Origin of the sequence: Pseudomonas sp. DTU_2021_1001937_2_SI_NGA_ILE_001, from assembly GCF_032463525.1 — a bacterium.
Classification (GTDB): domain Bacteria; phylum Pseudomonadota; class Gammaproteobacteria; order Pseudomonadales; family Pseudomonadaceae; genus Aquipseudomonas.
Window position 1 is genome coordinate 4,764,235 of record NZ_CP135971.1, and the last position, 111,435, is coordinate 4,875,669.

109 protein-coding genes and 1 pseudogene (2 of these 110 cut by a window edge) are annotated in these 111,435 nt (G+C 63.5%); 46 read left to right on the top strand and 64 right to left on the bottom strand.

Features of this window, described 5'->3' with window-relative positions; genetic code table 11:
* Together pta and RRX38_RS20780 are read right to left on the bottom strand one after the other, a co-directional pair.
* A protein-coding gene (gene pta, locus RRX38_RS20775) for a phosphate acetyltransferase (protein WP_295471449.1) crosses the window boundary here: on the bottom strand, nt 1–1,013 show its beginning. It extends 1,078 nt beyond the left edge of the window; 1,013 of the gene's 2,091 nt are visible here — the first part of the coding sequence; it begins with the start codon at nt 1,011–1,013; the stop codon falls past the left edge of the window.
* Nucleotides 1,014–1,101: 88 nt separating this feature from the next.
* Nucleotides 1,102–1,332 (bottom strand): DUF3565 domain-containing protein, encoded by a 231-nt coding sequence (locus RRX38_RS20780; RefSeq protein WP_410524839.1) that lies wholly within the window; start codon nt 1,330–1,332, stop codon nt 1,102–1,104.
* An 89-nt stretch (nt 1,333–1,421) separates the two neighbouring features.
* On the opposite strand from RRX38_RS20780, the gene RRX38_RS20785 reads away from it, so the two are divergent.
* Entirely contained in the window at nt 1,422–1,907 is a 486-nt protein-coding gene (locus RRX38_RS20785; protein WP_295471447.1) for a peptidylprolyl isomerase, read from the top strand.
* A gap of 198 nt (nt 1,908–2,105) precedes the next feature.
* Complete coding sequence (locus RRX38_RS20790; protein WP_315960502.1) at nt 2,106–2,588, top strand: glutathione peroxidase; 483 nt, start codon at nt 2,106–2,108, stop codon at nt 2,586–2,588.
* A gap of 39 nt (nt 2,589–2,627) precedes the next feature.
* Here RRX38_RS20790 and RRX38_RS20795 read toward each other — a convergent pair whose 3' ends face one another.
* Nucleotides 2,628–3,800, bottom strand: coding sequence for a glycosyltransferase family 1 protein (locus tag RRX38_RS20795; protein ID WP_315960503.1), 1,173 nt, complete (start codon nt 3,798–3,800; stop codon nt 2,628–2,630).
* 342 nt (nt 3,801–4,142) lie between these two features.
* Here RRX38_RS20795 and RRX38_RS20800 point away from each other — a divergent pair, with 342 nt between their 5' ends.
* On the top strand, nt 4,143–4,505 hold the full coding sequence (locus RRX38_RS20800; protein WP_315962717.1) for a flagellar protein FlhE: 363 nt from the start codon (nt 4,143–4,145) through the stop codon (nt 4,503–4,505).
* Nucleotides 4,506–4,517: 12 nt separating this feature from the next.
* On the opposite strand, the gene RRX38_RS20805 is transcribed toward RRX38_RS20800, so the two are convergent.
* Entirely contained in the window at nt 4,518–5,012 is a 495-nt protein-coding gene (locus RRX38_RS20805; protein ID WP_315960504.1) for a hypothetical protein, read from the bottom strand.
* A gap of 331 nt (nt 5,013–5,343) precedes the next feature.
* On the bottom strand, nt 5,344–6,099 hold the full coding sequence (cysZ, locus tag RRX38_RS20810; protein WP_315960505.1) for a sulfate transporter CysZ: 756 nt from the start codon (nt 6,097–6,099) through the stop codon (nt 5,344–5,346).
* Nucleotides 6,100–6,519: 420 nt separating this feature from the next.
* On the opposite strand from cysZ, the gene RRX38_RS20815 reads away from it, so the two are divergent.
* Nucleotides 6,520–7,119: a peroxiredoxin gene (locus tag RRX38_RS20815; RefSeq protein WP_295471438.1), complete on the top strand. Its 600-nt coding sequence runs from the start codon at nt 6,520–6,522 to the stop codon at nt 7,117–7,119.
* A gap of 122 nt (nt 7,120–7,241) precedes the next feature.
* On the top strand, nt 7,242–8,204 hold the full coding sequence (trxB, locus tag RRX38_RS20820) for a thioredoxin-disulfide reductase (protein WP_315960506.1): 963 nt from the start codon (nt 7,242–7,244) through the stop codon (nt 8,202–8,204).
* A 69-nt stretch (nt 8,205–8,273) separates the two neighbouring features.
* Here trxB and RRX38_RS20825 read toward each other — a convergent pair whose 3' ends face one another.
* From RRX38_RS20825 to RRX38_RS20855, 7 genes are all read right to left on the bottom strand, one after another.
* Complete coding sequence (locus tag RRX38_RS20825; protein ID WP_315960507.1) at nt 8,274–8,615, bottom strand: HopJ type III effector protein; 342 nt, start codon at nt 8,613–8,615, stop codon at nt 8,274–8,276.
* The gene (locus RRX38_RS20830) at nt 8,608–8,904 is read right to left on the bottom strand and encodes a DUF1244 domain-containing protein (RefSeq protein ID WP_295471432.1); all 297 of its coding nucleotides are present in this window, start codon (nt 8,902–8,904) and stop codon (nt 8,608–8,610) included. The genes RRX38_RS20825 and RRX38_RS20830 overlap by 8 nt, the downstream gene beginning before the upstream one ends.
* A 30-nt stretch (nt 8,905–8,934) precedes the next feature.
* Nucleotides 8,935–9,306, bottom strand: coding sequence for a dihydroneopterin triphosphate 2'-epimerase (gene folX, locus RRX38_RS20835; protein ID WP_315960508.1), 372 nt, complete (start codon nt 9,304–9,306; stop codon nt 8,935–8,937).
* Nucleotides 9,306–9,869: a GTP cyclohydrolase I FolE gene (gene folE / locus RRX38_RS20840; protein WP_315960509.1), complete on the bottom strand. Its 564-nt coding sequence runs from the start codon at nt 9,867–9,869 to the stop codon at nt 9,306–9,308. Before folE ends, folX begins: the two co-directional genes overlap by 1 nt.
* Nucleotides 9,870–9,889: 20 nt before the next feature.
* Nucleotides 9,890–10,600 (bottom strand): dihydromonapterin reductase, encoded by a 711-nt coding sequence (gene folM, locus RRX38_RS20845; protein WP_315960510.1) that lies wholly within the window; start codon nt 10,598–10,600, stop codon nt 9,890–9,892.
* A gap of 176 nt (nt 10,601–10,776) precedes the next feature.
* Nucleotides 10,777–11,346 carry an antibiotic biosynthesis monooxygenase gene (locus RRX38_RS20850; RefSeq protein WP_295471424.1) on the bottom strand — a complete coding sequence of 190 codons (570 nt, stop codon included), beginning with the start codon at nt 11,344–11,346 and terminating at the stop codon, nt 10,777–10,779.
* Nucleotides 11,347–11,522: 176 nt separating this feature from the next.
* Nucleotides 11,523–12,128 (bottom strand): hypothetical protein, encoded by a 606-nt coding sequence (locus RRX38_RS20855; RefSeq protein WP_295471422.1) that lies wholly within the window; start codon nt 12,126–12,128, stop codon nt 11,523–11,525.
* Between the two features lie 199 nt (nt 12,129–12,327).
* Here RRX38_RS20855 and RRX38_RS20860 point away from each other — a divergent pair, with 199 nt between their 5' ends.
* Nucleotides 12,328–12,780, top strand: a complete 453-nt coding sequence (locus RRX38_RS20860) for a flavodoxin (RefSeq protein WP_315960511.1) — start codon at nt 12,328–12,330, stop codon at nt 12,778–12,780.
* A gap of 43 nt (nt 12,781–12,823) precedes the next feature.
* Here RRX38_RS20860 and RRX38_RS20865 read toward each other — a convergent pair whose 3' ends face one another.
* Entirely contained in the window at nt 12,824–14,437 is a 1,614-nt protein-coding gene (locus tag RRX38_RS20865; protein ID WP_315960512.1) for a hypothetical protein, read from the bottom strand.
* Between the two features lie 88 nt (nt 14,438–14,525).
* A complete protein-coding gene (locus RRX38_RS20870) occupies nt 14,526–14,969 on the bottom strand; it encodes a hypothetical protein (RefSeq protein ID WP_315960514.1) in 444 nt (147 codons plus the stop codon).
* A gap of 367 nt (nt 14,970–15,336) precedes the next feature.
* Here RRX38_RS20870 and RRX38_RS20875 point away from each other — a divergent pair, with 367 nt between their 5' ends.
* Entirely contained in the window at nt 15,337–15,900 is a 564-nt protein-coding gene (locus tag RRX38_RS20875) for a hypothetical protein (RefSeq protein ID WP_295471414.1), read from the top strand.
* Nucleotides 15,901–15,907: 7 nt separating this feature from the next.
* Here RRX38_RS20875 and RRX38_RS20880 read toward each other — a convergent pair whose 3' ends face one another.
* The gene (locus RRX38_RS20880; RefSeq protein WP_315960515.1) at nt 15,908–16,708 is read right to left on the bottom strand and encodes a SirB1 family protein; all 801 of its coding nucleotides are present in this window, start codon (nt 16,706–16,708) and stop codon (nt 15,908–15,910) included.
* A gap of 166 nt (nt 16,709–16,874) precedes the next feature.
* On the opposite strand from RRX38_RS20880, the gene RRX38_RS20885 reads away from it, so the two are divergent.
* From RRX38_RS20885 to RRX38_RS20900, 4 genes are all read left to right on the top strand, one after another.
* Entirely contained in the window at nt 16,875–17,897 is a 1,023-nt protein-coding gene (locus RRX38_RS20885; RefSeq protein ID WP_315960516.1) for a Glu/Leu/Phe/Val dehydrogenase family protein, read from the top strand.
* A 92-nt stretch (nt 17,898–17,989) separates the two neighbouring features.
* A complete protein-coding gene (gene pdhA / locus RRX38_RS20890; protein WP_315960517.1) occupies nt 17,990–19,090 on the top strand; it encodes a pyruvate dehydrogenase (acetyl-transferring) E1 component subunit alpha in 1,101 nt (366 codons plus the stop codon).
* Nucleotides 19,080–20,066: an alpha-ketoacid dehydrogenase subunit beta gene (locus RRX38_RS20895; protein WP_315960518.1), complete on the top strand. Its 987-nt coding sequence runs from the start codon at nt 19,080–19,082 to the stop codon at nt 20,064–20,066. The genes pdhA and RRX38_RS20895 overlap by 11 nt, the downstream gene beginning before the upstream one ends.
* An 18-nt stretch (nt 20,067–20,084) precedes the next feature.
* Entirely contained in the window at nt 20,085–21,188 is a 1,104-nt protein-coding gene (locus tag RRX38_RS20900) for a dihydrolipoamide acetyltransferase family protein (protein ID WP_295471405.1), read from the top strand.
* Nucleotides 21,189–21,269: 81 nt separating this feature from the next.
* On the opposite strand, the gene RRX38_RS20905 is transcribed toward RRX38_RS20900, so the two are convergent.
* Nucleotides 21,270–21,533 carry a YebG family protein gene (locus tag RRX38_RS20905; protein ID WP_295471403.1) on the bottom strand — a complete coding sequence of 88 codons (264 nt, stop codon included), beginning with the start codon at nt 21,531–21,533 and terminating at the stop codon, nt 21,270–21,272.
* Between the two features lie 224 nt (nt 21,534–21,757).
* Between RRX38_RS20905 and RRX38_RS20910 the strand changes: the two genes are divergently transcribed.
* Nucleotides 21,758–22,231 (top strand): phosphate-starvation-inducible protein PsiE, encoded by a 474-nt coding sequence (locus RRX38_RS20910; protein ID WP_315960519.1) that lies wholly within the window; start codon nt 21,758–21,760, stop codon nt 22,229–22,231.
* A gap of 88 nt (nt 22,232–22,319) precedes the next feature.
* Here the strand turns inward: RRX38_RS20910 and RRX38_RS20915 are convergent, their stop codons facing one another.
* The 5 genes from RRX38_RS20915 to RRX38_RS20935 form a co-directional block, all read right to left on the bottom strand.
* Nucleotides 22,320–22,658: a DUF3509 domain-containing protein gene (locus RRX38_RS20915; protein ID WP_295471400.1), complete on the bottom strand. Its 339-nt coding sequence runs from the start codon at nt 22,656–22,658 to the stop codon at nt 22,320–22,322.
* 219 nt (nt 22,659–22,877) lie between these two features.
* On the bottom strand, nt 22,878–23,300 hold the full coding sequence (locus tag RRX38_RS20920) for an HPF/RaiA family ribosome-associated protein (protein WP_295471398.1): 423 nt from the start codon (nt 23,298–23,300) through the stop codon (nt 22,878–22,880).
* 264 nt (nt 23,301–23,564) lie between these two features.
* Nucleotides 23,565–25,913 (bottom strand): TonB-dependent Fe(3+) dicitrate receptor FecA, encoded by a 2,349-nt coding sequence (gene fecA, locus RRX38_RS20925; RefSeq protein WP_315960520.1) that lies wholly within the window; start codon nt 25,911–25,913, stop codon nt 23,565–23,567.
* A gap of 89 nt (nt 25,914–26,002) precedes the next feature.
* Nucleotides 26,003–26,971 (bottom strand): FecR family protein, encoded by a 969-nt coding sequence (locus tag RRX38_RS20930; RefSeq protein ID WP_315960521.1) that lies wholly within the window; start codon nt 26,969–26,971, stop codon nt 26,003–26,005.
* Complete coding sequence (locus RRX38_RS20935) at nt 26,968–27,471, bottom strand: sigma-70 family RNA polymerase sigma factor (protein ID WP_315960522.1); 504 nt, start codon at nt 27,469–27,471, stop codon at nt 26,968–26,970. Before RRX38_RS20935 ends, RRX38_RS20930 begins: the two co-directional genes overlap by 4 nt.
* Nucleotides 27,472–27,670: 199 nt before the next feature.
* Between RRX38_RS20935 and RRX38_RS20940 the strand changes: the two genes are divergently transcribed.
* Genes RRX38_RS20940 through RRX38_RS20950 form a run of 3 tightly spaced genes read left to right on the top strand, consistent with a single transcriptional unit; the run spans nt 27,671 to nt 29,936 of the window.
* The gene (locus RRX38_RS20940; protein ID WP_315960523.1) at nt 27,671–28,009 is read left to right on the top strand and encodes a DUF3649 domain-containing protein; all 339 of its coding nucleotides are present in this window, start codon (nt 27,671–27,673) and stop codon (nt 28,007–28,009) included.
* Nucleotides 28,006–29,595 (top strand): PepSY-associated TM helix domain-containing protein, encoded by a 1,590-nt coding sequence (locus RRX38_RS20945; protein ID WP_315960524.1) that lies wholly within the window; start codon nt 28,006–28,008, stop codon nt 29,593–29,595. The genes RRX38_RS20940 and RRX38_RS20945 overlap by 4 nt, the downstream gene beginning before the upstream one ends.
* Nucleotides 29,595–29,936 (top strand): DUF3325 domain-containing protein, encoded by a 342-nt coding sequence (locus tag RRX38_RS20950; protein WP_315960525.1) that lies wholly within the window; start codon nt 29,595–29,597, stop codon nt 29,934–29,936. Before RRX38_RS20945 ends, RRX38_RS20950 begins: the two co-directional genes overlap by 1 nt.
* 467 nt (nt 29,937–30,403) lie before the next feature.
* Here the strand turns inward: RRX38_RS20950 and RRX38_RS20955 are convergent, their stop codons facing one another.
* Nucleotides 30,404–31,273 (bottom strand): AraC family transcriptional regulator, encoded by an 870-nt coding sequence (locus RRX38_RS20955; RefSeq protein ID WP_315960526.1) that lies wholly within the window; start codon nt 31,271–31,273, stop codon nt 30,404–30,406.
* A 134-nt stretch (nt 31,274–31,407) separates the two neighbouring features.
* Here RRX38_RS20955 and RRX38_RS20960 point away from each other — a divergent pair, with 134 nt between their 5' ends.
* A complete protein-coding gene (locus tag RRX38_RS20960) occupies nt 31,408–32,310 on the top strand; it encodes a DMT family transporter (protein ID WP_315960527.1) in 903 nt (300 codons plus the stop codon).
* Here the strand turns inward: RRX38_RS20960 and RRX38_RS20965 are convergent, their stop codons facing one another.
* The 4 genes from RRX38_RS20965 to RRX38_RS20980 all read right to left on the bottom strand — a co-directional run bounded on the left by RRX38_RS20965 (nt 32,311) and on the right by RRX38_RS20980 (nt 35,914).
* The gene (locus tag RRX38_RS20965) at nt 32,311–33,285 is read right to left on the bottom strand and encodes a D-glycerate dehydrogenase (RefSeq protein ID WP_315960528.1); all 975 of its coding nucleotides are present in this window, start codon (nt 33,283–33,285) and stop codon (nt 32,311–32,313) included.
* Between the two features lie 187 nt (nt 33,286–33,472).
* Nucleotides 33,473–34,030 (bottom strand): hypothetical protein, encoded by a 558-nt coding sequence (locus tag RRX38_RS20970; protein WP_315960529.1) that lies wholly within the window; start codon nt 34,028–34,030, stop codon nt 33,473–33,475.
* A gap of 29 nt (nt 34,031–34,059) precedes the next feature.
* Nucleotides 34,060–34,773 carry a YajG family lipoprotein gene (locus RRX38_RS20975; RefSeq protein WP_315960530.1) on the bottom strand — a complete coding sequence of 238 codons (714 nt, stop codon included), beginning with the start codon at nt 34,771–34,773 and terminating at the stop codon, nt 34,060–34,062.
* Between the two features lie 202 nt (nt 34,774–34,975).
* Entirely contained in the window at nt 34,976–35,914 is a 939-nt protein-coding gene (locus tag RRX38_RS20980) for a LysR family transcriptional regulator (protein WP_315960531.1), read from the bottom strand.
* 200 nt (nt 35,915–36,114) lie between these two features.
* On the opposite strand from RRX38_RS20980, the gene RRX38_RS20985 reads away from it, so the two are divergent.
* The 6 genes from RRX38_RS20985 (at nt 36,115) to RRX38_RS21010 (ending at nt 41,726) form a co-directional block, all read left to right on the top strand.
* Nucleotides 36,115–37,614: an efflux transporter outer membrane subunit gene (locus RRX38_RS20985; RefSeq protein ID WP_315960532.1), complete on the top strand. Its 1,500-nt coding sequence runs from the start codon at nt 36,115–36,117 to the stop codon at nt 37,612–37,614.
* Nucleotides 37,615–37,715: 101 nt separating this feature from the next.
* Nucleotides 37,716–39,890 carry an FUSC family protein gene (locus tag RRX38_RS20990; RefSeq protein WP_315960533.1) on the top strand — a complete coding sequence of 725 codons (2,175 nt, stop codon included), beginning with the start codon at nt 37,716–37,718 and terminating at the stop codon, nt 39,888–39,890.
* A complete protein-coding gene (locus tag RRX38_RS20995; protein WP_295471379.1) occupies nt 39,880–40,080 on the top strand; it encodes a DUF1656 domain-containing protein in 201 nt (66 codons plus the stop codon). The genes RRX38_RS20990 and RRX38_RS20995 overlap by 11 nt, the downstream gene beginning before the upstream one ends.
* Before the next feature lie 23 nt (nt 40,081–40,103).
* Complete coding sequence (locus RRX38_RS21000) at nt 40,104–40,988, top strand: HlyD family secretion protein (protein WP_315960534.1); 885 nt, start codon at nt 40,104–40,106, stop codon at nt 40,986–40,988.
* Nucleotides 40,989–41,059: 71 nt separating this feature from the next.
* A complete protein-coding gene (locus RRX38_RS21005; RefSeq protein ID WP_315960535.1) occupies nt 41,060–41,440 on the top strand; it encodes a type II toxin-antitoxin system RelE/ParE family toxin in 381 nt (126 codons plus the stop codon).
* A complete protein-coding gene (locus RRX38_RS21010; RefSeq protein ID WP_295471374.1) occupies nt 41,424–41,726 on the top strand; it encodes a helix-turn-helix domain-containing protein in 303 nt (100 codons plus the stop codon). The genes RRX38_RS21005 and RRX38_RS21010 overlap by 17 nt, the downstream gene beginning before the upstream one ends.
* Nucleotides 41,727–41,845: 119 nt before the next feature.
* Here RRX38_RS21010 and RRX38_RS21015 read toward each other — a convergent pair whose 3' ends face one another.
* The 16 genes from RRX38_RS21015 to yaaA all read right to left on the bottom strand — a co-directional run bounded on the left by RRX38_RS21015 (nt 41,846) and on the right by yaaA (nt 62,021).
* Nucleotides 41,846–42,667, bottom strand: a complete 822-nt coding sequence (locus RRX38_RS21015) for an SDR family oxidoreductase (RefSeq protein ID WP_315960536.1) — start codon at nt 42,665–42,667, stop codon at nt 41,846–41,848.
* Nucleotides 42,668–42,818: 151 nt separating this feature from the next.
* The gene (locus tag RRX38_RS21020) at nt 42,819–43,283 is read right to left on the bottom strand and encodes a multidrug transporter (RefSeq protein ID WP_295471370.1); all 465 of its coding nucleotides are present in this window, start codon (nt 43,281–43,283) and stop codon (nt 42,819–42,821) included.
* 68 nt (nt 43,284–43,351) lie between these two features.
* Entirely contained in the window at nt 43,352–43,717 is a 366-nt protein-coding gene (locus tag RRX38_RS21025; protein ID WP_315960537.1) for a hypothetical protein, read from the bottom strand.
* A 232-nt stretch (nt 43,718–43,949) separates the two neighbouring features.
* A complete protein-coding gene (locus RRX38_RS21030; protein WP_295471366.1) occupies nt 43,950–45,401 on the bottom strand; it encodes a mannose-1-phosphate guanylyltransferase/mannose-6-phosphate isomerase in 1,452 nt (483 codons plus the stop codon).
* A gap of 161 nt (nt 45,402–45,562) precedes the next feature.
* Entirely contained in the window at nt 45,563–46,246 is a 684-nt protein-coding gene (locus RRX38_RS21035) for an alginate O-acetyltransferase AlgF (protein WP_315960538.1), read from the bottom strand.
* Between the two features lie 13 nt (nt 46,247–46,259).
* Nucleotides 46,260–47,435, bottom strand: coding sequence for an alginate O-acetyltransferase (locus RRX38_RS21040; RefSeq protein WP_315960539.1), 1,176 nt, complete (start codon nt 47,433–47,435; stop codon nt 46,260–46,262).
* A 10-nt stretch (nt 47,436–47,445) separates the two neighbouring features.
* Nucleotides 47,446–48,999 (bottom strand): MBOAT family protein, encoded by a 1,554-nt coding sequence (locus RRX38_RS21045; RefSeq protein ID WP_315960540.1) that lies wholly within the window; start codon nt 48,997–48,999, stop codon nt 47,446–47,448.
* Nucleotides 49,000–49,108: 109 nt separating this feature from the next.
* Nucleotides 49,109–50,236 carry a mannuronate-specific alginate lyase gene (locus RRX38_RS21050; protein WP_295471359.1) on the bottom strand — a complete coding sequence of 376 codons (1,128 nt, stop codon included), beginning with the start codon at nt 50,234–50,236 and terminating at the stop codon, nt 49,109–49,111.
* An 8-nt stretch (nt 50,237–50,244) separates the two neighbouring features.
* Nucleotides 50,245–51,687 (bottom strand): alginate O-acetyltransferase, encoded by a 1,443-nt coding sequence (locus RRX38_RS21055; RefSeq protein ID WP_295471357.1) that lies wholly within the window; start codon nt 51,685–51,687, stop codon nt 50,245–50,247.
* Between the two features lie 14 nt (nt 51,688–51,701).
* On the bottom strand, nt 51,702–53,309 hold the full coding sequence (gene algG / locus RRX38_RS21060) for a mannuronan 5-epimerase AlgG (RefSeq protein WP_315960541.1): 1,608 nt from the start codon (nt 53,307–53,309) through the stop codon (nt 51,702–51,704).
* Between the two features lie 26 nt (nt 53,310–53,335).
* Nucleotides 53,336–54,844: an alginate export family protein gene (locus RRX38_RS21065; RefSeq protein WP_315960542.1), complete on the bottom strand. Its 1,509-nt coding sequence runs from the start codon at nt 54,842–54,844 to the stop codon at nt 53,336–53,338.
* Nucleotides 54,841–56,283: an alginate biosynthesis TPR repeat lipoprotein AlgK gene (algK, locus tag RRX38_RS21070; protein WP_315960543.1), complete on the bottom strand. Its 1,443-nt coding sequence runs from the start codon at nt 56,281–56,283 to the stop codon at nt 54,841–54,843. Before algK ends, RRX38_RS21065 begins: the two co-directional genes overlap by 4 nt.
* A 2-nt stretch (nt 56,284–56,285) precedes the next feature.
* Nucleotides 56,286–57,458 (bottom strand): alginate biosynthesis protein Alg44, encoded by a 1,173-nt coding sequence (locus tag RRX38_RS21075; RefSeq protein WP_315960544.1) that lies wholly within the window; start codon nt 57,456–57,458, stop codon nt 56,286–56,288.
* A 40-nt stretch (nt 57,459–57,498) separates the two neighbouring features.
* Complete coding sequence (gene alg8, locus RRX38_RS21080) at nt 57,499–58,980, bottom strand: mannuronan synthase (RefSeq protein WP_410524840.1); 1,482 nt, start codon at nt 58,978–58,980, stop codon at nt 57,499–57,501.
* A gap of 123 nt (nt 58,981–59,103) precedes the next feature.
* Nucleotides 59,104–60,420, bottom strand: a complete 1,317-nt coding sequence (locus tag RRX38_RS21085) for a nucleotide sugar dehydrogenase (RefSeq protein WP_315960545.1) — start codon at nt 60,418–60,420, stop codon at nt 59,104–59,106.
* Between the two features lie 821 nt (nt 60,421–61,241).
* A complete protein-coding gene (yaaA, locus tag RRX38_RS21090; protein WP_315960546.1) occupies nt 61,242–62,021 on the bottom strand; it encodes a peroxide stress protein YaaA in 780 nt (259 codons plus the stop codon).
* Nucleotides 62,022–62,185: 164 nt separating this feature from the next.
* Here yaaA and RRX38_RS21095 point away from each other — a divergent pair.
* From RRX38_RS21095 to moaE, 5 genes and pseudogenes are all read left to right on the top strand, one after another.
* Nucleotides 62,186–63,349, top strand: a pseudogene (locus RRX38_RS21095) (polysaccharide deacetylase family protein); the annotation flags it as partial.
* A gap of 432 nt (nt 63,350–63,781) precedes the next feature.
* Nucleotides 63,782–65,176 carry a PhoH family protein gene (locus tag RRX38_RS21100; protein ID WP_295471342.1) on the top strand — a complete coding sequence of 465 codons (1,395 nt, stop codon included), beginning with the start codon at nt 63,782–63,784 and terminating at the stop codon, nt 65,174–65,176.
* Nucleotides 65,177–65,277: 101 nt separating this feature from the next.
* Nucleotides 65,278–65,760, top strand: a complete 483-nt coding sequence (moaC, locus tag RRX38_RS21105) for a cyclic pyranopterin monophosphate synthase MoaC (protein WP_295471340.1) — start codon at nt 65,278–65,280, stop codon at nt 65,758–65,760.
* The gene (locus tag RRX38_RS21110; protein WP_295471339.1) at nt 65,757–66,002 is read left to right on the top strand and encodes a MoaD/ThiS family protein; all 246 of its coding nucleotides are present in this window, start codon (nt 65,757–65,759) and stop codon (nt 66,000–66,002) included. The genes moaC and RRX38_RS21110 overlap by 4 nt, the downstream gene beginning before the upstream one ends.
* 2 nt (nt 66,003–66,004) lie before the next feature.
* Nucleotides 66,005–66,454, top strand: a complete 450-nt coding sequence (moaE, locus tag RRX38_RS21115) for a molybdopterin synthase catalytic subunit MoaE (protein WP_315960547.1) — start codon at nt 66,005–66,007, stop codon at nt 66,452–66,454.
* A gap of 109 nt (nt 66,455–66,563) precedes the next feature.
* On the opposite strand, the gene rhlB is transcribed toward moaE, so the two are convergent.
* Nucleotides 66,564–68,048 (bottom strand): ATP-dependent RNA helicase RhlB, encoded by a 1,485-nt coding sequence (gene rhlB / locus RRX38_RS21120; protein WP_315960548.1) that lies wholly within the window; start codon nt 68,046–68,048, stop codon nt 66,564–66,566.
* 125 nt (nt 68,049–68,173) lie between these two features.
* The gene (locus tag RRX38_RS21125; protein ID WP_315960549.1) at nt 68,174–68,830 is read right to left on the bottom strand and encodes an alpha/beta hydrolase; all 657 of its coding nucleotides are present in this window, start codon (nt 68,828–68,830) and stop codon (nt 68,174–68,176) included.
* A 486-nt stretch (nt 68,831–69,316) separates the two neighbouring features.
* On the opposite strand from RRX38_RS21125, the gene RRX38_RS21130 reads away from it, so the two are divergent.
* The 8 genes from RRX38_RS21130 to RRX38_RS21165 all read left to right on the top strand — a co-directional run bounded on the left by RRX38_RS21130 (nt 69,317) and on the right by RRX38_RS21165 (nt 76,767).
* On the top strand, nt 69,317–70,345 hold the full coding sequence (locus RRX38_RS21130) for an amino acid ABC transporter substrate-binding protein (protein ID WP_295471333.1): 1,029 nt from the start codon (nt 69,317–69,319) through the stop codon (nt 70,343–70,345).
* 73 nt (nt 70,346–70,418) lie between these two features.
* On the top strand, nt 70,419–71,600 hold the full coding sequence (locus RRX38_RS21135; RefSeq protein WP_295471331.1) for an amino acid ABC transporter permease: 1,182 nt from the start codon (nt 70,419–70,421) through the stop codon (nt 71,598–71,600).
* 10 nt (nt 71,601–71,610) lie between these two features.
* Entirely contained in the window at nt 71,611–72,708 is a 1,098-nt protein-coding gene (locus RRX38_RS21140) for an amino acid ABC transporter permease (RefSeq protein WP_295471329.1), read from the top strand.
* Nucleotides 72,709–72,718: 10 nt separating this feature from the next.
* Nucleotides 72,719–73,483, top strand: coding sequence for an amino acid ABC transporter ATP-binding protein (locus RRX38_RS21145; protein ID WP_295471327.1), 765 nt, complete (start codon nt 72,719–72,721; stop codon nt 73,481–73,483).
* 182 nt (nt 73,484–73,665) lie between these two features.
* Nucleotides 73,666–74,925 carry a CynX/NimT family MFS transporter gene (locus RRX38_RS21150; RefSeq protein WP_410524841.1) on the top strand — a complete coding sequence of 420 codons (1,260 nt, stop codon included), beginning with the start codon at nt 73,666–73,668 and terminating at the stop codon, nt 74,923–74,925.
* Between the two features lie 66 nt (nt 74,926–74,991).
* A complete protein-coding gene (locus RRX38_RS21155) occupies nt 74,992–75,483 on the top strand; it encodes a nuclear transport factor 2 family protein (protein ID WP_295471324.1) in 492 nt (163 codons plus the stop codon).
* On the top strand, nt 75,476–75,778 hold the full coding sequence (locus tag RRX38_RS21160; RefSeq protein ID WP_295471322.1) for a GIY-YIG nuclease family protein: 303 nt from the start codon (nt 75,476–75,478) through the stop codon (nt 75,776–75,778). The genes RRX38_RS21155 and RRX38_RS21160 overlap by 8 nt, the downstream gene beginning before the upstream one ends.
* Nucleotides 75,779–75,831: 53 nt before the next feature.
* A complete protein-coding gene (locus tag RRX38_RS21165; RefSeq protein ID WP_315960551.1) occupies nt 75,832–76,767 on the top strand; it encodes a glutathione S-transferase family protein in 936 nt (311 codons plus the stop codon).
* Nucleotides 76,768–76,814: 47 nt separating this feature from the next.
* On the opposite strand, the gene RRX38_RS21170 is transcribed toward RRX38_RS21165, so the two are convergent.
* Both RRX38_RS21170 and yejK read right to left on the bottom strand, forming a co-directional pair.
* Nucleotides 76,815–77,165 carry a glutaredoxin family protein gene (locus RRX38_RS21170; RefSeq protein ID WP_295471318.1) on the bottom strand — a complete coding sequence of 117 codons (351 nt, stop codon included), beginning with the start codon at nt 77,163–77,165 and terminating at the stop codon, nt 76,815–76,817.
* A 4-nt stretch (nt 77,166–77,169) separates the two neighbouring features.
* Nucleotides 77,170–78,171, bottom strand: a complete 1,002-nt coding sequence (gene yejK / locus RRX38_RS21175; RefSeq protein ID WP_315960552.1) for a nucleoid-associated protein YejK — start codon at nt 78,169–78,171, stop codon at nt 77,170–77,172.
* A gap of 353 nt (nt 78,172–78,524) precedes the next feature.
* On the opposite strand from yejK, the gene RRX38_RS21180 reads away from it, so the two are divergent.
* Nucleotides 78,525–78,806, top strand: a complete 282-nt coding sequence (locus tag RRX38_RS21180) for an HU family DNA-binding protein (protein ID WP_295471314.1) — start codon at nt 78,525–78,527, stop codon at nt 78,804–78,806.
* A 305-nt stretch (nt 78,807–79,111) separates the two neighbouring features.
* On the opposite strand, the gene rlmF is transcribed toward RRX38_RS21180, so the two are convergent.
* The 5 genes from rlmF to RRX38_RS21205 form a co-directional block, all read right to left on the bottom strand.
* Entirely contained in the window at nt 79,112–80,113 is a 1,002-nt protein-coding gene (gene rlmF / locus RRX38_RS21185; RefSeq protein WP_315960553.1) for a 23S rRNA (adenine(1618)-N(6))-methyltransferase RlmF, read from the bottom strand.
* Between the two features lie 109 nt (nt 80,114–80,222).
* Entirely contained in the window at nt 80,223–83,069 is a 2,847-nt protein-coding gene (locus RRX38_RS21190) for a valine--tRNA ligase (protein WP_315960554.1), read from the bottom strand.
* A 132-nt stretch (nt 83,070–83,201) separates the two neighbouring features.
* Nucleotides 83,202–83,606, bottom strand: a complete 405-nt coding sequence (locus tag RRX38_RS21195; protein ID WP_315960555.1) for a DNA polymerase III subunit chi — start codon at nt 83,604–83,606, stop codon at nt 83,202–83,204.
* Between the two features lie 7 nt (nt 83,607–83,613).
* The gene (locus tag RRX38_RS21200; RefSeq protein WP_315960556.1) at nt 83,614–84,042 is read right to left on the bottom strand and encodes a DNA polymerase III subunit chi; all 429 of its coding nucleotides are present in this window, start codon (nt 84,040–84,042) and stop codon (nt 83,614–83,616) included.
* A 52-nt stretch (nt 84,043–84,094) separates the two neighbouring features.
* Nucleotides 84,095–85,585, bottom strand: coding sequence for a leucyl aminopeptidase (locus tag RRX38_RS21205; RefSeq protein ID WP_315960557.1), 1,491 nt, complete (start codon nt 85,583–85,585; stop codon nt 84,095–84,097).
* Between the two features lie 302 nt (nt 85,586–85,887).
* Here RRX38_RS21205 and lptF point away from each other — a divergent pair, with 302 nt between their 5' ends.
* Both lptF and lptG read left to right on the top strand, forming a co-directional pair.
* A complete protein-coding gene (gene lptF, locus RRX38_RS21210; protein ID WP_295471303.1) occupies nt 85,888–87,009 on the top strand; it encodes an LPS export ABC transporter permease LptF in 1,122 nt (373 codons plus the stop codon).
* The gene (gene lptG, locus RRX38_RS21215; RefSeq protein WP_295471301.1) at nt 87,002–88,063 is read left to right on the top strand and encodes an LPS export ABC transporter permease LptG; all 1,062 of its coding nucleotides are present in this window, start codon (nt 87,002–87,004) and stop codon (nt 88,061–88,063) included. Before lptF ends, lptG begins: the two co-directional genes overlap by 8 nt.
* Nucleotides 88,064–88,107: 44 nt before the next feature.
* On the opposite strand, the gene RRX38_RS21220 is transcribed toward lptG, so the two are convergent.
* From RRX38_RS21220 to gap, 13 genes are all read right to left on the bottom strand, one after another.
* The gene (locus RRX38_RS21220) at nt 88,108–88,599 is read right to left on the bottom strand and encodes an RDD family protein (protein ID WP_295471299.1); all 492 of its coding nucleotides are present in this window, start codon (nt 88,597–88,599) and stop codon (nt 88,108–88,110) included.
* A 109-nt stretch (nt 88,600–88,708) separates the two neighbouring features.
* Nucleotides 88,709–88,921, bottom strand: coding sequence for a cold-shock protein (locus RRX38_RS21225; RefSeq protein ID WP_285861563.1), 213 nt, complete (start codon nt 88,919–88,921; stop codon nt 88,709–88,711).
* Between the two features lie 399 nt (nt 88,922–89,320).
* A complete protein-coding gene (gcvT, locus tag RRX38_RS21230; RefSeq protein WP_315960558.1) occupies nt 89,321–90,445 on the bottom strand; it encodes a glycine cleavage system aminomethyltransferase GcvT in 1,125 nt (374 codons plus the stop codon).
* Nucleotides 90,446–90,514: 69 nt separating this feature from the next.
* Complete coding sequence (gene gcvP / locus RRX38_RS21235) at nt 90,515–93,379, bottom strand: aminomethyl-transferring glycine dehydrogenase (RefSeq protein ID WP_315960559.1); 2,865 nt, start codon at nt 93,377–93,379, stop codon at nt 90,515–90,517.
* Between the two features lie 10 nt (nt 93,380–93,389).
* The gene (gene gcvH, locus RRX38_RS21240) at nt 93,390–93,773 is read right to left on the bottom strand and encodes a glycine cleavage system protein GcvH (protein WP_295471293.1); all 384 of its coding nucleotides are present in this window, start codon (nt 93,771–93,773) and stop codon (nt 93,390–93,392) included.
* A 272-nt stretch (nt 93,774–94,045) separates the two neighbouring features.
* A complete protein-coding gene (locus RRX38_RS21245) occupies nt 94,046–95,554 on the bottom strand; it encodes a sigma-54-dependent transcriptional regulator (RefSeq protein WP_295471291.1) in 1,509 nt (502 codons plus the stop codon).
* Nucleotides 95,555–95,672: 118 nt separating this feature from the next.
* Nucleotides 95,673–96,032, bottom strand: a complete 360-nt coding sequence (locus RRX38_RS21250) for a DUF5064 family protein (RefSeq protein WP_295471289.1) — start codon at nt 96,030–96,032, stop codon at nt 95,673–95,675.
* 61 nt (nt 96,033–96,093) lie between these two features.
* Complete coding sequence (locus RRX38_RS21255) at nt 96,094–96,516, bottom strand: YbaN family protein (protein WP_410524842.1); 423 nt, start codon at nt 96,514–96,516, stop codon at nt 96,094–96,096.
* A 49-nt stretch (nt 96,517–96,565) separates the two neighbouring features.
* Complete coding sequence (locus tag RRX38_RS21260; protein ID WP_315960560.1) at nt 96,566–97,168, bottom strand: biliverdin-producing heme oxygenase; 603 nt, start codon at nt 97,166–97,168, stop codon at nt 96,566–96,568.
* A 111-nt stretch (nt 97,169–97,279) separates the two neighbouring features.
* On the bottom strand, nt 97,280–99,856 hold the full coding sequence (locus tag RRX38_RS21265) for a TonB-dependent receptor (protein ID WP_315960561.1): 2,577 nt from the start codon (nt 99,854–99,856) through the stop codon (nt 97,280–97,282).
* Between the two features lie 145 nt (nt 99,857–100,001).
* Nucleotides 100,002–100,898 (bottom strand): FecR family protein, encoded by an 897-nt coding sequence (locus RRX38_RS21270; RefSeq protein WP_315960562.1) that lies wholly within the window; start codon nt 100,896–100,898, stop codon nt 100,002–100,004.
* A gap of 106 nt (nt 100,899–101,004) precedes the next feature.
* Nucleotides 101,005–101,523: an RNA polymerase sigma factor gene (locus RRX38_RS21275; protein WP_295471283.1), complete on the bottom strand. Its 519-nt coding sequence runs from the start codon at nt 101,521–101,523 to the stop codon at nt 101,005–101,007.
* 117 nt (nt 101,524–101,640) lie between these two features.
* A complete protein-coding gene (gene gap / locus RRX38_RS21280; RefSeq protein WP_295471281.1) occupies nt 101,641–102,642 on the bottom strand; it encodes a type I glyceraldehyde-3-phosphate dehydrogenase in 1,002 nt (333 codons plus the stop codon).
* Between the two features lie 219 nt (nt 102,643–102,861).
* Between gap and edd the strand changes: the two genes are divergently transcribed.
* The 8 genes from edd to RRX38_RS21320 all read left to right on the top strand — a co-directional run.
* A complete protein-coding gene (gene edd, locus RRX38_RS21285; protein WP_295471279.1) occupies nt 102,862–104,688 on the top strand; it encodes a phosphogluconate dehydratase in 1,827 nt (608 codons plus the stop codon).
* The gene (locus RRX38_RS21290; protein ID WP_315960563.1) at nt 104,685–105,695 is read left to right on the top strand and encodes a glucokinase; all 1,011 of its coding nucleotides are present in this window, start codon (nt 104,685–104,687) and stop codon (nt 105,693–105,695) included. Before edd ends, RRX38_RS21290 begins: the two co-directional genes overlap by 4 nt.
* Before the next feature lie 49 nt (nt 105,696–105,744).
* Complete coding sequence (locus tag RRX38_RS21295; RefSeq protein WP_295471276.1) at nt 105,745–106,476, top strand: response regulator; 732 nt, start codon at nt 105,745–105,747, stop codon at nt 106,474–106,476.
* Between the two features lie 49 nt (nt 106,477–106,525).
* On the top strand, nt 106,526–107,926 hold the full coding sequence (locus RRX38_RS21300; RefSeq protein ID WP_315962718.1) for an ATP-binding protein: 1,401 nt from the start codon (nt 106,526–106,528) through the stop codon (nt 107,924–107,926).
* A gap of 172 nt (nt 107,927–108,098) precedes the next feature.
* Nucleotides 108,099–109,391 carry an ABC transporter substrate-binding protein gene (locus RRX38_RS21305; RefSeq protein WP_315960564.1) on the top strand — a complete coding sequence of 431 codons (1,293 nt, stop codon included), beginning with the start codon at nt 108,099–108,101 and terminating at the stop codon, nt 109,389–109,391.
* Nucleotides 109,392–109,520: 129 nt separating this feature from the next.
* On the top strand, nt 109,521–110,429 hold the full coding sequence (locus tag RRX38_RS21310) for a carbohydrate ABC transporter permease (RefSeq protein WP_295471273.1): 909 nt from the start codon (nt 109,521–109,523) through the stop codon (nt 110,427–110,429).
* A complete protein-coding gene (locus tag RRX38_RS21315) occupies nt 110,422–111,252 on the top strand; it encodes a carbohydrate ABC transporter permease (protein WP_295471272.1) in 831 nt (276 codons plus the stop codon). Before RRX38_RS21310 ends, RRX38_RS21315 begins: the two co-directional genes overlap by 8 nt.
* A 16-nt stretch (nt 111,253–111,268) precedes the next feature.
* Nucleotides 111,269–111,435 carry the 5' end (the start) of a sn-glycerol-3-phosphate ABC transporter ATP-binding protein UgpC gene (locus tag RRX38_RS21320; RefSeq protein WP_315960565.1) on the top strand. It continues 1,000 nt past the right edge of the window, so 167 of the gene's 1,167 nt are visible here — the first part of the coding sequence; it begins with the start codon at nt 111,269–111,271; its stop codon lies off the right edge, out of view.

Sequence of the window (111,435 nt, forward strand, 5' to 3'; positions counted from 1 at the left end):
CGGTCGTCGATGGGGATTTCCTTGTTCAGCTGGTTGAGGCGGTTGGCCGTGTCATAGGTGCCGGTATTCACGGCCAGCACGGGCAGGCCGGCCTGCAGGGCGCCCCGGCACAGTTCCATGATGCGTGGGTCGGGCGAGATGTCGCTGGTCAGCAGCAGGCCGGCCAGCGGTACGCCGTTCATGGTCGCCAGGCTGACCGCGAGGATGATGTCGTCACGGTCGCCTGGGGTTACCACCAGCACGCCCGGCTTGAGCAGATGCACCGTGTTCACCAGGGTGCGTGCGCAGATGATGATCTTGGTCATGCGCCGCTGTTCATAGTCGCCGGCGTTGAGCACCTGGGCGTCCATCAGCTCGGCTACATCGCGGGTGCGCGGGGCATTCAGGTCGGCCTGGTAGGGGATGCAGCCCAGCAGGCGGAAGTCGCCGCTGCGCAGCAGTGGCGAGTGTTCCTTAAGCCGCGCGGCGAAGTCCTGCATGCTCTCTTCGGTGCGCACCTTGTTGAGGATCACCCCCAGCACCTTCGGGTCCTTGGGGCCGCCGAACATCTGCGCCTGCAGTTCCACGCGCCCGGACAACTCGGTGAGTACTTCGTTTTCCGGTGCCGAAACCAGGATCACCTCGGCATCCAGGCTCTTGGCCAGGTGCAGGTTGACCCGCGCCGCATAGCTGGCGTGGCGGGTAGGGACCATGCCTTCGACGATCACCACGTCGTTGCCGGCGGCGGCCTGTTGATACAGGCGCACGATTTCTTCGAGTAGTTCATCGAGCTCACCCTCGCCGAGCATGCGCTCTACATGGGACAGCGCCAGCGGACTGGGTGGCTTCAGGCCATGCGTGCGTGCCACCAGTTCGGTAGAACGTTCCGGCCCGGTATCGCCCGGGTGAGGCTGGGCGATGGGCTTGAAGAAGCCGACCTTGAGCCCGGCGTGTTCCAGTGTACGAACCAGGCCGAGGCTGATGGAGGTCAGGCCAACGCCGAAATCCGTGGGCGCGATGAAAAAAGTCTGCATGCGGGCTTCCGAATTGAGCAGTGCAAGGGTCGTGGCACAAGAACGGACCGTGACCGGTGAGTGAGTCGGCGCCGTCTGTCGCGGCGCTTCACGAAGCGCCAAGACTATCGCCATCGGGGGGCTGTGCGCACCATCCGCAGTGAAACGGCAGGCCGATTTTTTTCGCCCGCTGCCCGGGGTCCAGCACCCAGGCCCGGGATTGCCAGGGTGGCTGGTGGCGCAGATGCTGGGTATGGCCGCAAGACAGTATGGCGACCCAATGGCCTTCTTCGTCCTGGCGCCAGCCGGTCAGTGTGGTGATGTGCGGTGTCGTGTTCATGGATTCACCTGTCGGTGTTCCGTTAGCTTTCGCGGCATGGCTTGGTTAGACTTGGGCGTTCATTCATATCAAGCAAAGGTCTTGTCCCCATGCCTATCGCTGCCAAAAAGGCTGTCTCCATTGACTATACCCTGACCAACGATGCTGGTGAGGTCATCGACAGCTCGTCCGGCGGCGCGCCGCTGGTCTACCTGCATGGCGCCAGCAACATCATCCCGGGTCTGGAAAAGGCCCTGGAAGGCAAGGACGTCGGTGACGAGCTGAGCGTTTCCATCGAGCCGGAAGATGCCTACGGCGAATACTCCGCCGAGCTGGTCAGCACCCTGAACCGCAGCATGTTCGAAGGTGTCGACGAGCTGGAAGTCGGCATGCAGTTCCATGCCTCCGCGCCAGACGGCCAGATGCAGATCGTCACCATCCGCGACCTGGACGGCGACGACGTGACCGTCGACGGCAACCACCCGCTGGCTGGCCAGCGCCTGAACTTCAAGGTCAAGGTCGTAAACATCCGTGACGCCAGCGATGAAGAAGTTGCCCATGGCCACGTCCATGGCGAAGGTGGCCATCATCATTGATCCGGGCTGCTAAGCTCAGGTGACCGCAGCGGCTGTTACGGATTCGGCCTTCCTGTCGAAACCGCGCAGCCCTGAGGCGTCCGGGTGGTCCTGCTTTCAGGCAGGCCGCCGGGCGCTTTTTTTTGCGGTACTGCCGAGGGTTGGTCGGGAGGCGGGCTGGCAATGACGCCCGTGACGGACTGTACAAGGGGGTGACCGATGAGTGCGTTTCATGAAATGACCCTTCAAGGGCTCGATGGGCAGCCGCTGCCCCTGGCGCCGTTCAAGGACAAGGTGGTGCTGGTGGTCAACGTGGCCTCCAAGTGTGGCCTCACGCCACAGTATGCAGCGCTCGAGTCGCTCTACCAGCGCTACAAGGACAAGGGCTTCGTGGTTCTGGGCCTGCCGTGCAACCAGTTTGCCGGTCAGGAGCCGGGGTCCGAAGCCGAGATCCAGTCGTTCTGCTCCTTGAACTACGGGGTGACCTTTCCCATGGGCGAGAAGCTGGAAGTCAACGGCGCGCATCGCCATCCGTTGTACCGTCTGCTGGCCGGTGAGGGCGCCGAGTTTCCCGGTGATATCACCTGGAACTTCGAGAAGTTTCTGGTGGCCCGCAACGGTGCGGTCATCTCGCGGTTTTCGCCGCGTACCCTGCCGGACGATCCGGCGGTCATCCAGGCCATCGAAAAAGCGCTGGCCTGATCTCGCGGGCTGAAGCTTGTCGCTGCCGGGGCCGCTGGCTCAGGACAGCGACTTGACCGGTAGCCCGACCTCCTGCGGGCAGACCTCCCGCAATTGCCGTTCGAACTGATCGATGATGAGGTTCCAGCCCTGGCGGCTGGCATGTTGGCGTGCGTTGAGCCTGACCCGGCGCAGCGTTTCGCTGTCTTCCAGCAGCCAGCGTGCCGCGTCGATGAACGCCTCGGCATCGCCTGGCATGGCCAGCGCACCGTTATGGCCATGGCGAATGTGCTGGCCAGCGGCTGCCTCATCGTAGGCCACCACTGCCAGTCCAGAGGCCAGGGCCTCCAGAACCACGTTGCCGAAGGTTTCGGTGAGGCTGGGGAACAGGAACAGGTCTCCCGAGGCGTAGTGGCTGGCCAGCACCTCGCCGCGTTGCGAGCCGCAGAACACCGCATTGGGCAGTTGTTGTTCCAAGGCGTTGCGTTGCGGTCCGTCGCCGACTATCACCAGTCGCAGACGCTGCTGCGGATAGCTGTGCTGCAGCGCTTCGAAACAGGTCTTGAGCAGGCTCAGGTTCTTTTCCGCCGCCAGCCGACCGACATGCAGCACGGCAATCTCGTCGTCGCCCACCCCCCAACTGGCGCGCAGCGCCTGAGAGCGGCGGCTGGGATTGAACAGCTGGCTGTCGACGCCGCGTGACAACAGCTCGATGCGCTCGAAGCCTCGCCGTTCCAGTTCGAGTTTCTGGCTGACGCTGGGCACCAGAGTGAAACGTGAGCGGTTATGGAACCAGCGCAGGTAATGGGTCAGCAGGCGGGTGATGAAACCCATGCCGTACTGCTGGGTGTATTGCGGAAAGTTGGTGTGGAAGCCGCTGATCACCGCAATGCCCAGACGCCGCGCCGCGCGCAATGCCGCCAGGCCCAGCGGCCCTTCGGTGGCGATGTACAGCACATCGGGGCGCCGCCGTTGCCAGCGCCTGAGCAGCTTGTGCATGGAGGTCTGGCCCCACTGCAGGCCCGGGTAGCCGGGAATCGGCCAGCCACGGCAGAGCATCAGCTCCTCCGGCACGGCAGGCGCCGCCTCGCCGTTCTGCCGTGGCCGCACCAACTCCACCTTGTGACCCCGCTGACGCAAGCCCTCACACAGGCGCCCGAGGGTATTGGCCACGCCATTGATCTCGGGGGCATAGGTTTCGGTGACCAGGGTGACATGCAGGAATGTGCTCATGAACCCCAGTGTCGAGGCCGCAGATTGCCGTTGCGTGAGGGTTTTGTGACGGGTTTGTGATGCTTGCGCGGGCTGGAACTATGGGCTTTTTGTAATGAGGCTGCCCGTTTGGTTCCGAGGTGTTCGTAAGAAACTTCTGAGATCTACGAATTCCCTCATTTGGGTGTTGATAGAAGTAACTTTCTGAATAACGTCGGTGGCTCAAGTTTAATGACTTGAACATAGATGAATGTCTGTATTTTCAGATGTTTTGTCCTGACTTGTTATTTTGAAAAGTTTTGAATGAGATTTGATCGTAGAAGGTCGAAGTGGATTGGCTTGGTCTCGATTTTGAGTTTTTTGATGCTAGGAAGCCTAAGTTCTGCGCAGGCGGCCAATTACAGCGCCTCGGTAATATTGCCGACGGTTCACTCGAAAGGGTATTTGTATAAGGCGGTTGTTCCCGTTATGGCACGACCCGCGGCCGGGGCTGTTATTTCTGACGTCAGTTGGACCTGGAATGTCGTAGGTTGGCCGAACTATTTGCAGGTCAGCCTTTGTATTGAGGTGGGCCACTGCCTGGATGTGTCTCGCCAGCGTTCAGGTTCTACCCGTTTCTTCGCAGGACGTCCGGCCAGGCAGCCGCTCTACTTCACCATCAGAATGTCGCCGTCCGGCTTGGTGCCTGTAGCCGGTCAACAGGCTCAACTGACCGTCAACTGGTAGCGCTTGCGCGGCTCACCAGTTAGCCATGTCACGAAACCGTTTTGGCTGTGAGTCATTGAAATCTAGAATTTTTTCTAGAATCTGCGCGGGCGGTGTGCCTTTCAGAAGTTCTGATTCGTAGAGCGCCGAGCGCTGTAGTTGCATGTGTTTAAAGTACGACTCGAACCCACTGCTGGACTCGTCCGTGACGATTTCCCCAGTCGCGCAGTAGCGAATGACCGGATAATCGGTCAGGTCGATACCCTGACCGTTCAACGAGTGATAGGCATACCCATGCGCGAGTTCAGCCGCCTCCTGGGGGCTTCGGTTGGCTTTTTCCATCAGCCATTGGCGTTGCGCACTGCCGCGAGTGCTGTTGGTCTCAGCGGTTTTATATTTTCCTTCTGCCGCCTGCAAAAGGTTGGCAAATGGGGAGGTTGGAATACCTGTCTTTGCGACAGTCGGCTTTTTTGCGCGAGGTCCCAAGCAGGTGACGTTGGGCAGCAGCGTAGTATCGTCTGTGGTCATGGCGCCTTTCCGATTTTCATAGTGTGGGTGCTGAGGCGCACTTAAGGCCTCGGGTTTCATTTACTTGAAATGAGTTTCACAGCATGAGCAAGGTCGGTGCCAGGTAAAAGATCGAATTTGAAAAGTGTGATGAAGTGTCAAGATTCGGTTTTGTAATTAGTCTTTTCGGAAGAGTCTTACAAGAGATGTTGGTGATGATGACGGCAAGCTTTTGCCAGTCAGGTCATCGGTTGCCGCTTTCTTGTTTGGATGTAACTGTTGAAGCGCTGAAGGCAGCATTTTAATACTGGACTGGCTTCAGCGCTTGGACGCTCGAGCGGCTCCTGCGTCGTCAGGTGCGCTGCTGGAGAATTTCTCCTTCAGTACGCTCCCTCACCCAGAACAATGTCGCGCCCGCCACCGCCGCCGGCATCATCAGGATATTCACGAACGGAATCAGCAATGCGGCGTATACGCAGCCGCCGAAGCTCAGGCAGGCCCAGCGTTTGCTGCGCAGCCAGGCGAGCATGTCCTGCCAGCTCATCTTGTGGTTGTCGGCGGGGTAGTCGATGTACTGGATGGCCATCATCCATACGCCGAACAACAGCCACAGCGGTGTGGCCACCAGGTTGACCACCGGGATGAACGACAGGATGAACAGGCCGATCACCCGGGGCAGCATGTAGCCCAGCTTGCGGGCCTCGCGGCTCAGGGTGCGCGGGATCATCGCCAGCAGTTCGCCCCAGCTGAAAGGGGGCGAGGTATCGACGCCGCGCACTACGGCTTCGACCTTTTCCGACAGAAAGCCGTTGAAGGGCGCGGCGATGACGTTGGCCAGCATGGTGAAGGTGAAGAACACCATCAGCAGCACCAGCAGCACGAACAGCGGCCAGAGGATGTAGCTGAGGAAACTCAGCCAGTGCGGCAGGGTCGGCATGAAAGTGTCGACCCACAGGCCGAACTGGTGCACCGCCAGGTACACCAGGCCGCCGAACAATAGCAGGTTGATGCTCAGGGGCAGCAGCACGAACAGGCGCAGGCCTGGGCTGAGGATCAGTTTCAGGCCTTCGGAGAGGTATTGCGGGCCTGAGAGGGCGTGTGTCGGCATGGCAGCTTCCGATGAAAGAGACGAGCCGACCTTACCGGCTTTGCCGGGGCGGTTAAAGAGCATGCCGGTCAGTTAGAACGTTGGAGCTTGCTCGCTAAAGCTGTGTCACGTTCACGGCAAGTGCATGGGCTTCGCCGGTCTCTTCGAGCAGGCTCGCTCCCCCGGTCTGAACTGTATTGCGGCCAAGGCCGCTTCCCCCCGCCAGGACCTGGCACGGTGCGGTTAAACAAGAGCATGTCGGACTGGAAGGCGGTCGCGTGACAATCGGCGCTGGCGTAGAGTAGTGGCTCTGGAGCTTTTCTGAATAGGTGCAGTCTATGAGGTGGATTGTGAAACGAAATTTCCTTAATCTGCCCTCCCCGGATAGGCTGGCGATCCTTTTCCTCACCTATCCTTTCCATTTCTGACTGGAGTCCATTCATGAGCGTACTGGTAAACAAACAGGCCCCTGATTTTGATGCAGCCGCCGTACTTGGCGACGGTTCCATCGTCGACAGCTTCAAGCTGTCTTCGCTGCGCGGCAAATACGTGGTGCTGTTCTTCTGGCCGCTGGATTTCACCTTCGTGTGCCCTTCGGAAATCATCGCCCACAACAACCGCATGGCCCGCTTCCGTGAGCTGGGCGTTGAAGTGGTCGGCGTTTCCATCGACTCGCAGTTCACCCACCACGCCTGGCGCAGCACCCCGGTCGAGAAGGGCGGTATCGGCGAAGTCGAGTTCACCATGGTCGCCGACGTCAAGCACGAAATCACCCGCGCCTACGGCATCGAACACGATGCTGGCGTAGCGCTGCGTGCTTCGTTCCTGATCGACAAATCCGGTGTGGTACAGCACCAGGTGGTCAACAACCTGCCACTGGGTCGTGACGTCGACGAGATGGTGCGTCTGGTCGAAGCGCTGCAGTTCACCGAAGAACACGGCGAAGTCTGCCCAGCCGGCTGGCGTCCAGGCCAGAAAGGCATGAAGGCCGATGCCAAGGGCGTCGCCGATTACCTGGCGTCCAACGCCACCAGCCTGTAAGGCTGCCAGGCCACGGCGCTCGCCGTGGCCAACCGACTTCCTGGCCGCTGCACCTGTGCATCGGCCGTCATTTTCGAAACGTTGCGACCCCCGCGTGATTGGCCGGTCGCCAGGAGTGTGTCATGTCCGATGTACGCCATTCCCGAGTGATTATTCTCGGCTCCGGCCCTGCCGGTTACAGTGCGGCGGTCTACGCCGCCCGTGCCAACCTCAAGCCTCTGCTGATCACCGGCATGCAGGCGGGTGGTCAGCTGACCACCACCACCGAGGTGGACAACTGGCCTGGCGATCCGCACGGGCTGACCGGTCCTGCGCTGATGGAGCGGATGCGTGAGCACGCCGAGCGCTTCGAAACCGAGATCGTCTTCGACCACATCAACTCCGTGGACCTGGCCGGCAAACCGTTCAGCCTCAAGGGCGACAGCGGCACCTACACCTGCGACGCACTGATCATCGCCACCGGCGCCAGCGCCCGCTACCTGGGCCTGCCTTCGGAAGAGGCTTTCATGGGCAAGGGTGTTTCGGCCTGCGCGACCTGCGACGGTTTCTTCTATCGCAACAAGCCAGTGGCCGTGGTTGGCGGCGGCAACACCGCCGTGGAAGAAGCCCTGTACCTGGCCAACATCGCCAGCAAGGTGACCCTGGTACACCGTCGCGATACCTTCCGCGCCGAGAAGATCCTCATCGACAAGCTGCATGCCCGTGTTGCCGAAGGCAAGATCGAACTCAAGCTCAATGCCACCCTGGACGAAGTGCTGGGTGATGACATGGGCGTGACCGGTGCGCGCCTGAAGAACAACGACGGCAGCTTCGATGAGCTGAAGGTAGATGGTGTGTTCATCGCCATTGGCCATACGCCGAACACGTCGCTGTTCGAAGGCCAGCTGAACCTCAAGGACGGCTACCTGGTGGTGCATGGCGGCCGTGAAGGCAACGCCACCGCCACCAACGTCGAAGGCGTGTTCGCCGCCGGCGACGTGGCAGACCACGTTTACCGCCAGGCGATCACTTCCGCTGGCGCCGGCTGCATGGCTGCCCTGGACGTGGAGCGCTACCTGGACGGCCTGGCCAACGCCTCGTTCTGAGTCGCGGCTGTTGCACAAAAAAACCGGCTCTTAGCCGGTTTTTTTGTGCCTGCGAGACAGCCTGAGGTATCAGGCCTTGCGGGTCAGGGGTTGAGTGGCGAATTTCACGCCGGCCAGGCCATGGGCGATCAGCGCACGGATATTGGCGTGGTCACTGCCCTCGGGAGTGGCTTGCACCGAGCGGTAGTGCTCACCGAAGGCCAGCAGGGCTTCTTCGTCGCTCAGGCCTTCGAGCAGGGCCAGGCCCAGGGTCTTGCAGGAGCCTTCGTTCTGGCCGGCGGCGTTTTCTACCTCGCCGTTACGAAAGGCCTGGGGCTGATAGTCGTAACCTTCGGCGACGAAGGCCAGGGTATCGGCGAACGCGTGTTGGCCGCTGCGCAGGCTGGCGCGCAGGGTGTTCAGATCAGTCATGCTTGGGTTCCTTGGCGAAGGCCGCTAGCTGCTCGGCATTGGCTTCTTTCTGATAGAGCGACTTCCAATCGGCGTAGGGCATGCCGTAGACCACTTCACGGGCGTCATCGAGGCTGATGTCGATGCTGCGCTCGTCGGCGGCGGCTTTGTACCACTTGGACAGGCAGTTGCGGCAGAAGCCGGACAGGTTCATCAGGTCGATGTTCTGGACGTCCTTGCGGCTGTCCAGGTGCGCGACCAGGCGGCGGAAGGCGGCGGCTTCGAGTTCGAGGCGTTGTTGCTCGGTCATGAGAGGCTCCATAAACGGCCCGCGATGATATCAGCGGTGGCCGGCCAGGGTGATCGAAACCGACTCGGCAAACCGCAGGGCATGGGGTTTGTCGACCTCGACTTCGGCGTAGGTGACAGCCTGGTAGCTCATCACCAGGTCCAGGACCTCCTGGGTCAGGCGTTCGAGCAGGGCGAAGCGGTTGCCCTCCACGTGCTGGATGATCGCCTTGGTGATGGTGCGGTAGTTGAGGGCGTGATCGATGTCGTTGTCACGCACTGCCTCTTGGGCCGGGTAGCAGATCGTCAGGTTGATCAGCACGTCCTGCTTGTTGAGGATTTCGTCTTCGTTGATGCCGATGAAGGTCCGCAGGCGCAGGTCCTTGACCCTGATGCGTGCGGTACCGGGTTCAAGTCTGGCCATCAGCCCTTGCTCCGTCCGATCAGTTGCATGAACTCCATGCGCGTTGTGCTCGATTCGCGGAAGGCGCCGAGCATCACCGAGGTGTTCATCAGCGAGTTCTGTTTCTCGACGCCGCGCATCATCATGCACATGTGCTGCGCTTCGATGACTACTGCCACGCCGGCAGCCTGGGTGACGTTCTGGATCGCCTCGGCGATCTGCCGCGTTAGGTTTTCCTGGATCTGCAGGCGGCGGGCGAACATGTCCACCACCCGGGCGATCTTCGACAGACCCAGCACCTTGCCGGTGGGGATGTAGGCCACATGGGCCTTGCCAATGAACGGCAGCAGGTGATGCTCGCACAGCGAGTAGAGTTCGATGTCCTTGACGATCACCATCTCGTCGTTGTCGGAAGCGAACAGTGCGCCGTTGACGATCTCCTCCAGGCTCTGCGCGTAGCCGTGGCAGAGGTACTGCATGGCTTTGGCGGCACGTTTCGGGGTATCCAGCAGACCTTCACGCTCCGGGTTTTCACCCAGGCCAATGAGAATGTCTCGGTATTGCTGTGACAGGGGTTCGCTCATCATCAGGTCCTCGGGGCGGCCTACTTTAGGTGCCGTCCGCCGTTTACGGTCAAGGTTGTGCCGGTTACATAAGGGGTGTCGAGCAGGTAGCGCAGGCTCTGGTAGACGACCTCGGGGCCGGGCTCGATGCCCAGCGCCGACTTGGCCAGGGTCCTGGCGCGGTAGTCCGCGTCGTCACCGGGCTGGAACATCACCAGCGCCGGGGCGATGCCATTGACCTTGACCTGCGGCGCCAGGCGTGCGGCGAACGACAGGGTCAGGCTTTCCAGGCCAGCCTTGCTGGCGCAGTACGCAATGTGCTTGCTGCTGCCCTTGCGGGTCACGTCGTCACTGATGTGGACGATGTCCGCCTGCGGGCTGCGCTGCAGCAGTTCGGCACCGTGCAGGTTGATCAGGTAGGGCGCCAGCATGTGGATGCTGAACATCCGGGTGAACACTTCGGCTTCGTCGCCGGGTGTTTCGGCGAGCCATTCCGACGCATTGTGGACGATGGCGCGCAGGCTTGCCGTGTGCTGCCGGAGCTCGCCGATGAACGCCAGGATGCCTGCCTCGGACGAAAAGTCCGCCTGCAGGGCTACTGCACCGGCAGCACGCAGCTGCTCCACGCCGGGGCGCAGGGTGCGATAGCTGACGATCACGGGCTGGCCTTCTTCAAGCAGGCGCTGCGCACAGTGCAGGCCGACCCGCTGACTGGCACCGGTGATCAATATCGGTGCATTGCTGGATACCATCGACGGCTCACGATCAATCGCGCGTCAGACCAGAAAGGTCTGTTCGCAGGCGTGGAGGAAACGGCTTGTGGAGCTGTAGTAACTGGCAAAGTTATACCAACGGCCAAGGTTGTACAACCTTGTGGGAAGGTGGCCGGCTCATCCGTCGGGCTTGAGGCCGGCCACGTGGCGCGTTGTCAGCGCGCGGAGGAGGATTTTGCCTTGGCGGCGGTGGGTGTCGGGTCACCTCTGAGCCAGTTCGCCAGCAAGCGGGTGGACAGCGGGATGAACAGATAGACCATCAGCGGCGTGAGAATCAGCGTGCTGAACAGGATTCGCGGAACCAGCTCGAGTTGGCCGAGCACCGGCTCCAGCAGGTAGTTGAACAGCAGTGAAACGGGAAAGAACGCCAGCCAGATGGCGATGGACTGCTTCCAGCGCGCGGGGCGCATGTCGGTGGTGCCGAACCAGCCGGCCGTGCCGTTGACCCGGTGTTCGGAGGGGCAGTCGAACAGCCCGCTGCCACGCACCAGCCAGGCGCGTCTTGAGGCCGAATGCTCCCAGGCGTGCAGGGTTTCGGCGTCGCGAAAGCGGAAGATCATCTGGAATTCGTCGTCTCCTGGGGGCGGTGCAAGTACGCCAGAGCCCAGGTAGCCGGGAAAGTCGGTGGCCAGCCGTTCGCCTTCATGCAGCCAGGCGATAAGGTCCTGGTAGCGGCCGTGGGTGACACGGCGAGCCACCATCAAGGTGACAGGTGCGGTAGACATTGTGTATCTCCAAGCGGTGCACAGGCCTCCTGGATAAGGATGCCCGCAGGGCACGGCACCGGGGATGGTGGTGCCGTGGCTGCTTCAGGTGATGAAGCAAGCAAGGATTATTCCTGAAAACTGGGAACAGTCCAGATAATCCGACCGCCTGGCGTCGTGCAGGCGCGCCAAAGGGGTCAGGCGTAAAGCGAGGGGTTGGCCTTGCGGTGCTCGTCGAGCAGGTACTGGCGCAGGTTCTCGGCTTCCAGCGGGTCATTCTGGCTCAACCGGTAGGCCGCCAGGCCCTGGTCGGTCAGGCGCTCGAAGCGCCCGCGCAGGGCGATGGACTTTCTTCCGGCAGGACGCAGCCAGGCCGAGAATCGCTGTGGCGGAGTGCCGGGGCGGCGATATTCCAGCAGGACACCCTTGAAGGAGATGTCATGAACCCAGAGGGCCGTGCGGGCGCCACGCAAGTTTTCCAGTGGCACGGGGGCGGGCAGGGCAAGGCGCCAAGGGCGAACCTGCGGGCCGTCTTCATAGATGCTGGGAGTGCCCAGTTCCAGATGCTGGGCATGGAATTCGTCTTCCACCAGTTGCAACGGGAAGGTCATCTGCTGATTGTTGAACTGCGCCTGGATGGTCACCTGCTCATGCGCAGCCAGACGCGCCAGCAACCGCTGGATGCGCTCACCCCCGTTCACGCTCATCTGCTGCGTGTTGTCACGCACGTTGAGTTTGGGGTTGTGCTGCATGTCCAGGATGAAATCCAGTTCGTCCTGGGTAAGTAGGGAGTCAGCTTGCATGGCAGACATCTGGGCTCGGACCGGTCCGTAATTACTGAAAGTGACCATAAATTCCCGGTCGAGTTCTGACCGCTGGTCGGTTTTGTTCAGAGTGGCGCAATCGTTGGCGCCTACGTCTCGTCATTTCATCCCGAGTTGACGAGCCTGCAAGCGCAATGGAGCATAATGCCCGAATTTTTACCGGGCCATGGGACAAGTTATGAAAATTGCCATTCTTTGCGGTTCTGTCTTCGGTGCGGCGGAAGACGTTGCCCGCCACGCCAGCGGTTTGCTGCGCAATGCAGGCCACGAGGTGCTTTGCAACATCCGCCTGACCCAGGCCGAACTGCTGGCATTCGCCCCCCAGGCCTTGCTGGGCGTCACGTCGAGCACCGGCATGGGCGAGCTGCCCGATAACCTGCAGCCGCTGTTCTACCAGCTGCGCGACGAATTGCCTGCGGCGCTGCGCGGCTTGCCGGGCGGGGTCATTGCTCTGGGTGACAGCAGCTACGACGACACCTTCTGCGGCGGCGGCGAGCAACTGCGCGAGCTGTTCGGCGAACTGGGCGTCAACGAGCTGCAGGACATGCTGCGCCTGGATGCCAGCGAAACCGTCACTCCCGACACCGACGCCGAGCCTTGGCTGGCGCAGTGGATGCAACAGCTGGCCTGAGCCATCCGGGCAGGCAGACCCTGCCGTGAAGGGCTCGGAGCCCTTACGGCCTGCGGACCCGCCCTTGGGCCTTGTACTTGGCCACCATCATCATGAAAGGGTGCAGCAGGCTGGCTTTTTTGACACGCTGCTGCACCCAGCCTGCCATGTTCTCGTCCGTCTTCGGTGCAGGCATGGCGCTCGGTGTGTGAATCACCAGCCCGCCGCTCACTGGGTCCAGCCCGAAGCCGGCGGCCTTGCCCTTGGCGGTAATGGCCCAGCCGTCTTTGGTGCTGACGAACATGGGCTCCCAACGTGGTGACCGTTCGGCATGGCTTGAGCGGTGCACGATCTTGTCTTTGGTCTTGGGGTCGTGATCGTAGTGCGCGAAGCGGGCGTCCAGAGCATAGTCCTTACTGCCTTGGGCCGAAAAGCGTGTGACCATCTGCTCCAGGAAGCGCTTGTCGCTGCCGTTGCTGAAGGGACGAAAGCCGGGGTCGAAAGCGAATTCCAGAAAGCGGGTATCCAGAAGCGTCGTCTTGAACGCTTCGCTGCTACGGATACGGTTGATGATCTCTGCATTTTCAGGGGTGTAGCTGAATGTCAGGCGATGACCGTTCTGATCACGGGACGTGCCGTCGTTCTGGTTGATCAAGGTTCGGCCATGGCTCAGGCTCCGGTATTCCCCGAGTTCCCAGGCCAGCCTGTCGACGTACTGCAGTTCCGCGCCCTGCTCTTGCGCATACTCGTAGAATCGAGCGAATAGAAAGCGGTCTGCTTGAGTCAGGTAATCGTTGAAGCCGCGTCCTATGTCTTCAAAGCGTCGAGGCCTGTTGGTATCCATCACCGGATGTTCGAATTTCCCATACAGCCGCTCGACCAGGGTTTTGTAGCCCGGCGTGTCTTTCGTTTGGGGGACACTCAACACCTCATCGCTGGCAGTGGCGGTCTTCCCTGCCGCGTCGGTGTTGAACAGCAACAGCGCCTCCAGCCGGGCAGGGGTATCCAGATGCGCGCGTTTTGCACCTTCTGAACCTGCCGCTTGTGCCAATGCCTTCTCAAGCCTTTCGATGTAGCCTTCCGGGTGTTGTGCCTGTTCCATGACCGACAGTTGCCGGTAGTGGGTCAAGGCCTGCTTCAAGGTGTTTTCGACCCGGCCGGTGGTTGCCAGCTCTTTCTGGGCATCGGCGGCGAAGCGATGCTGTTGGGCATCCTGGCGGCCCTTGAGAGTCAGCCAGGCGGCCCGGCGCTCATTGATGGTAAAGGTTTGGCTGTCGTCCCAGCTGATCAAAGCCAATTGAGGTCGGGACAGCTCGTGAAAGGGATTGCCCGCCCGACCCTCAAGGAAGCCCGTGGCCTGTCGCGCACGCTCCAGCCACTCACGGTCCTGGGTCGCGGGTATCTCTGAGTCATGGACGGACTTGTTCAGACGATAGGTTTCATCGGTCAGCGGGGCCAGCAGGCGGGCGGACTCTAGCCTGGCTTGTTGGAGCGACGGGGCAGGGTGGTTGGCCCATGAGCTGCTGGCGGCTCTGCTCAAGTGTTGAGCCATGAGAGACAGGCCATCGTAGGATGGATTGGCAAGTGGCTCTATGTACTGGACGGCAGTGGCGGTCGTAGTCTGGGCAGGTCGCGTAATCGGAAGGCTTACACTTAAGGCTTTGATGTCGTGAATCATATTGAACCCACCTCTTTCATTCAGGGCGGTGCTCAGCTAGCTATATCTAGCTGTCTGAGCACAGTTGGGAAGTTATTCTTGATTCCTATCAGTAGCTGTAGTGGAAGATGACTTTGTCTTGTGCGGCGGAGCGAGCCGGCTGTTTGCCGCCGTTAATGTGATGCTTGATGACGGCGTAGGAATAAGTTTCGAATTTTTGTTCGTTGAATGCGTAGGTTTCACCCCGTGTGTTCGGAGAAATCCAATTGCAAGTTTCTTGTCTTAGACTGCCGTGAGGGTAATAGCAGAGTTCGACTTTCTCATCCGGGTTTTCAGGATAAGAAGTGGTTTCCCACTCGATCTTCAGCAAGTTTTTTTCCTTACCTATCGACGCTTTCGGAAAATCTCCAAAACGAAGGTTGAAGAAAGCCAGGCCGACGCCATCCTTGACGATGTTGACTTGGCCTGGCTTGGAGACCTTGGTGATCGAATGATCCTCGGCCATTGCCAGGGTCGAGGTGAGTGCCAAAGTGGCGAAGATAATCTTTTTCATGTCGTGTTCTTCATATCTATTTATGCCCTTTCAGGCGAAGAGTCCTTTCTTTTATTGTGCTGACGATCAACGCGTTGCTTGAATTCATTCAGGACTTTTAATTTTTAAACATATTTTCGTTTTGCAGCATGTAGTCCCGGATCCGAAACTAAGGTAGGAATAATCTCGGTGGCTTTGGGTGGTGAAGCTGTCGCGGTTTTTCGTGGGGTGTTGAACCTGTGCTGCAGATTTGCAAAACGCCTGCAGCCTAATAAGGAGCGTTTTCCGGCAGGTGTGTCATCCCGTTCCGAAAACTCTTCAGCGACTCAGCAAATTAGTCCGGTCGACCGATAGTTCGATAACTGCCTTCGCTACTTGGAGTTCGATCATGGCCAAATCCATCTGGGGGGATTTACCGCCCTTCACCATCAAAGCCCTGCCGGCCAGGAAAGAAGCGGCCGCGCCAACGTCCATGCAGGCCCAGCAAGTGCTCAGCGAGATCGGCCAGAACGCCCTGGCCCTCAATGCGCTGGAAATGGAAAAACAGAGGCTCAAACCGCTGTTCAAGGGCTTCAATCCTGCGCACATCAGCCCCAAGGCGCTGGGCGAGGCGGGCATGCTGCTGTTCAAGCTGGGCTTCATCGACAACCTGACCGCAGACCTGATGAGCCGCACCGGGGCGGAGTTCGACGCACAGGGCAAGGTGTTGAACGTCGAGCAGCCGATCAACGCGCTGGAATTTCTCGCCAACCGTATCGCGCAGATGAAGGAAAGGACCCAGTGGGGCGATCGCTACGCCGAGACACTGCTGCCGGACTACGTGCGTACCATTCACGTGATGCAGAACCTGCAGGCCTTCGCCGAGTCCGGTGACAGTTACGAGATGCTCAAGATCAAGGCCCAGGAGCGCAACGGCAAGCGCGCTCCCACGCCCACCCCCAAGCTGCCCTGAGGCCCGACTAATGCAGCCGGCTGGTCGGCAACTGGCCGAGCCGTTCGGTCAGCCGCAGGCGCTGCAGGGGGTCTTCGCTGAGCAGCAGCGCATGTTCCAGGTCGAAGCGTTCGGCCTGGGGGCACTCCAGCGTCTGGTAGAGGCTGGCGCGGGCCATGTAGTCGCTGCCGGTGGCGTCGCCCAGTTCGATGATCCGGTTGGCATCCTCTAGGGCGGCGAGGAAATCGCCGTTGATCTGGTGCAGGTGGCGCAGGTTGCGCGACAGGCGCTGCACCAGGCTCAACGGGCTGGCGCGGACCATGTGTTCGGCACGTAGCGGCATGTCCGGGCCGTACTGGCGCACCAGCAGTTCACGGCAGTCCTTGGGGTACAGACGGCGACCGTTGCACGGGTCCAGTACATGGTCAGCGCCGGGCACCCGGAGCAGGAAATGCCCGGGAAAGTTGACGCCTTCGAGGGGGATCTCCAGGCGTCTGGCCAGCTCCATGGCGATCAGCGCCAGGCTCAGGGGCTGGCCGCGCTGGCGTTCGAGCACCCGGTGCAGCATGGCCGATTCGGCCTTGGGCGGGTTCCACTCGTCACGCTGGAAACCCAGGTGGCTCATCTCCCGCAGCAGTGGCTGCGCCAGCTCGACGGCTGGCGCGGCAGGCAGGGCGGCGCTGATACGCCGCAGCAGACGATCCATAGGCTCACCGATGTGCGCCGGCTGGAAGCCAGGGTCGTGTTCGGCGGCAATCCACAAGGCGGCCTCGAATACTGCCGGCGGGGTACGCTGCATGCAGTTCAGGCACTGTTGACGGGGAGTCATGGGGTCCTCCTTCTGAACGCCGTGACGCGGCTGCTCCTTTTTTAGACCCTGCGGACGGTGTTCGTCCAGCCTCGGCTGCTTCCTCCCGAACGGTCAGGTACAGGCCACTGTGCAGCCTATACTCCGGCTTGAAAGACGTTCACTGAGTCTGCACAGGAGTATGCCCATGTTCGCTCTCCTGCATGGCAGCCGCGCCGAAACCCTGCATCTGGCCTGCGACCCCAGCACGGGGCTTAGGGCCGTCATCGCCATTCACCATGCGCGCATGGGCCCGGCGCTGGGCGGCTGTCGCTACCTCACCTATGTCGATGAAGAAAGCGCCATCGAAGACGCCATCCAGCTGGCCAGGAACATGAGCTACAAGGCCGTGCTCGCCGGCCTGCCACTGAGCGGTGGCAAGGCGGTGATCATGCGCCCGGTGCACCAGCCTGATCGCGCCGCGCTGTTCGAGGCGTTCGGGCGTTTCGTGGAAACCCTGCAGGGCCGCTACATCACCGCCGTGGACAGCGGTACGTGCAGCGCCGACATGGATCGCGTTGCGCTGCATACCCGGCATGTCACCAGTACCAGCGAGGAGGGGGACCCGTCACCGCATACCGCGCTTGGGGTGTTCGCCGGCATCCGGGCGACTGCCATGGCACGCCTGGGCAGTGACAATCTGGAAGGGTTGCGGGTGGGCATCCAGGGGCTGGGGCACGTGGGCTATGCCTTGGCCGGGCACCTGCATGCCGCCGGTGCCGAGTTGCTGGTCAGCGACCTGGACAATCGCAAGGTGCAGCGCGCCATGCAAGCGTTCAACGCGCACCCGGTGGCCTGCGAAACGCTGCTCGGTACGCCTTGCGACATCCTGGCGCCCTGCGGCCTGGGCAAGGTGCTCAACTGCGCCACGCTGATGCAGTTGCGCTGCGCCGCCGTGGCCGGTGCCGCCAACAATCCGCTGAGCAGCCTGGAGATGGCCGATCAGCTGGAGCGTCGCGGGATTCTCTATGCCCCGGACTACATCATCAATTGTGGCGGGCTGATCAAGGTCGCTCTCCAGCACCGCGGCGACAGCGCCGCGACGATCGCCGCGCACATTTCCCGAATAGGGCTACGATTGACAGAGGTCTATGCCCATTCTCAAGCACACAAGCGCTCACCCGCGCGAATTGCCCAGGCCTTGGCAGAACACCTCCTGAATGTCGGCTAGCGCACCTTTACCCGGTGCCGCCCGACGGTTCCATGCAGCCACAAGCCGCGAACCACGATCATCACGCACGACCTGCGTGTCTGGAGTAGGCAATGTCCAATAACAAGAGTGAGCTTGCGTACACCCGCTACCTGGCCCCCGACGGCCAACTGATTGCCCCCTTGCCCGGTTGGGCCGATGATTTCAACCTGCTGACCCGTCTCTACCGGCAGATGGTCCTGACCCGTCTGTTCGACCAGAAAACCGTCGCCCTGCAACGCACCGGCCGTATCGGCACCTTTGCCCCGACCCTTGGCCAGGAAGCCATCGGCGTGGCGCTCGGCAGCCTGATGCGCGCTGAAGACGTGCTGGTGCCTTACTACCGCGACACCGCCGTGCAGTTGATGCGTGGCGTGCGCATGGACGAGATTCTGCTGTACTGGGGCGGCGACGAGCGCGGCAGTGCCTACGCCGAGCCTGCTGCAGCGCAGGACTTCCCGATCTGCGTGCCTATCGCCACCCAGGCCCTGCACGCCTGCGGCGTGGCCAGCGCCTTCAAGGTACGTGGCGAACATCGTGTCGCGGTCACCACCTGTGGTGATGGCGCCACCAGCAAGGGCGACTTCCTCGAAGCGCTCAACGTGGCCGGTGCCTGGCAGCTGCCTGTGGTGTTTGTGGTCAACAACAACCAGTGGGCGATTTCGGTGCCACGGCGCATCCAGTGCGGAGCGCCGACCCTGGCGCAGAAGGCCGTGGGGGCGGGCTTTCATGGCGAACAGGTCGATGGCAACGACATCCTCGCGGTCTACGATCGCATGCAGGTCGCGCTGGAGCGTGCCCGCAAGGGCAAGGGCCCGGTGTTGCTGGAGTGCATGAGCTATCGCCTGGGCGACCACACCACCGCCGACGACGCCACCCGTTATCGTCCGGCCGACGAAGTGCGCCAGGCCTGGAACGAGGAACCGATCAAGCGTCTGCAGACTTTCATGGCTGCCCAGGGCATCTGGGACGAAAGCCGCGAGCAGGCGCTGGTCAGCGAATGCCAGGCGCAGATCCAGGCCGCCGTGAGCGCCTACGAGGGCACCACTGCGCAACCGGCCGAGTCGGCCGTCGACCATGTCTATGCGCAATGGCCGGCGGCGCTGGCCGAGCAGCGAGAGTGGTTCCTGGAGCGTGTCGCACGGCGTGGGGGAGGCGAGCATCATGAACAATGACAAAGTGACTTTGCTCGAAGCGGTCAACCTGGCCTTGCACCGGGCCATGGCCGAAGACGAGAACATCGTGGTACTGGGGGAGGATGTCGGGGTCAACGGCGGGGTGTTCCGCGCCACTCAAGGCTTGCGCGACAGCTTTGGCTTCAAGCGGGTGATCGACTCGCCACTGGCCGAAACCATGCTCGGCGGCCTGGCGGTGGGCATGGCTGCCCAAGGCCTGAAGCCTGTGCTGGAGATCCAGTTCCTGGGGTTCATTTATGCGGCCATGGAACACCTGGTGTCGCATGCCAGCCGCCTGCGCAACCGCACCCGCGGCCGACTGACCTGCCCGATGGTGTTGCGCAGCCCGATGGGCGCCGGCATTCGTGCGCCGGAGCACCACAGCGAAAGCACCGAAGCGCTGTTCGCGCACATTCCCGGCCTGCGCGTGGTCATCCCGTCGTCCCCGGCGCGCGCCTATGGCCTGCTGCTGGCGGCCATCGATGATCCCGACCCGGTGATCTTCCTCGAACCCACCCGGCTCTACCGCATGAATCCGCAACCGCTGGTCGATGACGGCAAGCGCCTGCCGCTGGACACCTGCTTCACCCTGCGCGAAGGCAGCGACATCACCCTGATCAGTTGGGGCGCCAGCGTGCATGAAACCCTGCAGGCGGCGCAGGCCCTGGCCGAGCGCGGCGTGTCGGCGGAAGTCATCGATGTCGCCTGCGTCAAACCCCTCGATCTCGACACTCTGGAAGCCTCGGTACGCAAGACCGGGCGCTGCGTGATCGTCCATGAAGCGCCACGTTCCTGCGGGGTAGGGGCGGAAATCGCCGCCAGCCTCTACGAACGTGCGCTGCTGGACCTGCATGCGCCGATCCAGCGCGTCACGGCGCCGGACATTCCGCCGCCGCTGTACCGTCTGGAACAGCTGTACATGCCCGGTGTGGAAGACATTCTCCACGCCTGCGATAGCGCACTGGAATACGCCTGAGACCCGAGGAGGCTTGCGATGAAATTCTTCAAACTGCCCGATCTGGGCGAAGGACTGCAGGAAGCGGAAGTGGTGCAGTGGCACGTCAAGGTCGGCGACAGCGTCAAGGCCGATCAGTTGCTGGTCTCGGTGGAAACCGCCAAGGCCCTGGTGGACATTCCGGCGCCCTATGACGGGGTGATCACCAAGCTGTTCGGGGGGGACGGCGACATTCTGCATGTCGGTGAGCCGTTGGTGGCCTTCGACGGCGATGGAGACAACGGTACGGTGGTGGGCAAGCTCGAAGGCGGTGGCAGCCTGGAAGACCAGTTCTTCGTCGGTGCCGCACCCTCGACCCGCGAACACCTGGCGACCCGCGCTACGCCAGCGGTCCGCCAGCTGGCCCGGCAACTGGGGGTGGAACTCAATGGCCTGGAGGGCAGCGGCAACGATGGGTTGATTACTCGCGCGGATGTCGAACGCGCCGCGCAGGCCGAGCGTGATCGCTTTGGTGGCCAGAAGCTGCGCGGCGTGCGCCGCAGCATGGCGATCAACATGGCGCGCTCGCATGCCGAGGTGGTGCCGGTGACCCTGTATGCCGATGCCGACCTGCACCGTTGGGCCGAAGCCCGTGACCCGCTGATTCGCCTGGGCAAGGCCATGGCCGAGGCCTGCAAGGTCGAGCCGGTGCTCAACAGCTGGTTCGATGGAAAGTCACTTTCGATCCGCCAGCATGAGCGGCTCGACCTGGGGATTGCGGTGGATACCCCGGACGGGCTGTTCGTGCCGGTGCTGCGTGACGTGGGTAACCGCGAGGCGCAGGACCTGAAGGAAGGGCTGAGCCGCTTGCGTGCCGACGTAAAGGCGCGGTCCATTCCGCCACAGGAAATGATGGGCGCGACCATCACCCTGTCGAACTTCGGCACCCTGTTCGGCCGCTATGCCAACCCGGTGGTGGTCCCGCCCCAGGTGGCGATTCTCGGTGCTGGCGGCATTCGCCAGGAGCCGGTGGCCGTCGACGGCGAAGTGGTGATCCACCCCATTCTGCCGTTGTCGCTGTCCTTCGATCACCGTGCGGTGACCGGTGGGGAAGCCGCGAGATTCTTCAAGGCGCTGGTGCAGGCCCTGGAGCAGGCTGAATAGCCCCATGCAGGAAACCCGTCGGCGGCGTTCGCTCCGCTGACGGGTCTGCAATGCCCTCATTCCCCTGGCGTCGCCAAATCGTCATTCGGCTTCGGCATCATTGAGCAATTCGTTCAGGGCGTCTGGCTGGCTCTTGAAGGCGCGGGCGAACACGTCGCGGTTCTTCGCCATATAGATACCGGCTTCTTCAACCTGGTCTTCGCTCAGCGACGGAACCGCCTTGCCCAACACTGTTGCCAGCAGTTCAGCGAGTTCGAGCATCTTGTCATGACGATCAGCTTCGGCTTTATCCATGAACAGGCGCTCCAGATCTCGGCTGCTGCGGTATACCACTTCGACGGCCATTCACCACCTCACGAGCCTTCCAGAAAGAAATAGGGTTAACTGTATTTATATACAGTGTTCAGCATAAGCCATTGGCAGCGTATCTGGATAGTGGCACGTGAATTTCTTTTCACGCCAGGACCGCCCTTGCGACAACTGGCCACAGCGCCGATGCTGGATATGGCCTTGATCCTGCTTTAAAAAGCCTGCGCCCACAACGGGTTGGGAATTCGAGGACACGCAAGATGAAATGGGCGGACAACAGCCGTAAACGCATGCACGACGGCGCCAACTCCATCGGCAACCTGCTGGTCGAGGGCTTTCACTACCTGGGGCTGTTCGCCATCGGGGCCGTCACCGCCTGGGCGTCGGTCATGGCCTTTACCGGCATGATCGACAAGGGCCAGGCCAGCGTCGATGACATCCTGCTGCTGTTCATCTATCTGGAGCTGGGCGCCATGGTGGGGATCTACTTCAAGACCAACCACCTGCCGATCCGCTTCCTGCTGTACATCGCCATCACCGCACTGACGCGCTACCTGATCGGTGATGTCTCGCATCACAAGGCGCCAGACATCGGCTTGCTGTACCTGTGTGGCGGCATCTTCTTCCTGGCGCTGTCGGTGCTGGCGGTGCGTTATGCCTCGTATCGCTTTCCGTCGAGCAAGGCCATCGATGCCAGTGGCGAGTATGTCGGGGATAACGTCACCGAGAAGTGATGCCCGCTGTCGGTGGCCCCTGCAGATGCGCAAAGCCCGGTGTTGGAGCACCGGGCTTTTTTATGGGGCATGCTGCCAGGCGAAAGCTTCACATCGCCATGCCTACGCGGTTGCCTTGTGGCAGGCGACGGCTGGCTGGCGCGGCGAGCTGTTTGAGCCGATCCTGGTCGGTCATCGCTTCGAGCAGTGTCACGGCGCTGTGGCCTTGCTCTATGGCAATGCCGAACTGCACGCTTTCGATCAGGCGCCGCAGCCGTTTGGGTTCGTTGCGCTGCTCCGGGCTGATCAGGCGCTTGGCGACCACACCGGTTTCATTGGACAACGTGAGCATGATGCTGCCATCCAGTCCCTGAATGCTGAGGTTCACCCGATACTCCGGGGCGAACGTATCAGTGATCATCTGAAAAGGATTGTCAGAATTATCCATTGTCGGTACCTGCTCATGGGTTCTGCATAAGTTGACCGGCCATTAATCCTTTTGGTTCTCAGTGGCGGATAAGCGGTCGTCCCTGTCCGGCCGTTTGCCGATCTCCTCAGCCATGCCGTCGTTCCCATCCATGCACGCATCAGGCCACTTCGCGGATAAAAATCCGGGCACAAAAAAAGCGGGCCGTTACAGGCCCGCTTTGCGGTGACGGGGGAGGGGTCAGGACAGCCGCTCGGCTTCCTTGGCCTGCTCGTTCTCGAGAAACTCTTCCTGCAGCAGCGCATCGGCGTTTTCAGGATCGAAGGGCGCGGTGGTCTGCGCGTGGCGCTGCTTGTCTCGCAATTTGCCGATCAGGTGTTCCAGGGCGTGGTCCAGCTTGCTGGCTGCGCCGTCCACCGCCAGGTCCAGTGTGTCGGCCTTGTGGGTCACGGAAATCGGTTGATGGCCCTTGGGGCGTGCCTCCATCTGGCAGCGAATGTCGTTGGGGCCGGCCTTGTCGCCGTTTTCGTCGCGCAGATGGACTTCCACGCGGGTGATGTAATCGTCGTAGCGTTCGAGTGTGCTTTCGAGGGTAGAACGAACCCAATTCTCCAGTCGGATACTGCTTTCGATGTGGTTATCGCTGTTGACCTGGATTTGCATAGTCGATCCTTACTAGGGCTAACTCGTGCTTGAAGCGAGGCGGCTCGTTCGGCGTCTGAGCATTCAGTCACTGCATGTCCGCGCTCGATTACAGTGTTGGCGCCATTTGTTTTTTATTTCAAGCCCTTGGCTTGAAGAAATATTTGGCAGCAAACAGAAGGCGACTTTCAAGACGCGTGCAAATCGCCGCGAGTGACTCGTTTTCCATAGCCAATCGCGGCGTTTCGCTGCTTTTTTCGCGTCGTGCCCAGTTGTGGCTATGCGTCAGAATGTCACTGAAGTTTGCACGTAGAGGGTGCGCGGCTCACCGACGTACTTGCCTTTGTTGTTGTCATCGAAAGACCGCGTGAAGTACTCACGGTTGAAGATGTTCTTCACACCCACGGCGACATTCAAATCCGATAGTTGCGGCCCGAAGTCATAGGCCGCGCGGCTGCTGAACAGCATGTAGCCAGGTATGCGCCCAGTGCTGCCATCGGCACTTTCCGCCGAGGTATTGGCATTGTCGGCGAACTGGTCGCTCTGGAAGGCGCTGTCGACGTTCAGCTTCCACGGGCCTTGGCTGTAGCTCAGCCCCAGGTTGCCCTTGTGCCGTGATGAAAAGGGTACGCGGTTGCCCTTGTTCGGGCCGTCTTCGCGGATGGTCGCGTCGACGAAGGCATAGCTGGCGTAGATATCGAAGCCGCTCAGCGCCGGGTGCAGGGCATCCAGCGCGTAATTGACACTGGTCTCGATACCCTGGTGGCGCGTCTCGCCGCGGGCGATCACGCTGTCGTTGGTCTGGTTGCTTTCGTACTGGTTGTCGAAATTGATCAGGAACGCGCCGATCTCGGCGCGCAGGTAGCCGTTGTCATAACGTGTGCCCACTTCCCAAGTGCGCGCCTTTTCCGGTTTCACTTCGCCACCGGCCACACGGTTGGGCATCTGACTGTATTGCACGCTGCCGAACGAGCCTTCGGTGTTGGCGTACAGGTTCCATTGCTCGGTAAGGTGGTAGACCACATTCAGGGCCGGCAGCGCGGTGTTGTAGTCGCCTTGGTAGCGCACGTTGCTCAGGTTGTTGTTCTGCGCGGTGTCGATCATCTCGTAGCGGATGCCGGGGGTGATGGTCCAGCGGCCGATGTCGATGCGGTCATCAATGTACAACGCATTGGCTTCGGTCGCGCCGCGGGTGTCGCGGTCGTTGCGGCTGGCGGTGGTCGGCAGCGCCGCGTTGACCGGTTCGCGGAAACGCAGTTCGTGCCCTGCCTCATTGACGTAGCGGTAGCCAACGCCGACCTCGTGCCAGCTCTCGCCCAGCGCGAAGCCTTGCGAGAAGCGGGTTTCCAGGCCGCGTACCCAGTACTCGCGTGGCGACAGCGAGACGAAGGCGCCCTGGTCCAGGTAACCGCTGCGCAGGGTCTTGGTGAAGAAGGTATTGGCGGTGAATACCCGGGCGTCCTGCTCGTAGCGGTAACCGACGTTGACCAGCGTGCGGCGGCCCCAGAAGCTGTCCTTCAGACGCGTAGACTGGTACGGGTCCTCCTTGAAGGCTGCCGTGCTCAGACCGCCGGGCATGTCGGCTTCACCTTCGTAGTATTGGGCCATGGCGTTGAGGCTATTGGCCTCGTCGATCTGGTACTTGCCCTTGAGGATCAGGTCGTCGATCTGCGTGTCACTGTGTTCGCGCCAGTCGCTGCCGCGCACGCCGGAGTACAGGATCGCTCCGCCCAAGCCGTTTTCCGCCGTGCCGCCGGCCAGCAGGTTGCCGCTGGTCTTGAAACCGTCCTGGCTGGACGACGGGCTGACCTGGGTCTGTACGCTGCCCTTCACGGTCGGCGTGTCGGGAATCGCCCGGGTCACGAAGTTGACGATACCGCCGACGTTCTGTGGGCCATAGCGGACGGCGCCACCGCCACGCACCACGTCCACGGCGTCCATGTTGCCCAGGCTCAGCGGCGCCAGCGACAACTGGGGTTGGCCGTAGGGCGCAAAGGGCACCGGGATGCCGTCCATCAGCACGGTCGAGCGTGAGGCCAGCCGCGGGTTGAGGCCGCGAATGCCGAAGTTCAGCGCCATGTCGTGGCTGCCGGTGCCATTGTTCTCCGGGGCGTTGACGCCGGGAATGCGATTGAGCACCTCGCGCGCGTTGGTTGCGCCGACCTGTTCGAACGCTTCGCGGCGAATCACGTCACGGGCACCGGCATGCTCGAATACATCGTCTTGTCGGGCCTCGCCCAGCCAGTCGCCCACGATGCGCGACTCGCTCAGCTCGATGACCTCATTGCCTGTCCGTGCTGCGGCTTGCAAGGTGAAGCCGCCGTTGCCGTCGGCACGCGCCTGCAGGCCGGTGCCCTGCAACAGCGCGGTCAGGCCCTGTTCAGCGGTGTACTGGCCTTGCAGGCCCTGGCTGTGCAGACCCGCGGTCAAGTGCGAGCCGTAGGCGATCAGCACCCCCGATTCCCGACCGAACTCACTGAGCGCGGCTTCCAGCTCACTGGCGGCGATGTGATAGGTCTTGGCGGTCTCGGCGGCGAGCGCCGACGACAGTGCGCACAGCGACAGGCTGGCACCGAGCAGTGCCTGACGCAGGGCGCGGCTCAAGGGGGACTGGGGGGCGGGACGGACAGACATGCAGCGGGTCCTTTGCAGAGAGGAAGAGGGGGGCTTTTCCTGTCTGTCACGCGAGGGGCGGGAAACGGCTCAGGTTTTTTCAACTATTTTTACGTGCGGGCCTGGACCTTGATCCAGTAGCGCGTATAACGCTGCACGCGCACCGGCAGGGCGACTTCCAGCATGTCGAGGATGCGTTCGCTGTCAGCCAGGGGGTAGCTGCCGGAGATCAACAGGTCTGCGACTGCCGAATCGCAGGCCAGGTGGCCGTGCCGGTAACGGCCCAGCTCCAGGAGAAAATCGGCCAGGCGCATGCGTGAGGCGACCAGCATGCCGTCGCTCCAGGCGCCGCACCCAGCGTCCAACCCCCGAACCACCCCCCATTCCTGGCGATCGAAACTGACCTGTTGGCGCGGCTGCAGCAGCAGCGGTGCTGCGACCTGCTGCGGCTGGACCTGCAAGGCGCCGCTGAGCACGGCCACCTGGGTACGCCCGGCGAACTGTCGCAGGTTGAAGCGGCTGGCGCCGCTGCTCAAGCGAACGCGACCCTCGGCGCTGAGCAGCTCCAGGGGCCTCGCATCGGCGGCGGCATCGATCATTACTTCGCCCTGGCGCAAGTGGATCAGGCGTTGCTGCGCATCGAAGCGCACATCCACCGAGGTGGCGGTGTTCAGCTGCAGTCGGCTGCCGTCGCCCAGCGCCAGCGTGCGGCGTTCGCCCACGGCACTGCTGTAGTCGGCGAGCAACGACTGCACGGCCTGCTGGTCGCGCAGGCTCCAGCCCAGCGTCGAGCCTGCCGCCAGCAGCGCCAGCAGCTTGAGCGTCTGTCGGCGACCGGAGGATTTCGCTGCGCCCAGCGTGGCATGGGTCAAAGCAGGTGAAAGGCCGCCCAGCCGCTGATGGACACGCTGGATGTGCGCCCAGGCCCGCTGGTGTTCGCTATGGCCGCTGAGCCAGGCTTGCCAGGCCTGCTGGCGCACCGGGTCCAGCGGACCCTCCTGCATTTCCAGCAGCCAGTTCACGGCCTGGTGGGCCACCGCCGGTGAGATATCCGAGCGGTTCAGTGATTCTGCGCTCACAGGGCGAAGAAACAGCGCAGCGCTGCCTTGTGCAGGTGACGCTTGACCGTGGCGATGGAGATGCCCAGCTGCCTGGCGATTTCTGCGTGGCTCAGGCCATCCACCTGGGACAACAGAAAGGCGCGGCGGACCGCCGGTGCCAGGCCATCGAGCAAGCGGTCCAGCTCCACCAGGGTTTCCAGGATGATCGCGCGTTCTTCTTCGGAGGGGGCCAGACCTTCAGGTAGCTGCGCCAGCGCTTCGCAGTAGGCGCGCTCCAGATCCTGCCGTCGGTAGTGATTGCTCAGCACGCGCTTGGCGATGGTGGTCAGAAAGGCTCGCGGCTCGAGCAGACGCGGCGTGTCACGGGCGGTCAGAACCTTGACGAAGGTGTCCTGCGCCAGGTCGGCGGCGCTGTCCGGGCAGCCGAGACGGCGGCGCAGCCAGGTGGTCAGCCAGCCATGGTGATCCTGGTACAGGCCTTCGACAGTGTGGTTGATGGCAGGCTGGGCGGCGTGCATGGCGCGGCGGTATCCACGACGAGCTGGAAAAGCGGGCGATTCTGGCAGACTCTTTTGCGCTTGAGAATATTTATCATTACTATTGCAGCGCTTTTCTGCTCCCGCGCCGCAACCGGAGGGGGCGACCCGTTCCGGACAGTGGCAATGGATTGCCTGGCCTGCGCCCCGGCTCTTTTCCACCCCTGCCATGAGTCTCCTGATGGAAGGCACCCTGATCTCTCCTGCGCCCAAGCGCACCGAACGTACCGCCAGGCTTGGCATCACCGTGACCTATCGCCTGGCGGTGGCTTCGCGCTTCATCGTCGCCAGCCTGGGCGGCTACCTGTTCGCTTCGCTGTTCAGTGTGTGCGTCAGCCAATGGCTGCCGCTGCCGCGTGGCGAAGCCGTGATGGCCGGCATGATGCTGTCGTTCCTGGCTTACCTGGGGGTATTCATCGGCTGCTTCGCCTGCCGCACGGCATGGCGCGCCTGGACTGGTGTCGCGCTGGGCTGCGCCGTGTTGGCGGTGGTCTGGGCAGCAGGACGCTGGCTGTCATGAGGGAGGGCCTGCGCCAGGCCATGGCGTGGCTGCACACCTGGCTGGGGCTGGTCTTCGGCTGGCTGCTGTTCGCCATCTTCCTTACCGGCACGCTGTCGTATTTCCGCGCCGAGATCACCCAATGGATGACACCGGAATTGGCTTCCCATCCGCTGGACAGCGCGCGTAGCATCCAGGTGGCGCAGGACTACCTGCAGGGCCATGCACCGAGTGCAGCGCGCTGGATCATCAACCTGCCCGATGCGCGCACGCCCGGCATGCAGCTGCTCAGCATCGGTGCCGCCGCCCCCGGCCAGCGGGGGCGCGTCGAGCGAACCCTTGTCGACGCGCAGAGCGGTGCGCCCGTCCAGGCGCGGGAAACCCGAGGCGGGGACTTTTTCTATAACTTTCACTATCAGCTTGAAGTGCCGTACCCGTGGGGACGCTGGTTGACCAGCATCGCCGCGATGGTGATGTTCATCGCCCTGGTCACCGGCATCATCGTGCACAAGAAACTGTTCAAGGAGTTCTTCACTTTCCGTCCCGGCAAGGGCCAGCGTTCCTGGCTGGACGGGCATAACGCCCTGGGCGTGCTGATCTTGCCGTTCCATCTGATGATCACCTACAGCAGCCTGCTGTTCTTCGCCTCGATGGTCATGCCGGCGAGCATCATCGCCCACTACGGCAGCGACACCCGGGCCTTCTACGACGAGGTGTATCCCGGTTTCGCCCAGCCGCCGGCCAAGGGCGTCGCGGTGCCGCTGGCACGCCTCGAGGCGCTGGTACCGCTGGCCGATGCCCGCTGGGGGGCTAACCGTATCGAGCGCATCGTGGTCAATAACCCGGGCGATGCCAGTGCCACGGCGTTGCTGTATCGCGACGGCCACGACCGCGTGGTGCGTCAAGCGGGCGACACCCTGAGGTTCGACGCCACCAGCGGCCTGTTGCTGGGCGACACGGAGCCGGTGCGGGGCGCGCCTTCGGTGATCACCGAGGGCTTCTGGGACCTGCACATGGGGCACTTCGCCGGCACCCCGCTGCGTTGGCTGTACTTCGTGTTCGGCCTCGGCGGCACCGCCATGATCGGTAGCGGGCTGGTGATGTGGCTGGGCAAGCGCGCCGCCAGGCATGCCAAGACGGGGGTACTGCCTTTCGAGCTGCGGCTGGTGCAGGTGCTCAACATCGCCAGCATGGCCGGCCTGCTGCTGGGCGTAGCGGCGCTGTTCTGGGCCAATCGCCTGTTGCCGGTGGGCATGGCCGGGCGAGCCGCTTGGGAGGTTAAGGTGTTCTTCCTGATCTGGGCCCTGGCGTTGCTGCATGCCCTGTTGCGTGACGGCCGGGCGGCCTGGCGTGAGCAACTGGGACTTGGCGCCGTGCTATTCGCCTGCCTGCCTTTGCTGGACCTGTTCAGCGCCGGGCCTTACCTGTTGGCAGCCTGGCAACGCGGCGACTGGGTGTTACCCGGTTTCGACCTGGCGGCCCTGGCGACCGGCCTGTTGCTGGGCTGGCTGGCCTGGAAATTCCGTCAGCGCCCGCCGGTATCGGCCCCACGCGCACAGCACCGGCAAGCGACTGTCGCGGCGGCCGCTACCAGGGAGGTTCACTGATGCTACTGCCCGCTCTGCTGTGCTACAGCGGCTTCACCGCCCTGTGCCTGTCGATGGAGCGCCACTACGCCGACCTGCTGGGGGGCAAGCCGGGTACTCGACGCTGCCTCTTGCTGCGCAGCGCGGGCTGGCTGCTGCTGGTGCTGTCGCTGTGCGGCGCTGTCGCTGTCCGTGGCGTGACCATGGGGCTGGTGGAATGGGCAGCGGTATTGATGGGCAGCGGTGTGTTGCTGGTGTTCCTCATGCCGTACCAGCCACGCTGGGTGGTACGCCTGGCGCTCATTGGCCTGCTGGCCAGCCCTGTCGTGGCGCTGCAAAGCTCTATCTTCCAGGTCGGTTAGGACCTTGCTGCCGGCTTTTCGCGGCTAAAGCCAATGCTGATCTTTTAGACCAAAGCAATCCGATCTGGCGTCGCTTTGCTTTTCAAGCACAGAACTTACAGACACCGCCGAACGCGACTTCGGTGTAGGCCGAGTGGAGGTGTCATGGAAGGGGGTAAGCCGGCAGGGAAGCCGGCTTAGGCGCACTGGGCCAGGGACGGCCCATTGCGCCGGCCCCCTGGAATGGCCCCGGAAGGAGGGAAGTCTGCCCGTAGGGCAGACCCAAGCCAGGAGCAATGGCTTTTGGTTACTTTTGGCCGAAACCAAAAGTAACCCGCCGTAAAGGCGGAAAGGTGACTAAAGGGCACTGGTGCTGCGGCGGGTGTACCCGATCCAGATAGCCTGCCATTTGCGAGCAAGCTCCAACGGTCTAACTGATCAGTATTGCGGCTAAAGCCAATACGGGTCAGTCAGGCCGGGTAGGAGGCTCAGGCAAACGCCTGCCGGTATTCCCCCGGTGTTGCGCCCATGGCCTGGCGGAAGCGATTGGTGAAGTGGCTGGCGCTGGCGAAACCACAGGCCAGGGCGACGTCACCCAGCGGCACGGCGGATTCGCGCAGCAGGTGCCTGGCCCGTTGCAGGCGGCGTTGCAGCACGTAGCGGTGCGGCGGCATGCCGAAGCTGCTGCGGAACATCCGTGCGAAGTGGTATTCCGACAGCGCGCAGAGTTCGGCCAGTTGGCCCAGGCTCAAGCCTTCGTCCAAGTGTGTTTCGATGAACGCCACCAGCCGTCGGCACAGGTGCGGCGCCAGGCCGCCCTTCAGGCGCAGGCCATCGCGCAGGCCGACCTGGGTCAGCAGCGCATGGCTGAGCATGTCGTGAGCCAGGCTGCTGGTCAGCAGGCGTTCGCCGGGCTCATGCCAGTTCAGGCCAATCAGGCGCCTGAAGTTGTCGGCCTGGCGGGCATCGTCGAGAAAGGTGTTTTCCTGCAACTGCAGGGTGCGGGGCTCGCGGTCCAGCAGGGTCACGCACCCCAGGGCGAACTGCTCGGGGCTGATGTACAGGTGCGCCAGGCGAATGCGGCCGTTGATCACCCACGCCGACTCATGGCCGGCCGGCAGCACACAGAGTTTGCCGGGCGAGCCCTTCTGGTCCGGACGGTCGCGGCGAAAGGTGCCGGTGCCGTCGGCGATGTAGCACGACAGCGTGTGATGGTCAGGCGCGTGATACTCGCGGATGTCATGGTGGTTGCTCCACAGCGCGGCGTTCAGGCCGTCACCCAGCCGCGCGCTCTGCTCCAGATGGGCATGGGGCGAACTGTTGAGCGACTGGAAGACCTGGATGCTATCGAGCGACATGGCAACTCCTTGAGGCCCTCCATCCTACTCCGCATGGCCGCACTTGCCAGCGGGGCAACCGGCAAATGCGCAAGATTGTGCAAGCGGCCCGGGCCTGCCGTGCAGAGAATCCAGGCTCACACAGGAGCCACATCATGAACCTCTCGCTTTACCTGCTCACCGTGCTGATCTGGGGCACCACCTGGATCGCCCTGAAACTGCAATTGGGCGAGGTGGCCATTGCCTTGTCGATCGCCTATCGCTTCGGCCTGGCGGCGCTGCTGCTGTTCGTCGTGCTGCTGTTCAGCGGGCGCCTGCAAGCGGTCGACCGGCGCGGGCAGTGGATCTGCCTGGCCCAGGGCCTGTGCCTGTTCTGCCTGAACTTCATATGCTTCTACACCGCCAGCCAGTGGATTCCCAGCGGCCTCATCGCGGTGGTGTTCTCCACCTCGACGCTGTGGAATGCCCTCAATGCCCGACTGTTCTTCGGCCAGCGCATCGCCCGCAACGTGCTCACCGGAGCGGCCCTGGGCCTGACCGGGCTGGCCTGCCTGTTCTGGCCCGAGCTGGTCGGCCATCCCGCCAGCCAGGAGACCCTGCTGGGGCTGGGCCTGGCCTTGCTTGGCACGCTGTGCTTCTCGGCGGGCAACATGCTCTCGACCCTGCAACAGAAGGCCGGCCTCAAGCCGCTGACCACCAATGCCTGGGGCATGCTCTACGGCGCTGTGCTGTTGAGTCTGTATTGCCTGGTCAGTGGCGTACCGCTGCATTTCGAGTGGACGACGCGCTATGTCGGCTCGCTACTGTACCTGGTGATTCCGGGTTCGGTGATTGCCTTCACCGCCTACCTGACCCTGGTCGGGCGTATGGGCGCGGAACGTGCCGCCTATTGCACGGTGCTGTTCCCGGTGGTGGCGCTGAACATTTCGGCCTATGCCGAAGGCTACCAGTGGACGCTGCCGGCGCTGGCCGGCCTGGCGCTGGTGATGGCGGGTAACGTGCTGGTGTTCCGCAAGCCGCGCGCCGTGCCAGGCACGGCGGCGGGCAAACTGGCCTGATCAGGCCTTCCAGGCCTGCGGGTTGACCAGGTTCTGCGGGCGCTCGCCGAGCAGGGCGCTGCGCAGGTTCTGGCAGGCCAGGTCGGCCATCGCCTGGCGGGTCTCGGTGGTCGCCGAACCGATGTGCGGCAGGGTTACGGCATTGCTGAGCTGGAACAGCGGCGACTCGGCCAGGGGTTCCTTCTCATAGACGTCCAGGCCGGCGCCGCGCAGGGTGCCGTTCTGCAGCGCCTCGATCAGTGCCGGCTCGTCGACCACCGGGCCACGCGAGATGTTCACCAGGATGGCGCTCTTCTTCATCAGCGCCAGTTCACGGCGGCCGATCAGATGATGGGTCTTGTCACTGAGCGGCACCACCAGGCAGACGAAGTCGGCTTCGGCGAGCAGTTGATCAAGCGTTCTGAACTGCGCGCCCAGTTCCTGTTCCAGGGCCGCCTTGCGGCTGTTGCCGCTGTACAGGATCGGCATGTTGAAGCCCAGGCGGCCGCGACGGGCCACGGCGGCACCGATGTTGCCCATGCCGACGATACCCAGGGTCTTGCCATGCACATCGGTACCGAAATGCGGCGGCTCGATGCTGCGTGTCCAGTGGCCGGCCTTGGTGTAGGCGTCCAGCTCGGCGACCCGGCGGGCGCTGCTCATGATCAGCGCGAAGCCCAGGTCGGCAGTACTCTCGGTCAGGACGTCCGGGGTGTTGGTGAGCAGGATGCCGCGCTCGGTGAGGTAGTCCACGTCGTAATTGTCGTAGCCCACCGAAATGCTTGACACCACCTGCAGATTCTTCGCGTCGGCCAGTTGCTCGCGGCCCAGCTTGCGTCCGGCGCCGATCAGGCCATGGACCTCGGGCAGCGCTTCGTTGAACTGCGCCGCGATATCCCCCTGTTTCGGGTCGGGGATGATCACATTGAAGTCCTGCGCCAGGCGTTCGGCCATTTGCGGATTGACACGGCTGAAGGCGAGTACGGTTTTTTTCATTGTGCGGTCACTCTCGAGCGGTTGAATGCGTAGCACGCTAACATTCCGGGCCTTCGTGGTCAGCCGTTTTCTTATCGGATGACTGACGAGAATTCGCCTTCGCGAGTGTGAGAGGGGCGGGATTCGTGTCGATGCGCAAAACGCGCTGGCTCGCTTCCCGGCCTACTTCAGTCAGCCACCGGCAAGGTCATTGGCCCTGGGTGATGAGCTTGTGCCGACGCAGGTATTCGTCATAGCTCAGTGTCTTGTCTGCTGCCAGTTCGTCGAGCAACTGTTCCTTGCTCTTGCCATTGCTGCTGACGCTGGCTGCCGGCACGGACGGCTGGGCCGGGGCAGGCAAGCTGGCCAGTGAGGCGTAGGTGTTGTCCGGCAGCTTGTACATGGCGCCGGTGAGCGGGTCGACGATGAGCATGCCGATCAGGCCGCCGAACAGGATGTTGCCCCAGTACCAGCCATTCATGCTGGTATTGATGACCGAGGAGTTTTCCGTGTAGCCATCCTTCTTGAAGGTGACCTTGTAGGTCTCGCCATCGAAGTAACCCGCCCCCGCCTTGAGGGTGACCTGGTCGGGGGTTACGCCGCTATGGATCAGTGCCCCGTCCTCGTTGGTGATCTGGTATGCGGCACCGGCCGGGTAGGAGTTGATCGACACCGGTGTCCGGGATTCACTGACGATGCTGGCGCATCCGCCAAGGCCGACGAGAGCGGCGGCCAGAAGACAACGTCCGAGAGCCATCGAATGCATGTTTGAGCTTCCTGCTGAGTGGAGGGGGATCAGTTCTGGGTGCGGCGAATGATGTCGTAGCGGCGCTTGTATTCTTCAGGGCTGAGCGTCTTGTCGTCGGCCAGCTCCTGCAGCAGCTGCGCGCTGCTCTTGCCGCTGGTGGTGGCGAGGTTACGGGTCGACAGGGCGGCGATGAATGCCGGGTCGGAAAACAGCATGCGCATGCCGTTGGCCAGCGCCCGGTCGAGGGCGATCTTGGCGTTGTCGCCGGAGGCGAGCTGGATATTGGGTTCCTTGCCTTCGCTGGCGATGGTCCGGGAGAACAACGGCCGGTCGGCTGCACCTGTCACCTGGACGGTCATGCTGAAGTCCGCGACGGCGTCACCGGAAAAGAAACCCGGCTTGTGATCGTTGTAGAAGCGATTGACCCGCGCGTTGATCTTCACGTCGGCAGGTGTTTTACCAGCCTGGAAGCCACGCGCTTCGATCTCTTGGGTGAGGGCGCGGCGTACCGTAGCGGCCACTTCCTCATTGGCCAGGATCGGCGCGGTTTCCATGCCGTAGCCATTCTTCTTGCTGCTGACCTTGCTGCGGTCCTGACGATCATCGGCTACGTCCACCGCGACGGCGATATGATCGGCACCGGCGAGCCTGCTGACGCCAGGTTCGGGCACGTAATTGATGTTGATGGTTTCTGTGGTGAAGGCACAGCCGTGCAGAGCACCGATGACCAGCATCGAGGCGAGAGTCGTTGCGAGACGCATAATGCAAATTCCATTTCGCTAGGGGAGGGCGGCGCGGATTCTACATGGCTGAAGGCCACTACAAAAGACGCCGCTTGTCTGAAGTTTGCAGGGCGCTTGCGTACCTGCCCCAGTCCAATGACCTGACTGGCCAAGGACCGGTAGGACCGGCTTCAGCCGGGATGCTTTTGGTGGCTGAAGTGAACTACAGGGTGAGCGATGACTAACCCGGAGTATGCGCCTGCAGGTCCGTCTCGTCGGCGGCGAGGATGGCCGGGAGGGTGCTGCGCAGGTATTCCACCCAGGTCTTGATCTTCGCGTCCAGGTACTGGCGCGAGGGGTACACGGCGTACAGGTTGAGTTCCTGGAAGCGGTAGCGCGGCAGCACGCGCACCAGGGTGCCATCGCGCAGGCCGTCGATGGCCGAGTAGATCGGCAGGATGCCCACGCCCATGCCGCTGGCGATGGCGGTCTTCATGGCTTCGGCGGAATTGACCAGGAACGGCGAGCTGTTGAGGCTGACGCCTTCCTGGCCATCTGGCCCGGTGAACTGCCACTTGTCCAGCGGGAACACCGGGCTGACCAGGCGCAGGCAGTCATGGGTGAGCAGGTCGGCGGGTCGATGCGCCATGCCGCGCCGCGCGATGTAGGCGGGGGAGGCGCAGACGATGCTGTAGGTGATGCCCAGGCGTTGCGAGACGAAGCCCGAGTCCGGCAGTTCGCTGGCCAGCACGATGGACACGTCATAGCCGTCTTCCAGCAGGTCGGGCACGCGGTTGGTCAGGGTCAGGTCGAACGACACGTCCTTGTGATCCTGGCGGTAGCTGGCAATCGCATCGATGACATAGTGCTGGCCGACGCCGGGCATCGAATGCACCTTCAATAGGCCGGCGGGCCGGGCATGGGCATCGCTGGCCTCGGCTTCGGCCTCTTCGACATAGGCGAGGATCTGCTCGCAGCGCTGCAGGTAGCGCTTGCCGGCTTCGGTCAGGGCGATGCGCCGGGTGGTGCGGTTGAGCAGGCGGGTCTGCAAGTGCGCTTCCAGATTGGATACGGCGCGCGAAATGTTGGCGGTGGTGGTATCCAGTTGTGCGGCGGCCGCAGTGAAGCTGCCCGCTTGCGCCACGCAACTGAAGGCGCGCATGTTTTGCAGGGTATCCATGAAGTTTCTCGGAAGAAAAGGCGTACACGGTTTGGGTAAATTGTGACACGAAGTTACCAGTCCCTGTCTATCCACCCAGCGGCATTCTTGCCGTTCCTGCAATAAAGATTCACATTCGGCCCCGCTTATCGCTGCCTCGGCCGCCCCCTAGAATCGCGGCATTCACAGTCGTTTCATTTCCTCCTGGGGAATTTGCAGCAGTGCCGCGTTGCATCGTCAGAGGGCTCAAGACCCTCAGTGTCCTGGCAGCCTCCGTGTTGCTCAACGGCTGTATTTCCACTCACGGCATCCAGCCGCTCAGTGACGACCTTCCCACCCATGACCTGGGCATCGACCTGGCCGACCGTGAAGCCAGCTGGCCGGCTGCGCAGTGGTGGCGCGCCTATGGCGACCCGCAGCTTGACGCCTGGGTGGCGCAGGCCAGTGCTGGCAGCCCCAGCCTGGCTGCGGCTGCCGCACGGGTGCGCCAGGCCCGGGCCATGGCCGGCCTCAGCCAGGCGCGTGAAGCGCTGCAGGCCAATGCTACGGGCCACCTGGCGCGACGCGGCTGGCCCGACGATGGTTTCTACGGCCCCGGCAGCCTCGCCAGCACCCAGACCTGGGATAACGACCTGGCGGTGGCGCTGAGTTTCGACCTCGACCTGTGGGGGCGTGAGCACAACGCCAGCGAGCAGGCACTGGACCGGGTGCACCAACGTGCCGCCGAACAGCGTCAGGCGCAGCTGGAGCTGCAGGGCAACGTGGTGCGTGCCTATATCGAACTGGCCCTGCAGCATGCGCGGCTGGAGATTCTCGAATCGACCCTGGGCCAGCAGCGACAGATCCTCGACCTCGCCCAGCAGCGCCTGCAAGCCGGTATCGGCACGCAGTTGGACGTGACCCGCGCCGAAGCGCCGCTGCCTGAGACCCATCGGCAGATCGACGCCCTGCACGAAGCCATCGCCTTGAGCCGTCAGCAACTGGCGGCCCTGGCCGGGCTGGGGCCGGAGCAGGGCGCCAGCCTGCGACGTCCGACTCTGGCACTGCGCCAGGCATTGACGCTGCCAGCGGCCCTGCCCGCGCAACTGCTCGGGCAACGCCCGGATGTGGTCGCCAGCCGCTGGCAGGTGGCCGCCGAGGCGCGTGGCATCGAGGTCGCCCGGGCCGGTTTCTATCCTGACGTCGACCTGCGTGCCAGCTTCGGCTACATGGCCACCGGCGGTGGCGTGCTGGCGTTTCTCGACGCTCGCAAGCAGGCCTGGAACGCCGGCCCGGCGCTGAGCCTGCCGATCTTCGACGGCGGTCGCCTGCGCAGCGAACTGGGTCAGGCCAGTGCCGGTTACGACCTGGCGGTCGCGCATTACCGGCAGGTGCTGGTCACGGCCTTGCAGGAGGTGGCCGGCCAGTTGTCGCGCCGCCAGTCGTTGGAGCAGCAGCAGGCCCTGGCCGCAGAATCGGTGAGCAAGGCGGCCAAAGCCTGCGACCTGGCGCGGCTGGCCTGGCAGCGTGGCCTGGTGGACTACCTCGATGTGCTGCAGGCCCAGACCCAGCTGTGGCGTCAGCAGGACATTCAGCAGCAGGTCGAGGCCGCGCGCCTTGGCGCCTACGCCGGGCTGCTGGTGGCCCTGGGTGGTGGCCTGCAGTCCGGCGCAGACAGCCCCGCCGAGCCGCGCTTGCGTGCCCCTGCCACGGCAGGCGGACTCGCCCAGCTGCACCCTTGATTCCTGATTCCGCAAACCCCTTTGGCGATGACTGATCCGATGAATGCTGAAATGTCCCGAACGGCCCTACGCGCCTGCGCTCGTTTCATGGAGTGGCGGCAGTGAGCCTGGCCCTGCAACGCGTTGGCGGCCTGCCCTGGCGTCGTGAATTCGACCTGTGGCTGCGCAGCGATGGCGTGACCTGGGTGTACGTTGCCAAGGTGCTGCTGGCCGCTTTCCTGACCTACTGGCTGGCGCTGCGCCTGGAATTGCCACAGCCGCGTATTGCGGTGATCACCGTGGTGCTGGTGATGCAGCCGCAGAGTGGCCAGGTGTTTGCCAAGAGCTTCTACCGGCTGCTCGGCACGCTGGCCGGCTCGGCGATGATGGTGCTGTTGATGGCTCTGTTTGGTCAGGACTCGGTGCCCTTTCTCGGTTGCCTGGCGTTGTGGGTGGGGCTGTGCGCGGCGGGGGCTGCGCGCTTTCGCAACTTTCGCGCCTACGCCTTCGTGCTGGCCGGCTACACCGCCGCCTTGATCGGCCTGCCGGCCCTGTCGCAACCCGAGACGGCATTCATGGCGGCGGTGTGGCGGGTCCTGGAAATCTTCCTCGGCATTCTGTGTTCCACCCTGGTCAGCGCGGCGATTCTGCCGCAGAGCGCCAGCGCGGCGCTGCGCAACAGCCTGTTCCAGCGCTTCGGCCGGTTTGCCCGGTTCGTCGTCGATGGCTTGCGCCATGGCCACGATCAGGCGGCGTTCGAGGCCGGCAACCTGCGCTTCGTCGGCGAGGCCATCGGCCTTGAAGGGCTGCGCAGCGTGACCCTGTTCGAAGACCCGGCCATGCGTCGGCGCAATGGTCGGCTGAACCGCCTCAACAGTGAGTTCATGGCCATCACCACGCGCTTCAATGCCCTGCACCAGCTGCTGGAGCGCCTGCGCAGCCAGCGCCTGGGTTTGGTGTTGCGGCAGGTCGAACCAGGGCTGCACAGCCTGGCGGCGTTGCTCGAACACTGCGCCGACCAGGCGCTGACCCTGGATGACGCCGCGCGCCTGGTGATCCGTCTGGAACACTGGCAGGCCGACCTGCCACCCATGGTGCGGCGCCTGCGCCGGGAGCTGGAAGCGGCCGCTCCCAGCCAGGATGAACGCCTGGATTTCCACACCGCCTTCGAGTTGCTCTACCGCCTGGCCAGCGAACTGCATAACTACGCCCTGACCCACGCGTCGCTGGCTGACCATAATCACGTGCGTGAGCAGTGGGAGGAGCCCTTCGTCAATCGCACCCATGGCATGGCGGTGCTGGGCGCCGGTGTCCGCGCCACCCTGGTGGTGGCGCTGATGAGCGCCTGGTGGGTACTCACCGCCTGGCCCAGCGGTGCCACGCTGATCCTGGTTGCGGCAGTGACCGTGGCGCTGTCATCGATGAACGCCAATCCCTGGCGCATGTCGCTGCAGATGGCCTGCGGCACCGCACTTGGCGCGCTGTTCGGCTTCGTCGAGACTTTTCTGGTGTTTCCGCGTATCGATGGCTTCCCCTTGCTGTGCCTGGTGCTGGCCCCGGTGTTGGCGCTGGGCACCTTTCTGTCGTCGCGGGTGCAGTGGTCGGGCATCGGGTTGGGGCTGATGCTGTTCTTCTGCATGGGTACGCTGCCGGGTAACCTGACGCTCTACCAGCCTTACCCGTTCATCAACGATTACCTGGCGATGCTGGTCGCGACCCTGCTGTGCAGTGCCGCGGGGGCCGTGGTGCTGCCGCCCAACAGCCGCTGGATGTGGCGCCACCTGGAGGATGACCTGCGCCGTCAGGTGGTGTTCGCCATCAGCGCGCCGCTCAAGCGTCTGGGATCGAGCTTCGAGAGCCAGACCCGCGACGTGATGCACCATGCCGATGCCCTGGCCGCCGGCCGACCCGAGGTTCGCCAGCAGCTGCTGCGCTGGATGTTCGTGGTGCTGGAAATCGGCCACGCGATCATCGAGTTGCGCCGCGAACAGGCGTTGCTGCCGGTGCATCCCAGCTACGCCGAACACCGTTCGTGGCGTTTGTCGATCCGCAGCATGGGGCGTGCGCTGATCCGCCTGTTCATTCAACCAGACGCGCGCAACCTGGCGCGTAGCCTGGCGGCGGTGGAGCGGGCCATCATGCGGGTCAGGCAGACCGACGAGCCCTTCGCTTCGCATTTCGACACTTCGCCGCTGCGGCGGGTGGAGAGCTACCTGCACTTCATCCGCACCTGCCTGCTGGACCCGCGTTCACCGCTGGCTGCCCATACCCGCCGAGGGATTGCCAATGCCGCGTGAAATCGCGTTCTTCGACCTGTACATGCCAAGCATGGGCCTGTTGTTCGTGCTGGCCATGATCCTCGCCTGGCTGCTCGACCGGCTGCTATCCGGGCTGGACCTGTACCGGCTGTTCTGGCACCCGGCGCTGCTGCGCCTGAGCCTGTTCGCCTGCCTGTTCGGCGCGTTGGCGCTGCCCCTTTATCGTTGAAGCCTGGCTCGGGAAAACCTGGGATGAAAAAGCTGTTCAGTCTTGCCGCGACGCTGTCGATTCTCGCTCTGGCCGTGGTGCTGGGGCGCGCCGTGTGGGTGCACTACATGGATACGCCCTGGACCCGCGACGGGCGGGTCAGGGCCGACATCATCAACGTCGCGCCGGATGTCTCGGGGTTGGTGGAGCGGGTGGCGGTGCGTGACAACCAGGCGGTCAGCAAGGGTGACCTGCTGTTGCAGATCGACGCCGAGCACTACCGCCTGGCGGTGCGCCAGGCACGTGCCGAAGTCGCTGCCCGCAAGGCCGCCTGGGACATGCGCGCCGCCAACGCGCGACGCCGTGCCGACATGGATGCCCTGGTGATCTCGGCGGAGAACCGCGATGACGCCGGGTATCAGGCCCTGGCCGCACAGGCCGAATACCAGCAGGCCCAGTCGCGCCTTGAGGCTGCCGAACTGAACCTGGCACGCACCCAGGTGCGCGCCTCGGTGGATGGCTATGTCACCAACCTCAACGTCCACCCCGGTGACTATGCCCACGCCGACGAAGCCAAGATGGCGCTGATCGACCGCCACTCCTACTGGGTATACGGCTTCTTCGAAGAAACCAAGCTGCCACAGGTGCACGTCGGTGACCGCGCCGAGCTGGAAATGATGAGCGGCGAACGCCTGACCGGCCGAGTGGACAGCATTGCCCGCGGCATCTACGACCGCGACAACCCGCAAAGCCGCGAACTGCTCGCCGACGTCAACCCGACCTTCAACTGGGTCCGCCTGGCCCAGCGCGTGCCCGTGCGCATCCACCTCGACCCGGTGCCGGAAGATTTCGTTCTCGCGGCGGGCATGACCTGCACGGTGATTCTCAAGCCAGAGGGCACCCAGCAGAGCAGGGCCACAACTCGATAGATATGTACCGCATGGCGTTGACGTGCCCATGGAAAAGTATGCCCGTTACGGGTATGTTCGGAGGCGTTGGCATGCAGGTACTCAAGCGCAGGGATTTCACGCGGTGGCAAGCGCAGCAGGGGTTGGCAGATGCCTGCCTGTGTCGTGCGGTCGAAGATATGCAGCGTGGCCTGATAGACGCCGACCTGGGGAGCGGCTTGTACAAGCAGCGCATCGCTCGGGAAGGCAGCGGTAAAAGCCGGGGCTATCAAACCCTACTGTCTGTCAAGTTCGGCGATCTATGTGTGTTCCTGCATGGTTTTGCCAAAAGCGAAAAGGCAAGCGTCTCGGCAATCGAAAAAAGAGCGCTACAACATGCCGGTAAGGTTTTTCTAGAGCTGTCACCACATCAGCTCAATGAGGCTATTTCCCTGGGGCTGCTGATAGAGGTTCGTTGTGAGCAAAATCATTGAATCCCTTTCCCGCGACATGAGCGCGCTTTACCAGGCGGGCTTGATCGACAAGGTTACGATGCGAGAATTCGAGGCACTGTCACCTTCCCCTGTACGCGAGTTCAGCGCGTCAGATATCCGCCTGTTGCGTGAACGGCTGAGGTTCAGTCAGCCAGTATTTGCCCTTCACCTGCATACCTCGGCGTCCACGGTCAGGAAGTGGGAGCAGGGAGAAACCCGCCCGGCTGGTCCGGCGCTCAAATTGCTGAATGTCATTGCCGAAAAGGGCATTCAAGCGATTCTCTGACTGTCAGCCATACCCGGGGGCCGTTCAACCTACAGGTAGAAGCGGCTACAGCGGGGCAGAGGTCGGTAAGTCACCGCGTCTGCCGGGAATCTGCACCGGCCTTCTCCTTTGCCAACGTGCTAGGGCAACTGGCGGTCGAGGCCGAAGCGTTTTTTCAGCACCCATTCCAGCAGCCCCTGCGGCAGCCAGCGGGCCATCAAGGGCAGGGCGCGAGCACCGTTGCCCAGGCGCAGCAGGCGCGGCGGGTTCGAGCGTTGCAGGGCGCCCAACACGCCCTGGGCGAAGGCTTCTGCAGAGGTCGGGTGGTCCTGCGAGGCGCGGGCGCGGGCGCGGATGCCTTCGCGCAACGGCCACCAGGGCGACTGCTCGGCCATCAGCTGTTCGGCCTCCTGGCTGGCATTGCTGGCGAACTGCGAGGCAATGGCGCCTGGCTGCACTTCCATGACCCGAACCCCGAACGGTGCCAGTTCCATGCGCAGCGCGTCGCTCAGTGCATGCACGGCGGCCTTCGACGCGCAGTAGGCACCCGCGAATGGGGTGACCAGCACCCCGGACACGCTGCCGATGTTCACCACCAGCCCGCGCTTGCGCCGCAGTGCCGGCAGCAGGGCCTGGGTCACGCCGACCACGGCGAAGACGTTGGTCTCGAACTGGCGCTGCATCGCGTCTACGCCGCCGTCCAGCAGTGGCCCCATGGCGCCGTAGCCAGCGTTGTTGATGAGGATGTCCAGCCCCTCGGGCTCGAGGCGCGTAGCCAGGGCCTGCACGGCCGGCGCGTCGTTGACGTCCAGCTGCACGGCGCGGAAACCGGCGCCTGCCAGGGCTTCGACGTCAGCCGGCTTGCGCGCGGTGGCCCACACATCGTGGCCGGCCGCACGCAGGGCATCGGCCAGGGCGCGGCCGATACCGCTGGAGCAACCGGTGATTAGCGTTACGGGCATGAAGAATCCTTAGGTTTTGTACGAAAAGTGCCTGCGCTCGGCCATGCTTCGTTAAATACCGGCTCGGAATGCTCATTTACTCCAGTAAACTGCGCTTCCTCGCCTGTTTTTTCCTTGCCTGACCTTCGCTCGGCGACTTTTCGTACAGAACCTAGTTCGAGAAGCTGCCTTGCAGATGCTCGGCGCGAAATTCGAGGCTGTCGGGGCGGTAGCCGCTGCGCAGGGTGGGGAGGGGCAGGCATTCCTGCCATGCGGCGCCGGCCTGGAGTTCACCCGGGCCGCGGTAGCGCGCCGAAGTATAGGTGTTGTCGACCAGGTTGACCGTGTCGCCCGGTGCGTAGGCGCCCACCTGCCAGCGCAGCTCGACCAGCGGCACGCTGTTGGTGTTGGTCAGCCTGATCTGCAGGGGCCGGTCGGCCGGGCAGCTTTGTCGAGCCAGACTCAGGCGCAGGTCGAGACGTTCGAGCTGGCGGGTTTCACGGTGGTCCTGCCAGATCACCAGGGTGGCGACCAAACCCAGCGCCACGGCGGCCACCAGCGACACTGGCAGGGCCTTGGCCGGGTAGCGCAGCAACAGGATGAGCCAGGTGACGATCAACAGCACGCCGATCAGCATGGAGGTGCTCCCGCATGACAATGCGGCTCATCCTACCCAAAGGCGAGGGGACTTGGCCATGCACAGGCTCAGCAGAAGATCGCCGTTTCCGAACCCGGCGAGCGTACCCAGCGTTGCGTGCCTCGGCGGTGCAGCAGGGCGACGGCGACCACTTCGTCGTCCAGGTCGAAGATGGCCTGCAGGTCATGCTTGTAGAACTCGGCCTGTGCGCCCTGGGTGTCGATGTCGGCTTCGGCCTGCAGGCTCCTGCTGGCGTCCGGTGTGGCCAGCAGGACCAGCCGGACCCGGTCATACGCTTGCGGGTCGACGGCGGGAAGCTGTACGCGCAGGAAGGCGGCGTCGAGGTTGATGAGCTGGTCGGTGCTGTCCACCAGGATCGGCCGTGGCAGTGAGTCATCCGGTTCGGCAGTGTACAGATCAATGTCGTCAGTCATGTCGGCGTTCTCCTCATACCGGGCCTCATGCCAGGCCCAGGGGCGATTCCCTTCCACTTTAGGCGGCTGCCCGGCCATACGGCACTGGCAGAACTGTCAGTGGGCGACCGGTGGACACGCCATACGTCACTTGTTGCGCCGGGCCGCCAGAGGCATGAACGACGACGGCCCCGCCCCTGTCGCGCAGCAGCCAGTGCGCGACAGGGGTGGGGCCGTCAGGCCTGCGCCGGGATCAGCGAGCGATGGTCTGGGTACGCACACCCGACTCGACCGAATCGGTACGCCCGTAGACGTCCTCGAAGCGTTCGATGTCGTCTTCGCCCAGGTAGCTGCCCGACTGCACTTCGATGATTTCCAGCGGGATCTTGCCTGGGTTCTTCAGGCGGTGCACCGAGGCGATCGGGATGTAGGTCGACTGGTTCTCGGTGAGCAGGAACACGTTCTCGTCGCAGGTCACCTGGGCAGTGCCGGACACCACGATCCAGTGTTCGGCGCGGTGGTGGTGCATCTGCAGCGACAGGCTGGCACCCGGCTTGACCGAGATGCGCTTGACCTGGAAGCGGCCGCCCATGTCCACCGAGTCGTAGGAACCCCACGGACGGTAGACTTCCAGATGGCTCTGGGTCTCGCTACGGCCCTGCTCGTTGAGGGTGTTGACCATCTGCTTGACGCCCTGGACCTTGTCCTTGTGGGCGATCATCATCGCGTCCTTGGTTTCCACGACCACGATGTTGTCCAGGCCGATCACCGACACCAGCTTGCCGTTGCCGTGGATCATGCAGTTGCGGCTGTCCTGGATGACCACGTCGCCCTTGGTGACGTTGCCGTTCTCGTCTTTCTGGTGAACGTCCCACAGCGACGACCAGCAGCCCACGTCGCTCCAGCCGGCAGTCAGCGGCACCACGCAGGCGCGCTGGGTCTTTTCCATCACCGCGTAGTCGATGGAGTTGTCCGGGCAGCAGGCGAAGGTGGCTTCGTCGATCTCGATGCCGCCGTCTTCATGCTTGCTGCGCTCAAGGGTCAGCACGCAGGTTTCGTAGATGTCCGGATCATGCTTTTTCAGCTCTTCGAGGAAGCGGCTGGCGCGGAACAGGAACATGCCGCTGTTCCAGTAGTAGCCGCCGGCCTCGACGAATTCCTGGGCACGTTTTTCGTCAGGCTTCTCGACGAAGCTCTGCACGCGGCGCACGCCTTCAGGCAGCAGCGAGTCGCCCGTGGACTTGATGTAGCCGTAGCCGGTTTCCGGCTTGGTGGCCGGCACGCCGAACAGCACCATCTCGCCACGCTCGGCGGCCACGGTGGCCAGGGCCAGGGCGCGCTGCAGGGCCTTCTGGTCTTCGATCACGTGGTCGGCCGGCAGGACCAGCATCAGATCGTCTTTGCCTTCGTTGACCATCATCATCGCGGTCAGGGCCACGGCCGGCGCTGTGTTGCGGCCGAAGGGCTCCATGATCACTGCCTGGGTCTCGAGGTTCACTGCCGCCAGCTGCTCGTTGACGATGAACCGGTGCTCCTTGTTGCACACCACGATGGGCAGTTCCATGCCTTCGAACACCAGGCGCTCGAGGGTCTGCTGGAACAGGGTGTGTTCACCGGTCAGGGCCAGGAACTGCTTGGGGAATTGCTTGCGCGACAGTGGCCAGAGTCGAGAACCGCTACCGCCTGACAGGATGACTGGAATCATTTTGTGTCTCTCCGAAAACGTTCAAAAAGGGGCTGTACGGGTTACTGCCATTTGCGTCTTGTCATTGTTTCCTGGGTCCTGCACGGCGCCGGCATTTCCCGCCGGCCTGCCATGCAGTTCCCCGGTGCCCGGTGGTCGAGCCGACCGGGCACACGCATCACTTAGCGGGTTTCGACCGGTGGCTTGACCCAGACTGGCGACAGGTTGCTGCCGCTGCCGGTGACGTACAGCACGGCGGCTTCGCCGCGCTCCAGGGCGACCGGCTTGACGTCAGCGACTTTCTTGTCGCCGCTGTACAGGGCCAGGCTGACCTTCACCGGGTTGATTTCACGCTGGCCGGTGCCCTTGGCGGAGACGGCCTGGACCACGTCGGTCTTGCCATCGGCGGTCTTCAGGGTCAGCGACTGGTCGCTGAGGTTCTGCAGGCGTACCAGGGACTTCTGCTTGTTCTTGAACGGTGCTTCCTCGACCAGCAGCGGCTTGCCGCTGGCAGGGTTGACCAAGGTGTAGTAGTGGTCGCCAGCCAGCTTCACCGGCATGCTCTGGGTGCCCACCTTGGCGGTGTAGTCGCCGCCAGGCATGAAGCTGAACGCGGTGCTGCCCAGGGGCGCGACGTCGTTGAGGTTGGTGTTGCCGACGGTGGCGCTGACTTCGCTGTTGCTGGCGTTGTACACGCGGATGAAGGTCGAGCCTTTCGGCGCGGTCGGGCCGTACAGCGCGGCGTCACCGGCGGCATAGGTCGGCAGGGAAACCATGCCCAGACCGAGGCTCAGGCCCATGGCCAGGGCGCAGCGCTTGATCAGGGTGTTTTTGGCCGAACGATTGGCAGTGTTCTTCAAGGTCATAAGGACAGTCCTCTCAGTTTTGCGCCCGCTCGGGCGACTCGGATGGTTGGGTGTTCAGGGCCAGGTTGTCCTGGCTGCCAGGGGTTTTCTTCAGCTGAGCGATCCAATTGGCATCGAATTCACGCAGGTCGTTGTGGGCCGGCAGGTAGCGCTCGGGGAATTCCCAGATCACCACTTGCGGCGGGTTGTTCTTGAAGTCGTCAGTCTGCAGGTACTTGAGCATCGGCAGGATCGGACCATGGCCGTCTTCGGCGTAGTTCACCACGTCGCTGCGCAGGGCCTGCTTGAGCGCGCCGACGAAGTTCCAGTTGGGGTTGGCGCTGTAGCTGGTGCCGACCAGGCCGACCGGAATGTCGCTGTCGGCGAACAGCGCGTCCTCACCCTCGCCAGTGCCGCCGGCCGCTTCGGTGGTGCGCTTGTCCAGGGCGTCCGGCTTGGGCAGCAGGTTGCTGAACAGCGGGTCGAGCGGCAGGAAGTTGGTCAGGTCGCCCTTGTAGGGCTCGGTGCCCTTGTCGGCGGTGACGAAGGTCTGCGGCTCGGCTTCCAGCGGTGCCTGGCTGGCGATGGTCTGGCCCAGCTGCTGTGCAGCCACCTCGGCACCCATCGGCGTCCAGTGGGTGTCGGTGCGCAGGAACACCTGGCCACGTTGCTTGGCCTCGCGCAGCGGTTGCAGCAGGTCAGGGGCCAGGATGCCGGCCTGGGCCGCTTGCTCGTGGAAGCGCTGGTACAGGTCCTGGTGCAGGCGCGCCGGGGTCTGCTCGCCGATGTGCTCCGGGTACAGGCGGGTCTTGGCCGGAATGATCGCCAGCACCAAGCGGGTACCCTGTTTGTTCAGGGTCTCCTTCACACCGCGCACCAGGGCCAGGTTGTCGGCCATGTTCTGCTCGCCGTGGGCGATGGCGTCGAACTCTTCATCGGTATACAGCCACTGGTCCTTGCCCAGTACCACGCCAGGGCGACCTTCGTTGAACAGCTTGTAGTCCAGCGCGGCCCAGAGGTTGGTGCCCAGGCGCTTGATGGGAAACTCATCGTCGTAGTGGGTTTCCACCGCCTTGGTCCAGCGCCCGTTGAGCACGGTCTGCTCCGGGGTCTTGGTGTAGCTGGAAAAGCTGCGCAGCGACCAGATGCCCAGCACCAGCAGCAGGCCCATGAAAGTCACGACGTAGAGGATGCGTAATGAACGGGTCATGTCAGGCTCCTCAGAACTGGAAGTACAGGAACGGCGAGAAGCTCTGCGCCGACAGTTTCAGGATCGATGCCACGAACAGCAGCAGGATCAGCACGCGCATGGCGTAGCGTGGCCAGTCGGCCTGCCAGGTGGCCGCCTGTACCTGGGCCTCCTGGCCCATGATGTAGCCGGGCTGATGGATGCTGCCAGGCGCATCGCCAGGCACGGCCTTGATGGTGCCGGGCTGCTCGGTGGCCGGGCCGTCGGCACGGGCCTTGCCCTGGTTGGCCGGGCGATCGGTGTAGAAGTCGCGCAGGCCGAAGAAGGCCAGGGTGGCGTAGGCCACGACCAGGGCGGCGATCTGCAGGCCGGTCAGGTTGGCGCGGGTCAGTTCCGACAGCTGCCAGTCGCCGAAGCTGAACATGGCGCCGTACATGCGGGTGGCCACGTGCAGGTTCTCGGCACGGAAGATCACCCAGCCGATGACCACCAGCAGGAAGGTCAGGGCCCAGCGGATGATGTTGAAGCTGTGTGGCTTGGTGTTGATGCCCACGGCTTTTTCGATGGCCAGCCACATGCCGTGCCAGGCGCCCCAGATCACGTAGGTGATGTTCGCACCGTGCCACAGGCCACCGAGCAGCATGGTCAGGAACAGGTTGCGGTAGGTGGCGACCTTGCCGCCGCGGTTGCCGCCCAGGGTGATGTACAGGTAGTCACGCAGCCAGGTCGACAGGCTGATGTGCCAGCGCCGCCAGAACTCGGTGATCGACTGGCTGATGTACGGCTGCTTGAAGTTCTCCATGAAGCGGAAGCCCATCATCAGGCCCAGGCCGATGGCCATGTCGCTGTAGCCGGAGAAGTCGAAATACAGCTGTGCGGTATAGGCCAGCGCACCCAGCCAGGCGTCGCCGGTGGTGGGGTTCTCCAGGGCGAAGCAGTGGTCGGCGACCACCGCCAGGGTGTCGGCGATGAACACTTTCTTGATGAAGCCCTGCATGAAGCGCGTGCAGCCTTCGGAGAACTTGTCCAGGGTGTGGGTACGGTTGTTGAACTGGTCGACCAGGTCACGGAAACGCAGCACGGGGCCTGCGATCAGGTGCGGGAAGATCGCCACGAACGCCGCGAAGTCGATCAGGTTGCGGGTCGCCGGGGTATCGCCACGGTAGACGTCGATGATGTAGCTGATGGACTCGAAGATGTAGAACGAGATACCGATCGGCAACAGCACGTGGGTCAGGATGAAAGGCTCCAGGCCCATCGAGGTCATGATCGCGTTGAGGCTGTCGACACCGAAGTTGGCGTACTTGAAGTAGCCCAGGATGCACAGGTCGACTGCAACACCCAGCAGCAGCCAGCGCTGCGCCTTCTTGGTCCTCACCCCGGCGGCCCCTACACGCAGGCCGATCCAGTAGTTCCACACCGTGACGGCGATGAACAGGCTGAGGAAGTCCACACGCCACCAGGCGTAGAAAATGTAGCTGGCGATCAGCAGCAGCAGGTTGCGATAGCGTTGCCCGCTCACGTAGTACAAGCCGAGGAAGATCGGCAGGAACAGGAACAGGAACACGTTGGATGAGAACACCATCCTTCTTTACTCCGTCAGTCCAGCGATAAGGGCCAAAGCCCCCCCAAACCCCCCATCCATGTGGGAGGTTGCAGAAGCGGCCGCAGCCGCTCCTACGGTGTTACGAACGTTACTTGTTGTGATCCTTGTCGTGACTCGGGTCATAGACCCGGGTCAGGTCGCCGCCAAGACGGAAGGTCTTGAATGGCTGTTTCTCGTGCTTCTCCTCCAGCACCTGCTGATCGCAGTTGTAGAGGCTGCAGTAAGGCTCCAGCCAGGCGAATTTCGGATCTTTCTTGAGGTCGGTCATGTCCTGCTTCTCGCCGCCTTTGGCAGCGAATTCGTCAGGGTCACGCACGCCTTCGAGCACCCGGTCGGCGAGGCGCTTGAGGGCGCCGTTGTTTTCCTGACGCAGGTCCACACCGTTGGCCTGGGCGAAGCTGGCGATCATCGCCAGGGGTGGCAAGGCGTAGTTGTGGTAGGCCAGGGCACGCTGGCGACGCTTGACCTCGTTAGGCAGGAAGCCCTGCGGGTCGACCTGATTGGCGGCGACCTTGAACTCCTTCACCGCCCAGTCGAACAGGTCACGACGATTGGTGGCCACGGCGGTGGACATCACCGACCAGGCCGCCCAGTAGGAGTGGTTGTTGATCTTTTCCAGCGGCAGGTTGCTCCAGTCGACGATCACCTGGTCGGCCAGCTTGCTGAACCAGGCTTCGATTTCCCGGGCCTGTTCCTGGTGGTTGGCCAGTGGCCGCGAGTCGGAGAACTTCAGCCGCAGGTAGGCCGAAGACAGACTGCCCAGCGCCCATTTGCGCATCGATTTGCCGGTGTGGTTGTAGTCCTGGGACTCCAGGGCGTCGGCCTTGGCCCAGGTGGTCATCATGTTCAGCGCGCAATCGAGCTGTTCAGGACGACCATCACGCATGTACTGCATGACCACCTTGCTCACGCCGCGCTCCAGGTCGGTGATGTCCTTGGTGGAGTCGCGGAAGGCCTCTTCGGCACGCAGGTTGAGCGTGGCACGGGCCTTGTCCGAGCCTTCGTACTTGCTGCGGAATACCAGCGAACCGGTATAGGGCTGCGGGACCGGGCCGCAGCGGAAGTCGTTGTCACCCGTCTTCATTTTCTCGATGGGCGCCGAGTAGCCCTGGGGCGGAATCAGCGGTGCGGCCGCCGAAGCCGTGCCGCCCCATGCCAGCGTGGCCACGATGGCCAGCGACAGCAGGGCAGGGCGCATGGGTTTGCGAGTCTGCATGGGTCACCTCATTGTCCGGCTTGCGCAGTGTGCTGCGCGGAACCAGGCAGTGCATTGCGTCTGCACACCTGAGCTTTGACTTTCTGTGGTTCGCTACCTGCTTCGGGTCCTTCGATTTCCACGGCCAGCAACTGCTGGCTGGCCCAGTCTTCGTCTTCACGCAAATCGAAGGCGAAGCGTCCATTGGTGTCGGTGGTTTCCGGCTTCTCCAGCTTGAGGTCTTCGTGACGACCGTTCATGTACCAGAGGCGTGCCTTGAGGGTTTTCACCGAGGTGTCTTCGAACTGGATATCCACGCGGTTGGCACTGTTGCGGATGTCCTTGATGCCGTTCTTGCCGTTGACCAGTACTTCGGTGGTGCCGCCTGGCTTGACGGTGGCTTCGCCGCTGAGCACCACTTGCTTGTCATCGCAACCCTCGTCGAGCAGGGCGAACATCTGGCGCCAGATGCTTTCCTGGTCGAGGCGGTACAGCGGCGAGAATTCCCAGATGATGATCTTGGGCGGGTTGTTCTTGAATTCGTCGCTGGCCAGGTACTCGATCATCGAACCTTCCAGGCCGCCACCGGGGAAGGCCACGTTGAGCACGTCGGCGCCGATGTACTGCTGCAGGAAGCCGCTGAAGTTGTAGTTCTTGCCACTGTGACTGGTACCCACCAGGGTGATCTGCGGGTTGCCAGAGTCGCCGAACAGATCACCGTCGCCGGCTTCACCCTTGGGCTCGGTGGCGAACTGGTCCATGTACTGGATCGCGTAGCTGGTACCGCACAGCTGACCGGCCATGTTGTGCAGGGTGCCGGTCTTGCCCATGCGGCCGATCTTGTGGGTCTCGAACTCACGCTTGGGAATGTCGCTGAACCCCGGGATCTTCTTCACCGTCTCGGCCACCACCTTGGCGGTGCGTTCGGCGCCGTAAGGGGTCCAGTGCTGGTCACCGCGGAAGTAGAAGTCGTGGGCTTCGTTCTCGTTGGTCAGCGGCGACAGGTCCGGTACCCAGTAGCCCATCTTGCTGAAGCGACCGAGCATGGCCTGATAGTTCTTCATGGCCTTGTCGTAGTCGAAACCGGCCTTGTCGGCAGCGAACAGCTTGTTACGGTCGACCATGCCGCGGGTCGGCTGGTAGACCACGACCAGGTCGATGCCCTTGCGCTTGAACGCCCGTTGCAGTTCCTGCAGACGCTTGTAGCCCGCTGGCGTGGTGTCGAACTCGGTACGCAGGTCTTCGCGGGTCCGGAACAGCCAGTCACCTTCGGCCTGGATCAGCGTGGTGAAGTTCTGCTGGTAGCGGGTGGTGTAGTTGCTCGCGTCGTGCGCGGCCGGGCACAGCTGGCAGCATGGCTCGGCGGTGAAGCTCGGCGGTGCGGCCTGGTCGGCACGGGCCGCTCCGGCTGCGGCCATCAGGCCCAGGGTCAGGCCGGACAAGCCCAGGATCTTGAACAGGTGTGTATGCATGGAAATTCCTCGGCTCATTGGCGCAGCTCGCTCTGGCTTTCAACCGGGTCGATCAGTACGGCTTTCTTCTGGCGCACCAGCAGATCGAGGATCTGGCTCTGGTGCTCGCCCAGTACGCCGTTGAAGCTGATGCCGCTGCTCTTGGTCGGAGCCAGCATGGACACGTCGTAGAGTTCCACGCTCAGCGGCGAGTCGATCGACAGCGGGCCGGACTTGTTGCCTGCCAGTTCGCCGCCTACCACGATCAGCGAGACTTCGGCGTCGAAGGGGTCGAGCTCGATGTCGCGGTCGGTGTCGGTGAGGTCCTTGATGTGGCCATAGATGCCCATCAGACCGTTGGCCATGGCAAAGTTCTCGTAGAGCTTGATGTTGGTGCTGTTACGCACGCGGATGCCATGCCGACGGTTGGCGACCACGCGGTTGCCCCACAGCAGGTTGTCACCGCTCTCGTACAGGGTGATGCCGTCGGTGTGGTTCTGGTAGATGTCGTTGTAGGCGACGATGTTGCCCACGCTGTTACGGTCCAGGACCACGCCAGACAGTTTGTTGTCGTAGCTCTTGTTGCGGAAGATGAAGCTGCGGTCCACCTCACGGGAGATGATGATGCCGTGCTTCTTCTTCGTGCCGTGCACTGTGTTCTCGGCAATGATCAGCCCGTGCGAACGGTCGTGCGGGTCGATGCCGTAGACGATGTTGTCCCGGTAGGTGTTGCCCTTGATCACGAAGTCGCGGGTTTCATAGCAGTAGAAGCCGTACCACAGGTCGGAGAACTCCGAGTCGATGATCCAGCCGGTCGGCTCGGGACGGTTGAGGACCTTCGCGGTGTTCGGCGTGTACTGGGAAATACTCACGCCATAGGACTTGCTCTGGTCGTAGCCGAGGCTGGCCATCTTGGTGTTGGCGATCCAGGTTTCCGAGCCGCCCCAGGTCAGCAGGAACGGACGGAACTCGCTCGGCTTGCGGAAGGTGGCCGGGCCGTTGCGGCTTTCGCTCCAGCCGTTGAGCTGGCTCTGGGTGATCAGCAGCTTGCCTTCGCTGACCAGGAACGAGCCCTTTTCCTGGGACAGGCGCAGCTCGCGAGTGCGCTTGTCGATTTCCAGAATGCCGCTGTCCTTGACCAGGATCGGCAGGCGCGCCACGTAGACGCCGGGCGAGACTTCGCTGAGGAACTGCTTGGGCACCTGGCGGGCGACGTCCTGCAGGCTCACATAGCCGTCCTGGATGATGATCGCGTCCGGGATTCCGCGTTGGCGCGCGACCCATTCGGCCATCTTGTTGTCACCGCCGATGAATTCCTTCAGGCCGGTTTCTTCCATCATCCGCGACACCCGCACCTTGCCGGGCTTGCTGCGGTCGATCTTCTTCAGCGCCGCTTCCAGGGTGTAGCCCGAGAGGTCCGGCAGCTTGGGCTTTTCCATCGCCAGCGGCTCGACGGCCGGGCTGGTGATGTTGTAGCTGTTGGTTTCCTGCAGGTCCTTGACCACGATCTTGGCCGCTTCGGACACCGCTGGCGTATTGGCCAGCGCAACACTGGCCATCAGCAGGGCACCACCGAATACCGCGCTTTCCAGCAGGGTGTGCGGCCAGGTGCGCCCGCGGGGATTATTGATCTGACGATTCATCTCATCGCACTCCTTTCGCGGCTGCCTCAGAAGCGCCAGATGACGTCGACCATGGCTCGGTGCATGTAGCTGTCGACCTGGTCGTGGTAGGCGTCGCCGGGCTTGAACACACCCGCACGCAGACGGATCAGCGCCGAAGGCTCATCCACCGACTGGCTGAGAGCGGCAGGCAGCAGGCCCTGCTTGAAGTACTTGGTGACCACCAGGTCCATCTCCTGACCCAGGTCCTTGCGGCCGTCTTCCAGCGGCAGGGAACTGAAGGTGTTGGTCGGTACGCCATCGGCGTCGACCACTTCGCGGGTCGGGTTGATGCCGGCGTTGCCGATGCCCGAGTTGCCGTCCACGCGACGGAACTTGTGGTAGATCAGCGAGGCGTCGTACTCCTCGTTGAACTGCCAGGAGGCAAACAGCGAGGCGGTTTCCACGTTGGCCATCTCGCCCTGGAAGGCTTCACCGAAGCGATGGATGCGCGAGCGGGTGCCGGTCCAGTTCGAGCGGTTGCTCTCCAGGCCGTTCTGTTCGTAGTCCTTGCTGGCGCGCGCATAGGCGGCACCGATCTGCCATTGCGGGTCCAGACGCAGGCGCACGCCCAGGTCGGTGGCCCAGCCATTGACGTTCTGGCCAACTTTCTGCCCGGCCAGGTACTGGTCGGTGGCGCTGTCGTAGTTGGCACCGATGCGGTCACGGTCACCGGTCAGCCAGGTCAGGCTGCCCCAGTAGTTGACGGTATGGGTGTTGCGATGGTTGTAGGCATCGCTGTCGACGTTCAGGCCGATCCAGGTCAGGTCGCCATTGGCGGTCTTGTCCAGGTCATCGAGCCGTTCGCCGGCGTTCTTCAACTTGCCGTCGTCGTGGCTGTGGTGGGCACGAATGCCGGCCCAGTGACCAGGGGTCCACTGATAGGCCGCAGAGCCGAACAGGTGCTGGCGGTCTTCGTCTTTGGGGTCCAGCTCGGTCAGGTCGGTGCGGTACTCGCTGAAGCGCTGGGCGGCGCCCAGTTCGGCACGCAGCAGGGTGGTGTCGAAGCTCCAGTTGACGGCCTCGATGTTGGTGTCATGCCACTGGCCGTCGTCGTTGCGCAGACGCTGGCGACCGACCTTGAGGATCTCACCGGGGTAGGGCGTGAAGCCGCTGTAGCCGATCCAGAACTCACGCAGGGCGGCGTAGGTCTTGTCGACCTTGCGCTCGCTGGCGTTGCCGCGCGAGGTGCGGCTGCCGATCTGGCCATCGCTGTCGGTGGTGGTCTCGTCCAGCGGGTCGGTCTGAATGGTGTCGGTGGCGGTCACCACCTGGCCCATCGCGTAGCCGCTCCAGTTGCCGCGCTCGCCGTACACCCAGGGACGCAGGTCAAGGCCGAGACCGTTGACGTCGCCACCGGAGCGGGTGCCCAGGTCGCGGTCGTCTTCGCTTTGCCCGGTGATCTTCACTTCCAGGCCGAAATTCTGCTGCTCGGTCAGTGCGGCCAGAGTCGGGCATGCCCAAAGCAGGGTGAAGCCAAGGCCCATGCCGGCGGCCATCAAGGGTTTCAACTTCATAGTGCTTCCTCACCGTCATCTTTTTCCAGGGTCTGGATCACCAGCGCGGTCTGGCTGGCTGAAGTACCCCGGGCCTGTTGTTCGCGTTGCAGCAACTGTTGGGCAGTGGCGAGTTGTTCGGGTGGCAGCTGTTGGGCGATCTGCTGAGCCAGTTCGCCGGACTGCGGTGTCGGGTTGTGGCTCTGTGCCAGCTGGCTGAAGACCCACGCGTTGACCATGTTCGGCTTGATGCCACGGCCGCCCGAGTACAGCTGTGCCAGGGCGAAGTCGGCGCTGGCCTGGCCACCACGGGCGGCGAACAGCAGCTCGTCCACGGCTTTCTGCGGGTAGACCTGGCCCAGGTAGCCACGACGGTACAGCTGGCCCAGGTAGTAGTGCGCGGACAGCTCGGTGGGCGCGGCCTTGAGCAGATGTTGCTCGGCCTGCTGGGCATCGGCGGGCAGCAGCTTGCCTTCGTAGTAGATGCGCCCCAGCAGCAGTTCGGCGCGCGGTTGGTCGGCGGCACGGCCGTTGTCCAGGTACTCCATCAGCTTGTCGACATCGCCCTGCTCGGGGAAGTCGTAGAGCAGCTGGGCCAGGGTGACCCAGGAAGCCGGGTAGCCGGGTGCGATCTCTTCGAGCATTTGCTGGGCGGTCTGCGGGTCGGGCGTGCCGATCTCCGAGTTGCCCAGTACCCGCGCCACGCTGTCGACGCGCTGGGCGCCGACACGGCCGGAGGCATGCGCGCTCTTGAGCTGGTCGATCAGGGCCTTCTGCTGCTCGGCCTGGCCGCGGGTCTGGTACACGGTGGCCAGCTCGACATAGCACATGTCGGTGGTATTCAACGCCTGCTTGCAGATGGTTTCCACTTCGTCCAGGTGCTGGTCGTAGGTGCCCTGGGTGCGGTACAGAACGATCTGCGCCAGGCCCGCCTCGGCGTAGCCCTGGCTGCGCCACTGGCTGATTTTCTGCTGCGCGTTGACCTCGGGGAAGGTGTGCGGATATTGCAGATACATCAGTGCCAGGGCCAGCAGGCTGCCCGACTCGCCATTGGCGAAGGCTTGTTGCAGCAGGCTCTCGGCTTCACGGCGCTCGGCGTCAGTGGCGTCCGGCTTGACCGCCAGCAGCTTGCCCAGGCGCGACTGGGCGCGGGGCGACGTGGCAGCGGCAGCGCGGTAGGTGGCTTCGGCTTCCTTGAGCTTCGCCGGGTCGCCGCTGGCCACCTGGATATCGGCCAGACCGACCTGGGCGTCGGTGTAGCCAAGCTCGGCCAGTTGCCGATAGTTGCGTTCGGCCAGAGCCGTGTCACCGTTCTGCAGGGCCTCGTTGGCCAGGCGCTGGTCCGGCAGGCCGGCACAGCCGCCGAGCCCCAGGGCCACGGCCAGGCCAAGGACCTTGGGCGTGAACCGCGTGGGGAACATCAGCGTGGGAGTCGACGGGCGTCGAAGCGCGCGGTTCATGGTTACAGACCTGCAGCCACGGCTTTATCGACCAGCCAGTTCATGGACGGGCCACGGTCGCTGACCACTTCCACTGGGCGGCCGATCAGCGAGCTGTTTAGCGACTCGTCAGGCTTGATCTGCACGCGGATGTCGGTGGACAGGTCTTTGTCGGTCAGGTTGGTGCTGCTGATCACGCGACCGGTGCGCACCTGGTCTTCGCCAGCGATCTGGAAGCTCACCGCAGTACCTGGCTTGACGTCGCGGAACTGGCGGTAAGTGAAGCGTGCTTCGACGGTGGCCGGGGTATTGCGGGGCACCAGCTGGAAGATCACCTGACCCTTGGCGGCGTACTGGCCGTCGGCGACCAGCTGGCGGGCCACGACGCAATCGCATGGGCTGGTCAGGGTGCCGCTCAGTTGCTTGCCGTACAGCTCTTCGATTTTCGTCGGCTGCAGGTCGTCGCCGGTCAGGCCGCCCTTGAGCAGTTCCAGCATGTTGGTATCGAACGAGGCCAGCGGCGCGCCTTTCTCGGCCACCTGGTTGACCGGGATGAGGCTCTTCACGGTGCCTTCGCGCGGCATGGTCACGTCCATGCTCGGTACGGTGACCAGGCCGGCGGAAGCGTGGCTGACGAAGTACAGGTCGTAGACGGTCTTGGCGATGAAGCCGAAGGCGCCGATACCGACCACGAAGATCCCCAGGCTGAAGCCCACGGCACGCACGCGGCCGAAGAAGCCCATCGAGCTGTCGCCGCCCTTGTTCTTGCGCGCCTTGGTGAAGTTGTCACGCTGCAGGGTCGCCAGCACTTCGCCCATGCTGACCAGGTCGCCGGCCAGGTGCGAGGTGATCAGGTGGCGCAGGGTGGAGATGTCCTGGGCGTCGAGATTCTGGAATTGCGTGCCGACACGGCCGGTCTTGCTGTCGATGGTGCGGATCTGCAGTTCGACATCCATGGACAGGCCGAGGTTGTCGATCAGGAACTGCAGGCGTGCCTTGACGATCTCGCCGACGCGCAGCGCCGCCGGGTCGGGCGCGACGAAGCTCAGGCCACCGGCTGACAGGTCTTCGACCTTGACCACCGGGGCGTTTGGCGCACCGTTGAGCAGGCGCAGCTTGGCAGGCAGCTTGACCCGCGCATGCTGGCGCTGGGCTTCGGATTCATGCACGACATTGGCGTTCACGGCTGTATTCATGGTGAGTTTTCCTGATTGATCGATTGATTCAGAGGACCGGTCAGACCATGGTCAGCAGCACGGCGACAAAGATGCTGCCGGCTGAAAAGGTCATGGTTCGGGACGACCAGGTGTTGAACCAGCCTTGGAAGCTGGCCATGTCGCGGCTGAGTTTGGTGTCCTGGCGAGTCCAGGACTGGCGGTCGAGGCGGAAGAACACATAGATCTTCATCAGCGCGCCGACGATCTGGTTGTAATAGAGAATCACCGGATAGGCCGGGCCGATGCGGTGCCCCGAGCAGGACAGCAACAGGGTCAGGATCAGGCGGGTGATGCCGATCCACAGCAGGTACATCAGCAGGAACTGGCCGCCGTACTTGACGCTGGCGATGATGGCCACGGTCAGGCCGAGGATCGAGGTCCACATCGACACGCGCTGGTCGAACAGCACGATGCTGGTGAACAGCCCCAGGCGACGGATACCCAGCCCCAGGGCCCGGGAGTTCTGCCGCAGGTTGTTGCCGTACCAGCGGTACATCAGCTTGCGGCTGGCCTTGAAGAAGCTTTTCTCCGGCGGGTGCTCCACGGTGTTGATCGCGGCGTCCGGCACGTAGAAGGTGTCGTAGCCCAGGCGCATCAGGCTGAACCAGCTGGACTTGTCGTCACCGGTCAGGAAGCGGAAGGTGCCCAGGCGCCAGTGGTGCAGCGAGTCGGCTTCGACGTCGGCGATGAATTCCGGGTCGGTGACCACGGTGGCGCGGAACATCGACATGCGCCCGGTCATGGTCAGTACGCGCTTGGACAGGGCCATCGAGCACATGTTGATGTGCCGCTGGGCGAAGCGCAGCTTGTGCCATTCGCTCATGACGTAGCCGCCCAGTACTTCGCAGAATTCGTTGGTGGTCAGGCCACCGACGTTCGGGAACAGGTGGAACCATGGCACCGTCTTGGTCACCACGCCTTCGTTGAGCACGGTGTCGCCGTCGATCACCGCCACCACTGCACGCTCGTCGGGCATGTGCCGGGAAATGGCGCGGAAGCCGTAGGCCAGGCCGTCACGCTTGCCGGTACCGGGAATGCGCACGAAGTCGAGGGTGACGCGGTCTGGCGGATTGAGGCGTTCCCACAGGCTCTTGACCAGCAGTTCGTCGGACAGCTCCACCAGCGAGCAGACCACGGTGGTCGGCAGGCCGCAGTTGATCGCTTCCTTGATGACCGAGCTGTACACCTGGGCGGTGGTCGAGGCATCGATACGGAAGCTGGTGACCATCAGGAACACGTGCGACGGATCGGCGTCCTTGCCCAGCTTGCGCACCTTGCGGCGCAGGTGGGGGTAGACGATGTAGAGGAAAATCATGCCGCGCACGAAATGCGTGGCACCCATCGAGTAGCGCCAGATGCCGACGATACCGATGAGGAAAATGAAGTTCTTCGATTGCGAATCGAAGATGCTGGTTGGCAGCGCAGTGATCAGCGCACCCAGCAATGTCAGGTAAAACAGCCAACCGGCGGCCTGCAGAAGGCCGTTCTTGAGCCTGTCCATCAAAGAATCCTTCGGAAGAGTTGCAAGGTTCAAGCGGCAAGCCGCGAGTCGGGAGCCAGTGGCTCCGGACCCGGGCTTGATGCTGACAACTTGAAGCTTGTCGCTTGCAGCTTGCCGCTGGGTTTACCAGCAGATGCCTTCGGCGCGGCCGTGCTCGTGGGTCGGCTTGGACATGAAGCCCACCAGGTCGACGACACGCTTGCCTTCTGGCGCCTTGTCGGCCAGGGCGCGGAAGCGCTCGTCACCGTTACCGAGGATGATGACGTCGGAGTTGTTGATGACTTCGTCGAAGTCGGCGTTGAGCAGGGACGACACGTGAGGAATCTTCGATTCGATGTAGTCCTTGTTCGCACCGTGAACGCGGGCGTATTCGACGTTGCTGTCGTAGATGCTCAGCTCGAAGCCCTTGCCGATCAGCATCTCGGCCAGTTCAACCAGCGGGCTTTCACGCAGGTCGTCGGTACCGGCCTTGAAGCTCAAGCCCAGCAGGCCGACCTTGCGGGTGTCGTGGCTGGCGACGATGTCGAAGGCGTTCTGTACCTGGGAAACGTTGCTGCGCATCAGCGAGTTGAGCAGTGGGGCTTCCACGTCCAGGCTGCTGGCGCGGTAGGTCAGGGCACGAACGTCTTTTGGCAGGCAGGAACCGCCGAAGGCGAAGCCTGGGCGCATGTAGTACTTGGAGAGGTTCAGTTGCTTGTCCTGGCAGACCACTTCCATCACTTCACGACCATCGACGCCGACGGCCTTGGCGATGTTGCCGATCTCGTTGGCGAAGGTCACCTTGGTGGCGTGCCAGACGTTGCAGGTGTACTTGATCATTTCGGCGACGGCGACGTCCTTGCGGATGATCGGCGCGTCGAGTTCTTCGTAGAGGGACTGCAGCAGGTCACCGGAGGTCTTGTCGAATTCCCCGATGACGGTCATCGGCGGATGGTCGTAGTCCTTGATCGCGGTGCTTTCACGCAGGAATTCCGGGTTGACCGCCACGCCGAAGTCGACGCCGGCCTTCTTGCCCGAGCAGTCTTCCAGGATCGGGATGACCACGTTGGCGACGGTGCCTGGCAGCACGGTGCTGCGCACCACGACGGTGTGGCGCGAGGCCTTGTCGCGCAGCACGTAACCGATTTCACGGCAGACCGATTCGATGTATTCCAGACCCAGATCGCCGTTCTTCTTGCTTGGCGTGCCGACGCAGATCATCGACAGGTCGGTGTCGCGGATGGCTTCGGAGAAGTCGGTCGTACCGCGCAGTTTGCCGGTGCGGATACCTTGTTCCAGAAGTTCGCCCAGACCGGGTTCGACGATGGGGGACTTGCCGCTGTTGATCAGGGCGATCTTGTCGGCGGAGATGTCCACGCCCACTACATCATGACCCCGTGCAGATAGGCATCCGGCACAGACTGCACCGACATAACCCAAACCAAAAATGCTGATACGCATCGCACTCTCCTCGATTGTTCACGCCATAAGTTGGCTGGATATAAACTTTGGCCAGCAGCTGCCACACGTCACGCAGCGACGGCTTATTTAAGCCGTGCAACTAACGGAGGCATGTTTAATAGGTGAGTTGCCGAATAGGGCGCCGCTCACTCAACTGACATCAAATACGAACGGCAAGTATCCGGCCCGAGCGGGCGGGGGTCTTGCTCTGAGATTTGTGTATCACCTTGCGAAGGCGCTCAGCAGCCCATGTGATCAGAAAACCCTTGATTCAGAGCCTCGGGCATTGCTGTCTTGTCCTGTCTGGAGCATTCCTTCGACACACGTCATGGTCAGATTAACCAACTTTGGTGTGATTCCTTATTCGATGCACAACAGCGATTTGTTAGTAGTCTGCAATGTCATCGAACGAGTCCGGTAATAACTTCATCAGCTTCTCTTCCTTGTGTAAGCCATCGCCTACATGAAGGGCGAGAATTGTTACGCGATGTAGGAGCCTGGGTGTTACGAAATAGTTCCGGGCCGCTCGTCCTCTTTTTGGGAATTTTTCACATCGCGGCGCGCGTCGAGCTAGTTGCAAAATGATGGCAGATCTGGGAGGCGCCCTTGTGTGGCGGGGGTTTTCGCTAGTTGGATGCTTAGTTGCCAGCATCGGAGTAGGGCAGGATGCCAGCTTGTAAAAAAATCGTTTTTTTTTGCGGAACTCGGTGAACGTTACATGTTGATGATGGAATTGACTTGTTTATGGCGCCAGAAATACGGCGAAGCGTTACAGCGAGTTGACAGCGGCCGGCGCAGCGAGGGGCTGCACCGGCCGACGATCAGGCGTCGGGGGTATCGCGCAGGAATACCAGCTTGTCGGGCGAGGACTGTTCGGCACTGTAGTAGTAGCCCTGCACGTCGAAGCGCTTGAGCGCCTCGGGAGAGTCGATGCGCTGGTCGATCACGAAGCGGGCCATCATGCCGCGGGCCTTCTTGGCGTAGAAGCTGATGATCTTGTACTGACCGTTCTTGAAGTCTTTGAACTCGGTGTCGATGACCCGGGCCTTGAGGGCGCTGCGCTTGACCGCCGAGAAGTATTCGGTGGAGGCGAGGTTGAGCAGCAGGTCGTCACCCTGTGCGGCCAGCGCCTGGTTCAGCCATTCGCTGATTCGCGTGCCCCAGAAGGCGTAGAGGTCCTTGCCGCGGGCATTGGCCAGGCGGGTGCCCATTTCCAGACGGTAGGGCTGCATCAGGTCCAGGGGGCGCAGCAGTCCGTACAGGCCCGAGAGCATGCGCAGGTGCTTCTGCGCGTAGTCCAGGCCAGCGTCGTCGAGGGTTTCGGCGTCCAGGCCGGTGTACACGTCACCCTTGAAGGCCAGCAGCGCCTGCTTGGCGTTGTCCAGGTCGAAGGCCGGCGTCCAGCTGCCGAAGCGCGCGGCGTTCAGGCCGGCCAGTTTGTCCGACAGGTGCATCAGTTCGCCGATCTGTGCGGGCGTGAGTTCGCGCAGCTGGGCGATCAGTTCCTGGGAGTGGTCCAGGTACTCGGGCAAGGTATGGCGCGTGGTGGTCGGCGGGGTTTCGTAATCGAGGGTCTTGGCGGGCGAAATCACCATCAGCATGGCAGGCTCTCCTGGAATCGTCGGGGGATTCTAGGGGCTGACGATGGCTGACTCCAGCTATGAAGGTCATAGCCACGCTACCTTCCTGACACATGAAGCGGGCGTCGAATCGGCTATAGTGCCGCGTTGAGCGGATTCGGAAGCATGTCGAGGGAGCATTGGGTTTGCGTATCGTTCTGGCTGTTTGCGCGTGTCTGGTGGGGTTGAAGGTGCATGCGGCGGTGCCGGATGTCGCCTTGGTCGATCGCAGTATCTGGCCTGAGCGCCTCGAAAGCCCGGTGCTGTTCGACGTGGCATCGCGCGCGGAAATTCTTGGCTTCGCGCATGCCTTGTGGCTCAGCGAGCAGCAGAGCGAAGAGGCGCTGAAGGCGCGCCTGGGGCTGCGCTACATCAATATGGCGTCGATCAACCTGATGCGTCATCGCCTGTGGGTACGTCTGGTCGAGAATTTCCGTCAGGCGCGCAAGAGCTGCACCGAGGACGCCAACTTCTGCGTGTACGCCCAGGACATGGAGCAACTGCGCCAGCGTGCCGAAGAGTTCAATATCGCCCCCGACTCCTTCTATGCCGCCTGGAGCGAGCCCAGTGCGCTGTTCCATCGGCGCTACCTGGATGAGCTGTTGTACAAGGCGGCGTTGTTTCCGCAGACCAGCAGCGAGATCGCCCGCTACAACTCTGACGAAATGAGTGGCGACGAGCTGCCCGACCGGACCTTCATGCTCAACTTCGAGGGCGGCCCCAGCGCGGCCAATGGCGATACCGACTGGCTGGCCGATTTCATGCGCCAGCAGAAGATGACCGCCACCTTCTTCGTCCAGGGCAAGTTGTTGCAGGAGCGCCTCGACGCCAGTTCGCCCGCTGCCCTGCAGAATCTCTACCGCCAGCAATGCGTGGGTATCCAGGGCTGGGAGTACCGCTCGCACAGCCAGTGGCGCGACTGGCAAAGCTCGGTACAGCGCAGTGCCGAGCTGGTCGAGCGAGTGCTGCCGGACAACATGGTGCCGCTGTTTCGGCCGCCCTATGGGCATCGTCGACCGGACAGTGGCGAGTTCTTCCGTGCCCACAACCTGCGCGTCTCGCTGTGGACCATCGATGCCCAGGACAACCTGGGGCGCCTGAGTTCGGCGCAGATCAGCGACCGGGTGCAGACTCTGATGCTGCTGTGGCGGCGTGGCACGGTGGTGTTCCACGACTCGGGCTACCGCGCGCAGTCAGCCTTGCCGCTGCTGCTGGCCAACAGTGCGCAGAGCGAGTTGACCTGGGAGGACTGTCGCAACCTGTCGCGGCTGCAGGATCCTGAAGAAGACGAAAGCGTGCCGGAGGACGAGTTGCCGGACGACTCGCAAGAGCCGCAGCAGATGCCGGAGGAGGAACAGCCTGCCCAGGACGGGGCGCAGCCGGTGCAGCGGGTGGAGCCCAGCCAGATGCAGATGCAGGGCGCCGAGCAGGGCCCCGGTGAGGAAAAACCGGAGCAATCGGAAACGGTCAATTAGCGAATGTAAACGCCTTGGCAGGGCGCGCCAAGGGCTTTTCGTCATCCTGTGAAATAAACTTCAAAAAACTGTCAAAGAGCTTTTTTCTGTCATCTGTTTTGCGGTATTACCTGAGGCAGACCGCCGAAACCTGCAACACAGGTGGCGTCACACAAGACCCATCTTGAGCTCCCGCTGTCCTGCCACAAGGACAGCACCCGGCGGCCTTCCCGTGGCGCGGGATCGCATCGATCCCGCGTCGCCAGGCATCTACAAAGGTGAGCGAGTATGGATGACCACGGACGCAGCCCTTCCAATAACCAGCCAATCCTTTACGTGCTCGATACCAATGTATTGATCCATGATCCAAATGCCCTGCTGAACTTCGAAGAACACCACGTCGCCATTCCCATGACCGTCCTGGAGGAACTGGACAAACTCAAGGATGGCAAGCATTCGGTCGCCGCCGAGTGCCGCCAGGCCATTCGCCTGATCGACAAGACCCTGGGCGAGGCCTGCCCCGAGGATGTCGAGAAGGGCGTGCCCATCGACCGCGGTACCGGAATCTTCAAGGGGCACCTGTCGATTCTGATGAGCCGTCACGACGAACCCAACAGCCCGCTGCCTGAACACCTCAACGATAACATCATCATCAACCAGCTCATCGACCTGCATGCGCGTAACAAGGAACGCGACGTGGTGCTGGTCACCAAGGACATCAACATGCGCCTGAAGGCGCGTGCCTGTGGCATCGCCGCCGAAGACTACAGCACCGACCAGCTGGTCGATGACGTATCGCTGCTGTCGCGCGGTTATCACGAACTCAGCGGTTCGTTCTGGGAGCGTGTCAACAAGGTCGACACCCGCCAGGATCATGGCCGTACCTGGCACCGGGTGCAGCTCAACGAGAACCTGCCTTCGGTACACATCAACGAGTTCATCATCGATGAACAGGGCTTCGTCGGCTGGGTCAAGGGCGTGCGCAACGACGAGCTGATCATTCTCGACATGCATCAGGAGCCGTTGCTGCATCAGGAGGCGTGGGGGCTGAAGCCGCGTGATATCCACCAGGCGCTGGCGCTGTTCGCGTTGCTCGACCCGGATATCCACCTGGTCAACCTGTCCGGTGCCGCCGGCTCCGGCAAGACCATCCTGGCCCTGGCCGCCGCCATCGAGCAGACCATGGTCACCAAACGCTACCGGCGCATCATCGCCACCCGCAGCGTGCAGGGGCTGGACCAGGAGATCGGCTTCCTGCCGGGTACCGAGGCGGAGAAGATGGAGCCCTGGCTGGGGGCCATCACCGACAACCTCGAAGCCTTGCACATGGAGGACGAAAACACCCACGGCAGCGTCGACTACATCCTCAGCAAGGTGCCGCTGCAGTTCAAATCCCTCAACTACATCCGCGGGCGCAGCTTCCAGCAGAGCCTGATCCTGATCGACGAATGCCAAAACCTCACGCCGCACCAGATCAAGACCATCATCACCCGCGCCGGTGCGGGCTCGAAGGTCGTGTGCCTGGGTAACCTGGCGCAGATCGACACCCCCTACCTGTCGGCCACCAGTTCGGGGCTGACCTACATGACGGAGCGCTTCAAGGACTTCCCCAACGGCGTGCACATCACCCTGCAGGGCGTGCCACGTTCCATCCTCGCCGAATACGCCGAGAGCCACCTGTAAGCGGCAAGCCGCAGGCCGGAGCCTTACCGTCCGGCCTGCGGCTGGTAGCTTGTCGCTCGTCGCTTGCCTACAATCCTCACTCCTGTTCCGGAGTGAAGGCTGTGCTGACTCATCTCGATTCCCAAGGCCATGCCAACATGGTCGACGTCACCGACAAGGCCGTGACCTTCCGCGAAGCGGTCGCCCAGGCGCGTGTGCGCATGCTGCCCGCCACCCTGCAGATGATCGTCGCCGGTGGCCACCCCAAGGGCGACGTATTCGCCGTGGCGCGCATCGCCGGCATCCAGGCGGCGAAGAAAACCAGTGACCTGATCCCCCTTTGTCATCCGCTGATGCTCACCGGCGTCAAGGTCGAGCTGCGCGCCGATGGCGACGACGCGGTGCTGATCACCAGCCGTTGCAAGCTGGCCGGGCAGACCGGTGTGGAAATGGAAGCGCTGACCGCCGCCAGCGTCGCGGCCCTGACGATCTACGACATGTGCAAGGCGGTGGACCGCGGCATGGTCATCGAAGCGGTGCAACTGCTGGAAAAGCTCGGCGGCAAGAGCGGCCACTTCATCGCCGGTCAGGAGTCCCAGGCATGAGCCTTACCGTGCAGTATTTCGCTCGTTACCGTGAAGCGCTGGGACTCGATAGCGAAGAGCTGGCTGCCTCTTTCGCCAGCCTCGCCGAGGTGCGCGAACACCTGCTGGCACGCGGCGCTGCCTGGCAGGTGCTGGCCGAGCCCGGCCTGATGTGCGCGCGTAACCAGGAGCTGTGCTCATTGGCCGAGCCCGTGCAGGACGGCGACGAGCTGGCATTCTTCCCGCCCGTGACCGGAGGCTGAGCATGGTCGTGAGGGTGCAGCAGGCGCCGTTCGACGCCGGTGCCGAGGTCAATGCGCTGCACGCCGCCAACCGTGGCGTCGGGGCGGTGGTCAGCTTCGTCGGCTATGTGCGGGATTTCAACGATGGCAATGCGGTGTCGGGGATGTTCCTGGAGCACTACCCCGGCATGACCGAGAAGGCCCTCGGGCTGATCGTCGAGCAAGCGCGTGAGCGCTGGCCGTTGCTGGGGGTCGAGGTGCTGCACCGCGTCGGCCAGCTGGAGCCTGGCGAGCCTATCGTCTTCGTCGGCGTGACCAGTGCACATCGCGGCGCTGCCTTCGAGGCCTGTGAGTTCATCATGGATTACCTGAAGACCCGCGCGCCCTTCTGGAAGCGCGAAGACACCCCTGCCGGCCCGCGCTGGGTCGACGGCCGCGCCAGCGACCAGCAGGCCGCCAAACGCTGGGAATAGCCTCGCCAGGCATCTGGCTGAAGCCCGTGCGTTCGGTCTGACGTTGCGTGGCTCGGCAAGCGGCGTCAGCCGCGAACAGGCCGGTCCTGCCGGCCCATTTCCATTCCGCTCAGGAGCGCTGGCGTACCACTGGGCGCAGCAGTTCGGTGGGTGGCATCTCGCAGCTGATCTTGCGCCCCAGCTTCTCTTCGATGGCTGGCAACTGGTAGGAGTCGTCTTCGCCGGCAAAGCTGATCGACACGCCATCGGCGCCCGCACGGCCGGTACGGCCGATTCGGTGCACGTAATCGTCGGGCACTTCGGGCAGGGTGAAATTGATCACATGGCTGATGCCGTCGATATGAATGCCGCGACCGGCCACGTCGGTGGCCACCAGCACGCGGATCTTGCCTTCCCGGAAGCCTTCCAGGGTCTTGATGCGCTTGTGCTGCGGCACGTCGCCGGACAATTGCGCGGCATTCACGCCGTCGCGTACCAGACGCTCTTCGATGCGCCGCACTTCGTCCTTGCGATTGGCGAAGACCATGACCCGCTCCCAGCCATTGTCGTTGACCAGGTTGTACAGCAGCTTGTACTTGTCGGCCGAGGCCACGGCATATACATGCTGCTCGACGTTCTTGTTGGCCACGCCTTCGGCTTCGATCTCGACGATGGCCGGGTCGACGGTCCACTGGCGTGCCAGGTTCATCACGTCGTCGGTGAATGTGGCAGAGAACAGCAGGGTCTGGCGTTCGCCCTTGTAAGGGGTCTGGCGGATGATCTGGCGCACCTGCGGGATGAAGCCCATGTCGAGCATGCGGTCGGCTTCGTCCAGCACCATGACCTCGACCATGTCCAGGTGCACTTCGCCGCGCTGGTTGAAATCCAGCAGGCGGCCTGGCGTGGCGACCAGGATGTCGCAGAAGCGGGCTTCGAGCTGTTTGAGTTGCTTGTCGAACTCCATGCCGCCGACGAAGGTCATGACATTCAGCCCGGTGTAGCGGGTCAGCGCTTCGGCGTCCTTGGCGATCTGTACCACCAGCTCGCGGGTAGGCGCGATGATCAGTGCTCGCGGCTCACCCATGTAGCGTTCCGCCGGGGGCGGGGTCTGCAGCAGCTGGGTGATGGTGGAGATGAGGAACGCGGCGGTCTTGCCGGTGCCGGTCTGGGCGCGACCGATGGCGTCCTGGCCCTTGAGGGTGTAGCCCAGTACGCCGGCCTGGATCGGTGTGCAATACGGGAAGCCGAGGTCGTGGATGGCGTGCATCAGCTCGGGGGCGAGCTTGAAGTCGTGGAAACGGGTCTTGCCTTCCTGTGGCTCGACGACGAAGTCCTCGAGCTTCCAGGTGTCTACAGGCTTGGATGCCCGCTCACGGCGCGGGCGGGGCTGCGCCGGTTTGTCGCTCCTGGCTTTCTCGGTTCTTTCGGTCTTGGCCGTTTTATCGGCCCTGGGCGCACGCGGGCGTTCGGGCTCGCTGGCCTTCGCCACTGGCGCTTCAGGGGCGGCTGGCGGGGCAGGGCGGTCTTCGCGGATCACGGCGGCGGATGTTGTCGGAGCAGGCTCGAATGGCTCGGCGGCGCTTTTTCCGAACATCTTCTTGAGTGCTTTGAGCACGGTCTTCTCGTCAATTGGTCAAGGAATGTACGCCCAGCAGTGTAAAGCAAGTTGCTGGCTCGGCGTAGTGGCATGCAAACCTGGCTACAGGCTGCCTGGCGAAGCGGTCCAGGCAGCCTGTGCTGTTACCGCAGCCTGTCACTCAGCCAGGTGCGAATGTCGGAAATCTCCTGGGGTAACACTTGGTGGCCCATGGGGTACTCCTGCCACTCCACATCGACGCCCAGCGACTTGAGGTATTCATATGCGGTGCGGCCCATGGCATTGAGCACCACTTCGTCGTGGTAGCCATGCAGGCAATATGCCGGAATGCGCTGCTGGCTGGCCGAGAGGGTCATGGTGTCGGTGAAGGTCGGCGCATAGGTCGATAGCGCCAGGACTCCGCCCAGCGGACCCTGCCAGCGGCGATAGGCGGTGTGCAGCACCACAGCGCCGCCCTGGGAAAAACCGGCCAGGAAGATGCGCGCCGGGTCGATGCCGCCGTCGCGCTGGGCTTCGATGAGGTCCATTACGGTCTGTGCCGACACCTCCAGTTCGTCATGGTCGATGGCCCGTGCCGGACTCATTGCCTTGATGTCGTACCAACTGGGCATCTGATAGCCGCCGTTGATGGTAACGGGGCGATGGGGCGCCTGGGGTAACACGAAGCGTGTACTGCTCAGCGACTCCTGCAGGGCTTCGGCAACCGGCTCGAAGTCATGGCGGTCGGCACCCAGGCCGTGCAGCCAGATCACACAGGCGTCGGCCGGGCGGGAAGGTTCCAGGATCAAGGGTGTGGTCATGTGTGCTCCATATATGTGCGCAGCGTTTCCGAGCGTGCATTCAATGAGTGCGTGTTCGGCGCAGTTGCTAGAAAATCTGAACGAAGATGTCGCAAGGGTACAAGTTTTGAACTTGACCTGCCGGTTTGTCGAATCAGCTCCCAGTATGGTACGCGGTTTGCTATGCAAGACGCGGAGTCAGAGCGCTCACATCGACCGGTAACACTATTGCGCCATTATCACCGACGTCGAAGGCAAAGCGGGAATCCCAGCTACAGGATACCCGTACGATTCAGTCCGCAACTCAGGCTGCGGAACAATCAGGGAGCTTCGGTCCGCGGGACTGAGGGTAACGGTTACAGGCGGGTGCCAGGGATATCCTGAGCCCCTCATGGACAGACCCAACGTCGCATGACCCAAAAAAAAGCCAGCACGGGTCATTGATGCCTCACAAGGGTGCGACGTGACTGAGGCTCCAAACAACAAAGAGCAAACCGGAGGTTATGAATGAAGATGTTGAAATCCACCCTGGCTGTAGTGACCGCTGTAGCCGCACTGGGCGTAACTGGTGTGGCCAATGCCGGCGCGACCCTGGATGCCGTACAGAAGAAGGGCTTCGTACAGTGCGGCGTCAGTGACGGTCTGCCAGGTTTCTCCGTTCCGGATGCCAAGGGCACCATCACCGGTATCGACGCGGACGTCTGCCGCGCCGTGGCCGCTGCCGTATTCGGCGACGCCACCAAGGTCAAGTTCAGCCAGCTGAACGCCAAGGAGCGCTTCACCGCCCTGCAGTCCGGCGAGATCGACGTGCTGTCGCGCAACACCACCTGGACCAGCTCGCGTGACTCGGGCATGGGCCTGGTCTTCGCTGGCGTGACCTACTACGACGGCATCGGCTTCCTGGTGAACAACAAGCTGGGCGTGAAGAGTGCCAAGGAACTGGACGGCGCCACCATCTGCATCCAGGCCGGTACCACCACCGAGCTGAACGTCTCCGACTACTTCCGCGCCAACGGCCTGAAGTACACCCCCATCACCTTCGACACCTCCGATGAAAGCGCCAAGTCGCTGGAAAGCGGCCGTTGCGACGTACTGACCTCCGACCAGTCGCAGCTGTACGCACAGCGCAGCAAGCTGGCCAGCCCTGACTCCTACATCGTTCTGCCGGAAGTGATCTCCAAGGAGCCTCTGGGCCCGGTCGTGCGTAAAGGCGACGAAGAGTGGTTCTCCATCGTCAAGTGGACCCTGTTCGCCATGCTCAACGCCGAAGAAGCCGGCATCACTTCGAAGAACGTCGAAGCCGAAGCCAAGAGCACCAAGAACCCTGACGTCGCCCGTATGCTGGGTGCCGACGGTGAGTACGGCAAGGACCTGAAGCTGCCGAAGGACTGGGTCGTCAAGATCGTCAAGCAGGTCGGTAACTACGGTGAAGTGTTCGAGCGCAACCTGGGCGAGAACACCCCTCTGAAGATCAAGCGTGGCCTGAACGCCCTGTGGAACAAGGGTGGCATCCAGTACGCTCCACCAATCCGCTGATATGACCCTGCGCCCGGCCGCCTGAACAGGCCGCCGGGCGTTCTGTACTGTTCCATCTCTTCCGGGGCATTTCATGCAAAACAACATCGACGCACCCAAGCAAAGGCTCACCCTGAGCGACCCCAAAGTGCGCGCCTGGCTATTCCAGATCATCACCGTCGTGGCGGTGGTCTCCCTGGGCTGGTTCCTGTTCGATAACACTCAGAACAACCTGGAGCACCGCGGAATCACTTCCGGCTTCGGTTTCCTGGATCGCAGCGCAGGCTTCGGTATTGCCCAGCACCTGATCGACTACACCGAGGCGGACAGCTACGCCCGGGTCTTCCTGATCGGCCTGCTCAATACCTTGCTGGTGTCTTTCATCGGCATCGTCCTGGCGACTCTGCTGGGCTTCATCATCGGTATCGCACGTCTGTCGTCCAACTGGATGGTCAACAAGCTGGCGACTGTCTATGTCGAAGTCTTCCGTAACATTCCGCCGTTGCTGCAGATCCTGTTCTGGTACTTCGCGGTGTTCCTGACCCTGCCGGGTCCGCGCGCTGCGCATGGCTACTTCGACATGTTCTACGTCAGCAGCCGCGGCCTGAACATGCCCAAGGCGCTGGCCGCCGAAGGCCTGACCCCCTTCTTGGTCAGCGTACTGGTGGCCATCGTCGCCACTGTGTTCATGAACCGCTGGGCCAACAAACGCTTCGAACTCACCGGCGAACCGTTCCACAAGTTCTGGGCCAGCCTGGCCATCCTGATCGTGGTTCCCGGCCTGAGCATGGCGCTGTTCGGCGTTCCCGTGCACTGGGAAATGCCCGAGCTGCGTGGCTTCAACTTCGTTGGCGGCTGGGTGCTGATTCCCGAGCTGCTGGCCCTGACCCTGGCTCTCACCGTCTACACCGCGGCGTTCATCGCCGAGATCGTACGCTCGGGTATCAAGTCGGTCAGCCATGGCCAGACCGAAGCGGCCCGTTCGCTGGGCCTGCGCCCCGGCCCGACGCTGCGCAAGGTGATCATTCCCCAGGCCCTGCGGGTGATCATTCCGCCGCTGACCAGCCAGTACCTGAACCTGGTGAAGAACTCTTCGCTGGCGGCCGGTATCGGCTACCCCGAGATGGTCTCGCTGTTCGCCGGTACCGTACTCAACCAGACCGGTCAGGCCATCGAGGTCATTGCCATCACCATGAGCGTGTACCTGGCAATCAGCATCAGCATCTCCCTGCTGATGAACTGGTACAACAAGCGCATTGCGCTGATCGAGCGGTGAGGAAACGCGCATGAGCACACATATTTTCAAACCCAACCTGGCGCCGCCCAAGACCACCGTCGGCGTGGTCGGCTGGATGCGCTCGAACCTGTTCTCGAGCTGGTTCAACACCCTGCTGACGCTGTTCTCGCTGTATCTGGTGTGGCTGATCGTACCGCCACTGATCAGCTGGGCCATCCTGGATGCGAACTGGAGCGGCACCACCCGCGCCGACTGTACCAAGGCTGGCGCCTGCTGGGTGTTCATCGAGCAGCGTTTCGGCCAGTTCATGTACGGCTACTTCCCCAGCGAACAACGCTGGCGCGTCGACCTGACCGTGATCCTGGCCATCGTCGGCGTCGCCCCGCTGTTCATCAAGGCCATGCCGCGCAAGCTGGCCTACGGCCTGGTGTTCCTGGTGGCTTATCCGATCATCGCCTTCTACCTGCTGCGTGGCGGCGCGTTCGGCCTGACCCCCGTGGCGACCAGCCAGTGGGGCGGCCTGATGCTGACCCTGGTGATCGCCACCGTGGGCATCGTCGGTGCCTTGCCGCTGGGTATTCTGCTGGCGCTGGGGCGGCGTTCGAACATGCCGGCGGTGAAGGTGGTCTGCGTGACCTTCATCGAGTTCTGGCGTGGCGTGCCGCTGATCACCGTACTGTTCATGTCTTCGGTGATGCTGCCGCTGTTCCTGCCTGAGGGCATGAACTTCGACAAGCTGCTGCGGGCGCTGATCGGCGTGATCCTGTTCCAGTCGGCGTACATCGCCGAGGTGGTGCGCGGTGGCATGCAGGCCATTCCCAAGGGCCAGTACGAGGCCGCTGCGGCCATGGGCCTGGGCTACTGGCGTGCCATGGGCCTGGTGATCCTGCCGCAAGCCCTGAAGCTGGTCATTCCCGGCATCGTCAACACCTTCATCGCCCTGTTCAAGGACACCAGCCTGGTGATCATCATCGGCCTGTTCGACCTGCTCAACAGTGTCAAGCAGGCTGCGGCCGACCCGACCTGGCTGGGCATGGCCACCGAAGGCTATGTCTTCGCGGCCCTGGTGTTCTGGATTTTCTGTTTCGGTATGTCCCGCTACTCCATGCATCTGGAGCGCAAGCTGGACACTGGCCACAAGCGTTAGGAGTTTCGTGATGAGTGAAGCAGTCAAAAAGCCTCTGGGCCCTGAAGGCATGATTCGCCTGGAAGGTGTCCACAAGTGGTACGGCCAGTTCCATGTGCTCAAGGACATCAACCTGAACGTCCGTCAGGGCGAGCGTATCGTGTTGTGCGGGCCGTCCGGCTCGGGCAAGTCGACCACCATTCGCTGCATCAACCGCCTGGAAGAGCACCAGCAGGGTCGGATCATCGTCGACGGGACGGAGCTGACCTCCGACCTGCGGCAGATCGAGACCATCCGCCGCGAGGTGGGCATGGTGTTCCAGCATTTCAACCTGTTCCCGCACCTGACCATTCTGCAGAACTGCACCCTGGCTCCGATGTGGGTGCGCAAGATGCCGAAGAAGCAGGCCGAAGAGATCGCCATGCACTACCTGCAGCGCGTGCGTATTCCGGAGCAGGCCAACAAGTATCCAGGCCAGCTGTCCGGTGGCCAGCAGCAGCGTGTGGCGATCGCCCGCGCCCTGTGCATGAAGCCCAAGATCATGCTGTTCGACGAGCCGACCTCGGCACTCGATCCGGAAATGGTCAAGGAAGTACTGGACACCATGGTCAGCCTGGCCGAAGAAGGCATGACCATGCTCTGCGTGACTCACGAGATGGGCTTCGCCCGCACCGTGGCCAACCGCGTGATCTTCATGGACCGTGGCGAAATCGTCGAACAGGCCGCGCCTGACGACTTCTTCGACAACCCGCAGAGCGACCGCACCAGGCTGTTCCTCAGCCAGATCATCCACTGATCGGCCGAACCTGCAGCGTAGAAGAACCGGGCCTGGCGCCCGGTTTTTTTATGCCTGGCGCAGGGGCCTCGGGTGTACGCCGGGGCCAGGCAATTGCGCTGAACCTTGTCAGCCGCCGCCTTCTCCAACAGGATAGCTGCCCCCCTTACTGCCCGAGGGGCCTGACTGTTCCTGAGGATTCAATGACTGCCCAGCTTCCCCGCCAGCCCGATCACCCGTCCAGCCCGGACGCAAGCCAGACATCCGACCCGGCCAAACCCGGCGTCAGCGCGCGGCGCAGCGGGTTGTTGCTGCTGGGCCTGGTGCTGGTGGCGCTCAACTTGCGGCCGGCGTTGTCGAGCATCGCGCCGCTGCTCAACGATGTTTCCGCCGCCCTGGGCCTGTCGGCCGCCGAGGCGGGCTTGCTGACCACGCTGCCCGTGCTGTGCCTGGGGCTGTTCGCACCGCTGGCGCCGCTGTTGGCGAGACGTTTCGGCAGCGAGCGGGTGGTGCTCTGGGTGCTGCTGTTGTTGGCCAGCGGCGTGCTGCTGCGCAGTAACCTGGGGGCGTTCGGGCTGTTCGCCGGAAGCCTGGTGGCAGGCGCCTGCATCGGCATCATCGGCGTGCTGTTGCCGGGCATCGTCAAGCGCGATTTCCCTCACCAGGCCGGCACCATGACCGGTGTCTACACCATGGCTTTGTGCCTGGGCGCGGCCACGGCGGCGGCCAGCAGCGTGCCGTTGAGTCAGGCGTTCGGCGACCTGTGGACGGTCGGCCTGGGCTTCTGGGTCGTCCCGGCTGTACTGGCTGCAATGGTCTGGTGGCCGCAGGCGCGCAGCGCCCATGCCCTGCAGCAGGACCGCTACCGGGTCATCGGTTTGTGGCGTGACCGCCTGGCCTGGCAGGTCACTCTGTACATGGGGCTGCAGTCATCGCTGGCCTATATCGTGTTCGGCTGGCTGCCCTCGGTACTCATCGATCGCGGACTGGCCCCGGCGCAAGCCGGCCTGTTGCTGTCCGGTTCGATCCTCGTGCAACTGGTCAGTGCGTTGAGCGCACCTTGGCTGGCCACCCGAGGCAAGGACCAGCGGCTGGCGATCATCCTGGCCATGCTGCTGACCCTGGCGGGCCTGTTCGGCTGCCTGTATGCGCCGCTGCAGGGGCTGTGGGGCTGGGCCATTCTGCTGGGCCTGGGGCAGGGCGCGGCATTCAGCCTGGCCTTGGCGCTGATCGTGCTGCGCGCGGGCAATTCGCAAGTCGCCGCCAACCTGTCGAGCATGGCTCAGGGTGTGGGCTATACGTTGGCGTCCATGGGGCCTTTCGCCGTGGGGGTGGTGCATGACCTGACCGGCAGTTGGCAGGCCATCGGCTGGATCTTCGCCTTTCTGGGCTGTGGTTCGATGATCGCCGCGCTGGGCGCGGGCAGGGCGCGCCAGGTACAGGTCAGCTGTGAAAAGGTCTGATATGCCCCATGACAAATGCTGGCCTACTGCTTATCGTGCTCGGATCCCATTCCCGCGAGTCATTCCATGAGCGACGATCCGCAAAGCCAGGCCAACGCCGACCTCATCACCGCTTTCTACCAGGCCTTCGCGCGCCTGGATGCCGAAGCCATGTGCGCCTGCTACAGCGACGACGTGCTGTTCAGCGACCCGGTATTCGGTGAATTGCGCGGCGCACAGGCCAAGGACATGTGGCGCATGCTCACGTCTCGGGCCAAGGAATTCTCCGTGCGTTTCGACCAGGTGCAGGCCGACGCACATACGGGTTCGGCGCACTGGGTGGCGACCTACCTGTTCAGCCAGACCGGCAACACCGTGGTCAACGACATCCAGGCGCGTTTCGTGTTGCGTGACGGCAAGATCGTCGAGCACCACGACCACTTCGACCTGTGGCGCTGGTCGCGCCAGGCCTTGGGTACCAAGGGGCTGCTGCTGGGCTGGACGCCACTGGTGCAGAACGCCATCCGTGCCCAGGCGCAAAAGGGTCTGAAGGCCTTCTCCGGGCAACGCAATGCCTGAAAGCCTGGCCACGGCCGATGGCAAGCCCTGGTTCGTGTATCTGGTGCGGGCGGCCAACGGTTCGTTGTATTGCGGTATCAGCGATGATCCGCAGCGGCGTTTCGCCGCGCACCAGAGCGGCAAGGGCGCGCGATTCTTCCGCGCCAGCCCGGCGGTGGCCCTGGCCTACGTGGAGTCCTGGCCCAGCAAGGGCGAGGCGCTGCGCCACGAGCGGATGATCAAGAAGCTGCGCAAGAGTGCCAAGGAAGCCCTGGCCCGTTCCGACTGGCAGGCGAGCGTCGCGCTACCCGCCTGAGTCAAGGGCGGGCGGCTACTCTGTGAGTTTGCCCATTCTTCAAGAGGTGACCGATGTCCGAACTGATTCTGCACCATTACCCCGCTTCGCCCTTTGCTGAAAAAGCCCGCCTGATGCTCGGTTACAAGGGCCTGTCGTGGCGTTCGGTGTTCATCCCGCCGGTGATGCCCAAGCCCGATCTGATGGCCCTGACCGGTGGCTACCGCAAGACGCCCGTCTTGCAGGTGGGCGCGGATATCTATTGCGACACCGCGTTGATCGCCCGCCGTCTGGAACAGGAGAAGGCCATTCCGGCGCTGTTTCCCCAGGGTCAGGAATTCGCTGTTGCGGGCTTGGCAGCCTGGGCCGATGCCACGTTGTTCCAGCATGCGGTGAGCCACATATTCCAGCCCGAAGTGCTGGCCGCGCGTTTCGCCAAACTGCCGCCCGAAGCGGTCGAGGCCTTCAAGGTCGATCGCGCCGGGCTGTTCAGTGGCGGCACCGCTACACGCCTGCCGCTGGAGCAGGCCAGGCACCAATGGCCGGTGTTCATGTCGCGCCTGGACCAGCAGTTGCAGCGTAATGGCGATTTTCTGTTTGGCGAGCCGTCCGTCGCCGACTTTGCTGCCGCCCATTCGCTGTGGTTCCTGCGTCAGACGCCGCATACCGCGCCGGCCGTGGATGACTACCCGAACGTGGCCGCCTGGCTGAAGCGGGTCGAAGGCTTCGGCCACGGGGCCTTGACGCCGATGAGCAGTGCCGAGGCTATCGAAGTGGCTCGTAATACCACCCCAGTGGCTGTGCCTGTGGAAACCTTCACTGACCCTAACGGCTTCGCCGTGGGCGACCGGGTGGCGATTGGCGCTATCGACTATGGTGTCGATGCCGTGGAAGGGGAGCTGGTCTTCGCCGGCACCGAAGAATTGATTCTGCGCCGCGAAGACCCGCGGGCCGGCACCGTGCACGTGCATTTCCCGCGCCTGGGCTTCCGTATCGAAAAGCGCGGCTGAGCCGACGCCGGGCGGGCAGGCTGGCCCGAGCCTGCTCCTGGCCCCCTTCAGCGCAGCGCGTTCTCGACCTGCTCCGGGCTGAAATCGCGCAGCAGCCTGCCATTGACGTCGAGTAGCGGAATGCCGCGCCCTCCCAGGGCTTCGTAGGCCTGACGGCCTTCCTGGGAGGTTTCGATGTCGTAGTCGCGGTAGGCGATGCCCTTGCTGTCGAGCCAGCGCCGGGTCTGCTTGCAGTAGCCGCACCAGGACGTGGAATACATCACCACCCGGGCCTGGCTGTAGCGCTGCGCATCGGCCTCATCGGGCGGGTCGATGAGGTGCTCGATGCGTCCCCAGTTCTGATAGGTCACCACCACCAGCAGGATCAGGGCGACCTTTTTCAGGGTTCGCTGCAGCATGCGTTCAGCGGCGCTTCAACTGGTCGGTAAGCTGGGTGGGCAGGCCACGGATGATCAGGGTGCCGGCCTCCTCGTCATACTCGATGCGCTCACCCAGCAGGTGCGCCTCGAAGCTGATCGACAGGCCTTCGGCGCGGCCGGTGAAGCGGCGGAACTGGTTGAGGGTGCGTTTGTCGGCCGGAATCTCCGGCGACAGCCCGTAATCCTTGTTGCGGATGTGATCGTAGAAGGCCTTGGGGCGTTCTTCGTCGATCAGCTCGGAAAGTTCTTCCAGGCCGATGGGCTCGCCCAGCTTGCTCTGGCTGCTGGCGTAGTCGACCAGGGCCTTGGTCTTTTCACGGGTGGCCTCTTCGGGCAGGTCTTCGCTCTCGACGTAGTCGCTGAAGGCCTTGAGCAGGGTACGGGTCTCGCCAGGGCCGTCGACGCCTTCCTGGCAGCCGATGAAGTCGCGGAAGTACTCCGAAACCTTCTTGCCGTTCTTGCCCTTGATGAACGAGATGTACTGCTTGGACTGCTTGTTGTTCTGCCACTCGGAGAGGTTGATGCGCGCGGCCAGGTGCAGCTGGCTGAGGTCCAGGTGCCGCGAGGGGGTCACATCCAGCGAATCGTTGACCGCCACGCCTTCGCTGTGGTGCAGCAGGGCGATGGCCAGGTATTCGGTCATGCCCTGCTGGTAATGGGCGAACAGCACATGGCCGCCGGTGGACAGGTTGGATTCTTCCATCAGCTTCTGCAGGTGCTCGACCGCGATGCGCGAGAACGCCGTGAAGTCCTTGCCGCCATCCAGATACTCCTTCAGCCAGCCGCTGAAGGGGTAGGCACCGGATTCACCGTGGAACAGGCCCCAGGCTTTGCCTTGCTTGGCGTTGTAGCTTTCGTTCAGGTCCGCCAGCAGGTTTTCGATGGCCGCGGACTCGGCCAGTTCGCTGTCACGGGCGTGCAGCACAGCAGGGGTGCCGTCGGGTTTCTTGTCGATCAAATGGACGATGCAATGACGGATCGGCATGGAGGTCTCGGCTGAAAAGGGTGAAAAGCAATGCAGTCGGCAAGTGTACCGCAGGGCCGGGATAAATGAGGTGACCTGGTGATTTTTCGAGCGGTAAAGAATTTTTTACGGTTTTTTTCGCCGCAGAGCCCGCAAAACCGGACCAAAAGGCTCGGCGGAGGCGGATATTTGCCCGGCTCTGTGCTAGTTTTGCGCCGTCCTGCGCACTCCAGCGCGCCAGGCATGCAGTTTGTGCACGTGCTGGCCGAACCAATTCATGGTTTCAGTATCTACATTTCGCGATTGATCGTGGCTGCCAATGGCCGACGTTGCACTCTGCAATCCATATGAATTTTATAGGGAAGGAACACCACATGGCTCTTACCAAAGACCAGTTGATCGCCGATATCGCAGACGCTATCGACGCGCCAAAGACTACCGCGCGTAACGCTCTCGAGCAGTTGGGCCAGATCGTTGCTGATCAGCTGGAAAACGGTGCTGAAATCACTCTGCCAGGCATTGGCAAGCTGAAAGTCAGCGAGCGCCCGGCTCGTACCGGCCGTAACCCGTCGACTGGCGCCGCCATCGAAATCGCTGCCAAGAAAGTGGTCAAGTTCGTACCAGCCAAAGTGCTGAACGACGCGATCAACAAGTAAGCATCCGCTTGCTGCGAAAAGCCGCGCTCTGGACCACCAGGCGCGGCTTTTTCGTGGGCGGGTGTTTTTGCCAGGAGCGGCTTGCGCCGCGAAAGGCTTCCCGGCTGAAGCCATTACTGTTCGCTTAAGCGGCATGTGGCCCGGTGGCAGCGGCTTTAGCCGCGAAAGCGCCAGGAAATTCACTGCATCTGTTGTGAGCAGGCGGTCGCTTCGCGGCTGAAGCCGCTCCTACCCGGCCTAACTGACCAGTATTGCGGCTGAAGTCGGTCCTGCAGGGTCAAGGCGGCAGCGGGTGGCCAGCGGCCTCAACGCCAATGTGCGGCGCGCCAGGCTTGCTGTTCGGTATGGTCCTGGAAGGTCCAGGCGACGAAGCGGCTTTGCTTCTGACCCTGGCCCATTTCGACCACCTGCACGTCGAAGGCACCGATCCTGTTCAGGCGTTGGCGGATCTCGGGCAGGTTGGCGGCCTTGGACACCAGGGTGCTGAACCACAGCACCTGTTCGGGGATCTGCGCGCTCTCCTCGATCAGCCGCAGCACGAAGGCAATCTCGCCGCCCTCGCACCACAGCTCCTGGGCCTGGCCGCCGAAGTTCAGTACCGGCAGCTTGCGACGCGGGTCGAGCTTGCCAAGGTTCTTCCATTTGCGCTGGCTGCCCCGTGTGGCCTCTTCCAGGGAGGCATGGAAGGGTGGGTTGCACAGCGTCAGGTCGAAGCGTTCCTGAGCCGCCACAAGGCCGCTGAGGATCTTCTGGCGGTCTGCTTGCTGGCGGATCTCGATGGCCTTGTCCAGGCGGTTGGCCTTGACGATGGTGCGCGCTGCGGCAATCGCCGTGGCGTCGATCTCCGAACCGACGAACTGCCAGCCATAGTCGGCATGCCCCAGCAGCGGGTAGATGCAGTTGGCGCCGGTACCCACGTCCAGCACCTTGACCGCCGCTCCGCGCGGAATGGCTCCGGCATTGCCGCGTGCCAGCAGGTCGGCGAGAAAATGCAGGTAGTCGGCGCGGCCAGGAATCGGCGGGCACAGGTAGTCGGCCGGGATGTCCCAGTGCGCGATGCGGTATTGGGCCTTGAGCAGGGCACGGTTGAAGGTCCTCACCGCCTGCGGGTTGGCGAAGTCGATGCTTTGCTTGCCATAAGGGTTGAGGATGACGAATTCGGCCAGCTCCGGGCTGCTCTTGATCAGCGCCGGGAAGTCGTAACGACCCTGGTGTCGGTTGCGTGGGTGCAGGGTGGCCTTGGCGGCCGCGGCAGCCGGTTTGCCGGGCGTGGCTTTTTTGCGCGGTGGTTTTGCTGTGTCGGTCATGTGCAGGTCCTGCGGTTCGCAAGCAGGCTTGCGCCTACGGCGACAGGGTGGGGTCGCGGCAATAAAAAAGCCAGCCCGCGAAGGGGCTGGCTGTTTGCGTCAGGCGGCTTCAGAGGCTGCTGATGCGGGCGTGCTGCTCGGCCAGTTTGCCCAGCGCCTGTTCGGCCTCGGCCAGTTTGGCGCGTTCCTTGGCGATGACGTCCGCCGGGGCCTTGTCGACGAAGGCCGCGTTGGACAGCTTGCCGCCCACCCGCTGCACTTCACCTTGCAGGCGCTGGATTTCCTTGTCCAGGCGCGCCAGCTCGGCACCCTTGTCGATCAGGCCGGCCATCGGCACCAGTACCTGCATCTCACCTACCAAGCCAGTGGCCGACAGCGGTGCTTCGGCGCCCGGCTGCAGAACGGTGATGGACTCCAGCTTGGCCAGCTTCTTGAGCAGGTGCTCGTTGTCGTGCAGGCGGCGCACGTCTTCGGCGGTGGTGTTGCCGAGGAACAGTTGCAGCGGCTTGCCCGGGCCTATGTTCATCTCGCCACGGATGTTGCGCACCGCGAGCATCAGGCCCTTGAGCCATTCGATATCGCCTTCGGCGGCTTCGTCGATGCGCGTTTCGTTGGCCACCGGCCACGGCTGCAGCATGATGGTCTTGCCCTGGATGCCGGCCAGCGGTGCCAGGCGCTGCCAGATTTCCTCGGTGATGAACGGCATGAACGGATGTGCCAGGCGCAGTGCCACTTCCAGCACGCGCACCAGGGTACGGCGGGTGCCGCGCTGGCGCTCGATGGGCGCGTTTTCGTCCCACAGCACCGGCTTGGACAGTTCCAGGTACCAGTCGCAGTACTGGTTCCAGATGAACTCGTACAGCGCCTGGGCAGCCAGGTCGAAGCGGAACTGGTCGAGCTGGCGAGTGACCTCGGCCTCGGTGCGCTGCAGCTGCGAGATGATCCAGCGGTCCGGCAGCGACAGCTCATAGGCTTCGCCGTTCTGGCCACAGTCTTCGCCCTTGTCCAGCACGTAGCGGGCGGCGTTCCAGATCTTGTTGCAGAAGTTGCGGTAGCCCTCGACGCGGCCCATGTCGAACTTGATGTCGCGACCGGTGGAGGCCAGCGAGCAGAAAGTGAAGCGCAGGGCATCGGTGCCGTAGCTGGCGATGCCTTCCGGGAATTCGGCCTTGGTCTGCTTGGCGATCTTGTCGGCCAGCTTGGGTTGCATCAGGCCGTTGGTGCGCTTTTCCAGCAGGGCGTCGAGGGTGATGCCGTCGACGATATCCAGCGGGTCAAGAACGTTGCCCTTGGACTTGGACATCTTCTGGCCCTGGCCGTCGCGCACCAGGCCATGCACATAGACGGTCTTGAACGGCACTTGCGGCGTGCCATCTTCGTTCTTCACCAGGTGCATGGTGAGCATGATCATCCGCGCGACCCAGAAGAAGATGATGTCGAAGCCGGTGACCAGAACGTCGGTGGAGTGGAAGGTCTTCAGCGCCTCGGTCTTCTCCGGCCAGCCCAGGGTGGAGAAGGTCCACAGGCCCGAGCTGAACCAGGTGTCGAGCACGTCGTTGTCCTGGCTCAGCACCACATCGGCAGCCAGGCCGTGCTTGGCACGCACTTCGGCTTCATCACGGCCGACGTAGACCTTGCCGGACTGGTCGTACCAGGCCGGGATGCGGTGGCCCCACCACAGCTGGCGGCTGATGCACCAGTCCTGGATATCGCGCATCCAGGAGAAGTACATGTTCTCGTACTGCTTGGGCACGAACTGGATGCGACCGTCTTCCACGGCGGCGATGGCCGGTTCTGCCAGAGGCTTGGTGGACACGTACCACTGGTCGGTCAGCCACGGCTCGATGACGGTGCCGGAGCGGTCGCCCTTCGGTACTTTCAGGGCGTGGTCGTCGATGCTGACCAGCAGGCCGGCGGTCTCGAAGGCTGCGACGATGCGCTTGCGCGCTTCGAAGCGGTCCAGGCCGGCGTATTCGGCAGGCAGGGTGGTATCGACGCTGTCGTTCAGGCTGCCGTCGAGGTTGAACACCTGGGCGCTGCCCAGAACGCTGGCGTTCTTGTCGAAGATGTTGATCAGCGGCAGGTTGTGGCGCTTGCCGACTTCGTAGTCGTTGAAGTCGTGGGCCGGGGTGATCTTCACGCAGCCGGTGCCGAACTCGGGGTCGCAGTATTCGTCGGCGACGATCGGAATGCGGCGGCCGATCAGTGGCAGTTCGACGAACTGGCCGATCAGTGCCTTGTAGCGCTCGTCTTCGGGGTGAACGGCCACGGCGGCGTCGCCGAGCATGGTTTCCGGACGGGTGGTGGCGACCACCAGGTGGTCCTTGCCTTCAGCGGTCCTGACGCCGTCGGCCAGCGGGTAGCGCAGGTTCCACAGGTGACCTTTCTCGTCGTGGTTTTCCACTTCCAGATCGGAGATCGCCGTGTGCAGCTTGGTATCCCAGTTGACCAGACGCTTGCCACGGTAGATCAGGCCGTCTTCATAGAGACGCACGAAGGCTTCCTTGACCGCTTCGGACAGGCCGTCGTCCATGGTGAAACGCTCGCGGGTCCAGTCCACCGAGGAGCCCAGGCGGCGGATCTGCCGGCTGATGTTGCCACCCGACTCGGCTTTCCACTCCCAGATCTTGTCGAGGAATTTCTCGCGGCCCAGCTCGTGACGGTTCAGGCCCTGGCCTTCGAGGCGACGCTCGACCAGCATCTGGGTGGCGATGCCGGCGTGGTCGGTGCCCGGCTGCCACAGGGTGTTGCGGCCTTGCATGCGGCGGAAACGGATCAGGGCGTCCATGATCGCGTTGTTGAAGCCGTGGCCCATGTGCAGGCTGCCGGTCACGTTCGGCGGCGGGATCATGATGGTGTAGGAGTCACCCGCGCCCTGCGGAGCGAAATAGTTCTCGGACTCCCAGGTCTGGTACCAGGAAGTTTCGATGGCGTGCGGCTGGTAAGTCTTGTCCATGCGCGGCGGGAACCTGTGGCCTTGATTCGGAAACCGGCAAGTATACCCTCGCCGGGGATCAGCAGGCCACAAGCTGCGAGCGGGCGGGGGAAGGGCGCTGGTCAGCGGGACTTCGCCCTTCCGGGAATGGGCTCAGCCCTTGCCGCCAGCGGCGGCGATCAGGCGTTCCAGCCTGGCTTCCAGGCGGCGCTTGATCTCGTTCTCGATGTGCGGGGCGAAGTCGTTGATCACGTCCTGCATGATCAACTGCGCGGCAGAGCGCAGGTCGGCGTCCAAGTGCAGCAGGGTGTCGACGCTCGGTGGCGCGCCGGCCGCTGCGGGCGGTGCGTCGGGTGTCGGTGGCGGCAGCGCTTCGACGCTGGCGGCTTGCGAAGGCGGCTGGCTGTCGACCACGTCGAACAGCAGTGGGATCTGCTCCTCGCGGTGGACCGTTTCGGTCAGCAGCGGCGGCTGCAGGTTTTCTTCTTCGAGCAGCTTGCGGATCGACTCCAGGTCATCCAGCAGGTGCGCGGATTCGGCTTTTTTCGAAGTATCCATCGTTCACTCAAAAGCGCTGTAGTCGGTGGTCTTGCGGAGCATAGCCCTGTTCACGATAGCGGCGGAAGTTGTCGCGGGCGCTCTGGCGTACCGCCGGGTCTTCGATGACCAGTTCGGCCACCCGCGCGAAGCGCTTGAAGAAGGCCGGGATGCACAGGTCGAGGTTAATCAGCAGGTCCTGGTGGGCGCCAGGGTCGTCGCCCAGGCCGAGCACCACGGGCGCCACCGTGTCGCTTTCGGCATCGCCGTGCGGCACGAAGCTTTCGCCCTTGAAACGCCACAGCCGTTCGTCCAGGTCGTCGCGCTGGGCGGCGTCGCTGCAATGCAGGTAGACCCGGTGCCCGAGGCGCCAGGCTTTGTCGGCCAGCTTGCAGGCGAAGTCCAGCCGCGCTTCGGTGGCGGGGCTGGGCAGAATGTAGAAATCGACTTGGGTCATGTACGTTCCGCTGGCGGCCATGCCCCGCGATATGCGGGGCATGGGGTAGGGATCAGACGCCGGCGCGATCCAGCAGGTACTGGGTCAGCAGCGGTACCGGGCGGCCCGTGGCGCCCTTGTCCTTGCCGCCGCTCAGCCAGGCGGTGCCGGCAATGTCCAGGTGCGCCCAGTCGTAGGCCTTGGTGAAGCGCGACAGGAAGCAGGCGGCGGTGATGGTGCCGGCTTTCGGCCCGCCGATGTTGGCGATGTCGGCGAACGGGCTGTCCAGCTGTTCTTGGTACTCGTCGAACAGCGGCAATTGCCAGGCACGGTCGTCGGCCAGCTTGCCGGCGTCCAGCAGCTGGTTCATCAGCGCGTCGTTGTTGCCCAGCAGGCCCGAGGTATGGGCGCCCAGGGCGACTACGCAGGCGCCGGTCAGAGTGGCGATGTCGATGACCGCCTGCGGCTTGAAGCGCTCGGCATAGGTCAGGGCATCGCACAGCACCAGGCGGCCTTCGGCGTCGGTGTTGAGGATTTCCACGGTCTGGCCGCTCATGGTGGTGACGATGTCACCTGGCCGGGTGGCGGTGCCGCTGGGCATGTTCTCGGCGGCGGCGACGATGCCCACCAGGTTGATCGGCAGGTTCAGCTCCAGCACCGCGCGTACGGTGCCGAACACGCTGGCGGCGCCACACATGTCGAACTTCATCTCGTCCATGTTGGCCGCCGGCTTGATGCTGATACCGCCGGTGTCGAAGGTGATGCCCTTGCCGACCAGCACGTAGGGCTTGTCGCTCTTCTTGCCACCCTGGTACTGCATGACGATCAGGCGCGGTGGCTGGGCGCTGCCCTGGCCCACGGCCAGGAACGAGCCCATGCCCAGCTCCTTGATTTTCTTCTCGTCGAACACTTCGACCTTGAGGTTTTTGTGCGCCTTGCCCAGTGCCTTGGCCTGTTCGCCCAGGTAGGTCGGGTGGCAGATGTTCGGTGGCAGGTTGCCCAGGTCGCGGGTCAGGGCCATGCCGGTGGCGATGCCGTGGGCGTGGCTGACGGCGCTTTCGACTTCGGCGACGCTGGCCTTGGCGGTCAGCAGGGTGATTTTCTTCAGGGGGCGGGCTTCGGCCTTCTGGCTCTTGAAACGGTCGAACACGTATTCGCCGTCGAGCAGGCTTTCGGCCACCAGGCGGGTCTTGCCATAGGTTTCGCGGTGCTTGACCTTGACGTCGTCCAGCGCCAGGGCTGCATCGCTGCCGCCCAGGCTCTTGAGGGTCGAGAGCACGCCGGCGATGACCTTGCGCAGCTGGCGGTCGGACAGCGCTTCATCCTTGCCGACACTGACCAGCAGAACGCGCTCGGCCTTGAGGTTGGGCAGGTTGTGCAGCACCAGGCTCTGGCCGACTTTGCCGGCCAGGTCGCCGCGCTTGAGCACGGCGCTCAGGGCGCCGCCGCTCAGGGCGTCGAGGCTCTTGGCCGCCGTGCCCAGAACCCGGCCTTCGCTCACGGCGACGACCAGGGTGGCGGTTTTCAAGGTTTCTGGATTGACGCTTTTGACAACCAATTCCATGTCGGGTCCCCGAATGACTGAGCTTTGCGAAAAGAAATCTGTGCGGCGAGGCCCGTCTGCGGGCCTGGCGTATGAGCGGACCCGCAGTTTGACCCTGCCGGGCGACCGCTGACAACCCCACGGGACGTTCGTAGGACATGGATGACCGAACTATCCCCGACGCGAAGTGACAGAAGCAGTCAATCACAGGATAATGCCGCATATTTTTGCCGGAGCGCGCAGTCCCTCTGCCGCCTCCTTTACCGTGGCTCGTCTTTTTCCTTGTCCGGCAGCCGCTGCCTGGCAAATCTGGAGTGTCTGGTTTGATCGTCTTTCGTTATCTGTCCCGGGAAGTGCTGGTTACACTGAGCGCCGTCAGCGCCGTGCTGCTGGTCATCATCATGAGCGGGCGCTTCATCAAGTACCTCGCGCAGGCGGCGTCCGGGGCCCTGGACCCTGGCGTACTGTTCATGATCATGGGCTTCCGCCTGCCCGGCTTCCTGCAACTGATCCTGCCGCTGGGGCTGTTCCTGGGCATCCTGCTGGCCTACGGCCGGCTGTACCTGGAAAGCGAAATGACCGTACTGGCCGCCACCGGCATGAGCCAGCAGCGTCTGCTGGCCTTCACCATGGGCCCGGCGCTGGTGGTGGCGCTGCTGGTGGCCTGGCTGAGTTTCAGCCTGGCCCCGCAGGGCGCCGCGCAGTTCGGCCTGCTGATCAACAAGCAGGACGCCCTGACCGAGTTCGACACCCTGGTGCCGGGGCGCTTCCAGGCGCTGCGCGACGGCACGCGAATCACCTACACCCAGGAGCTGTCCGAAGACCGCACCCAGCTGGGCGGTGTGTTCATTTCCGAGAAGCGCCTTGGCGCCGATAAAAAGAATGACGGCAGCATCACCGTGCTGGTCGCCGAGAAGGGGCGCCAGGAAGTGCGCCCCGATGGCAGCCGCTTCCTGGTTCTGGAGAACGGCTACCGCTACGACGGCAATCCCGGCCAGGCCGACTACCGCGCCATCCAGTACGACACCTATGGTGCGCTGCTGCCCAAGCCGGAAATCAGCGAGGAAGTGACCGAGCGCGATGCGATCCCGACCCGCGAGCTGTTCGGCAACGACAACCCGCGTTACCAGGCCGAGCTGCACTGGCGTATCTCGCTGCCGATCCTGGTGTTCATCGTGACCCTGATGGCCGTGCCCCTGGCCCGCGTCAATCCGCGCCAGGGCCGCTACCTGAAACTTCTGCCTGCGATCCTCCTGTACATGGCCTACCTGACGATTCTGATCGCCGTTCGTGGCGCGCTGGAAAAGGGCAAGCTGCCCATGGCTCTGGGCATGTGGTGGGTCCACGCCCTGTTCCTGCTGATCGGCCTGGGGCTTATCTATTGGGAGCCGCTAAGGCTGCGGCTGGCGGGGCGTCGCGCAGGTGTGGAGGTGAGCCGTGGTTAAACTCGACCGCTACATCGGCAAGAGTGTCTTCATGGCCATTCTGGCGGTGCTGGGCATCATCCTCGGGCTGGCTTCGCTGTTCGCCTTCATCGATGAGATGGGCGACCTGAGCGACAGCTACACCCTGCTCGACGCCGGCTCCTTCGTGCTGTTCACGGCCCCGCGACGGGTTTACGACATGCTGCCCATGGCCGCACTGATCGGCTGCCTGATCGGCCTCGGCACCCTGGCCAGCAGCAGCGAGCTGACCATCATGCGCGCGGCCGGGGTGTCCATCGCGCGCATCGCCTGGGCGGTGATGAAGCCCATGCTGGCGCTGATGCTGGTGGGCATACTGGTCGGCGAATACGTTGCCCCCGCTGCCGAGAGCAAGGCCCAGGCCGACCGCTCCCTGGCCCAGGGCACGGGCGATGCGCAAAGCGCCAAGCACGGCATGTGGCACCGTCAGGGTGACGAGTTCATCCATATCAACAGCGTGCAGCCCAACGGCCTGATGTACGGCGTGACCCGCTACCGTTTCGACGAGCAGCGCCACATGCTGAGCGCCAGTTTCGCGCGCCAGGCCAAGTATCACGAAAACTACTGGGAGCTGACCGACATCAGCACCACGCATTTTCGCAAGGATCACACCGAGGTCATCCAGGAGCCGAGCGAGCGCTGGGACGTTTCCCTCAGCCCGCAGTTGCTCAGCACCGTGATCATGCCACCCGAATCGCTGTCGATCAGCGGCCTGTGGAGCTATTCCCACTACCTGGCCGACCAGGGCCTGAACAATGGTCGCTACTGGCTGGCGTTCTGGACCAAGGTGCTGCAGCCGGCGGTTACCGTGGCCCTGGTGCTGATGGCCATTTCGTTCATCTTCGGCCCGTTGCGATCGGTGACCCTCGGCCAGCGAGTGTTCACCGGTGTGCTGGTGGGTTTCACCTTCCGCATCTTCCAGGACCTGCTGGGGCCTTCCAGCCTGGTGTTCGGCTTCTCGCCGCTGTTCGCGGTGTTGGTGCCGGCCAGTATCTGCGCCCTGGCGGGTGTCTGGCTGCTGCGCCGCGCGGGCTGAGGCTTGCGTATCCACGGGGCCTGGTCCAAGGCTCCGTGGGCTGATCAGGCTGCCGTACGCCGTGGCAACCTGACCAACTGGCTATTGGAATAGATGTCGTGCCAGGTACGCCCTTGCTTGTCGTACAGGCACCAGAGAAAGCCCAGCCCCAGGCACAACGCCGAAGCGATGGCCACCATGAAGCGCAGCAGCGCCTGGGTGAGGCTGATCGCGCTGCCGTCGGCATTCTGCACCCGCACACCCCATACCTGCATGCCCAGCGTCTGCCCGCCATGGGTCCAGAACTTGGCGAAGAACCCGAAGGTCACCAGAAGCAGCAGCGATGACAGCAGCGGGTCGCCGTCCGTGGCGCCGGCATCGCTCAGCTCGCGCAGACGGGCCTCACCCACGAATGCCATCCAGATGAGCTTGTAGACGAAGGCGGTGACGATCTGCACGGCCAGGCACAGCAGCAGGTCGTAGGCGATGGCTGCCAGGCGGCGCAGCAGGTGCGCGGGTGCGAAGTGGCCTTGGGGTTGTAGCGGGCGGGAGGGCATATCGAGGTCTCGCTGGCTGGGCAGTGGGAAGTGCCATGGTACCGGGAGACAGAAATCAAAAAGCCCCTGGTACGTCAATACCAGGGGCTTTTGGCGATCACGCAGCTGCTTAGGCTTCTGCGATGACTTCGTCAGCTTGCATGCCTTTCTGGCCTTGCACGGCGATGAAAGTCACTTTCTGGCCTTCTTTCAGGCTCTTGAAGCCGCTGCCCTGAATCGCGCGGAAATGCACGAACAGATCCGGACCGCTCTCAGGAGTGATAAAACCAAAACCTTTTTCGTCGTTGAACCACTTGACGGTGCCGCTCTGACGTTGAGACATTTTCTTATTTCCTTGACGCTTGAATTTAATGACAGCCTTTTACGGCATTGGAGCCGCAAGAGTACTGGAGCTGGTTGCAGGAAGTAAGAAACGTAGAACGGGATGTAGCAAGTCTTTGAGCTACTGCCCAGGTCCCGATTCAGCGACCTTTGCAAACACAGTCAGGGAACTCTACGCCAACTCTCGTTACAAAAACAAGCCCCGCGAAACCCCGTATTTCAAAGGGCTGAGGCAAGGCACACGGAATGCACACCGCCTTGGGGCACGGCTCATGCCTGGTCTGATTCCTGCACTTTCACGGTGCATGAATCAGGCCGACAGAACTGTTGCATCGTGATGAAAGAACATCGACAGAACCGTGACGATTTTCTTCCTCGAGCTGTTTTATTGACGCCTTTATCAGCCCCTGAAATAACGTGGTGTCACGAAAGGCATTTTTGTCACTTTCATCGGCACTTTCTTGCCGCGCACCATCGCCCAGACAGTGGTCGCCAGCGCGCTGTGATCGCTGTCCAAATAGCCCATTGCCACTGGTGCGCCCAGGGTCGGACCGAAGCCGCCGCTGCTCACCTCGCCGATAGGACGGTCCTGCTCGTCGACGATCTGCGCGCCTTCGCGCACCGGAACGCGTTCCTGAGGCAGCAGGCCGACGCGCTTGCGCGCCACGCCGTCCTGCTGTTGGGCAAAGATCGTCGCCGCGCCCGGGAAGCCGCCGGCTCGAGGGCCATCGCTGCGCCGCGCCTTGGAAATCGCCCAGAGCAGGCTGGCCTCTACGGGAGAAGTCGCAGCGTTCATGTCGTGGCCATACAGGCACAGGCCTGCTTCCAGGCGCAGCGAGTCACGGGCGCCCAGGCCGATGGCCTCGACTTCCGGCTCGGCCAGCAGGCGGCGGGCGAATGCTTCGGCTTCGGCGGCGGGCACGGAAATTTCGAAACCGTCTTCACCGGTGTAGCCCGAGCGGCTGACGTAGCAGTCGCTGCCGAGAATGTTCCGGCGGGCGAACTGCATGAACGTCATGCCGGCCACCTCGGGTGCCAGGCGCGCCAGCACGGTAACCGCTGCCGGGCCTTGCAGGGCGAGCAGGGCGCGGCTCTCGAACAGTTCTTCGATCTGGCAGCGGCCTGACAGGTGCTGGCGCAAGTGCGCCAGGTCCTGTTCCTTGCACGCCGCGTTGACCACCAGCAGCAACTGGTCGTCGGCCAGGCGCGCGACCATCAGGTCGTCGAGAATGCCGCCGGCTTCATTGGTGAACAGTGCATAGCGCTGTAGGCCTACCGGCAGATCGACGATATCCACCGGCACCAGGTTTTCCAGGGCGCTGGCGGCCTCGGCGCCGCCGAGCAGGATCTGGCCCATGTGCGACACGTCGAACAGGCCGGCCTGTTCGCGGGTGTGCAGGTGTTCCTTCATGACGCCAAGGGGGTATTGCACCGGCATTTCGTAGCCGGCGAAGGGCACCATCTTCGCGCCCAGTTCACGGTGCAGAGCGTGCAGCGGGGTCACCCGCAGGGATTGCTCGGACATGATCGACTCCACAAGAGATTCGCAGGGCCTGCCCGCGCAGGGCGGGCAGGCTGGCGTGAGGGCGAGAGGTCAGGCTTGCTGGTAGCTCTCGATGGACGGGCAGGCGCAGACCAGGTTGCGGTCGCCATAGACGTTGTCGACACGACCGACCGGTGGCCAGTACTTGCCGTCCACCAGCGAGGCCACCGGATACACCGCCTGTTCGCGGCTGTACGGATGGTTCCACTGGCCGACCAGTTCGGCCGCGGTGTGCGGTGCGTTCTTCAGCGGGTTGTCTTCCTTGTCCAGGGTGCCGTTTTCCACCGCGCGGATCTCTTCGCGGATGGCGATCATCGCGGTGCAGAAGCGGTCGAGTTCTTCCTTCGACTCGCTCTCGGTCGGCTCGATCATCAGTGTGCCGGCCACCGGGAAGGACATGGTCGGCGCGTGGAAGCCGAAGTCGATCAGGCGCTTGGCCACGTCGTCCACGGTGATGCCGCTGCTGTCCTTGAGCGGGCGCAGGTCGAGGATGCACTCGTGGGCGACCAGGCCGTTGCTGCCGGTGTACAGCACCGGGTAGTGCTCTTCCAGGCGGCGGGCGATGTAGTTGGCATTGAGAATGGCCATCTGCGAGGCACGCTTGAGGCCTTCGCCACCCATCATGCGGATGTACATCCAGGTGATCGGCAAAATGCTCGCGCTGCCGAACGGCGCGGCGCATACCGCGCCTTCCTGGCGCTCCATGTGCGCATGGCCGGGCAGGAACGGCGCCAGGTGCGCCTTGACGCCGATCGGGCCAACGCCTGGGCCGCCACCGCCGTGAGGAATGCAGAAGGTCTTGTGCAGGTTGAGGTGCGAGACGTCGCCACCGAACTTGCCGGGGGCGCACAGGCCAACCATGGCGTTCATGTTGGCGCCGTCGATGTACACCTGGCCGCCGTTGTCATGCACGATGGCGCAGATCTCGCGAATGCCTTCTTCGAACACGCCGTGGGTCGAAGGGTAGGTGATCATCAGCGCGGCGAGGCGGTCACGGTGTTCTTCGGCCTTGGCGCGCAGGTCTTCGATGTCCACGTTGCCGCGGGCGTCGCAGGCGGTCACCACCACGCGCATGCCGGCCATCTGGGCGGTGGCCGGGTTGGTGCCGTGCGCCGAGGAGGGGATCAGGCATACGTCGCGGTCGTTGTCGCCACGGCTCTGGTGATAGGCGCGGATCGCCAGCAGGCCGGCGTACTCGCCTTGGGAGCCGGCGTTGGGCTGCAGCGACACGGCGTCATAGCCAGTGGCGGCGCAGAGCATGGCCTGCAGCTCGTCGGTCATGGCCTTGTAGCCGGTGCTCTGCGACGCGGGGGCGAACGGGTGCAGGCTGCCGAACTCGGCCCAGGTGACCGGGATCATTTCGCTGGCGGCGTTGAGCTTCATGGTGCAGGAACCCAGCGGGATCATGCTGCGGTCCAGCGCCAGGTCCTTGTCGGCCAGTTTGCGCAGGTAGCGCATCAGCTCGGTTTCCGAGTGGTAGCGATTGAATACCGGGTGTTCGAGGATCGCCGACTCACGCAGCAGGCTATGCGGCAGGCGCGAGTGGGTGCTGGCGGCCAGGGCGTCGAAGTCCGGCAGCGTCTGGCCGTCGTCGGCGAACAGCGCCCACAGGGCCTTGACGGCTTCGACGGTGGTGGTTTCGTCGAACGACAGACCCAGGCGCTGGCTGTCGATCACCCGCAGGTTGATCTGCTGGGCCTGGGCGCGGGCATGCAGGTCGGCGGTGCGTGGGCCGCTGGCCAGGGTCAGGGTGTCGAAGAAGAACGCCTGTTCCACCTCAAGGCCCACCTGGGCGACGCCGGCAGCGAAGATCGCGGTCAGGCGGTGCACGCGGTTGGCGATGCGGGTCAGTCCCTGGGGGCCGTGGTAGACGGCGTACATGCTGGCAATGTTGGCCAGCAGCACCTGAGCGGTGCAGATGTTGCTGGTGGCCTTCTCACGGCGGATGTGCTGCTCGCGGGTCTGCATGGCCAGGCGCAGTGCCTGCTCGCCGTGGCGGTCGACGGAAACGCCGACCAGACGGCCTGGCATGTCGCGCTTGAAGGCATCACGGGTCGAGAAATACGCGGCGTGCGGTCCACCGAAGCCCAGCGGCACACCGAAGCGCTGTGCCGTGCCGATGGCCACGTCGGCGCCGAATTCGCCGGGCGGGGTCAGCAGGGTCAGCGCCAGCAGGTCGGCGGCGACCGCGACCAGGGCGTTGCTGCCGTGGAAGCGTTCGATCAGTTCGCGGTAGTCGAACACGTCGCCGTTGCTGGCCGGGTACTGCAGCAGGGCGCCGAAGTAGTCGCTGACATCGCCCAGCTCGTTCTCGTCGGCGACCACCACGGTAATGCCCAGTGGCTCGGCACGGGTGCGCAGCACGTCGAGGGTCTGTGGATGGCAATGGCTGGAGGCGAAGAAATGCTGGCTGCCCTTGTTCTTGCTCAGGCGCTTGCAGAAGGTCATGGCTTCGGCGGCAGCGGTGGCTTCATCGAGCAGCGAGGCATTGGCGATGGGCAGGCCGGTCAGGTCGCTGATCAGGGTCTGGAAGTTCAGCAGGGCTTCCAGGCGGCCCTGGGAGATCTCTGGCTGGTACGGGGTGTAGGCGGTGTACCAGGCCGGATTCTCCAGCAGGTTGCGCAGGATCGGCGCCGGCGTGTGGGTGTTGTAGTAACCCTGGCCGATGTAATGGGTAAACAGCTGGTTGCGGCCGGCGATGGCCTTGAGCGAGGCCAGGGCGTCGGCTTCGCTCTGTCCGGCCGGCAGGTCCAGTACGCTGGTGCCCTTGATGCTGTCGGGGATCACGCTGGCGCTCAGGGCCTCCAGCGAATCGAAGCCCAGGGTCTGGAGCATGGCCTGCTCGTCTGCCGCCCGTGGCCCAATGTGGCGGGCGATGAATTCGTTGGCAGTGTCCAGCTCGAAACGATCACTCATGACGTGCTCCTCAGGCTTGCGCGTTGGCTTGGATCAGGCGGTCATAAGCGTCCTGATCGAGCAAGGTGTGGATGGCATCGGCGTCGGCAGGCACGAAGCGGAAGAACCAGCCTGCGCCCAGGGCATCCTCGTTGACCAGCTCGGGGGTGTCGGACAACGCGTCGTTGACCGCGACCACTTCACCGTCGAGGGGCATGTAGATGCTGCTGGCGGCCTTTACCGACTCGACCACCGAGACTTCGGCGTGTTGAGTGTAGGCCTGCAATTCGGGGAGCTGTACGAAGACCACATCACCGAGGGAATTCTGGGCATAAGGAGTGATGCCGACCGTGATGCTGCCATCGGTTTCGGCCCTCAGCCATTCGTGTTCTACGGTGAATCGCAACTCGCTCATAAAGACTCCTAGGGGGCAGGTGCATGCTGCATGGGCATGCGTTATGAGTCTGATTAAGCAAATTTGCGGCCAGAACCTTTTATTCCTTATTTATCAATGGTTTGAGCTGATTCTGTAGTGGCCGAGGCGCGAGTCTCTGTAACGAAATCGATACGGATCGCCAGGCGCGGGGAAATGGCTGGAGTATCAACGCCTTGATCGACGTGAGGCAGCCTGCAATGGAATGAATTCGATACGGTGTATCGAATTCATTCCGTTTAGTGTGCAGCGCGTCAGGCCCGGGCGCCGATACCGTATTTGCGCAGCCGGTGGGCGATGGCCGTATGCGAGGTGCCCAGGCGTGCGGCCAGCTGGCGGGTCGAGGGATAGTCGCTGTACAGGCGGCTGAGCAGGTCTTTCTCGAAGCGCTCCACGGCATGCTCCAGGCTGTCGACCGTCTCGGACGGTTGTCTGGCCGCCACGCCCGCCGCGATATCCAGGTCGGCCAGACCGATCTGGTTGCCGTCGCACACCGCCGCAGCGCGGAAGATCACGTTCTGCAACTGGCGCACGTTGCCCGGCCAGCGGTGGCCGAGCAGGGCGGCCTGGGCGTCGGCGGCCAGGTGGCACAGCGGGCGCTGGATCTGCGTGCAGGCCTGCTGCATGAAGAAGCGCGCCAGCAGCAGGACGTCCTGGCCACGTTCATACAAGGGTGGCACCTGCAGGTTGAGTACGTTCAGGCGGTAGAACAGGTCTTCGCGGAAGCTGCCCTCGGCCACCATCTTTTCCAGGTCGCGGTGGGTGGCGCTGATGATGCGCACGTCGACCTTCACTTCGCGGTCACCGCCTACCCGGCGGAAACTGCCGTCGTTCAGAAAGCGCAGCAGCTTGGCTTGCAGATACGGCGACATCTCGCCGATCTCATCGAGAAACACCGTGCCACGGTTGGCCAGCTCCATCAGGCCCGGCTTGCCGCCGCGCTGCGCACCAGTGAACGCCCCTGGTGCGTAGCCGAACAGCTCGCTCTCGGCGAGGTTTTCCGGCAGCGCGGCGCAGTTCAGCGCCAGGAAAGGTTCGCCATGCCGGGCGCTGCCAGCGTGGCAGGCCCGCGCCACCAGCTCCTTGCCGGTGCCGGTCTCGCCGCCGATCAGCAGCGGCGCATCGAGGGCCGCCACCCGTTGGGCGCGGGCCTTGAGGGTGCGGATCGCCGCCGACTCGCCGAGCAGGGCGTCGAAGCCTTCGGCATGGTCATGATGCAGCGCCGACAAGCGTTCGCCGATGCGGCTGGGCGGGTAGAGGGTCACCAGCCCACCGGCTTCGGTGATGGGCGTGGCTTCCAGCAACAACGCCTGGCCGGCCAGGGTGATCTCGCGCATCGGCAGGCGGAAACCGTTGTCCAGCAAGGCGGCCTGCAGGTCGGGGTCGTCGAGCAGCGTACCCAGCGATTCGCCGGCCGGCTCGCGGCCGATCAGCGCCACCAGCGCCGGGTTGGCCAGCAGCACCTGGCCGGCGCTGTCCAGGGCCAGCACCGGGTCGGTCATGGCGGCCAGCAAGGCATCGAGCTGCAGATGGCGGCGCTGGCCGGGGAGGATGTCGACCACCGTGATGGCCTCGACGCCCCGCACACGAAACAGCGCGTCCTTGAGTTCTTCGAGCATCTTGTGGCTGAGCGTCGGTGCATCGATGTACACGTTCGGCGGCACCATCTCCACTGCATCGAGGTTCAAGTTGCGGCTGCCAAGGATGGCCAGCACTTCCTGGGTTATTCCGACACGGTCGATGAAACAGACATGGATGCGCATGGCGGGCTAAAGAGGGCAGCCGAAGAGGACGCCAGTATGCCTTGGCGCGACGGGCAAGTCCTGTACCGATGCTGTCTGGTTATCGCGTGGTGACGACTTGTCGACCGGTCCGTGCGGATCAGCGCTCCAGGTGCTCGGGCTTCACCGGTTCGCCGGACCTGGCATGCAATTGGGCGCGAATGTCTTCGAACATCCGGTCGTAATCCGCGTGCTGGGCAATGGGCAGCCCGGCGGGATTGGGCAGGCCATGGCGGATGGCGATGCGGCTGGCTTCGTGGGCGAAGTTGAAGGCCAGGTCGCGGGGCAGCACGAAGGTCTCGTTGAACGCCTTGCCGTCGATCTCGCCCTGCATGTCGAAGCTCATGCAGGTGCCTTCGGCGGGATCCTCGACTTTCTGGTAGCGCAGATGAATGTCGAAGCTGTGATCGGTCTTTTGCAGTGCGCTGTGGACGATATGCAGATGGCCAGGCTCGAACATGGACGGGCTCCCACGCAGGCAGGTGTATGTGTCGGGGTAGACACTACCCTGCCGGGCGGGTTCAGCGATTGTCGTCGGTCAGTTGCGGCTGCCTGGGGGGCTCTGGCCGCGACCAGATCCACAGGTTGCCCATGGCCATGCCGGCGATCGCCAGGTACAGCCACCAGACATGCTTGAGCAGGCACAGCATGAGGATGGCGCAGGCCAGCATGCTGATCGTGGCGCTGATCTTGCTGGCCCGCGAGACCAGGCGGCCATTGCGCCAGTTGCGCAGCATCGGCCCGAACAGCCGGTGGTTCTCCAGCCAGGCATTGAGCCGCGGCGAGCTGCGCGTGGCTGCCCAGGCCGCCAGAAGCACGAACTCGGTGGTGGGCAGGCCGGGCACGAAAATGCCGATGATGCCTATACCGAGGCTGGTATAGGCGAGGATGCCGAAGAGCAGGCGCGAGAGTCGTGAGCCGGGTGGTCTGTAGGTCATGGTCATGATCGGTGGACTTGAAAGCCCGGCAAGCTTAACAGGCTGGTCGCCAATGTCATGCCTGGACCGTCTCGGCCTGTGGCGCGTCGGCATAGGCATGCTCCAGCAGAACGGTAAAGCGTTCGAAGGCCGCCAGGGCGCCCCGGTCCAGCTCGGCCTCCTGCTCGGCCGTCAGCGGCAGGGTGTCGAGCATACGCGTGAAGCTTTTCCAGCCGGCTGCGCGGCCGCCTTCGGGTTCGCCCAGGTGACGGGCGCCGAAGCTTTGGCTCAGGCCCAGGGCCTCGGCACGCTTGATCAGAAAGGCTGCGCCGAGTTTGGAACCCTCGGACACGAACAGCCAGCCCAGCGCCTCGGCCTGGCTCGGCTGCTGTACGGCGCCTGGCAAGCCGGCCGGCAGCGCCGCGTTGAGGTCTGCCAGGTCGGCGGCGGCCTGGGTGGCGCGACAGCGTTGTGGCAGGTCGCCTATCAGGATGGCCAGTTGCGGGTCGCGATAAAGGGCCTGCAGTTCGGTCTGGAACAGGTACTGGGCCTTCACGAAGCGCGTATAGCCGGGCAGGCTGGCGAAGGGCGCTTGGGCCTTGACCAGCTGGTCGAGGCGCGCATGCGGTTCGTGGGTGATCTGGTTCAGGCGTTGCGAGCGAAGTTCGGTGCTGCTCATTGAATCATCCTTGTGGGGGGGGCAGGTGGGCTGTTGACTAGACGAATGGGCGCCGGCTGGCGCGTAAAAAAAGCGCGGGTCGCGCCAGCTGCGCGACCCGCTGTGGCGTGCTCAGATGTCCCACACCAGGTTGACGCTGAAGTTGCGCCCAGGCTGGGTCAGGCGATCCAGATTGGCCGGAGCGGTCACCCCGGCTTCGCCTACGCCGTCGTAGCCGCGCACGTCATCCCATAGCCAGTATTTCTTGTCGGTCAGGTTGTACAGGCCGGCGCTGAGGGTCAGGTCCTGGCTGAGCTTGTAGTAGCCGCTGAGGTCCAGCACGCCGAAGCCTGGCGTCTTGAACTGGCTGGAGACGCCATCGGGGGTGTGGAAAGTGCTGTCGTCCACGCGGGTCTTGCGCTTGACCAGCGTCCAGCTCAGCAGCCCGCCGTAGGTGTCCTGCTCGTAGCCCAGGCCGAATACTCCTGTCAGCGGGTTGATGCTGTTGAGCGGCTGGCCGCTGTCATCGTTGCGGCCATGCAGGTAGGTCAGCGCCGCCTGGGTATACAGGCCTTGTGGTGCGCCAAGGCCTGCCAGTTCCAGGCGGCCCTTGAGTTCCACGCCCTTGATGGTGGCGTGGCGGATGTTGCTGGACTGGAAGGTCACCTGGTTGTAGCCCGGGCTCAGGGCGTCCTCGTTGATGAAGTCGCGGTACTTGCTATAGAACACCGCGACATCGAACGAGGCTGTGTCGAAGCGGCCCCGCAGGCCGGTTTCCAGGCTTCTGCTCTTTTCCGGGTCGAGGTTGGGGTTGGGCGCGACCGAGTAGCCCAGGCTGGGGTTGTCGAAGCGACCATACAGTGCCTTGGCCGACGGCGTGCGGAAGCCTTCGGCGTATTGCCCGTAGCCGGTGTAGTGCTCATTGAAGGCGTAGGTCACGCCGAACTTGGGCGATACCCGGTGCCAGGTCCGCTCGCTTTCCCGGACCTGGCTGCGGTCTTCGGCGCTCAGCGAATTGAGAAATTCCGGGGTCAGCTTCGGTTCCAGGCGCGTGTGGTCGTAACGCAGGCCGGGGGTGAAGGTCCAGGCGTTCCAGGCGATCTGGTCCTGGATGAACAGCGCACGGCTGGTGAGGGTCGGGTCCGGGAAGTCGCTGGTCGGCAGCAGGCGATCGCCGGGGCTGTCGGCGCCCACCGCGCGGCAGGAACCGAACACCCGTGCGCAGGTGCCGGAGCCGCTGCGCAGCCCGGTGACCTTCTGCTGCTTGAGGGTGGCGCCGTAGGTTAGCTGATGTTCGGTAGCGCCCAGGCTGAAGGCCTTGTCGGCCTGGAGGTCGAAGATCCACTGGCGTTCCCGGTAAGTGGTCTCGCGGGTGCGATAGACATCCCGGGAGAACGGGAAATAGCGCTCGTCGGTGGACTGGTCGGTCTTGGCATTCTGGTAGTTGAGGCTCCACTTCAACTGGTCGGCCAGCCGGCTGTCCAGGGCCAGGCGTTGGTCGATGCCGAAACGTTCGCGGCTGATGGTGTCGTTGCCCAGCCGTGACTGATACATGCCCAGGCCACTGCCGGCGTTGAAGGGGCCACCGACCGCGCTGCGCAGGTTGGTGTCGCGGTCATCCTTGTAGCGCTCGTAGGTCAGGCCCAGACGGTCGTCGTCGGCGTAGTTCCAACCCAGCTTGGCCAGCACGTTGGTGCTGCGCACGTCCTGCGGGTTGGCCTGGGTGCGCGTCAGGCCGTCGCCACCGCGGCCGCCGTGCGATTCGGTCTCGTGACCATTGCGTTGGCTGAGGTGCAGCAGGGCGTCGACGTCATCGTGGCGACCGGCCAGGGTCGCCGAGGTCAGCCAGCTGTCGTCGGCGGAGCTGTAGCCGGCCTTGAGCCGCGCGCCGGAGTCCCGGCCCGCCTTGATGATGTCGTAGGGGTCCAGGGTGTAGTAGCTGACCACGCCGCCGATGGCGCTGCTGCCATACAGGGCCGAAGCCGGGCCACGGAGGATTTCCACGCGCTTGACGATTTCCGGGTCGACGTAATTGCGCTGGGTCTGAGCGTAAGGGCCGCTGAAGAAGCGGTCGGGCACCTCGACGCCGTCGACCTGGGTGAGGATGCGGTCGCCGTCGATACCGCGGATGTTGTAGCCGCTGGTACCGGCACGCTGGCCGGCGCCGCCTACCGAAACCCCCGGTTCGTAGCGCACCAGGTCGCGGATGCTGTTCACGTTGTCGCGGTCGAGCTGCTCGCGGCCCTGCACGCTGACGGTGCTGCTGACCGCCGTGATGTCCTGGGCCTGGCGGGTGGCGCTGATGGTGGTCTGCTGCAGTTCCAGCGTGCCGTTCGCCGCACGGCGCTGCAGGATGACGTTCTGCGTGCCGGCGCGGCGATAGCTCAGGCTGGTGCCGGCCAGCAGCCGCTCCAGTGCCTGTTCGGCGGAAAGCTGGCCTTCTGCGCCGGGCGAGGTGGTGTTGCGGGTCAGGTCCGAAGTGGCGCCCACCTGCCAGCCGGTGACCCGACTGAATTCGTTGAGGGCGGTGGCCAGCGGCTGTTGAGCGATGTTGAAACGATACTGGCCGGCGCTGTGCTGTGCGACCGGCGCGGCTTCCGCGGCGAACGCCGGAAACACTGGCAATCCTGCGGCCAGCAGGGCCAGGCCGAGCAACGATGGAGCGAACCTGGCGCAAGGATGAGCAGAGGATGAAACGGCGGATGGCATCGGAAAGGGCTCCCTGTCGTGCATCTTTTTTGAGTCATGGCTGATGGCTTGTAATGCGAATCAGTTGCATTGGCCATGACTAGACGAACGACCGCCGCAAACCACGTAAAAAGATTTCGATTGGGGAGTGCGCCGCAGCGGGATTTCAGTTGAGGATCAGCAGCCTGGGCAGCTCGTGAAGGCTCGCCGAGGTGACCTGCGCCAGTGAACGCACCACATCCAGCGGGTCATCGAGGCGGTAGTTGCCGGTGACGTTGACCTTCGCCAGGGTCGGGCTGGCCGTGACGATCAGGCCGGGGTAGTAGCGGCGCAGCTCGTCGAGGACCTGGCCCAGCGGGCAGTTGTCGAACACCAGGCGTCCCTGCACCCAGGCCAGGTCGCGAGCCGGGTCCAGGCGCTGGCGCTGGCCGAGCCCGTCCGGCCCGAGGCTGACACTGTCACCGGCTGCCAGGCGCAGGCGCGCGCCCCCCGAGGCGGCATGGATATCCGCCGCCCCGCGTTGTACCTGCACCCTGGCCTGGCCATCCAGATAACGCAGCGACAGCGCCGAACCCTGGGTGCTGACGCGTAGCGGCCCGGCGGCGATTTCCAGGGGCAGGCCCCGGGCTTCGGGAACGTCGAGGAAGGCTTCGCCCTCGTACAGGCGTGCTTCGCGATGCTGGCTGTCGATCTGGCTGGAGAATGCCGAGCGGGTATTGAGCAGCACGCTGGAGCCGTCGGCCAGTTGCAGGCGCTGGCGCTCGCCGGCCACGGTGAGGTGGTCGGCCTGCAGGCGTAGCGGCAGGTCGATGCCGTAGCCGATGCCCAGTAGCACGGCAGCCGCGACCATCGGCCGAATCCAGGCGCGCAGGCGCTGCCGGCGTGAGGTGCGGGCGCCCAGGGCATTGGCCGTGTCGCGTATCACCTGGCCGTTCCAGATCGCCTCGGCCTGGGCGAAGGCTTCGGCATGCGCCGGGTCGGCGCGCAGCCAGGCCTGGAAGCGCGCCTGCTGGGCGGAATCGGCGCTTTCCAGTTCGATCAGCCAGTCCAGGGCCTGATCCATTGCGCGCTGGTCCGCTGCCCGGGCGGCAGGTCCTTGCGGGCGATGAGGGGGTACGGCCACGGTCATCCTCGGAGAAGCTTGAATGGAGGGCAGTTTTGGTGAGCGCTCAGGCGGGGTCAAGCCTGGCGATGACGCCGATGCAGATCGCCATGATCAGCTTCAGCTCCTTCTGCACGGTGCTGGGCGAGACATTCAGCGCATCGGCGATTTCCTGGTAGCTGCAACCGTGCAGGCGGCTGAGCACGAAGATCCGCTGTTGGCGTGGGCTGAGCTGGCCGAGGCGCGCGCCCAGGCTGTCGAGCAGGCGCCGGGCATGTGCGCAGTCCTCGGGCGAGCCCAGCTGCGCCGCGACGCTCTCCAGCTCTTGGGGCGACACGTCCTCCACCAGGGTGCGCTGACGGACGCGCCGGGCGCGCAGGTGGTCTAGGGCCAGGTTGCGGGCGGTCTGGTAGACGAAAGGTTCGAGGTGCTCGACACCGCGCTCGTTCAAGGCACGGGTGACGCGCAGCCAGGTTTCCTGCAGCAGGTCTTCGGCGGTGCTGCGGCTGCCGACCATCCGCTGCAGGATTTTCAGCAGCACGTCGCGTTGGGACTGAAACACAGCGTTGAAGCGAGAGTGGGGCACGGGAAGGCTCGCACTGAAAACGAGCCGATGATAATGCTTATCAATAGCGTAAGTTTCAAGCTGCAAGTTCAAGTGCTTCGCACAGGCGGCGACTCACTCTTGCTTGCAGCTTGCCGCTCAGGAAGCGTTGTGCAGCGCCAGGCAGTTGTCGAGCATGCGGTTGGAGAACGCCCATTCGTTGTCGTACCAGGCCAGCACCTTCAGCAGGCGTCCGCTGACCTTGGTGTGGTTGGCGTCGAAGATCGACGACAGCGGGTTGTGATTGAAGTCGTGGGACACCAGCGGCAGGTTGTTGTAGCCCAGCACGCGGGAGTGTTGACTGGCTTCTTTCATCAGCGCATTGACTTCATCGGCAGTGGTGTCGCGCTGCAGTTGCACGGTGAGGTCGACCAGCGAAACGTTGATGACCGGTACGCGCACCGCCATGCCGGTGAGCTTGCCGGCCAGCTCCGGCAGCACCAGGCCCACGGCTTCGGCGGCGCCGGTCTTGCTGGGGATCATCGACTGGGTGGCGGAACGGGCACGGTAAGGATCGGTGTGGTAGACGTCGATCAGGTTCTGGTCGTTGGTGTAGGCATGCACGGTGGTCATCAGGCCGCTTTCGATGCCCAGCTCACGATGCAGTACCTGGGCCACCGGGGCCAGGCAGTTGGTGGTGCAGGAGGCGTTGGAAATGATCTGGTGCGACTGGCGCAGCACGTCATGGTTGACGCCGTAGACCACGGTGGCATCGGCACCCTGGGCCGGTGCGGAGATGATCACCTTGCGGGCGCCAGCGGCGATGTGCGCGGCGGCCTTTTCGCGGCTGGTGAACAGCCCGGTGCACTCGAACACCACATCGACCTGCTGGGCCTTCCACGGCAGTTCGGCAGGGTTGCGGATGGCGCTGACCGCAATACGGTCACCGTTGACGGTCAGGCTTTCGCTGTCGCATTCGACGGTGCCGGCAAAGGCGCCATGGACGGTGTCGAAACGCAGCAGGTGGGCGTTCATCTCGCTGTTGCCCAGGTCGTTGATGGCGACGACCTGCAGGTCTTGCCTATAACCTTGGGTATAGAGTGCGCGCAGGACGTTACGACCGATGCGGCCAAAACCGTTGATTGCAATGCGAAGAGCCATGAAGTCGTCCTCAGTCGATTTGTTGTTTGAATTACAAGATTATTCTCATGAAAATAGAAAACAAGCCTTTTTGGTGGCAATATTTTCATAAACCTACAAATACAAACCTGTAAGGTCCACTGTCATGTCCCTGGTCGTGCCGCTTTCCGTCCTGCCGCAGACCGGTGAATGTCCGCATCCTTTACGGGTAACCATAGACCCGAGCCTGGAGTTCATCACATGCATCCCCGCATTCTAGAGGTCACCCAACGGCTGATCGAACGCAGCCGCCCGACCCGCCAGCGCTACCTGCAACTGATCCGTGACGCGGCCAGCGACGAGCCCATGCGCGCGCGGCTGCAATGCGCCAACTTCGCCCACGGCGTGGCGGGTTGCGGGGCCGACGACAAGCAGACCCTGCGACTGATGAACGCCGCCAACGTGGCCATCGTCTCGGCCTACAACGACATGCTTTCCGCCCACCAGCCCTATGAACACTTCCCGGAGCGCATCAAGCAGGCACTGCGCGAGGTCGGCTCGGTCGGCCAGTTCGCCGGCGGTGTGCCGGCCATGTGCGATGGCGTGACCCAGGGCGAGCCGGGCATGGAGCTGGCCATCGCCAGCCGCGAGACCATCGCCATGTCCACCGCCGTGGCGCTGTCGCACAACATGTTCGACGCCGCGCTGATGCTCGGCATCTGCGACAAGATCGTGCCGGGTCTGATGATGGGCGCGCTGCGTTTCGGCCACCTGCCGACCCTGCTGGTGCCAGGCGGGCCGATGGTTTCGGGGCTGTCCAACAAGGAAAAGGCCGACGTGCGCCAGCGCTACGCCGAGGGCAAGGCCAGCCGCGAGGAACTGCTGGACTCGGAAATGAAGTCCTACCATGGGCCGGGCACCTGCACCTTCTACGGCACCGCCAACACCAACCAGCTGGTCATGGAAGTGATGGGCCTGCACCTGCCCGGCGCGTCGTTCGTCAACCCCTACACGCCGTTGCGCGATGCGCTGACCGTCGAGGCCGCGCAGCAGGTCACGCGCATGACCCGGCAGAGCGGCAACTACATGCCACTGGGCGAGATCGTCGACGAGAAGGCCATCATCAACTCCATCGTCGCCCTGCACGCCACCGGCGGTTCCACCAACCACACCCTGCATATGCCGGCCATCGCCCGCGCGGCGGGCATCCTGCTGACCTGGCAGGACATGGCCGAACTCTCCGACGTGGTGCCGACCCTCAGCCACGTCTATCCCAACGGCAAGGCCGACATCAATCACTTCCAGGCCGCTGGCGGCATGTCGTTCCTGATTCGCGAACTGCTCGATGCCGGCCTGCTGCACGAAGACGTCAACACCGTGGCCGGCCACGGGCTGCGTCGCTACACCCAGGAGCCGTTTCTCGAAGACGGCCAGCTGGTGTGGCGCGAAGGTCCGCTGCACAGCCTCGACGAGAACATCCTGCGCCCGGTGGCGCGGCCATTCTCGCCGGAAGGCGGCCTGCGGGTGATGGAAGGCAACCTGGGCCGCGGGGTGATGAAGGTTTCGGCGGTGGCACCCGAGCATCAGGTGGTCGAGGCGCCGGCGCGGGTCTTCGAGGACCAGCAGGCGCTGGCCGATGCCTTCAAGGCCGGCGAACTGGAGCGTGATTTCGTCGCCGTGATGCGCTTCCAGGGGCCGCGCTGCAACGGTATGCCCGAGCTGCACAAGATGACGCCCTTCCTTGGCGTGCTGCAGGACCGCGGCTTCAAGGTGGCGTTGGTCACCGACGGGCGGATGTCTGGTGCCTCGGGCAAGATTCCGGCGGCCATCCATGTATGCCCCGAGGCCTACGACGGCGGCCCGCTGGCCCTGGTGCGCGACGGCGACCTGATCCGCGTGGATGGGGTCAAGGGAACATTGCAAGTTCTGCTCGAACCGGGAGAATGGGCCGCCAGGACACCGGCCACCGCGCAGATCGACAGCAGCGTGGGTTGTGGCCGTGAGTTGTTCGGTTTCATGCGCCAGGCCTTCAGCTCTGCGGAGCAGGGGGCCAGCGCCTTCACCGCAAGCCTGGAGGGACTCAAGTGAAGCTGGCTCTGGTAGGAGACATTGGCGGGACCAATGCGCGTTTCGCCATCTGGGAGGATGACCGGCTGCACTCGGTGCGGGTATTCGCCACCGCCGATTATCCCGGCCCGGAACAGGCCGTAGAGGTGTACCTGCAGGACCTCGACCTGCAGCGCGGCGATGTCAGCCATGCCTGCCTGGCGGTCGCCGGGCCGGTGGACGGCGACGAGTTCCAGTTCACCAACAGCGCCTGGCACTTCAGCCGTGCCGGCTTCTGTTCGCACCTGAACATCGAACAGCTGCTGCTGGTCAACGATTTCACCGCCATGGCGCTGGGCATGACCCGCCTGGGCGACGACGAGTACCTGACCATCTGCCATGGCAAGGGCAAGCCGGAGCGGCCCTTCGTGGTGATCGGCCCCGGTACCGGCCTGGGCGTCGGCACCCTGCTCAAGACCGGCAGCGGTCGCTGGATGGCACTGCCCGGCGAGGGCGGGCACGTCAACCTGCCGATCGGCACGGCCCGCGAAGCCCTGTTGTGGACGCGCCTGATGGCGACCCACGAGCATGTCAGCGCCGAGACCGTGCTCAGCGGCGCCGGCCTGCTGAACCTCTACCGTGCCAGTTGCGAGCTGGACGCTATCGAGGCGCAGCTCAAGTCGCCGGCGGCGATCACCAAGGCGGCCCTGGAGGGCGACGCGGTGGCGGCGGCGGTGCTGGAGCAGTTCTGCGTGTTTCTCGGCCGGGTGGTGGGCAACAACGTGCTGACCCTCGGCGCCCTGGGCGGGGTGTATATTGCCGGGGGCATGGTGCCGCGCTTCACTGAATTCTTCCGCAACAGCGGCTTTCAGCGCGCCATGGGCGAGAAGGGCGTGATGAGCGACTATTGCAAGGGCTTGCCGGTATGGCTGGCCACCGCTGAATATCCGGGGCTGACGGGCGCGGGCGTGGCCCTGCAACAGGCCTTTGGCGACAGCGATGCCATCGAGCGGCCCGCCGAGGCGGCGGACCTGCCTGGCCAGGCGTAAGGCCCAGAGTGCCCCATAACAAAAACCATGGTTAACAGGGACGACTCTCTTGAGTGCTGCCAACAAGACCATTCTCCTGGTCGACGATGACCAGGAGATCCGTGAGCTGCTCGAAGCCTACCTGAGCCGCGCCGGGTTTCTGGTGCGCGCTACGGCCAATGGCGCGCAGTTTCGCCAGGCCTTCGACGAGGCGCCGGGTGACCTGCTGATCCTCGATGTGATGCTGCCCGACGAAGACGGCTTCAGCCTGTGCCGCTGGGTGCGCCAGCATCCGCGCCAGCCCCATGTGCCGATCATCATGCTCACCGCCAGCTCCGACGAGGCCGATCGCGTCATCGGCCTGGAGCTGGGCGCCGACGATTACCTGGGCAAACCCTTCAGCCCCCGCGAGCTGCTGGCCAGGGTCAAGGCGCTGCTGCGTCGTGCGCAGTTCGGCCAGGAGCGCCCGGCTGGCGAGATCCTGGTCTTCGACGACTGGCGCCTGGACATGGTCAGCCACCGGCTGTTCCACAACGATGGCGAAGAAGTGATTCTCTCCGGCGCCGACTTCGCGCTGCTCAAGCTGTTTCTCGACCACCCGCAACAGATCCTCGACCGCGACACCATCGGCAACGCCACCCGTGGCCGCGAGCCGATGCCGCTGGAGCGCATCGTCGACATGGCGGTCAGCCGCCTGCGCCAGCGCCTGCGTGATACGGAAAAACCACCGCGCCTGATCCGCACGGTGCGCGGCAGTGGCTACCTGCTGGCCGCCACCGTCCAGCCGGGCCACGGCCATTAAGCTGTTCGGCGGGCGGCGCCTGCCGCTGCCGCGCTCGCTGCTCGGGCGCATGCTGTTGCTCACCTTGCTGGCGGTGCTGCTCGGCCAGGCGCTGTCCAGCGTCATCTGGCTGTCGCAGCTGCGGGCCACGCAAATGGAAGGGCTGCTCAACAGCGCGCGCAGCCTGGCCTATTCGATGGCTGCCAGTGTCAGTTACTTCCGCTCCCTGCCGGTCAGCTACCGCCCCCTGGTGCTGGACCAGTTGCGCAGCATGGGCGGTACGCGCTTCGTGGTCTCGCTCAACGAACACCCGCTGGACATGCAGCAGTTGCCCGCCACGCCGCGCAAGGACGCGGTGATCCAGACCGTCGACGACGTGTTGCGTCAGTCGCTGGGGCGGCAGTTGCGCATCGCCGTGTGGTTCGTCGGCCCGGACGACCTGCGGCTGTTCAACAGCGGCCTGAAGCTTGATGAACTGCCGCGCTCCTGGGCCCACTACGCGCTGACCCTGGAGCCGGTCAATCCGCCGGTGCTGGTCACCCAGATCGAAATGGCCCCCGGTGAGTGGCTGTACATCGCTTCGCTGCTGCCCGAGCCCTACACCCTGCTGGAAGATCCCCAGCCACCGGTGCAGCAGGTCTGGTCCATCGCCCTGACCAGCGCCTTCCTGCTGCTGTTCATCGGCCTGCTGGTGCACTGGCAGAGTCGGCCGCTCAAGCGCCTGGCGCGCGCGGCCCGCGACCTGTCCCTGGATGTCGACAGCGCGCCGCAGATCGAAGGCGGCGGCAGCGAAGTGCAGGAGGTCAGCCGCGCCTTCCACACCATGCGCAACCGCATCAGCCGCTACCTGACCGAGCGTGGGCAATTGTTCAGCGCCATTTCCCATGACCTGCGCACGCCCATCACGCGGCTGCGCCTGCGCGTCGAACTGCTCGACGACCCGGCCTTGCAAGCGCGTTTCGAACGCGACCTCGACGAACTGGAGCTGCTGGTCAAAGGGGCCCTGCAGTGCGTCAAGGACACCGACATCCACGAGAACATCGAGCCGGTGGACCTCAACCATCTGCTCGACTGTCTGGTCGAGCCGTATCTGCTGCCCGGTGGGGAGGGGCGGGTGATTGTCTACGGCACTGCGCAGGCGCCGTATGCTGGCAAGCCCCTGGCGCTGCGCCGCTGCATCGGCAATCTCATCGACAACGCCCTCAAGTACGGCCATCGCGCGCATCTGCGCATCGAGGACAGCGACGAGGCCTTCGTCCTGCATGTCGACGACGAAGGCCCCGGCGTGCCGGAGCAGCGCCTGGAACAGGTGTTCGAGCCCAGCGTGCGGCTGGCCTCCAACCAGCCCGGTTACGGCCTGGGCCTGGGCATTGCACGCAACATCGCCCACAGCCATGGCGGCGAGGTGAGCTTGCAGAACATTCGCGACGGCGGCCTGCGCGTCACCCTGTGCCTGCCGCGCATCGACTAGGCGCCTTTGCGGCTGCGGCCGCTTCTGTCGAGATATTCAAACGCTATCAAATGTCACAATTCGGTGACCATCGCGCATCCCTTCGTTACCAAAGAGGAATATCCGCTTGGCTAGACTGCCTTCACGCGCAGGCAAAGATCTGCACCCGCATAACAACAAAAAGGTTGAACCGATGAATTCTCTGTCCCAGCTCGCTGCTGCTGTCGCCCTCGCATCCCTGTTTCCTCTCACCGCCATGGCCGCCGACCCCAAAGGTTCGGTGGAAGTCGTGCATTGGTGGACGTCCGGCGGTGAAAAGGCCGCTGTCGACGTCCTGCGCGCACAAGTCGAAAAAGACGGTTTCACCTGGAAAGACGGCGCCGTGGCCGGCGGTGGCGGTGCCACTGCGATGACCGTGCTCAAGAGTCGTACCGTGGCGGGTAACCCGCCTGGCGTGGCGCAGATCAAGGGGCCGGACATTCAGGAGTGGGGCGCCATGGGCCTGCTGTCCACCGACACCCTGACCGAGGTTGCCAAGCAGGAAAAATGGGACGAGCTGCTCGACAAGACCGTCTCCGATACCGTCAAGTACGACGGCGAATACGTCGCCGTGCCGGTCAACATCCACCGCGTCAACTGGCTGTGGATCAATCCGGCAGTCATGAAGAAGGCCGGTGTGGACAAGGCGCCGACCACCCTCGACGAATTCTACGCCGCCGCCGAAAAACTCAAGGCGGCGGGCTTCATCCCGCTGGCCCATGGCGGGCAGCCGTGGCAGGACAGCACCGTGTTCGAGAACGTGGTGCTTTCGGTAATGGGCGCCAAGGGCTACCACCAGGCGCTGGTCGAGCTGGACGACAAGGCTCTGACCGGCCCGGAAATGGTCAAGTCCTTCACCGAGCTGAAGAAGATCGCCACCTACATGGACCCCAACCGCGCCGGTCGTGACTGGAACATCGCCGCCGCCGACGTGATCAACGGCAAGGCCGGCATGCAGATCATGGGCGACTGGGCCAAGAGCGAGTGGACTGCCGCCAAGAAGATCGCCGGCAAGGACTACCAGTGCGTAGCCTTCCCTGGCACTGACAAGGCTTTCACCTATAACGTCGATTCCCTGGCGATCTTCAAGCTCAACGCCGATCGCAAAGGCGACATCGCCGCCCAGCAGGACCTCGCCCGCGTCGCCCTGGGCGAAGACTTCCAGAAGGTCTTCAGCATCAACAAGGGTTCGATCCCGGTGCGCAAGGACATGCTGGCCAACATGACCAAATACGACTTCGACAGTTGCGCCCAGGCCTCGGCCAAGGACTTCCTGGCCGATGCCGGCAACGGTGGCCTGCAGCCGAGCATGGCGCACAACATGGCCACCTCGCTGGCCGTGCAGGGTGCGATCTTCGATGTGGTGACCAACTACATCAACGATCCGAAGGCCGACCCGGCGCAGGCGGCCAAGAAGCTCGCCGCGGCGATCAAGGCCGCCCGCTGAGTGCCTGATGCAGGAGCGGCCAGGCCGCTCCTGCGCAATGCAGTTCTCCATGCAGTCAGTGACGCCAGCACCTCCTGTGGGGCGCTGCGGCCAGCTGCTGCCTGAAATCGACCCGACCGGATGTTTACGATGAGTTCTGTCGCTGTGTTCAACAAGGCTTCACCGCTCGATGCGCTGCAGCGCTGGCTGCCCAAGCTGGTACTGGCGCCGAGCATGGTCATCGTGCTGGTGGGCTTCTATGGCTACATCCTGTGGACCCTGGTGCTGTCGTTCACCAACTCGACCTTCCTGCCGTCCTACAAGTGGGCGGGGCTGGCGCAGTACGCGCGGCTGATGGACAACGACCGCTGGTGGGTGGCGAGCAAGAACCTGCTGCTGTTCGGCGGCCTGTTCATCGGTATCAGCCTGGTGGTGGGGGTGATCCTCGCCGTCCTGCTGGATCAGCGCATTCGCCGTGAAGGTGCGATCCGCACCATCTACCTGTACCCCATGGCGCTGTCGATGATCGTCACCGGCACGGCCTGGAAATGGCTGCTCAACCCTGGTCTGGGCCTGGACAAGCTGCTGCGCGACTGGGGCTGGGAAGGCTTTCGCCTCGACTGGCTGGTCGATCCCGACCGCGTGGTCTACTGCCTGGTGATCGCTGCGGTGTGGCAAGCCTCCGGCTTCGTGATGGCGCTGTTCCTGGCCGGGCTGCGCAGCGTCGACCAGTCGATCATCCGTGCCGCGCAAATGGATGGCGCCAGCTTGCCGCTGATCTACTGGCGCGTGGTGCTGCCGAGCCTGCGCCCGGTGTTCTTCAGTGCGGTGATGATCCTCGCGCACATCGCCATCAAGAGCTTCGACCTGGTCGCGGCAATGACCGCCGGTGGCCCTGGCTACTCCTCGGACCTGCCGGCGATGTTCATGTACGCCTTCACCTTCAGCCGCGGGCAGATGGGCATGGGCTCGGCCAGTGCGATTCTGATGCTCGGCGCGATCCTCGCCATCCTGGTGCCTTACCTGTACTCGGAACTGCGGAGCAAGCGCCATGCATAACACCTTCTCGTTCAACCGGCTGCTGATCCACGCCGTGCTGCTGCTGGCTTGCGTGCTGTACCTGGTGCCGCTGGTGGTGATGCTGCTGACCAGCTTCAAGACCCCCGAGGACATCGGCAGTGGCAACCTGCTGAGCTGGCCGGCGGTGGTCACCACCATCGGCTGGGTCAAGGCCTGGGACATCGTCGATGGCTACTTCTGGAACTCGATCCGCATCACCTTCCCGGCGGTGATCATCTCCACCGCTATCGGTGCGCTGAACGGCTACGTGCTGTCGATGTGGCGCTTCCGGGGTTCGCAGCTGTTCTTCGGGCTGCTGCTGTTCGGCTGCTTCCTGCCGTTCCAGACCGTGCTGCTGCCGGCGTCCTTCACCCTCGGCAAGCTGGGCCTGGCCAGCACCACCCCCGGCCTGGTGCTGGTTCATGTGGTGTACGGCCTGGCGTTCACCACGCTGTTCTTCCGCAACTTCTACGTGACCATCCCCGACGCCCTGGTGCGTGCGGCGCGGCTGGATGGCGCGGGATTCTTCACCATCTTCTGGCGCATCGTGCTGCCGATGTCGACGCCGATCATCATGGTCTGCCTGATCTGGCAGTTCACCCAGATCTGGAACGACTTCCTGTTCGGCGTGGTGTTCTCCAGCGGCGACTCGCAACCGATCACCGTAGCCCTGAACAACCTGGTCAACACCAGTACCGGGGTCAAGGAATACAACGTAGACATGGCGGCGGCGATGATTGCCGGGCTGCCGACCCTGCTGGTCTACATCCTGGCTGGCAAGTACTTCCTGCGCGGCCTCACCGCTGGCGCGGTCAAGGGCTGACTGAAAAGGTTTAAGCATGGCGACTCTCGAACTGCGAAACGTAAACAAGAGCTACGGCAGCGGCTTGCCGGATACCCTGAAAAACATCGAACTGAAGATCAAGGACGGCGAGTTCCTCATTCTGGTCGGGCCTTCGGGCTGCGGTAAGTCGACCCTGATGAACTGCATCGCCGGCCTGGAAAG

Excerpts from the sequence above, each read along its gene's own strand:
- RRX38_RS20780 (WP_410524839.1), bottom strand. The coding sequence starts at position 1,332 with ATGAACACGACACCGCACATCACCACACTGACCGGCTGGCGCCAGGAC.
- RRX38_RS20785 (WP_295471447.1), top strand. The coding sequence starts at position 1,422 with ATGCCTATCGCTGCCAAAAAGGCTGTCTCCATTGACTATACCCTGACC.
- RRX38_RS20790 (WP_315960502.1), top strand. The coding sequence starts at position 2,106 with ATGAGTGCGTTTCATGAAATGACCCTTCAAGGGCTCGATGGGCAGCCG.
- RRX38_RS20795 (WP_315960503.1), bottom strand. The coding sequence starts at position 3,800 with ATGAGCACATTCCTGCATGTCACCCTGGTCACCGAAACCTATGCCCCC.
- RRX38_RS20800 (WP_315962717.1), top strand. The coding sequence starts at position 4,143 with ATGCTAGGAAGCCTAAGTTCTGCGCAGGCGGCCAATTACAGCGCCTCG.
- RRX38_RS20805 (WP_315960504.1), bottom strand. The coding sequence starts at position 5,012 with ATGACCACAGACGATACTACGCTGCTGCCCAACGTCACCTGCTTGGGA.
- cysZ (WP_315960505.1), bottom strand. The coding sequence starts at position 6,099 with ATGCCGACACACGCCCTCTCAGGCCCGCAATACCTCTCCGAAGGCCTG.
- RRX38_RS20815 (WP_295471438.1), top strand. The coding sequence starts at position 6,520 with ATGAGCGTACTGGTAAACAAACAGGCCCCTGATTTTGATGCAGCCGCC.
- trxB (WP_315960506.1), top strand. The coding sequence starts at position 7,242 with ATGTCCGATGTACGCCATTCCCGAGTGATTATTCTCGGCTCCGGCCCT.
- RRX38_RS20825 (WP_315960507.1), bottom strand. The coding sequence starts at position 8,615 with ATGACTGATCTGAACACCCTGCGCGCCAGCCTGCGCAGCGGCCAACAC.
- RRX38_RS20830 (WP_295471432.1), bottom strand. The coding sequence starts at position 8,904 with ATGACCGAGCAACAACGCCTCGAACTCGAAGCCGCCGCCTTCCGCCGC.
- folX (WP_315960508.1), bottom strand. The coding sequence starts at position 9,306 with ATGGCCAGACTTGAACCCGGTACCGCACGCATCAGGGTCAAGGACCTG.
- folE (WP_315960509.1), bottom strand. The coding sequence starts at position 9,869 with ATGAGCGAACCCCTGTCACAGCAATACCGAGACATTCTCATTGGCCTG.
- folM (WP_315960510.1), bottom strand. The coding sequence starts at position 10,600 with ATGGTATCCAGCAATGCACCGATATTGATCACCGGTGCCAGTCAGCGG.
- RRX38_RS20850 (WP_295471424.1), bottom strand. The coding sequence starts at position 11,346 with ATGTCTACCGCACCTGTCACCTTGATGGTGGCTCGCCGTGTCACCCAC.
- RRX38_RS20855 (WP_295471422.1), bottom strand. The coding sequence starts at position 12,128 with ATGCAAGCTGACTCCCTACTTACCCAGGACGAACTGGATTTCATCCTG.
- RRX38_RS20860 (WP_315960511.1), top strand. The coding sequence starts at position 12,328 with ATGAAAATTGCCATTCTTTGCGGTTCTGTCTTCGGTGCGGCGGAAGAC.
- RRX38_RS20865 (WP_315960512.1), bottom strand. The coding sequence starts at position 14,437 with ATGATTCACGACATCAAAGCCTTAAGTGTAAGCCTTCCGATTACGCGA.
- RRX38_RS20870 (WP_315960514.1), bottom strand. The coding sequence starts at position 14,969 with ATGAAAAAGATTATCTTCGCCACTTTGGCACTCACCTCGACCCTGGCA.
- RRX38_RS20875 (WP_295471414.1), top strand. The coding sequence starts at position 15,337 with ATGGCCAAATCCATCTGGGGGGATTTACCGCCCTTCACCATCAAAGCC.
- RRX38_RS20880 (WP_315960515.1), bottom strand. The coding sequence starts at position 16,708 with ATGACTCCCCGTCAACAGTGCCTGAACTGCATGCAGCGTACCCCGCCG.
- RRX38_RS20885 (WP_315960516.1), top strand. The coding sequence starts at position 16,875 with ATGTTCGCTCTCCTGCATGGCAGCCGCGCCGAAACCCTGCATCTGGCC.
- pdhA (WP_315960517.1), top strand. The coding sequence starts at position 17,990 with ATGTCCAATAACAAGAGTGAGCTTGCGTACACCCGCTACCTGGCCCCC.
- RRX38_RS20895 (WP_315960518.1), top strand. The coding sequence starts at position 19,080 with ATGAACAATGACAAAGTGACTTTGCTCGAAGCGGTCAACCTGGCCTTG.
- RRX38_RS20900 (WP_295471405.1), top strand. The coding sequence starts at position 20,085 with ATGAAATTCTTCAAACTGCCCGATCTGGGCGAAGGACTGCAGGAAGCG.
- RRX38_RS20905 (WP_295471403.1), bottom strand. The coding sequence starts at position 21,533 with ATGGCCGTCGAAGTGGTATACCGCAGCAGCCGAGATCTGGAGCGCCTG.
- RRX38_RS20910 (WP_315960519.1), top strand. The coding sequence starts at position 21,758 with ATGAAATGGGCGGACAACAGCCGTAAACGCATGCACGACGGCGCCAAC.
- RRX38_RS20915 (WP_295471400.1), bottom strand. The coding sequence starts at position 22,658 with ATGGATAATTCTGACAATCCTTTTCAGATGATCACTGATACGTTCGCC.
- RRX38_RS20920 (WP_295471398.1), bottom strand. The coding sequence starts at position 23,300 with ATGCAAATCCAGGTCAACAGCGATAACCACATCGAAAGCAGTATCCGA.
- fecA (WP_315960520.1), bottom strand. The coding sequence starts at position 25,913 with ATGTCTGTCCGTCCCGCCCCCCAGTCCCCCTTGAGCCGCGCCCTGCGT.
- RRX38_RS20935 (WP_315960522.1), bottom strand. The coding sequence starts at position 27,471 with ATGCACGCCGCCCAGCCTGCCATCAACCACACTGTCGAAGGCCTGTAC.
- RRX38_RS20940 (WP_315960523.1), top strand. The coding sequence starts at position 27,671 with ATGGAAGGCACCCTGATCTCTCCTGCGCCCAAGCGCACCGAACGTACC.
- RRX38_RS20945 (WP_315960524.1), top strand. The coding sequence starts at position 28,006 with ATGAGGGAGGGCCTGCGCCAGGCCATGGCGTGGCTGCACACCTGGCTG.
- RRX38_RS20950 (WP_315960525.1), top strand. The coding sequence starts at position 29,595 with ATGCTACTGCCCGCTCTGCTGTGCTACAGCGGCTTCACCGCCCTGTGC.
- RRX38_RS20955 (WP_315960526.1), bottom strand. The coding sequence starts at position 31,273 with ATGTCGCTCGATAGCATCCAGGTCTTCCAGTCGCTCAACAGTTCGCCC.
- RRX38_RS20960 (WP_315960527.1), top strand. The coding sequence starts at position 31,408 with ATGAACCTCTCGCTTTACCTGCTCACCGTGCTGATCTGGGGCACCACC.
- RRX38_RS20965 (WP_315960528.1), bottom strand. The coding sequence starts at position 33,285 with ATGAAAAAAACCGTACTCGCCTTCAGCCGTGTCAATCCGCAAATGGCC.
- RRX38_RS20970 (WP_315960529.1), bottom strand. The coding sequence starts at position 34,030 with ATGCATTCGATGGCTCTCGGACGTTGTCTTCTGGCCGCCGCTCTCGTC.
- RRX38_RS20975 (WP_315960530.1), bottom strand. The coding sequence starts at position 34,773 with ATGCGTCTCGCAACGACTCTCGCCTCGATGCTGGTCATCGGTGCTCTG.
- RRX38_RS20980 (WP_315960531.1), bottom strand. The coding sequence starts at position 35,914 with ATGGATACCCTGCAAAACATGCGCGCCTTCAGTTGCGTGGCGCAAGCG.
- RRX38_RS20995 (WP_295471379.1), top strand. The coding sequence starts at position 39,880 with ATGCCGCGTGAAATCGCGTTCTTCGACCTGTACATGCCAAGCATGGGC.
- RRX38_RS21000 (WP_315960534.1), top strand. The coding sequence starts at position 40,104 with ATGAAAAAGCTGTTCAGTCTTGCCGCGACGCTGTCGATTCTCGCTCTG.
- RRX38_RS21005 (WP_315960535.1), top strand. The coding sequence starts at position 41,060 with ATGCAGGTACTCAAGCGCAGGGATTTCACGCGGTGGCAAGCGCAGCAG.
- RRX38_RS21015 (WP_315960536.1), bottom strand. The coding sequence starts at position 42,667 with ATGCCCGTAACGCTAATCACCGGTTGCTCCAGCGGTATCGGCCGCGCC.
- RRX38_RS21020 (WP_295471370.1), bottom strand. The coding sequence starts at position 43,283 with ATGCTGATCGGCGTGCTGTTGATCGTCACCTGGCTCATCCTGTTGCTG.
- RRX38_RS21025 (WP_315960537.1), bottom strand. The coding sequence starts at position 43,717 with ATGACTGACGACATTGATCTGTACACTGCCGAACCGGATGACTCACTG.
- RRX38_RS21030 (WP_295471366.1), bottom strand. The coding sequence starts at position 45,401 with ATGATTCCAGTCATCCTGTCAGGCGGTAGCGGTTCTCGACTCTGGCCA.
- RRX38_RS21035 (WP_315960538.1), bottom strand. The coding sequence starts at position 46,246 with ATGACCTTGAAGAACACTGCCAATCGTTCGGCCAAAAACACCCTGATC.
- RRX38_RS21040 (WP_315960539.1), bottom strand. The coding sequence starts at position 47,435 with ATGACCCGTTCATTACGCATCCTCTACGTCGTGACTTTCATGGGCCTG.
- RRX38_RS21045 (WP_315960540.1), bottom strand. The coding sequence starts at position 48,999 with ATGGTGTTCTCATCCAACGTGTTCCTGTTCCTGTTCCTGCCGATCTTC.
- RRX38_RS21050 (WP_295471359.1), bottom strand. The coding sequence starts at position 50,236 with ATGCAGACTCGCAAACCCATGCGCCCTGCCCTGCTGTCGCTGGCCATC.
- RRX38_RS21055 (WP_295471357.1), bottom strand. The coding sequence starts at position 51,687 with ATGCATACACACCTGTTCAAGATCCTGGGCTTGTCCGGCCTGACCCTG.
- algG (WP_315960541.1), bottom strand. The coding sequence starts at position 53,309 with ATGAATCGTCAGATCAATAATCCCCGCGGGCGCACCTGGCCGCACACC.
- RRX38_RS21065 (WP_315960542.1), bottom strand. The coding sequence starts at position 54,844 with ATGAAGTTGAAACCCTTGATGGCCGCCGGCATGGGCCTTGGCTTCACC.
- algK (WP_315960543.1), bottom strand. The coding sequence starts at position 56,283 with ATGAACCGCGCGCTTCGACGCCCGTCGACTCCCACGCTGATGTTCCCC.
- RRX38_RS21075 (WP_315960544.1), bottom strand. The coding sequence starts at position 57,458 with ATGAATACAGCCGTGAACGCCAATGTCGTGCATGAATCCGAAGCCCAG.
- alg8 (WP_410524840.1), bottom strand. The coding sequence starts at position 58,980 with ATGGACAGGCTCAAGAACGGCCTTCTGCAGGCCGCCGGTTGGCTGTTT.
- RRX38_RS21085 (WP_315960545.1), bottom strand. The coding sequence starts at position 60,420 with ATGCGTATCAGCATTTTTGGTTTGGGTTATGTCGGTGCAGTCTGTGCC.
- yaaA (WP_315960546.1), bottom strand. The coding sequence starts at position 62,021 with ATGCTGATGGTGATTTCGCCCGCCAAGACCCTCGATTACGAAACCCCG.
- RRX38_RS21100 (WP_295471342.1), top strand. The coding sequence starts at position 63,782 with ATGGATGACCACGGACGCAGCCCTTCCAATAACCAGCCAATCCTTTAC.
- RRX38_RS21110 (WP_295471339.1), top strand. The coding sequence starts at position 65,757 with ATGAGCCTTACCGTGCAGTATTTCGCTCGTTACCGTGAAGCGCTGGGA.
- moaE (WP_315960547.1), top strand. The coding sequence starts at position 66,005 with ATGGTCGTGAGGGTGCAGCAGGCGCCGTTCGACGCCGGTGCCGAGGTC.
- RRX38_RS21125 (WP_315960549.1), bottom strand. The coding sequence starts at position 68,830 with ATGACCACACCCTTGATCCTGGAACCTTCCCGCCCGGCCGACGCCTGT.
- RRX38_RS21130 (WP_295471333.1), top strand. The coding sequence starts at position 69,317 with ATGAAGATGTTGAAATCCACCCTGGCTGTAGTGACCGCTGTAGCCGCA.
- RRX38_RS21135 (WP_295471331.1), top strand. The coding sequence starts at position 70,419 with ATGCAAAACAACATCGACGCACCCAAGCAAAGGCTCACCCTGAGCGAC.
- RRX38_RS21140 (WP_295471329.1), top strand. The coding sequence starts at position 71,611 with ATGAGCACACATATTTTCAAACCCAACCTGGCGCCGCCCAAGACCACC.
- RRX38_RS21145 (WP_295471327.1), top strand. The coding sequence starts at position 72,719 with ATGAGTGAAGCAGTCAAAAAGCCTCTGGGCCCTGAAGGCATGATTCGC.
- RRX38_RS21150 (WP_410524841.1), top strand. The coding sequence starts at position 73,666 with ATGACTGCCCAGCTTCCCCGCCAGCCCGATCACCCGTCCAGCCCGGAC.
- RRX38_RS21155 (WP_295471324.1), top strand. The coding sequence starts at position 74,992 with ATGAGCGACGATCCGCAAAGCCAGGCCAACGCCGACCTCATCACCGCT.
- RRX38_RS21160 (WP_295471322.1), top strand. The coding sequence starts at position 75,476 with ATGCCTGAAAGCCTGGCCACGGCCGATGGCAAGCCCTGGTTCGTGTAT.
- RRX38_RS21165 (WP_315960551.1), top strand. The coding sequence starts at position 75,832 with ATGTCCGAACTGATTCTGCACCATTACCCCGCTTCGCCCTTTGCTGAA.
- RRX38_RS21170 (WP_295471318.1), bottom strand. The coding sequence starts at position 77,165 with ATGCTGCAGCGAACCCTGAAAAAGGTCGCCCTGATCCTGCTGGTGGTG.
- yejK (WP_315960552.1), bottom strand. The coding sequence starts at position 78,171 with ATGCCGATCCGTCATTGCATCGTCCATTTGATCGACAAGAAACCCGAC.
- RRX38_RS21180 (WP_295471314.1), top strand. The coding sequence starts at position 78,525 with ATGGCTCTTACCAAAGACCAGTTGATCGCCGATATCGCAGACGCTATC.
- rlmF (WP_315960553.1), bottom strand. The coding sequence starts at position 80,113 with ATGACCGACACAGCAAAACCACCGCGCAAAAAAGCCACGCCCGGCAAA.
- RRX38_RS21190 (WP_315960554.1), bottom strand. The coding sequence starts at position 83,069 with ATGGACAAGACTTACCAGCCGCACGCCATCGAAACTTCCTGGTACCAG.
- RRX38_RS21195 (WP_315960555.1), bottom strand. The coding sequence starts at position 83,606 with ATGGATACTTCGAAAAAAGCCGAATCCGCGCACCTGCTGGATGACCTG.
- RRX38_RS21200 (WP_315960556.1), bottom strand. The coding sequence starts at position 84,042 with ATGACCCAAGTCGATTTCTACATTCTGCCCAGCCCCGCCACCGAAGCG.
- RRX38_RS21205 (WP_315960557.1), bottom strand. The coding sequence starts at position 85,585 with ATGGAATTGGTTGTCAAAAGCGTCAATCCAGAAACCTTGAAAACCGCC.
- RRX38_RS21220 (WP_295471299.1), bottom strand. The coding sequence starts at position 88,599 with ATGCCCTCCCGCCCGCTACAACCCCAAGGCCACTTCGCACCCGCGCAC.
- RRX38_RS21225 (WP_285861563.1), bottom strand. The coding sequence starts at position 88,921 with ATGTCTCAACGTCAGAGCGGCACCGTCAAGTGGTTCAACGACGAAAAA.
- gcvT (WP_315960558.1), bottom strand. The coding sequence starts at position 90,445 with ATGTCCGAGCAATCCCTGCGGGTGACCCCGCTGCACGCTCTGCACCGT.
- gcvP (WP_315960559.1), bottom strand. The coding sequence starts at position 93,379 with ATGAGTGATCGTTTCGAGCTGGACACTGCCAACGAATTCATCGCCCGC.
- gcvH (WP_295471293.1), bottom strand. The coding sequence starts at position 93,773 with ATGAGCGAGTTGCGATTCACCGTAGAACACGAATGGCTGAGGGCCGAA.
- RRX38_RS21245 (WP_295471291.1), bottom strand. The coding sequence starts at position 95,554 with ATGCGCATCCATGTCTGTTTCATCGACCGTGTCGGAATAACCCAGGAA.
- RRX38_RS21250 (WP_295471289.1), bottom strand. The coding sequence starts at position 96,032 with ATGTTCGAGCCTGGCCATCTGCATATCGTCCACAGCGCACTGCAAAAG.
- RRX38_RS21255 (WP_410524842.1), bottom strand. The coding sequence starts at position 96,516 with ATGACCATGACCTACAGACCACCCGGCTCACGACTCTCGCGCCTGCTC.
- RRX38_RS21260 (WP_315960560.1), bottom strand. The coding sequence starts at position 97,168 with ATGAGCAGCACCGAACTTCGCTCGCAACGCCTGAACCAGATCACCCAC.
- RRX38_RS21265 (WP_315960561.1), bottom strand. The coding sequence starts at position 99,856 with ATGCCATCCGCCGTTTCATCCTCTGCTCATCCTTGCGCCAGGTTCGCT.
- RRX38_RS21270 (WP_315960562.1), bottom strand. The coding sequence starts at position 100,898 with ATGGATCAGGCCCTGGACTGGCTGATCGAACTGGAAAGCGCCGATTCC.
- gap (WP_295471281.1), bottom strand. The coding sequence starts at position 102,642 with ATGGCTCTTCGCATTGCAATCAACGGTTTTGGCCGCATCGGTCGTAAC.
- edd (WP_295471279.1), top strand. The coding sequence starts at position 102,862 with ATGCATCCCCGCATTCTAGAGGTCACCCAACGGCTGATCGAACGCAGC.
- RRX38_RS21300 (WP_315962718.1), top strand. The coding sequence starts at position 106,526 with ATGCTGTTGCTCACCTTGCTGGCGGTGCTGCTCGGCCAGGCGCTGTCC.
- RRX38_RS21305 (WP_315960564.1), top strand. The coding sequence starts at position 108,099 with ATGAATTCTCTGTCCCAGCTCGCTGCTGCTGTCGCCCTCGCATCCCTG.
- RRX38_RS21310 (WP_295471273.1), top strand. The coding sequence starts at position 109,521 with ATGAGTTCTGTCGCTGTGTTCAACAAGGCTTCACCGCTCGATGCGCTG.
- RRX38_RS21315 (WP_295471272.1), top strand. The coding sequence starts at position 110,422 with ATGCATAACACCTTCTCGTTCAACCGGCTGCTGATCCACGCCGTGCTG.